This window comes from Methylobacterium gnaphalii (assembly GCF_007992215.1).
GTDB lineage: Bacteria > Pseudomonadota > Alphaproteobacteria > Rhizobiales > Beijerinckiaceae > Methylobacterium > Methylobacterium gnaphalii.
In genome coordinates this window covers 115344-225504 of the sequence record NZ_BJZV01000001.1, presented here as the reverse complement: position 1 = coordinate 225504, position 110161 = coordinate 115344, and the positions used below count along the sequence as shown (strand labels likewise).

General features: G+C 67.9%; 110 protein-coding genes and 1 tRNA gene (2 of these 111 only partly in view). 57 read left to right on the top strand and 54 right to left on the bottom strand.

The genetic code is table 11. The features are described 5' to 3' along the window. The 3 genes in view from MGN01_RS01005 to fliL are tightly spaced (at most 35 nt apart) and all read right to left on the bottom strand, a layout consistent with a single transcriptional unit that may run on beyond the window. Nucleotides 1–76, bottom strand: the 5' portion of a protein-coding gene (locus MGN01_RS01005; RefSeq protein WP_147044706.1) for a DUF6468 domain-containing protein. Its footprint begins 407 nt before the window's first position; the window shows 76 of its 483 coding nt (coding positions 1–76); it begins with the start codon at nucleotides 74–76; its stop codon lies beyond the left edge, outside the window. A gap of 6 nt (nucleotides 77–82) precedes the next feature. Next, on the bottom strand, nucleotides 83–1294 hold the full coding sequence (gene fliM, locus MGN01_RS01000) for a flagellar motor switch protein FliM (protein WP_147044705.1): 1212 nt from the start codon (nucleotides 1292–1294) through the stop codon (nucleotides 83–85). A gap of 35 nt (nucleotides 1295–1329) precedes the next feature. Continuing rightward, on the bottom strand, nucleotides 1330–1875 hold the full coding sequence (gene fliL, locus MGN01_RS00995; RefSeq protein ID WP_147044704.1) for a flagellar basal body-associated protein FliL: 546 nt from the start codon (nucleotides 1873–1875) through the stop codon (nucleotides 1330–1332). Nucleotides 1876–2148: 273 nt separating this feature from the next. Here fliL and flgF point away from each other — a divergent pair, with 273 nt between their 5' ends. The 4 genes from flgF to flgH are packed head-to-tail and all read left to right on the top strand — an operon-like array spanning nucleotide 2149 to nucleotide 5555. Continuing rightward, the gene (gene flgF, locus MGN01_RS00990; RefSeq protein ID WP_147044703.1) at nucleotides 2149–2889 is read left to right on the top strand and encodes a flagellar basal-body rod protein FlgF; all 741 of its coding nucleotides are present in this window, start codon (nucleotides 2149–2151) and stop codon (nucleotides 2887–2889) included. Nucleotides 2890–2914: 25 nt separating this feature from the next. Further along, nucleotides 2915–3706, top strand: coding sequence for a flagellar basal-body rod protein FlgG (gene flgG, locus MGN01_RS00985; RefSeq protein ID WP_147044702.1), 792 nt, complete (start codon nucleotides 2915–2917; stop codon nucleotides 3704–3706). Between the two features lie 14 nt (nucleotides 3707–3720). Then, on the top strand, nucleotides 3721–4773 hold the full coding sequence (flgA, locus tag MGN01_RS00980) for a flagellar basal body P-ring formation chaperone FlgA (protein ID WP_147044701.1): 1053 nt from the start codon (nucleotides 3721–3723) through the stop codon (nucleotides 4771–4773). 35 nt (nucleotides 4774–4808) lie between these two features. Next, a complete protein-coding gene (gene flgH / locus MGN01_RS00975; protein ID WP_147044700.1) occupies nucleotides 4809–5555 on the top strand; it encodes a flagellar basal body L-ring protein FlgH in 747 nt (248 codons plus the stop codon). Between the two features lie 101 nt (nucleotides 5556–5656). Here the strand turns inward: flgH and MGN01_RS00970 are convergent, their stop codons facing one another. Together MGN01_RS00970 and MGN01_RS00965 are read right to left on the bottom strand one after the other, a co-directional pair. Then, on the bottom strand, nucleotides 5657–6382 hold the full coding sequence (locus tag MGN01_RS00970) for a hypothetical protein (protein WP_238257672.1): 726 nt from the start codon (nucleotides 6380–6382) through the stop codon (nucleotides 5657–5659). Between the two features lie 20 nt (nucleotides 6383–6402). Next, entirely contained in the window at nucleotides 6403–7035 is a 633-nt protein-coding gene (locus MGN01_RS00965; protein WP_147044699.1) for a 2OG-Fe(II) oxygenase, read from the bottom strand. Nucleotides 7036–7245: 210 nt separating this feature from the next. On the opposite strand from MGN01_RS00965, the gene MGN01_RS00960 reads away from it, so the two are divergent. Further along, a complete protein-coding gene (locus tag MGN01_RS00960; protein WP_147044698.1) occupies nucleotides 7246–7551 on the top strand; it encodes a hypothetical protein in 306 nt (101 codons plus the stop codon). A gap of 195 nt (nucleotides 7552–7746) precedes the next feature. Beyond that, nucleotides 7747–9861 (top strand): ABC transporter ATP-binding protein/permease, encoded by a 2115-nt coding sequence (locus tag MGN01_RS00955; protein ID WP_147044697.1) that lies wholly within the window; start codon nucleotides 7747–7749, stop codon nucleotides 9859–9861. Nucleotides 9862–10044: 183 nt separating this feature from the next. On the opposite strand, the gene MGN01_RS00950 is transcribed toward MGN01_RS00955, so the two are convergent. Further along, nucleotides 10045–10137: transfer RNA gene (locus MGN01_RS00950), tRNA-Ser, on the bottom strand. Between the two features lie 177 nt (nucleotides 10138–10314). Beyond that, nucleotides 10315–11844, bottom strand: coding sequence for an acetate--CoA ligase (locus MGN01_RS00945; protein ID WP_147044696.1), 1530 nt, complete (start codon nucleotides 11842–11844; stop codon nucleotides 10315–10317). A 96-nt stretch (nucleotides 11845–11940) separates the two neighbouring features. Between MGN01_RS00945 and bla the strand changes: the two genes are divergently transcribed. The 3 genes from bla to MGN01_RS00930 all read left to right on the top strand — a co-directional run bounded on the left by bla (nucleotide 11941) and on the right by MGN01_RS00930 (nucleotide 14773). Then, complete coding sequence (gene bla, locus MGN01_RS00940) at nucleotides 11941–12837, top strand: class A beta-lactamase (protein ID WP_147044695.1); 897 nt, start codon at nucleotides 11941–11943, stop codon at nucleotides 12835–12837. Between the two features lie 153 nt (nucleotides 12838–12990). Next, the gene (locus MGN01_RS00935) at nucleotides 12991–13734 is read left to right on the top strand and encodes a Crp/Fnr family transcriptional regulator (RefSeq protein WP_147044694.1); all 744 of its coding nucleotides are present in this window, start codon (nucleotides 12991–12993) and stop codon (nucleotides 13732–13734) included. A gap of 202 nt (nucleotides 13735–13936) precedes the next feature. Beyond that, entirely contained in the window at nucleotides 13937–14773 is an 837-nt protein-coding gene (locus tag MGN01_RS00930; RefSeq protein ID WP_147044693.1) for an aldo/keto reductase, read from the top strand. On the opposite strand, the gene MGN01_RS00925 is transcribed toward MGN01_RS00930, so the two are convergent. Both MGN01_RS00925 and MGN01_RS00920 read right to left on the bottom strand, forming a co-directional pair. Next, nucleotides 14766–16868, bottom strand: a complete 2103-nt coding sequence (locus MGN01_RS00925) for a sensor histidine kinase (RefSeq protein WP_238257692.1) — start codon at nucleotides 16866–16868, stop codon at nucleotides 14766–14768. The two genes, MGN01_RS00930 and MGN01_RS00925, sit on opposite strands and share 8 nt — an antisense overlap. Before the next feature lie 162 nt (nucleotides 16869–17030). After that, nucleotides 17031–17360, bottom strand: a complete 330-nt coding sequence (locus MGN01_RS00920) for an Rdx family protein (RefSeq protein ID WP_147044691.1) — start codon at nucleotides 17358–17360, stop codon at nucleotides 17031–17033. Between the two features lie 138 nt (nucleotides 17361–17498). Between MGN01_RS00920 and MGN01_RS00915 the strand changes: the two genes are divergently transcribed. The 8 genes from MGN01_RS00915 to MGN01_RS00880 all read left to right on the top strand — a co-directional run bounded on the left by MGN01_RS00915 (nucleotide 17499) and on the right by MGN01_RS00880 (nucleotide 24820). Beyond that, complete coding sequence (locus tag MGN01_RS00915; protein WP_147044690.1) at nucleotides 17499–18134, top strand: LemA family protein; 636 nt, start codon at nucleotides 17499–17501, stop codon at nucleotides 18132–18134. 10 nt (nucleotides 18135–18144) lie between these two features. Beyond that, the gene (locus MGN01_RS00910; protein ID WP_147044689.1) at nucleotides 18145–18957 is read left to right on the top strand and encodes a TPM domain-containing protein; all 813 of its coding nucleotides are present in this window, start codon (nucleotides 18145–18147) and stop codon (nucleotides 18955–18957) included. Then, a complete protein-coding gene (locus MGN01_RS00905; RefSeq protein WP_147044688.1) occupies nucleotides 18947–19576 on the top strand; it encodes a TPM domain-containing protein in 630 nt (209 codons plus the stop codon). Before MGN01_RS00910 ends, MGN01_RS00905 begins: the two co-directional genes overlap by 11 nt. A gap of 114 nt (nucleotides 19577–19690) precedes the next feature. Next, entirely contained in the window at nucleotides 19691–21754 is a 2064-nt protein-coding gene (locus tag MGN01_RS00900) for a carbon starvation CstA family protein (protein ID WP_147044687.1), read from the top strand. A gap of 7 nt (nucleotides 21755–21761) precedes the next feature. Continuing rightward, entirely contained in the window at nucleotides 21762–21986 is a 225-nt protein-coding gene (locus MGN01_RS00895; protein WP_147044686.1) for a YbdD/YjiX family protein, read from the top strand. A 192-nt stretch (nucleotides 21987–22178) separates the two neighbouring features. Then, nucleotides 22179–23459: a YjgN family protein gene (locus tag MGN01_RS00890; protein ID WP_238257674.1), complete on the top strand. Its 1281-nt coding sequence runs from the start codon at nucleotides 22179–22181 to the stop codon at nucleotides 23457–23459. Between the two features lie 45 nt (nucleotides 23460–23504). After that, nucleotides 23505–24638, top strand: a complete 1134-nt coding sequence (locus MGN01_RS00885) for a M48 family metallopeptidase (RefSeq protein WP_147044684.1) — start codon at nucleotides 23505–23507, stop codon at nucleotides 24636–24638. After that, nucleotides 24635–24820, top strand: coding sequence for a hypothetical protein (locus tag MGN01_RS00880; RefSeq protein ID WP_147044683.1), 186 nt, complete (start codon nucleotides 24635–24637; stop codon nucleotides 24818–24820). The genes MGN01_RS00885 and MGN01_RS00880 overlap by 4 nt, the downstream gene beginning before the upstream one ends. A gap of 56 nt (nucleotides 24821–24876) precedes the next feature. Here the strand turns inward: MGN01_RS00880 and MGN01_RS00875 are convergent, their stop codons facing one another. From MGN01_RS00875 to MGN01_RS00855, 5 genes are all read right to left on the bottom strand, one after another. Further along, entirely contained in the window at nucleotides 24877–26259 is a 1383-nt protein-coding gene (locus MGN01_RS00875) for a class II 3-deoxy-7-phosphoheptulonate synthase (RefSeq protein WP_147044682.1), read from the bottom strand. Between the two features lie 138 nt (nucleotides 26260–26397). Further along, on the bottom strand, nucleotides 26398–26703 hold the full coding sequence (locus tag MGN01_RS00870) for an RNA polymerase sigma factor region1.1 domain-containing protein (protein ID WP_147044681.1): 306 nt from the start codon (nucleotides 26701–26703) through the stop codon (nucleotides 26398–26400). 58 nt (nucleotides 26704–26761) lie between these two features. After that, on the bottom strand, nucleotides 26762–29065 hold the full coding sequence (locus tag MGN01_RS00865; RefSeq protein WP_147044680.1) for an FdhF/YdeP family oxidoreductase: 2304 nt from the start codon (nucleotides 29063–29065) through the stop codon (nucleotides 26762–26764). A gap of 104 nt (nucleotides 29066–29169) precedes the next feature. Beyond that, the gene (locus tag MGN01_RS00860; protein ID WP_147044679.1) at nucleotides 29170–29646 is read right to left on the bottom strand and encodes an NUDIX domain-containing protein; all 477 of its coding nucleotides are present in this window, start codon (nucleotides 29644–29646) and stop codon (nucleotides 29170–29172) included. A gap of 55 nt (nucleotides 29647–29701) precedes the next feature. Further along, nucleotides 29702–30400 (bottom strand): fumarylacetoacetate hydrolase family protein, encoded by a 699-nt coding sequence (locus MGN01_RS00855; protein ID WP_147044678.1) that lies wholly within the window; start codon nucleotides 30398–30400, stop codon nucleotides 29702–29704. Between the two features lie 96 nt (nucleotides 30401–30496). Between MGN01_RS00855 and MGN01_RS00850 the strand changes: the two genes are divergently transcribed. From MGN01_RS00850 to MGN01_RS00840, 3 genes are all read left to right on the top strand, one after another. Further along, on the top strand, nucleotides 30497–31951 hold the full coding sequence (locus MGN01_RS00850; protein ID WP_147044677.1) for an FAD-binding oxidoreductase: 1455 nt from the start codon (nucleotides 30497–30499) through the stop codon (nucleotides 31949–31951). A 449-nt stretch (nucleotides 31952–32400) separates the two neighbouring features. Next, nucleotides 32401–32694 (top strand): DUF2218 domain-containing protein, encoded by a 294-nt coding sequence (locus MGN01_RS00845; RefSeq protein ID WP_147044676.1) that lies wholly within the window; start codon nucleotides 32401–32403, stop codon nucleotides 32692–32694. A 59-nt stretch (nucleotides 32695–32753) separates the two neighbouring features. After that, on the top strand, nucleotides 32754–34022 hold the full coding sequence (locus MGN01_RS00840; RefSeq protein WP_147044675.1) for an aminopeptidase: 1269 nt from the start codon (nucleotides 32754–32756) through the stop codon (nucleotides 34020–34022). On the opposite strand, the gene MGN01_RS00835 is transcribed toward MGN01_RS00840, so the two are convergent. The 12 genes from MGN01_RS00835 to MGN01_RS00780 form a co-directional block, all read right to left on the bottom strand. Further along, entirely contained in the window at nucleotides 34015–34992 is a 978-nt protein-coding gene (locus MGN01_RS00835; RefSeq protein WP_147044674.1) for a lipid A biosynthesis lauroyl acyltransferase, read from the bottom strand. The two genes, MGN01_RS00840 and MGN01_RS00835, sit on opposite strands and share 8 nt — an antisense overlap. A 74-nt stretch (nucleotides 34993–35066) precedes the next feature. Continuing rightward, nucleotides 35067–36089, bottom strand: a complete 1023-nt coding sequence (locus MGN01_RS00830) for a zinc-binding dehydrogenase (RefSeq protein WP_147044673.1) — start codon at nucleotides 36087–36089, stop codon at nucleotides 35067–35069. A 210-nt stretch (nucleotides 36090–36299) separates the two neighbouring features. Continuing rightward, on the bottom strand, nucleotides 36300–36584 hold the full coding sequence (locus MGN01_RS00825) for an SH3 domain-containing protein (RefSeq protein ID WP_147044672.1): 285 nt from the start codon (nucleotides 36582–36584) through the stop codon (nucleotides 36300–36302). A 15-nt stretch (nucleotides 36585–36599) separates the two neighbouring features. Beyond that, nucleotides 36600–37358: an SDR family NAD(P)-dependent oxidoreductase gene (locus tag MGN01_RS00820; RefSeq protein ID WP_147044671.1), complete on the bottom strand. Its 759-nt coding sequence runs from the start codon at nucleotides 37356–37358 to the stop codon at nucleotides 36600–36602. Then, the gene (locus MGN01_RS00815; RefSeq protein WP_147044670.1) at nucleotides 37355–38632 is read right to left on the bottom strand and encodes a beta-ketoacyl-ACP synthase; all 1278 of its coding nucleotides are present in this window, start codon (nucleotides 38630–38632) and stop codon (nucleotides 37355–37357) included. Before MGN01_RS00815 ends, MGN01_RS00820 begins: the two co-directional genes overlap by 4 nt. Before the next feature lie 37 nt (nucleotides 38633–38669). After that, complete coding sequence (locus MGN01_RS00810) at nucleotides 38670–39806, bottom strand: beta-ketoacyl-ACP synthase (protein WP_147044669.1); 1137 nt, start codon at nucleotides 39804–39806, stop codon at nucleotides 38670–38672. After that, the gene (locus MGN01_RS00805; RefSeq protein ID WP_147044668.1) at nucleotides 39803–40267 is read right to left on the bottom strand and encodes a 3-hydroxyacyl-ACP dehydratase FabZ family protein; all 465 of its coding nucleotides are present in this window, start codon (nucleotides 40265–40267) and stop codon (nucleotides 39803–39805) included. Before MGN01_RS00805 ends, MGN01_RS00810 begins: the two co-directional genes overlap by 4 nt. Nucleotides 40268–40286: 19 nt before the next feature. Beyond that, on the bottom strand, nucleotides 40287–40583 hold the full coding sequence (locus MGN01_RS00800) for an acyl carrier protein (RefSeq protein ID WP_147044667.1): 297 nt from the start codon (nucleotides 40581–40583) through the stop codon (nucleotides 40287–40289). A 275-nt stretch (nucleotides 40584–40858) separates the two neighbouring features. Then, a complete protein-coding gene (locus MGN01_RS00795; RefSeq protein ID WP_147044666.1) occupies nucleotides 40859–41350 on the bottom strand; it encodes a DoxX family protein in 492 nt (163 codons plus the stop codon). A 137-nt stretch (nucleotides 41351–41487) separates the two neighbouring features. Further along, entirely contained in the window at nucleotides 41488–42261 is a 774-nt protein-coding gene (locus MGN01_RS00790) for an anti-sigma factor family protein (RefSeq protein ID WP_147044665.1), read from the bottom strand. After that, complete coding sequence (locus MGN01_RS00785) at nucleotides 42258–42782, bottom strand: RNA polymerase sigma factor (protein WP_147044664.1); 525 nt, start codon at nucleotides 42780–42782, stop codon at nucleotides 42258–42260. Before MGN01_RS00785 ends, MGN01_RS00790 begins: the two co-directional genes overlap by 4 nt. 132 nt (nucleotides 42783–42914) lie before the next feature. Then, nucleotides 42915–43187, bottom strand: a complete 273-nt coding sequence (locus tag MGN01_RS00780; protein ID WP_147044663.1) for a hypothetical protein — start codon at nucleotides 43185–43187, stop codon at nucleotides 42915–42917. 350 nt (nucleotides 43188–43537) lie between these two features. On the opposite strand from MGN01_RS00780, the gene MGN01_RS00775 reads away from it, so the two are divergent. The 3 genes from MGN01_RS00775 to MGN01_RS00765 all read left to right on the top strand — a co-directional run bounded on the left by MGN01_RS00775 (nucleotide 43538) and on the right by MGN01_RS00765 (nucleotide 45855). Next, on the top strand, nucleotides 43538–44647 hold the full coding sequence (locus MGN01_RS00775; protein WP_147044662.1) for an AI-2E family transporter: 1110 nt from the start codon (nucleotides 43538–43540) through the stop codon (nucleotides 44645–44647). Between the two features lie 46 nt (nucleotides 44648–44693). Further along, on the top strand, nucleotides 44694–45185 hold the full coding sequence (locus tag MGN01_RS00770) for a DUF3455 domain-containing protein (protein WP_147044661.1): 492 nt from the start codon (nucleotides 44694–44696) through the stop codon (nucleotides 45183–45185). Between the two features lie 238 nt (nucleotides 45186–45423). Next, entirely contained in the window at nucleotides 45424–45855 is a 432-nt protein-coding gene (locus MGN01_RS00765) for an RNA polymerase subunit sigma-70 (RefSeq protein WP_147044660.1), read from the top strand. Nucleotides 45856–45858: 3 nt separating this feature from the next. Here the strand turns inward: MGN01_RS00765 and MGN01_RS00760 are convergent, their stop codons facing one another. Together MGN01_RS00760 and MGN01_RS00755 are read right to left on the bottom strand one after the other, a co-directional pair. Beyond that, entirely contained in the window at nucleotides 45859–46227 is a 369-nt protein-coding gene (locus MGN01_RS00760) for a response regulator (protein WP_147044659.1), read from the bottom strand. 31 nt (nucleotides 46228–46258) lie between these two features. Beyond that, on the bottom strand, nucleotides 46259–47707 hold the full coding sequence (locus MGN01_RS00755; RefSeq protein ID WP_147044658.1) for a sensor histidine kinase: 1449 nt from the start codon (nucleotides 47705–47707) through the stop codon (nucleotides 46259–46261). A 263-nt stretch (nucleotides 47708–47970) separates the two neighbouring features. Here MGN01_RS00755 and MGN01_RS00750 point away from each other — a divergent pair, with 263 nt between their 5' ends. From MGN01_RS00750 to MGN01_RS24360, 4 genes are all read left to right on the top strand, one after another. Next, nucleotides 47971–49422, top strand: coding sequence for a sensor histidine kinase (locus MGN01_RS00750; RefSeq protein WP_147044657.1), 1452 nt, complete (start codon nucleotides 47971–47973; stop codon nucleotides 49420–49422). Beyond that, nucleotides 49422–51311 (top strand): putative bifunctional diguanylate cyclase/phosphodiesterase, encoded by a 1890-nt coding sequence (locus tag MGN01_RS00745; RefSeq protein WP_147044656.1) that lies wholly within the window; start codon nucleotides 49422–49424, stop codon nucleotides 51309–51311. Before MGN01_RS00750 ends, MGN01_RS00745 begins: the two co-directional genes overlap by 1 nt. A gap of 325 nt (nucleotides 51312–51636) precedes the next feature. Beyond that, entirely contained in the window at nucleotides 51637–52632 is a 996-nt protein-coding gene (locus MGN01_RS00740; RefSeq protein ID WP_147044655.1) for a tyrosine recombinase XerC, read from the top strand. A gap of 129 nt (nucleotides 52633–52761) precedes the next feature. After that, entirely contained in the window at nucleotides 52762–52896 is a 135-nt protein-coding gene (locus MGN01_RS24360; protein WP_280178525.1) for a hypothetical protein, read from the top strand. A 159-nt stretch (nucleotides 52897–53055) separates the two neighbouring features. Here MGN01_RS24360 and MGN01_RS00735 read toward each other — a convergent pair whose 3' ends face one another. Together MGN01_RS00735 and MGN01_RS00730 are read right to left on the bottom strand one after the other, a co-directional pair. Beyond that, nucleotides 53056–54411, bottom strand: a complete 1356-nt coding sequence (locus MGN01_RS00735) for a M23 family metallopeptidase (protein WP_431310446.1) — start codon at nucleotides 54409–54411, stop codon at nucleotides 53056–53058. A 79-nt stretch (nucleotides 54412–54490) separates the two neighbouring features. Continuing rightward, complete coding sequence (locus MGN01_RS00730) at nucleotides 54491–54958, bottom strand: peroxiredoxin (protein ID WP_147044874.1); 468 nt, start codon at nucleotides 54956–54958, stop codon at nucleotides 54491–54493. 144 nt (nucleotides 54959–55102) lie between these two features. Here MGN01_RS00730 and MGN01_RS00725 point away from each other — a divergent pair, with 144 nt between their 5' ends. Next, a complete protein-coding gene (locus MGN01_RS00725) occupies nucleotides 55103–58618 on the top strand; it encodes a YhdP family protein (protein WP_147044654.1) in 3516 nt (1171 codons plus the stop codon). A 74-nt stretch (nucleotides 58619–58692) separates the two neighbouring features. On the opposite strand, the gene MGN01_RS00720 is transcribed toward MGN01_RS00725, so the two are convergent. From MGN01_RS00720 to MGN01_RS00710, 3 genes are all read right to left on the bottom strand, one after another. After that, nucleotides 58693–60162: a sodium:solute symporter family protein gene (locus MGN01_RS00720; RefSeq protein ID WP_147044653.1), complete on the bottom strand. Its 1470-nt coding sequence runs from the start codon at nucleotides 60160–60162 to the stop codon at nucleotides 58693–58695. After that, nucleotides 60159–60356, bottom strand: a complete 198-nt coding sequence (locus tag MGN01_RS00715; RefSeq protein WP_147044652.1) for a DUF3311 domain-containing protein — start codon at nucleotides 60354–60356, stop codon at nucleotides 60159–60161. The genes MGN01_RS00720 and MGN01_RS00715 overlap by 4 nt, the downstream gene beginning before the upstream one ends. 196 nt (nucleotides 60357–60552) lie before the next feature. Next, the gene (locus tag MGN01_RS00710; protein ID WP_238257677.1) at nucleotides 60553–62019 is read right to left on the bottom strand and encodes a hypothetical protein; all 1467 of its coding nucleotides are present in this window, start codon (nucleotides 62017–62019) and stop codon (nucleotides 60553–60555) included. Between the two features lie 216 nt (nucleotides 62020–62235). Here MGN01_RS00710 and MGN01_RS00705 point away from each other — a divergent pair, with 216 nt between their 5' ends. Then, nucleotides 62236–62634 (top strand): DUF3775 domain-containing protein, encoded by a 399-nt coding sequence (locus tag MGN01_RS00705; RefSeq protein ID WP_147044651.1) that lies wholly within the window; start codon nucleotides 62236–62238, stop codon nucleotides 62632–62634. Nucleotides 62635–62649: 15 nt separating this feature from the next. Here MGN01_RS00705 and MGN01_RS00700 read toward each other — a convergent pair whose 3' ends face one another. Both MGN01_RS00700 and MGN01_RS00695 read right to left on the bottom strand, forming a co-directional pair. Next, a complete protein-coding gene (locus MGN01_RS00700) occupies nucleotides 62650–62865 on the bottom strand; it encodes a hypothetical protein (protein WP_147044650.1) in 216 nt (71 codons plus the stop codon). A gap of 94 nt (nucleotides 62866–62959) precedes the next feature. Further along, nucleotides 62960–63991, bottom strand: a complete 1032-nt coding sequence (locus MGN01_RS00695) for a bifunctional riboflavin kinase/FAD synthetase (protein WP_147044649.1) — start codon at nucleotides 63989–63991, stop codon at nucleotides 62960–62962. Between the two features lie 183 nt (nucleotides 63992–64174). Here MGN01_RS00695 and MGN01_RS00690 point away from each other — a divergent pair, with 183 nt between their 5' ends. Both MGN01_RS00690 and MGN01_RS00685 read left to right on the top strand, forming a co-directional pair. Beyond that, the gene (locus tag MGN01_RS00690; protein WP_147044648.1) at nucleotides 64175–64558 is read left to right on the top strand and encodes a response regulator; all 384 of its coding nucleotides are present in this window, start codon (nucleotides 64175–64177) and stop codon (nucleotides 64556–64558) included. Between the two features lie 121 nt (nucleotides 64559–64679). Then, nucleotides 64680–64892, top strand: a complete 213-nt coding sequence (locus MGN01_RS00685) for a hypothetical protein (RefSeq protein WP_147044647.1) — start codon at nucleotides 64680–64682, stop codon at nucleotides 64890–64892. A gap of 46 nt (nucleotides 64893–64938) precedes the next feature. Here MGN01_RS00685 and secB read toward each other — a convergent pair whose 3' ends face one another. Continuing rightward, nucleotides 64939–65445: a protein-export chaperone SecB gene (gene secB / locus MGN01_RS00680; RefSeq protein ID WP_147044646.1), complete on the bottom strand. Its 507-nt coding sequence runs from the start codon at nucleotides 65443–65445 to the stop codon at nucleotides 64939–64941. Nucleotides 65446–65818: 373 nt separating this feature from the next. Here secB and MGN01_RS00675 point away from each other — a divergent pair, with 373 nt between their 5' ends. The 5 genes from MGN01_RS00675 (at nucleotide 65819) to mnmE (ending at nucleotide 71545) form a co-directional block, all read left to right on the top strand. Next, the gene (locus MGN01_RS00675; RefSeq protein ID WP_147044645.1) at nucleotides 65819–66535 is read left to right on the top strand and encodes a Tim44/TimA family putative adaptor protein; all 717 of its coding nucleotides are present in this window, start codon (nucleotides 65819–65821) and stop codon (nucleotides 66533–66535) included. A 16-nt stretch (nucleotides 66536–66551) separates the two neighbouring features. Continuing rightward, nucleotides 66552–67757, top strand: a complete 1206-nt coding sequence (gene mltA, locus MGN01_RS00670; protein WP_147044644.1) for a murein transglycosylase A — start codon at nucleotides 66552–66554, stop codon at nucleotides 67755–67757. Between the two features lie 9 nt (nucleotides 67758–67766). Continuing rightward, the gene (locus MGN01_RS00665; RefSeq protein ID WP_147044643.1) at nucleotides 67767–68423 is read left to right on the top strand and encodes a Smr/MutS family protein; all 657 of its coding nucleotides are present in this window, start codon (nucleotides 67767–67769) and stop codon (nucleotides 68421–68423) included. A gap of 310 nt (nucleotides 68424–68733) precedes the next feature. Next, the gene (gene rho, locus MGN01_RS00660) at nucleotides 68734–70077 is read left to right on the top strand and encodes a transcription termination factor Rho (protein ID WP_147044642.1); all 1344 of its coding nucleotides are present in this window, start codon (nucleotides 68734–68736) and stop codon (nucleotides 70075–70077) included. Between the two features lie 142 nt (nucleotides 70078–70219). Further along, nucleotides 70220–71545, top strand: coding sequence for a tRNA uridine-5-carboxymethylaminomethyl(34) synthesis GTPase MnmE (gene mnmE, locus MGN01_RS00655; RefSeq protein WP_147044641.1), 1326 nt, complete (start codon nucleotides 70220–70222; stop codon nucleotides 71543–71545). A gap of 71 nt (nucleotides 71546–71616) precedes the next feature. Here the strand turns inward: mnmE and MGN01_RS00650 are convergent, their stop codons facing one another. Together MGN01_RS00650 and MGN01_RS00645 are read right to left on the bottom strand one after the other, a co-directional pair. Beyond that, nucleotides 71617–72378, bottom strand: coding sequence for a phosphatase PAP2 family protein (locus tag MGN01_RS00650; RefSeq protein WP_147044640.1), 762 nt, complete (start codon nucleotides 72376–72378; stop codon nucleotides 71617–71619). A gap of 1 nt (nucleotide 72379) precedes the next feature. After that, a complete protein-coding gene (locus MGN01_RS00645) occupies nucleotides 72380–72901 on the bottom strand; it encodes a 2'-5' RNA ligase family protein (RefSeq protein WP_147044639.1) in 522 nt (173 codons plus the stop codon). A 119-nt stretch (nucleotides 72902–73020) separates the two neighbouring features. Between MGN01_RS00645 and MGN01_RS00640 the strand changes: the two genes are divergently transcribed. From MGN01_RS00640 to fhuF, 3 genes are all read left to right on the top strand, one after another. Then, a complete protein-coding gene (locus tag MGN01_RS00640; RefSeq protein ID WP_147044638.1) occupies nucleotides 73021–73962 on the top strand; it encodes an alginate O-acetyltransferase AlgX-related protein in 942 nt (313 codons plus the stop codon). A gap of 155 nt (nucleotides 73963–74117) precedes the next feature. Further along, on the top strand, nucleotides 74118–75362 hold the full coding sequence (locus MGN01_RS00635) for an MFS transporter (protein ID WP_147044637.1): 1245 nt from the start codon (nucleotides 74118–74120) through the stop codon (nucleotides 75360–75362). Next, on the top strand, nucleotides 75359–76078 hold the full coding sequence (fhuF, locus tag MGN01_RS00630) for a siderophore-iron reductase FhuF (protein ID WP_147044636.1): 720 nt from the start codon (nucleotides 75359–75361) through the stop codon (nucleotides 76076–76078). The genes MGN01_RS00635 and fhuF overlap by 4 nt, the downstream gene beginning before the upstream one ends. An 8-nt stretch (nucleotides 76079–76086) precedes the next feature. Here the strand turns inward: fhuF and MGN01_RS00625 are convergent, their stop codons facing one another. The 3 genes from MGN01_RS00625 to MGN01_RS00615 form a co-directional block, all read right to left on the bottom strand. After that, nucleotides 76087–76938 (bottom strand): DUF6456 domain-containing protein, encoded by an 852-nt coding sequence (locus MGN01_RS00625; RefSeq protein ID WP_238257681.1) that lies wholly within the window; start codon nucleotides 76936–76938, stop codon nucleotides 76087–76089. Between the two features lie 173 nt (nucleotides 76939–77111). Beyond that, complete coding sequence (locus tag MGN01_RS00620; RefSeq protein WP_147044635.1) at nucleotides 77112–77312, bottom strand: hypothetical protein; 201 nt, start codon at nucleotides 77310–77312, stop codon at nucleotides 77112–77114. Nucleotides 77313–77423: 111 nt separating this feature from the next. Continuing rightward, complete coding sequence (locus tag MGN01_RS00615; protein ID WP_147044634.1) at nucleotides 77424–77861, bottom strand: Ros/MucR family transcriptional regulator; 438 nt, start codon at nucleotides 77859–77861, stop codon at nucleotides 77424–77426. Nucleotides 77862–78295: 434 nt separating this feature from the next. Here MGN01_RS00615 and MGN01_RS00610 point away from each other — a divergent pair, with 434 nt between their 5' ends. Then, entirely contained in the window at nucleotides 78296–80461 is a 2166-nt protein-coding gene (locus MGN01_RS00610; RefSeq protein ID WP_147044633.1) for a S9 family peptidase, read from the top strand. A 107-nt stretch (nucleotides 80462–80568) separates the two neighbouring features. Further along, nucleotides 80569–80835 carry a hypothetical protein gene (locus tag MGN01_RS00605; RefSeq protein WP_147044632.1) on the top strand — a complete coding sequence of 89 codons (267 nt, stop codon included), beginning with the start codon at nucleotides 80569–80571 and terminating at the stop codon, nucleotides 80833–80835. Between the two features lie 11 nt (nucleotides 80836–80846). Here the strand turns inward: MGN01_RS00605 and MGN01_RS00600 are convergent, their stop codons facing one another. Both MGN01_RS00600 and MGN01_RS00595 read right to left on the bottom strand, forming a co-directional pair. Then, complete coding sequence (locus MGN01_RS00600; protein ID WP_147044631.1) at nucleotides 80847–84488, bottom strand: AsmA family protein; 3642 nt, start codon at nucleotides 84486–84488, stop codon at nucleotides 80847–80849. 136 nt (nucleotides 84489–84624) lie between these two features. Then, the gene (locus MGN01_RS00595; protein WP_147044630.1) at nucleotides 84625–84891 is read right to left on the bottom strand and encodes a hypothetical protein; all 267 of its coding nucleotides are present in this window, start codon (nucleotides 84889–84891) and stop codon (nucleotides 84625–84627) included. A gap of 125 nt (nucleotides 84892–85016) precedes the next feature. On the opposite strand from MGN01_RS00595, the gene MGN01_RS00590 reads away from it, so the two are divergent. The 3 genes from MGN01_RS00590 (at nucleotide 85017) to MGN01_RS00580 (ending at nucleotide 88991) form a co-directional block, all read left to right on the top strand. Next, nucleotides 85017–87389, top strand: a complete 2373-nt coding sequence (locus MGN01_RS00590; RefSeq protein ID WP_147044629.1) for an ATP-dependent helicase — start codon at nucleotides 85017–85019, stop codon at nucleotides 87387–87389. 449 nt (nucleotides 87390–87838) lie between these two features. Then, the gene (locus tag MGN01_RS00585; RefSeq protein ID WP_147044628.1) at nucleotides 87839–88555 is read left to right on the top strand and encodes a PhoH family protein; all 717 of its coding nucleotides are present in this window, start codon (nucleotides 87839–87841) and stop codon (nucleotides 88553–88555) included. Between the two features lie 184 nt (nucleotides 88556–88739). Continuing rightward, the gene (locus MGN01_RS00580) at nucleotides 88740–88991 is read left to right on the top strand and encodes a hypothetical protein (RefSeq protein ID WP_147044627.1); all 252 of its coding nucleotides are present in this window, start codon (nucleotides 88740–88742) and stop codon (nucleotides 88989–88991) included. Nucleotides 88992–89293: 302 nt separating this feature from the next. Here the strand turns inward: MGN01_RS00580 and MGN01_RS00575 are convergent, their stop codons facing one another. Next, a complete protein-coding gene (locus tag MGN01_RS00575) occupies nucleotides 89294–89527 on the bottom strand; it encodes a DUF6894 family protein (protein WP_147044626.1) in 234 nt (77 codons plus the stop codon). A 264-nt stretch (nucleotides 89528–89791) separates the two neighbouring features. Between MGN01_RS00575 and MGN01_RS00570 the strand changes: the two genes are divergently transcribed. Next, on the top strand, nucleotides 89792–89986 hold the full coding sequence (locus MGN01_RS00570; RefSeq protein WP_147044625.1) for a hypothetical protein: 195 nt from the start codon (nucleotides 89792–89794) through the stop codon (nucleotides 89984–89986). A gap of 64 nt (nucleotides 89987–90050) precedes the next feature. Here the strand turns inward: MGN01_RS00570 and MGN01_RS00565 are convergent, their stop codons facing one another. The 3 genes from MGN01_RS00565 to MGN01_RS23375 all read right to left on the bottom strand — a co-directional run bounded on the left by MGN01_RS00565 (nucleotide 90051) and on the right by MGN01_RS23375 (nucleotide 93141). Beyond that, nucleotides 90051–91553, bottom strand: a complete 1503-nt coding sequence (locus MGN01_RS00565) for a L,D-transpeptidase family protein (protein ID WP_147044624.1) — start codon at nucleotides 91551–91553, stop codon at nucleotides 90051–90053. Nucleotides 91554–91821: 268 nt separating this feature from the next. Continuing rightward, nucleotides 91822–92781: an acetyl-CoA carboxylase carboxyltransferase subunit alpha gene (locus tag MGN01_RS00560; RefSeq protein ID WP_147044623.1), complete on the bottom strand. Its 960-nt coding sequence runs from the start codon at nucleotides 92779–92781 to the stop codon at nucleotides 91822–91824. A gap of 204 nt (nucleotides 92782–92985) precedes the next feature. After that, nucleotides 92986–93141 (bottom strand): hypothetical protein, encoded by a 156-nt coding sequence (locus tag MGN01_RS23375; RefSeq protein WP_170245818.1) that lies wholly within the window; start codon nucleotides 93139–93141, stop codon nucleotides 92986–92988. 29 nt (nucleotides 93142–93170) lie between these two features. Here MGN01_RS23375 and MGN01_RS00555 point away from each other — a divergent pair, with 29 nt between their 5' ends. Continuing rightward, nucleotides 93171–93956 (top strand): 3-hydroxybutyrate dehydrogenase, encoded by a 786-nt coding sequence (locus MGN01_RS00555; RefSeq protein ID WP_147044622.1) that lies wholly within the window; start codon nucleotides 93171–93173, stop codon nucleotides 93954–93956. Nucleotides 93957–94080: 124 nt separating this feature from the next. Here the strand turns inward: MGN01_RS00555 and MGN01_RS00550 are convergent, their stop codons facing one another. Both MGN01_RS00550 and MGN01_RS00545 read right to left on the bottom strand, forming a co-directional pair. Further along, a complete protein-coding gene (locus MGN01_RS00550) occupies nucleotides 94081–94230 on the bottom strand; it encodes a hypothetical protein (RefSeq protein ID WP_238257683.1) in 150 nt (49 codons plus the stop codon). 242 nt (nucleotides 94231–94472) lie between these two features. Continuing rightward, nucleotides 94473–94841 (bottom strand): winged helix-turn-helix transcriptional regulator, encoded by a 369-nt coding sequence (locus tag MGN01_RS00545; RefSeq protein ID WP_147044620.1) that lies wholly within the window; start codon nucleotides 94839–94841, stop codon nucleotides 94473–94475. Between the two features lie 93 nt (nucleotides 94842–94934). Here MGN01_RS00545 and MGN01_RS00540 point away from each other — a divergent pair, with 93 nt between their 5' ends. Next, nucleotides 94935–95552: an FMN-dependent NADH-azoreductase gene (locus MGN01_RS00540; RefSeq protein WP_147044619.1), complete on the top strand. Its 618-nt coding sequence runs from the start codon at nucleotides 94935–94937 to the stop codon at nucleotides 95550–95552. A 24-nt stretch (nucleotides 95553–95576) separates the two neighbouring features. On the opposite strand, the gene MGN01_RS00535 is transcribed toward MGN01_RS00540, so the two are convergent. After that, complete coding sequence (locus MGN01_RS00535) at nucleotides 95577–96461, bottom strand: fumarylacetoacetate hydrolase family protein (RefSeq protein WP_147044618.1); 885 nt, start codon at nucleotides 96459–96461, stop codon at nucleotides 95577–95579. Between the two features lie 395 nt (nucleotides 96462–96856). Here MGN01_RS00535 and MGN01_RS00530 point away from each other — a divergent pair, with 395 nt between their 5' ends. Next, nucleotides 96857–98173 (top strand): OmpP1/FadL family transporter, encoded by a 1317-nt coding sequence (locus tag MGN01_RS00530; RefSeq protein WP_147044617.1) that lies wholly within the window; start codon nucleotides 96857–96859, stop codon nucleotides 98171–98173. A 146-nt stretch (nucleotides 98174–98319) separates the two neighbouring features. Then, nucleotides 98320–98751: an anthrone oxygenase family protein gene (locus tag MGN01_RS00525; RefSeq protein ID WP_147044616.1), complete on the top strand. Its 432-nt coding sequence runs from the start codon at nucleotides 98320–98322 to the stop codon at nucleotides 98749–98751. A 3-nt stretch (nucleotides 98752–98754) separates the two neighbouring features. Here the strand turns inward: MGN01_RS00525 and MGN01_RS00520 are convergent, their stop codons facing one another. Then, a complete protein-coding gene (locus MGN01_RS00520; RefSeq protein WP_147044615.1) occupies nucleotides 98755–99162 on the bottom strand; it encodes a DoxX family protein in 408 nt (135 codons plus the stop codon). Between the two features lie 104 nt (nucleotides 99163–99266). Between MGN01_RS00520 and MGN01_RS00515 the strand changes: the two genes are divergently transcribed. Further along, nucleotides 99267–100346 carry an NAD(P)H-dependent flavin oxidoreductase gene (locus MGN01_RS00515; RefSeq protein ID WP_147044614.1) on the top strand — a complete coding sequence of 360 codons (1080 nt, stop codon included), beginning with the start codon at nucleotides 99267–99269 and terminating at the stop codon, nucleotides 100344–100346. Here the strand turns inward: MGN01_RS00515 and fliP are convergent. Next, a complete protein-coding gene (gene fliP, locus MGN01_RS00510) occupies nucleotides 100343–101086 on the bottom strand; it encodes a flagellar type III secretion system pore protein FliP (protein WP_147044613.1) in 744 nt (247 codons plus the stop codon). The two genes, MGN01_RS00515 and fliP, sit on opposite strands and share 4 nt — an antisense overlap. Nucleotides 101087–101163: 77 nt before the next feature. Continuing rightward, on the bottom strand, nucleotides 101164–102372 hold the full coding sequence (locus MGN01_RS00505) for a hypothetical protein (protein ID WP_147044612.1): 1209 nt from the start codon (nucleotides 102370–102372) through the stop codon (nucleotides 101164–101166). A 305-nt stretch (nucleotides 102373–102677) separates the two neighbouring features. On the opposite strand from MGN01_RS00505, the gene flgB reads away from it, so the two are divergent. The 7 genes from flgB (at nucleotide 102678) to cckA (ending at nucleotide 108902) form a co-directional block, all read left to right on the top strand. Continuing rightward, nucleotides 102678–103100: a flagellar basal body rod protein FlgB gene (gene flgB, locus MGN01_RS00500; protein ID WP_147044611.1), complete on the top strand. Its 423-nt coding sequence runs from the start codon at nucleotides 102678–102680 to the stop codon at nucleotides 103098–103100. A gap of 21 nt (nucleotides 103101–103121) precedes the next feature. Continuing rightward, nucleotides 103122–103532 carry a flagellar basal body rod protein FlgC gene (flgC, locus tag MGN01_RS00495; protein ID WP_147044610.1) on the top strand — a complete coding sequence of 137 codons (411 nt, stop codon included), beginning with the start codon at nucleotides 103122–103124 and terminating at the stop codon, nucleotides 103530–103532. A gap of 5 nt (nucleotides 103533–103537) precedes the next feature. Continuing rightward, nucleotides 103538–103852 (top strand): flagellar hook-basal body complex protein FliE, encoded by a 315-nt coding sequence (gene fliE / locus MGN01_RS00490; protein WP_147044609.1) that lies wholly within the window; start codon nucleotides 103538–103540, stop codon nucleotides 103850–103852. Between the two features lie 65 nt (nucleotides 103853–103917). Beyond that, a complete protein-coding gene (gene fliQ / locus MGN01_RS00485; protein WP_147044608.1) occupies nucleotides 103918–104184 on the top strand; it encodes a flagellar biosynthesis protein FliQ in 267 nt (88 codons plus the stop codon). 24 nt (nucleotides 104185–104208) lie between these two features. Continuing rightward, nucleotides 104209–104973 carry a flagellar biosynthetic protein FliR gene (gene fliR, locus MGN01_RS00480; RefSeq protein WP_147044607.1) on the top strand — a complete coding sequence of 255 codons (765 nt, stop codon included), beginning with the start codon at nucleotides 104209–104211 and terminating at the stop codon, nucleotides 104971–104973. 26 nt (nucleotides 104974–104999) lie between these two features. After that, nucleotides 105000–106067: a flagellar biosynthesis protein FlhB gene (gene flhB / locus MGN01_RS00475; protein ID WP_147044606.1), complete on the top strand. Its 1068-nt coding sequence runs from the start codon at nucleotides 105000–105002 to the stop codon at nucleotides 106065–106067. Nucleotides 106068–106199: 132 nt separating this feature from the next. Continuing rightward, on the top strand, nucleotides 106200–108902 hold the full coding sequence (cckA, locus tag MGN01_RS00470) for a cell cycle histidine kinase CckA (RefSeq protein WP_147044605.1): 2703 nt from the start codon (nucleotides 106200–106202) through the stop codon (nucleotides 108900–108902). Between the two features lie 16 nt (nucleotides 108903–108918). On the opposite strand, the gene MGN01_RS00465 is transcribed toward cckA, so the two are convergent. Further along, nucleotides 108919–110161 carry the 3' portion of an acetate--CoA ligase gene (locus MGN01_RS00465; protein ID WP_238257685.1) on the bottom strand. Its footprint extends 380 nt past the window's final position, so the window shows 1243 of its 1623 coding nt (coding positions 381–1623); the start codon falls outside the window, past its right edge — the gene reads right to left on this strand; the stop codon is at nucleotides 108919–108921.

The window sequence follows — 110161 nt, the reverse complement described above, 5'->3', positions numbered from 1 at the left end:
TCACGGAGGTGAGGATCGTCGCCACCAGCAGAACGGCGACCAGGGCATCGGCGGCGAGGGTGATGAAGAGCGACATGACCAATCAGCCGTCGGTTCGGTTGGAGGTGGCGGCCTCGAAGGCCTGGAGCGTCGTGCGGGACCGGCGCAGCGGGCGCGCCACCTGAACGGCGATGTTGTCGTCGATCCGCCCAATCCGGCCCTGCGTCAGCGCCCAGTCGCCGCAGCGGACGGTGATCAGGTCGGAGGCCTTCTGCTCGAACATGATGGTGTCGCCGACCTTCAGCGCCATCACCTTGCGCAGCGGCATCGTCATCTCGTGAAGGACTGCCTCCATGCCGACATCGGCCTGCCAGATCTCGGTGGCGAGATGGCTTTCCCAGACGTGGTCGCGGCCGAGCTTCTCGCCCATGAAGCTCTGCATGAGCAGTTCACGGATCGGCTCGATGGTCGCGTAGGGGAACAGGATCTGAAGGCCGCCGCCGCGGCCGTCCATGTCGAGCTTCAGGTTGATCAGGATCGCGGCATTGGCCGGCCGGGTGATCGTGGCGAAGCGCGGATTGGTCTCGATCCGGTCGATGGAGAACCGCACCGGCGAGAGCGGCTGGAACGAGGCTTCGAGGTCGGTCAGGATGATCTCGACGAGGCGCCGGACCAGGCTCATCTCGATGGTGGTAAAGGGGCGGCCGTCGAGGCGCGTCGCCGAACCGCCGCGCTTGCCGCCGAGCAGCAGGTCGAGGGTCGAGTAGGCCAGCGTCTGCTCGACGGTGACGAGGCCCGAATTCTCCCAGGTATCCGCCTTGAACACGCCGAGCAGCGTCGGCAGCGGGATCGCGTTGAGATAGTCGCCGAAACGGACCGAGGTGATGCCGTCGAGGGAGACTTCGACGTTGTCCTGGAAGAAGTTGCGCAGGCTCGTCGACAGCAACCGGATCATCCGGTCGAAGACGATTTCGAGCATCGGCAGGCGTTCGTACTGGACGACGCCCGAATCCACGATGGCGCGCACGCCGCCGGCGCCCGAGGCCGACAGCTCGCGCAGGGAGAAGCCGAGCACCGCGTCGATCTCGTCCTGGACGAGGATGCGGTCGTTGCCGGCGAGTTCGGGGAGGTTCTCGGTCTCCCCGTCCTCGATCATCGTCGCCCATTCGGCGGCGACGTCGCCCGTATTGTTGGTCGTGCCCTGCTCGGCGAGGGCCGCACCCCATTCCTCGGCCAGCGAGGAATCGCCGCCGCCATTCTCGTTCTGCTCGATGAGCGCTGCCGCCCAATCGTCTTCCACGGGTTCGTCGGCCATCGTCGTGTCGATCGCTACTCTGGCGTCTGGGCCGGTTACTGGACGACGACATCCTTGAAGAGCACCGCCTCGGCCTTGGCCGGGTGGATCGCGACGTTGACGCGCCGCAGGAGCTCTTCACGGAGGCGGTAGAGGCCGGCCGAGCCGGCGATGTCGCTGGCGCGCAGCTCGCGCATGTAGGTCTGGAAGGTGTCCTCGACGCGCGGCAGCAGCGGCTTCACCTCCTGCTCGACCAGGCCGTTCTTGAGTTCGAGCGCCACCTTGAGCTTGAGGTATCCGCCCTTCTGCTGGCCGGGCTCCGGGGTCAGGTTCACGACGAGGTCGCGCACTTCCAGGAAGGCGACGCCCATTTTCGGCCCACCCGCGCCGTGGCCCCCACCCTCGGCCGCAGGCGCGCCGTGGGCGTCGGCCTGCTCGCCCTGCGCCGCCGCGGCTGGCTTCTTCATCATGAAGTAGCCGCCGGCACCGCCGCCGATCAGCAGCACGGCGGCCGCGGCGATGATGACGAGCTTCTTCTTGGATTTCGGGGCCGCGGCGGCGCCTTCTTCGCTTTCGGGCGCCTTCTTGGGCTTCTTGGCCATGCCGGACGCTCCTGAACCGCACCGCGTGACGAGACGTGGACCGCGATGCGCGACCCTCTGAAGCCGAGCTTTTGCCGATCGTGGTTAACGCGCGATTAAGTGCGGCAAAATCTGCCGAGTCGGACTTGCCGACGGCAGGCTGCGCAGGGAGCCCCAGCGGACCTGCCGGCGCGTTAACCATCTAAGCGTCAAAGGAAAAACGAGAAAATCTCACTTGGCACGACACCTGCGGAGACTGACCCGTACCGCTCGTCGGTTTGGGGCCTGAAGTCCATGCAGAACGCGCTCTTCGTCGGTGTCTCGTCCCAGGTGGCGCTCGCCCGCGAGCTCGACGTGATCGCCAACAACATGGCGAACGTCTCGACCACCGGCTTCAAGGCCCGCAGCGCCCGCTTCGAGGAATACCTGATGCCGACGGCCTCGGCCGACAGCTTCATGGGCTCCGACCGCCGCGTCTCCTACGTCGTCGACCAGGGCACGCCGCTCGACCTGAGCCAGGGGCCGATCGAGCCCGATGGCAACCCGATGCACGTCGCCGTGCGCGGCGATGCCTTCCTCGTGGTGAGGACCCCGGCCGGCGACCGCTTCACCCGGAACGGCGCCTTCGAGATCGACGCCAAGGGCACCCTGGTGAACTCGGACGGCTACACCGTGCAAGGCGACGGCGGCCCGATCACCATCAGCCAGCAGGAGACCGGCCTCGCCATCGCGCCGGACGGCACGGTCTCGACTAATCTCGGCGTGCGCGGGCGCATCAGGCTCGTGACCTTCAAGAATCCAGGCGCCCTCAAGAACGAGGGCGCCAACGTCTATTCCTCGACCGAGCAGCCCCGGGCCGCCGGCCTCGACGGCCGCGTGGAGCCCGGCGCGCTGGAGCGCTCCAACGTCAAGCCGGTGCTCGAGATGACCCGGCTGATGGATGTGAACCGCACCTACACGACGGTCTCGAGCATCATCTCCCGCCTCGACGACCTGCGCGGCACGGCGATCCGCCGTCTCGCCGACGTCGCCTGAACGATAGCGCGAAGGAGCCCACGCGATGCGCGCCCTCTACTCCGCCGCCACCGGCATGGCGGCCCAGGAACTCAACGTCCAGGTCATCTCGAACAACATCGCGAACTTGCGCACCACCGGCTACAAGCGCCAGCAGGTGCATTTCCAGGATCTGCTCTACCAGAACCTGCGCCGCGCCGGCTCCTCGACCTCGGATCAGAACACCATCCTGCCGGCGGGACTCGCCCTCGGCTCGGGCGTGAAGACCACCTCGACGGCGCGCGCCATGGGCCAGGGCACCCTGACCTCAACGGAGAAGGACTACGACGTCGCCATCCGCGGCGAGGGCCTGTTCCGCATCCGCATGCCGGACGGAACCTACAACTACACCCGCGACGGCTCGTTCGACCTCGACGCGCAGGGCAACCTCGTCAGCCGTGACGGCTACCTGCTCGACCCCTCGATCACCGTGCCGAACACCGCGACCTCGGTGACGATCTCGGCCACCGGTACGGTCCAGGCGACCCTGCCCGGCCAGACAGCCCCGCAGACGCTCGGCCAGATCCAGCTCGCGCGCTTCGTCAACAAGGTCGGCCTCGAATCGGTCGGTGACAACCTGTTCAAGGAAACCGCGGCCTCCGGCCCGCCCATCACCGGCCTGCCCGGCTCCGAGGGCTTCGGCAACCTGCAGCAGAGCTACCTCGAAGAGGCGAACGTCAACGCCGTCACCGAGATCTCGTCTCTGATCGCCGCGCAGCGCGCCTACGAGATGAACTCGAAGGTCGTCACGGCAGCCGACCAGATGCTCTCCACCACCTCGCAGATGTTCCGCGGCTAGAGGCTTTGATCCCGATGCAGCCCTTGAAGCAGATCAGCCAACCCTCCTCGCACAGCACGCTCATCCCCACCCCGGGGATGATCCTCCGCGCCGTGCTCGCCCTCTCGGCCCTGGTCGCGGCCTCGCTCGCCCTGCCCTCGCTGGCCCGCGCCGACACGCTGCGCCTGCGCGGCGACATCACGGCCAAAGGCGACGTCCTGACCCTCGGCGACCTCGTCGAGAACGCACCGTCCGCCCTCAGTGCGCGGCCGCTGTTCCGCGCGCCCGCTCTCGGGACCTCGGGCACCATCCAGACCCGGCGCATCGCCGAGGCGTTGGACCGGCTCGATCTCGGCAACGTCGATACCGGCGGCCGCAGCCAGATCCAGGTTCAGCGCGCGGCCCGCCGCATCGGGCCGCCGGAGATCGAGGCCGCGCTCAAGCGGGCGCTCGCCACGACGATGGGCCTCGACGCCGGCAACCTCTCGGTCCGCCTCGATGGAGAGGCGCTCCTGCTCGCGCCGCTCAGCCTCGACGGGCAGGCCAACGCCGTCGACGTCACCTACGATGCGCGCTCGCACCGGATCGCCGGCCTGATCGTCCTCGGCGAACGCCAGGCTTCGCTGCGTGTCACCGGCCAAGTCTACGAGACCCGCGAGGTCGCGGTGCTGACCCGCTCCCTCAACCGGGGCGAGGCGATCACGCAGGGCGACATTGCCCTGGAGCGGCGTCCCCGCGACGCGCTCGGCGGCGACGCGCTCGGCAACGGCGCCTCCGTCATAGGCCAGGTCGCGCAGCGCTCGCTCAGCGCCAGCGCCGTGTTGCGGGCCGGCGACGTGGCACCGCCGGACCTCGTCCAGCGCGGCGACGCCGTCGCCATCGTCTTCGAGATGCCCGGCGTCTCGCTGTCCATGACCGGCATTGCCAACGAGACCGGCCGGCTCGGCGCCAGCGTCTCCGTGACCAACCCGGCGTCCAAGAAGACGCTCCAGGCCACGGTGATCGGTCCCGGCCGCGTCTCGGTGAGCCCGACCCGCTCGCAGCCCATCGTGCAGGCGAGCGCGGTGACCGCTCCCCGCATCAACTGAACCCGTCCCTGTCTCGTCAGAGCGGCCCCTTTGCCATGACCCTCCGCGCTCCCCACCTCCTCGCGCTGGCGATCAGCTGCGCCGGCCTCGGTGCCTGCAACACGGCCGACCGGCTCTCGCAGATCGGCGCCCAGCCGCGCCTGACGGCGATCGAGGACCCGACTGCGCAGCCCGGCTACAAGCCGGTGCGCCTGCCGATGCCGGACGTGCAGCCCGTCTCCTACGCGCCGAACTCCCTGTGGCGCACCGGCTCGCGCGCCTTCTTCAAGGATCAGCGCGCCGCCCGGATCGGCGACATCCTGACCGTGAAGGTCAACGTCACCGACAAGGCCAACCTCAACAACGAGACCAAGCGCAGCCGCGCCAATGCCGAGGGCTTCGGCCTGCCCAACGCCTTCGGCCTCGAGAAGGCCGCCGGTGTGGCCGCGGCCGGCATCAGCGCCGACAAGCTCCTGAACGCCACCTCGACCTCGTCGAGCGACGGCGCGGGCTCGGTCCAGCGCGCCGAGACGGTGACGACGAACGTCGCCGGCATCGTCACGCAAGTCCTGCCGAACGGGAACCTCGTGATCGAGGGCAAGCAGGAGATCCGGATCAACTTCGAGGTGCGCGAGCTCATCGTCGCCGGCGTCGTGCGGCCGGAGGACATCGAGTCCGACAACACGATCGATTCCACGAAGATCGCACAGGCCCGGATCGCCTATGGCGGCCGCGGCCAGATCACCGACGTGCAGCAGCCTCGCTACGGCCAGCAACTCGTCGACGTGCTGCTGCCGTTCTGACGAAGCACTGGTTCCGGATCGAGCAAATCAGTCGTGAGCCCCAATCCTCGCATGCGGCGAGAAGGGGAAGCTCGCGGTGAACAGATCAGACGGGAACGGTCTCAACCCTCGCGGCGGCCGCAGCGCACGTAGGAGGACGAGCCCTTGGAGCTCGTCCAGATCAGGCGGTCGCCATCGACGAGCAGGCGCACCTGCGAGGTCCAGTTGCGGCCGCGATCGCTGCAATCGGCCGACACGGTCCAGGCTACGCCATCGCGACGGCCATTGCGGAAGCGGCAGAGCGTGCGGCCGGCCCTGGCGCCCTCCTCGGTGATCGTCGCCGGGATGTAGCCGCTCCGTCGGGAGCGCGAGCCGCAGGCCTGAGCGTTCGGCCCCCAGGTCCCGACATAGCCGACACGCTCGATCGGTGCGCCCTGGGGACGAGGAGCGACGATCGGTGGCGCAGCCACGGATGCCGCGGTCGGCGTCGCGGCAGGCTGCGCCTCGCCCGCCGTACTCGCAACCTGGACGACACTCGGCGCGGCGGCGGCGGCCGGCTCGACCGCGGCGGCCTGGGCCGGTTCCTGCAGGTGTGCCTGGGCCTCCTTGACCTGCGCGGGTTCGGGCCGTTCGGCAGCGGGGCCGCGTTCGGCGACCGCCGCCGGATTACGCCCATCCTCCATCAGGAACATCACGCTGAAGGTGAGCAGCGCACCCCAGCCCGCTGCCAGCATCAACGGAACCGCGAGCCGCAGGGGGCGCGGCTCGCCGAGGTCGAGCACATGCGCGACCGGCAATTGGAGATAGGGAACGACGGGCTCGTCCCTGATCTCGCATGCCACGCTCATGCTCTGCCCCTCCGACATGATCAGCGCCCGAAAATGCCCTTCAGGAATTGCGCCATGCCGTTGCGCTTCTTCTTGCGCTCAAGCTCGCTCGCGTCCTTGATCCAGGCCACCTGCACGACCCGGCGCTCGCCCTCGAACGGCTCGTGGCCGTGCCAGGAATTGTCGGCGCGCAGGAAGGCAAACATCGTGCCCATGGTCGGCGGCACCTCGACGGCGAAGGGCTCGTAGTTCTTGCCGTCGTAGAGCACGCGCAGGCGGCCAGCGGCTGGGGCGTCCCACTCGTCGTTCATGTAGACGAGCAGCGTCATGACCTTGGACGGGCCGTCCGTATGGATGGCGCCGTACTTGAGCTGGCTCTTCTTCATGATCGTGGTGAGCCGCGGGCACGACACCAGGTCGATTCCGAACTTCTCGCCGAGCAGGCGGGAGAATTCGTCGCTCTCGAGCTCGTCGATCAGCGCCTTGAAGCGGCCTTTCAGCGCCACCTCGTCCACCGTGAGGTAGCCGGGCTTGGCGATGGCCGGGAAATCCTGCCGGATCTCGGCGACCGCATCACGGTTCAGGACGCCGTTGCCAAGGAAATAGGTGTAGGGCGAGCGCGAGACGGGGGCTGCGCGCACGGCATCCAGGTTGAGGATCGATAAGCTCGACATGATGAGATCTCGCCCGTTGAGAGCGGCGCGATTCGTTGTTTCTACGGCCGCTTCATCGTTTGTTAAAGGCCCTTGCGGCCACAACGATTCGTAAACTGCCCGATTGCGGCTTCTGCACGGCGGAGCGTGCGCTGGCGCCCCTTTTCCGGGCGCCGTGAACCTGCCATGGTCAAGCTTGGGCTGGATTCGGTACCGCGGCCCTATGGCATCATGAAACTCCCTCTCGTCTTCCTGACGGGCGTCTTGGCTCTGGGCCAGGTGGCTCCGGTTGCCGCCCAGCAGCGGCTGGCGACCAATCGCGTATCCTGCACGGACGCCAAGGCGTTGGTGAAGCAGGACGGCGACGTCGTGCTCGCGACGGGACCGGGCCAATCGGAGCGGATCGTGGCCGATCGCGGCTATTGCGAGATCTCGGAGATTGCCGAACTCCGCTTCGTGCCGACCCGCGACAACCCGCAATGTCCGGTCGGCTACCGCTGCAAGGCGCCCGAATTCGAGGACTGGAACGGGAACTAGGCCGCCGTCGAGCGGCCCCGGCAGCGGCCCTCCACAGTCCCTCGATCCGAACGTGACCAAAATTTCAGGAGACGCGGCGGCCCGGCAACACTATGTCGCCACGTCACTGCGCCAGGGATCCTGCCCGTCGAGGGCGCGGCCCGTCACCGGGCCGTCCGGTCCGCGCAGATGTGAAAAGTCCGAAGGGAGACCAGCGTGGCCGCACTCAAGAGCGGGCTCGGCATCCAGGCCGTCCTCACCGCCGTCGTCGCGCTGCTTCTGCTCGCAGCGCCGGGCATGCCCTCGCCGCCGCTCTACGTCTCCCTCGCGGGCCTTGCGATGGCCGGCATCCTGCTCGCCGCCAAGAACATCTCCGCCTACCTGAAGATCTTCATCTCGGTCTACGGCATCGGCTACCTGTTCCTGGCGCTGGCCAAACAGGCCGCCGCGCTCGGGCTGCTCCCGCCGGTGCTTGCCGCCCTCCTGCCTCCCGAGTTTGCCGCGACCGGCGCCGTCGTGTTTGCCGCGATCGTGCTGGGAATCTCCTACCTGCAGCCGATCCGCGATATCACGCTGATCGCCGATCCCTACTTCGCCACACGCGACGAGCCGACCCGCGAGATCGGCCCGTTCCGCTTCCTCGGTCGCACCGAGGGCACGCTCGGCCAGCGCCTGGTCGCGCTCTCGATTTTCATTACCTTCGCCCAGGTCGCCCTGCAGCTGCGCCTGAACTTCTGGTACCGCGACCTCTTCAACGCCCTGCAAGAGTACAAGGCCGAGGTCTTCTGGTACCAGCTGATATGGGTGTTCGGGCCGCTCGCGACGGTCTGGGTGATCATCGGCATGCTCGACGTGTTCGTCGATGCCAGCCTCCACATCCGCTGGCGGACCTGGCTTACCAAGAGCCTCTACGAGCGCTGGCTCGACGGCGGCACCCACTACCGCATCCCGTTCACCGACGAGCACGCCGACAACCCTGACCAGCGTATCCAGAGCGACGTCAACCTGTTCATCCAGCAGACGACGACGCTCTCGATCCGGCTGCTCTCCCAGGCAGCGACGCTCGTCTCGTTCATGGTCATCCTGTGGAGCCTGTCCCGGGACTTCGTGCTGCCGTTCACCGATACGGTGATCCCAGGCTTCCTGGTCTGGCTGGTGGTCGGCTACGCCGTCGTCGGCACCTGGCTCACCCACCTCGTCGGCCGCCCGCTGATCGGCCTCGACTTCCGCCAGGAGAAGGTGGAGGCGGATTTCCGCTTCTCGCTCGCCCGCTCCCGCATCTACAGCGAGCAGATCGCGCTGCTGCGCGGCGAGCGGGCCGAGACCGTGCGGCTGCGCGGCCTCTTCAATTCGATCATCTCCAACTACCTCGGCATCATCTATCGCCGGATCAAGCTCGGCAGCCTGACGCTGTCCTACAGCCAGATCAGCGTGGTGTTCCCCTACATCCTGGCTGCGCCGTCCTACTTCGCGAAGAAGATCACGCTGGGACAGTTCCAGCAGACCGCGGATGCCTTCTCGAGCGTCCAGGGCGCGCTGTCGTTCTTCATCAGCTCCTACACGACGCTCGCCTCCTACAAGGCCAACACCAACCGTCTCTCCTCCTTCAAGCGCGCCATGACCAAGGCCGAGGCCTTGAGCGGCGCCGGCTACGGTCTCGTCCAGGGCAACGACAGCAGGGGTGACGTCACGGCCAAGGATCTCGTCCTCGGCCTGCCCGACGGGCGCGAGATCGTGCACACGGCCGGCTTCGCACTGCCGAAGGGCGTGGCAACGCTGGTCACTGGCCCCTCGGGCTCGGGCAAATCGACGCTGTTTCGCGCCATCGCCGGCATCTGGCCCTTCGGCAAGGGCAGGGTCGACGTGCCGGCCGGGCAGTCGGCGCTGCTGCTGCCGCAGCGGCCCTACATCCCGCTCGGCACCCTTCGCGGCGCCGTCACCTACCCGAACACCACCGACCAGTTCTCGGACGAGGCGATCCGCGACGCGCTCACCGCCGCGCAGCTGCCGCAGCTCGCCGACAACCTCGATCAGGTCGACGCCTGGGACCAGCGCCTCTCCGGCGGAGAGCAGCAGCGCCTCGCCATCGCCCGTGCCATCCTGGCCAAGCCCGACTGGCTCTTCCTCGACGAGTCGACCGCGGCCCTCGACGAGCCGAGCGAGGCCAGGATCTACCGGACCCTACGCGAAAAGCTGCCCGGCACCACGATCGTCTCGATCGGCCACCGCTCGACGCTGCACGAACTCCACGACAGCCGCATCGACATGCAGGCTGCCAATGACGGCCGCTACGAGCCGAAACGCGTGCCCGCGCCCGCTGCGGCGGAGTAGGCGCGTTCGAACATAGCGCCGCCCCTTGCGTGCGGTTCATCCTGCTCGGCGAGCCGCGTCAGTCTGTTCGAGGCGACCTCTTCCATCTGCGGGAGAGGCGGCCGCGATGCGAAAGCTGGGCAGCGCCGTGCATTCGCACCAGCAGCGAACGCGCGAGGTCTATCTAGGTTTATGAGGATCGAGTGGCGGAGACGGAGGGATTCGAACCCTCGATACCCTTCTTAGGGGTATGCTCATTTAGCAAACGAGTGCCTTCAGCCTCTCGGCCACGTCTCCGTTGGTATCGGCTCTAAAAGCTCGCATGGGGCCGGTCAACCCGGCTCGTGCGGTTCCGCCGTCCACCTGCTCGGAAGCGTCCGCTCACCTCCGCCTCCCCTCGCACAACGCCGATCGAGCAGATCGTACGAGCATCGGACCCTGCGCGTCGGATTTCCTCGATCGAGCGCGATCCCGTCAGCCTTGAGTCTCGGCCAAGCGCTTGCGCTGGACCTTGCCGTTGGCGGTGCGGGGCAGCGCATCGAGGAAACGGATCTCACGAGGAGTCTTGTAGGCGGCAAGACGCTCGCCGCACCAGGCGATCAGGGCTTGCGGGTCCGGCATGGCGCCCGGCGTCAGGACGACGAAGGCGGCGATCACCTTGAGATCGGCGCGCACGGCGAGTTCGGCGACACCGACCTCGGCAACGTCTGGGTGCTCGATCAGCGCGGCCTCGACCTCGTTCGGCGAGACCCGATAACCCATGGCGTTCATCAGGTCGTCGTTGCGGCCGTGGAACCAGAGGTAGCCGTCCGCATCGAGGCTCGCGAGGTCGCCGCCCGTGAACCAGTCTCCGCGCAGGACCACCTGCTCCTCGTCCGGGCGGTTCCAGTAGCCGAGCATCAGGCCCGGTTCGGAGCGGTGCACGGCGAGAAGCCCCGTCTCGCCGGCCGGTAACGGCTCAGGCTCGCCCTCGACCGGCAGGATCGCGACGCGGCGGCCGGGCTGCGGCTTGCCCGGCGAGCCGGGGCGAACGGGGATCGTCGGGCCGCTCGACACGTAGGTCGAGACCTCGCTCATCCCGAGCGCCTCGTAGAGCGGCTTTTTCGCCGTCGCCGTCCAGGCTGCGAGCAGGTCCGGTGCCAGCGTCTCACCGGCGGTGACGCCGTGGCGCAGCCTCGACAGATCGTGCTGCGCCAGGTCGGAGTATTTGAGGATCTGCCGGTAGACGCTCGGAACCGCGGCGAAGATCGTGGCGCCATGGGCCGCGATCAGGGCCGGCCAGATGCCCCGGTCGCGCGGGCCGTTATAGACGATCGCGGTGGCGCCGCAGGCCCAGGGGTCGGTGATGCCGACGCCGAGGGTGTAGGTCCAGTTCATCGCACCGGCATGCAGCATCACATCGTGCTCGGTGAGGCCGAGCCAATGGGCGTGCATCGGCCGGCGGCCCCAGATCGCGCGGTGGGCGTGCAGCACGCCCTTCGGCGAGCCCGAGGTGCCAGAGGTGTAGACGAGCGTCGCGGGGTCATCGGCACCGGTATCGGCGTAGTCGGCCGCGGGCTCGCCGGCCTTCATTGCCGCGATCTCGTCTGGCCCAAGCAGGATGCGCCCACCGAGACGATCCCGATCGAGGGTGGCACCCCGGCCGAGCACGATTGCCGAGGCGCCGGAATCCTCCATCAGGAAGGATGCCTCGGCGGCCGTCAGTTGGGATGAGGACGGCAGCGCCACCAATCCGGCGGCGAGCGCTGCGAAATAGACGAGGACGTAGTCGGCCTCGTTGCCCATGCGGATCATCACGCGCGCGCCCGGCCCGAGGCCGAGGCGGGATAGTCCGCCGGCGATCGCGCGCACCGCCCGGTCGGCCTCGGCGAAGCTGATCCGCTCGACCCCGTGCTCGCCCACCACGACCAGGGCGGCCTTGGCGGCGCGCGATCGGGCATTCTCGGCGAGGCAGTAGCGGGCCGCGTTGAAGCGCGGCGGCGGTGCGCGGTCGTCGAGGGACACGAACTGGCGGCTCCATTCGCCTGGATGACCCTGTTCTGTCGGGCGCGCGGGGCCGAGCGTCAAGCTTCGGTCATGGTCTGCGCAAAGGCTTGGTGCATGATCAACAGACGCGCCTTCACCACCGCCGCAGCGCTCCTCGCGCTGCCAGATTCGTTCCGAGGCGGGGCCACGGCGGCCGAGCCGACACCCGAGGAGGTTTTCGCGCAGATCGAGCGTTCCGTCGGCGGCCGTCTCGGCGTCGCGGCTCTCGAGGCGGGCACAGGCCGCGGCCTGCGGTACCGGGCCGGGGAACGGTTCCCGCTCTGCAGCACGTTCAAGCTTCTCGCGGCGGCAGCCGTCCTGTCACGCGTCGATGCAGGACAAGAATCGCTGGAGCGGCGCATCGCCTACACGGCATCCGACCTCGTGGACTATTCGCCGACCACCGCGGCCCGCGTCACCGAAGGGGCGATCCCGCTCGCCGACCTCTGCGAGGCAGCCATCACGCTCAGCGACAACACCGCCGGCAACCTGATGCTCTCGAGGATCGGCGGACCATCGGGGCTGACGCGCTATCTGCGCGAGCGCGGCGACACGGTCACGCGGCTCGACCGCACCGAGCCAGCCTTGAACGAGGCGCTGCCCGGAGACCCGCGCGACACGACGAGCCCGGATGCCATGGTCGCGAACCTCGATCGGTTCGTCCTCGGCGATGCCCTGGCGACCTCCTCCCGGGCGAGGCTGCAGGAATGGCTCCTGGCGAACCGGACCGGCGCGACGCGATTTCGCGCCGGGCTGCCGCCGGATTGGCGCGTCGGCGACAAGACCGGCACCGGCGAGCGGGGAACGGCGAACGACGTCGGCCTTCTGTACCCACCGGACGGTGCACCCATCCTCGCGGCCGTCTACCTGACGGAATCGACGGGCTCTCCCGAGCAGCGGAACGCGTCCATAGCGCAGGTTGCGCGCACCATCGCCAACAATCTCAAGGCGCAGGCACACTCGTCGCGCTGATAGCGCAAGCCCTTACCGTCTGAGGCGCCGACGAAATCCGAAATGGCTATCTGCGTTGAGAGGAGACATTTTGCCGATCCGCTCTTATCGAATGTTAAATCGCGCGCCGCACAGCAACGCTATGAGGCCTCGAACGAACGGACGGCCTGGAGCATGGACACCCCCCTGGTTCGGAAGCTTCAGCGCTTCGCGCGTCTGTCGTCCGGGGAAAAGCAGGCACTCAACGAGGCCGCCCGGCTGAACGTCCGCCGCATCGGGCCGCGAGAGGACATCATCCGCGAGGGTGAGCGCCCGGATCAGGTCAACCTCATCCTCTCGGGTTGGGCCTGCCGCTACAAGCAGCTTGAGGACGGGCGGCGGCAGATCATCGCGATCCTCCTGCCGGGCGATCTCTGCGACACGCACGCCTTCGTCATGCCCGAAATGGACCATTCGATCGGCACGCTCAGCGTGGTGACGGTCGCAGAGATCGATCGCGACGCGTTGACGACGATCACCGAGCAGCATCCCCGCGTTACGCAGGCCCTGTGGTGGGAGACGCTGGTGGGCACGGCCGTGCAGCGGGAATGGACCGTGAATATCGGCCAGCGGACAGCGACCGAGCGGCTCGGCCACCTGTTCTGCGAACTGTTCCTGCGCATGCGCGCCGTCGATCTCACCGACGGCCCCTCCTGCGAACTGCCGATCACGCAGGTCGATCTCGCCGACGCCCTCGGCCTGTCGAACGTCCACGTCAACCGGGTGCTGCAGGAGTTGCGCGCCAATGGTCTGGTGACGTTGCGCGGACGCCTGCTGACGATCCCCGATCTACCAGCCCTCAAGACCGCCTCTCTGTTCAACCCGAATTACCTTCACCTCGATCGGATCGGCCGGCACTTGGACGCAACCGACGAGTGATCGTCGAGAGGCCTGCGATACGGGCACGAGCCCGGTTTCGCCTTGGCGCCATGCCACCGGTACGATGCCGGATGCGATCCGCCGCTCTCCCGGTCGACTCTGCCTGGATCGCGGGCCCCTCGACGGATCGCCTGCAGCGCCACAGGTTCGTCGCATCCTGCGGCCCCTTCTCGGATGGGCCGCCCCCGATCGGAGACGGACAATGACGGATGCCACCAGCGTGCCGCGCCTCGCGCTGAACGACGGAGGCAGCATCCCGCAGCTCGGCTTCGGCGTCTGGCAACTGCCCAGTGCCGAGACGCCGGCAGTGGTCAGGAGCGCGCTCGACGTCGGCTACCGCTCCATCGATACCGCTTCGATCTACGGCAACGAGGCCGGCGTCGGCCGCGCCCTGCACCAGGCAGCCCTGCCCCGCGAAGACATCTTCGTGACGACGAAGCTTTGGAACGACCATCAGGGCTACGAGAGCACGCTTGCCGCCTTCGACGAGAGCCTGGAGCGGCTCGGGCTCGATGCGGTCGACCTCTATCTGATCCACTGGCCCTGCCCGCAGCGCGACCGCTACGTCGACACCTGGCGTGCCCTCGTCCACTTGAAGCGCCAGGGCCGGGCACGCGCGATCGGTGTGTCCAACTTCAATGCCGAGCACTTGGAGCGGATCATTGCCGAGACCGGCGTGGTGCCGGCGGTCAACCAAATCGAGTTGCACCCGCATTTCCAGCAGCGCGCTCTGCGCGAGGTCCATGCGCGCCTCGGCATTGTCACGGAGTCCTGGAGCCCACTCGGCCAGGCCAAGGCTCTCAACGATCCGGTGCTCGTCGAGATCGCCCGGCGGCACGACTGCAGCCCCGCTCAGATCGTGCTGCGCTGGCATCTCGACAGCGGGCTCGTCGCGATCCCGAAATCGGCCACGGCATCGCGCATCGCCGAGAACTTCTCGGTATTTGACATCGCGCTGACGCCCGAGGATCACGCTGCGATCGAGGGTCTCGACCGGGCCGATGGCCGGATCGGTCCCGATCCGGCGAGCTTTAGCTGACGTCCGTTCCCGGCAGCGCCGACGTCTGCGACGGCCGCGGCAGCGCAGTGCCGCCCTTGCGTTCGAGCAGGCCGGGCGGCGGCACCGGCGCATCGATGGTGCAGACGACGCCGCTCGCCTCGTAGAGAAGCTCGACCTTGCCCTCCAGTTCGCGGGCGAGGCTGCGCTCGATCAGGCGCGAGCCGAATCCGGTGCGAGTCGGCTTCCTGACCGGCGGTCCACCGCTCTCGCGCCAGCGCAGGCCGAGGCGGGTCTCGGCGCCCCGCTCCAAGGTCCAGGTGATCTCGACCCGGCCGTCCTCGTTGGACAAAGCCCCGTATTTCACGGCGTTGGTGCCGAGCTCGTGCAGCGCCATGGCGATGGACAGGGCGAGCCGCGGCGGCAGCCGCAAGGACGGTCCCGTGCAGGTGAACCGCGACGTTACTCCTCCGCCGTCGAGGGGACGGATCGCGTCCGCGACCACGGCGCCCATCTCGGCGCCCTCCCAGTTCTCGCGGGTGAGCACGTCGTGGACGCGCGCCAGCGCCAGCAGGCGGTTCTCGAAGGCGCCGCGCGCCGCCTCGGCCTCCTCGCCCTCGAGCCCGCGCAGGGATTGCAGCGCGATCGACTGGACCGTCGCCAGCGTGTTCTTCACGCGGTGGTTCAGCTCGTTGATGAGGAGGATCAAGTGCTCCTCGGCGCGCTTGGCATCGGTGATGTCGATGTTGCAGCCGGTATAGCCGAGGAAGGCCCCTGTCTCGTCGAGCCGCGGCACGCCCTCGCAGCGCAGCCAGCGCACGGCGCCGTTGCGGTCGATGACGCGCATCTCCGCCTTGAACGGCGTGCGCTGCTGGACCGCCTCCTCGAAGAGCGCGGAGAAAGCCGGCAGGTCGGGCGGATGGATGACCTTGTGCCAGCCCTCGCCGGACAGCTCCGAATAGGGCCGTCCGAAGAGCTGGTCGAAATGCATGTTGGCGAAGACGATCGCGCCGGCCTCGTCCGTCATCCAGATCAGCGCCGGGGCGGAATCGGCCACGACGCGGAAGCGTGCCTCGCTCTCGCGGAGCGCCGAGAGGCCGCGCTGGGTGTCGGCGAGCGCCCGGTCGCGCTCCTCGCTGCGGGTGCGCAGGCGCAGTGAGGCGTCGGCGAGCACGTCGCCCAGGCGACGAATCTCATGAATCGGCGAAGAGATGCGCGGGATCGCCTGCCCCCGCGACAGGGCCGGCCCCGTCGCCGCGAGTTGGCGCAGCGGCCGCGAGACCCGCGACCAGAGATGCACAGCCAGCGCCGAGGAGGTCGCGAGAACCAGCAGGCCGAAGCCGCCGAAGGCCCAGATCCAGCGTCGCAGCCGCGCCTCGACCAGATGCTGCGGGATGCTCGCCGCCACCGTCCAGCCGCTGAAGCGCGAGCGCTCCTCGACCACCGTGACGGGCTTGAACGCGCGGTCCTTGCCCTCCCAGACGCCCGGTGTCTCGGTCGCGGATTGGCGCAGAGTCGCGAGCCGCATCCGCCCGACCACGCCGGGCAGCTCCGGCACGCGCGCCAGCACGATCCCGTCGCGATCGGCGAGCCCGGTCGTCCAGCCCGGGACGTGATCGCGCGCGAGCATCGCGTCGAGCCGGCTCAGGGGCACGGCGTAGCTCAGGATGAACTTGACGCCAGTATCGAGCTTCACCCCCACGCCGATGGCGTAAGAGGCGCCGAGCGGATCCGAGGCGCCGAGATAGCCGGTCACCGCCGAGCGCTGGATGCCTCCCGCGATCTCTTCATCGAAGGGCAGCGGCGTGATCGGCAGCGGCGAGCCCGGCTTCAGTCCGGTATTGACGACCTGCTGGCCGTCTGGCCTGCGCAGGATGATCTCGAGGCCGATCGTGTCGCGCACCAGCCGAGCCTGTGCATCGAATCCCTCGAACTCGCCGTTGCGCAGGCGGGGCGAGGTCGCGAGCGTCTGGAGACCCGCGACGAGCCCTGCGATGTCGCGGTCGATCGCCAGCGAGATGCCGCGCACGTTCTCGCGCGCATCCTGCTCGAAGCGCGCCCGTTCCGTCGCGGCGTAGCGGGCCAGAAGGATCGCGGTGAAGATCAGGCCCGGCCCGATCAGCGCGATCACGAGCATGATCAGGTAGAATTGCGTGGAGAAACCGCGCTCGTCGAGCCGGGCGAGAACGCGGCCGATCACCGACCTGCGATTTCCGCGGATGATCCGGGCGCTCGCCGGCTCGGGGGCGTCAGGTCGTATGCCGTGCATCACCGCCGACCTTCATCGCCGAGCGCAGCGTCACGCCCGGTCCTTCTCGTCATCCGCCGCCGTCGCGCCGTCGACATGGCCGAGATCGCGACCCGGATCGATGCGGTCGCGCACCCGCTGCTTGAGCGCCTTGACGTCGGGAAAGCCGCCATCGCGCACCCGTTCCCAGATCGTAGCGCCGTCCACCGCGATCAGGAAGGCACCGCCCCGCCCCGGAATCAGCGCGACCTCGCCGAGATCGTCGCCAAAGGTCGACAGAAGCTCCTGCGCCATCCAGGCCGCCCGCAAGAGCCATCGGCATTGCGTGCAGTAGGTGATCGCGACCCGAGGCTTCGCCGCACCGGAGGAAGGCTCTTCCATGCCGGCACAGCGCTACCAACCGCCTCCGCTTGTCAACCGCCACGTCGGTTCATCGGAGTCTATCCGCGCCCTTTCCATGGGGAGAGATGCGTCCCATCTCATGCTTGACCGTTCGACCAAGACCGAGGGAGACCATCGATGCGTCAGGGTTCGTTATCCGCAAGCCGGCCGCGGTCCCTGGTGCTGGCCCGCGTGATCGGGGCCATGCTGGCGATGGCTTTCGCCACCTGCCTGTCAGGCTGTGGCGCCATCAACCGGGTGCCGACCCTGGAGGAGCAGGCAAAATCCTCCTGGAGCGAGGTCCAGAACCAGTACCAGCGCCGCGCCGACCTGATCCCGAACCTCGTCGAGACGGTGAAGGGCTACGCGAAACAGGAGCAGGAGACCCTGACCAAGGTCGTGGAGGCCCGCGCCAAGGCGACCAGCGTTCAGGTCGACGCCTCCACCGTCAACGATCCTCAAAAATTCAAGCAGTTCCAGGACGCTCAGAACCAACTCAGCGGCGCGCTCGGCCGATTGCTCGCCACCGTCGAGGCCTATCCGGACCTGAAGTCGAACCAAAACTTCCTCGCCCTGCAGTCGCAGCTCGAGGGCACCGAAAACCGCATCGCCGTGGCGCGGCGCGACTACATCCAGACCGTCCAGGCCTACAACACCGAGATCCGTACGATCCCGGGCCGCTGGATTGCCAGCTGGTTCTATCCGGACGCGAAGCCGATGGAGACCTTCACGGCGACGCCGAATTCCGAGAAAGCGCCGAACGTGAAGTTCTAGGGAAGTTGAAATGGCAGCGCGCCGGCACGCTACCGGACGGCTCCGACGCCTCGCGGTCGGGCCGATCTGTGTGCTGCTGCTCATGGCCTGCGTCGGACTGGTGCGGGCGGCAGAGCCCTCCTTCCCGGCCCTCGACGGCCGTGTGACCGACGCGGCCGGCGTGCTGCCGCAGGATGTACGCGAGCGGATCACCGCCAAGCTCAAGGCGCAGGAAGACAAGAGCGGCGACCAGATCGTGGTCGCGACCGTGCCGAGCCTGCAGGGGCTGACCGTCGAGGACTACGCCAACCGGCTCTATCGCGAATGGAAGCTCGGACAGGCGAAGCAGAACAACGGTGCCCTCCTGCTGGTCGCTCCGAACGAGCGCAAGGTGCGCATCGAGGCTGGCTACGGTGTCGAGGGTGCGCTCACCGATGCCGTCTCCAAGGTGATCATCACCACCGCGATCACGCCGAAGTTCAAGCAGGGCGATCTTCCGGGCGGGATCGAGGCCGGGGCCGACGCGATCCTATCAGTCCTCGCGGGCGATGCCGAGCAATGGCAGCGGCGCGCCCCCGTGCGCCGCGACTCGGTCAACGGCCTCGAAGTGGCGTTCTGGATCGTGCTGATCCTGTTTGTCGTCATCGCCGTCTGGCGCATGAATTCCGGCTCCGGACCGGGCGGCCGCCACAGGCGGCGCGGCGGCGACATCATCATCTTTCCCTCGCCGTCCTCCGGCGGCTGGAGCGGCGGGTTCTCGGGAGGCGGTGGCGGCTTCTCGGATAGCGGATTTTCCGGCGGCGGCGGCTCGTCGGGGGGCGGAGGCGCATCCGGTGACTGGTAAGAGGCGCCCTGCCCTGTCGCTATCCGAGCGCGCCGGCATCGCCGCGGAGATCGCGCGGGCCGAGCGCGCGACGAGCGGCGAGATCGTGGTGCTCGTTGCCGCCCGCTCGGGACTCTACCGTTCGGCGGCGCCAGTTCTCGCGCTGCTCTGCGCGCTGTTCGTACCTTGGCCGCTCATCGGCTTCACCGCCCTGTCCGCTGCCTCGATCGCGGCGATCCAGGCGGCCGTCGCACTCGCCGCGTTGCTCGCCGCGATGGACCAGCGCGTCCGGATCGGGCTGGTCCCCGCCCCGATCCGCCGGCAGCGCGTGCGGGACGCCGCCCGCCGTGAGTTCGAGGCCCGCGGTCTCGTCGGGACCGAGAACCGAACGGGCGTCCTGATCTATGTCGCCCTGGCCGAGCGCCACGCCGAGATCGTCGCCGACGAAGCCGTCCGCGCCAGGATCCCCGACGAGGCCTGGAGAGAGGTGATTGCCGAGCTCACAGAGGCTGCCGGACGCGGCGCGCTCGGCCCTGGCCTGCTCGCCGCGGTCGGGCGTGTTGGCTCCACGCTCGCCGACGCGCTGCCTGCCGGACCCACTCGAAACGAACTCCCGAACCGGGTCGTGCTGCTGAACTGAAAGAGCCCCTACCTGTGCGGCTTGCTTGCAACTGGAATTCTTTTGCAGACTGTCTAAAAGCGAATTTGAAAGCCGTGAGAATCAAGAATTACGGCTCAGTCGGGAGAAGCGTCGATGGGCGCGGTACAGAAGCATGGGCCCTGGGCCCTGGTCGGAGCCCTGGGCGCCGCGGCGCTCGCCATCGTCGCCACGCAGAGGGGTGAAACGATCAACGCTCTCTGGGTCGTGGTGGCCTCGATCTGCGTCTACCTGATCGCCTACCGCTATTACTCGCTGTTCATCGCCGACAAGGTGATGGCGCTCGATCCCAAGCGCCAGACTCCGGCACACGTTCATAACGACGGGCTCGACTACGTCCCCACCAACAAGACCGTGCTGTTCGGCCACCATTTCGCGGCCATCGCCGGTGCCGGCCCGCTTGTGGGCCCAGTCCTCGCCGCGCAGATGGGCTACCTGCCCGGCATGCTCTGGATCTTGGCGGGCGTCGTGCTGGCCGGCGCGGTGCAGGACTTCATGATTCTGTTCATCTCGATGCGCCGCGACGGCCGGTCGCTCGGAGAACTGATCCGGGCCGAACTCGGGGTGATCCCAGGCGTGATCGCGCTGTTCGGCACGTTCATGATCATGATCATCCTGCTCGCCGTTCTGGCGCTGATCGTGGTCAAGGCGCTCGCCGATAGCCCTTGGGGCACATTCACCGTCGCGGCGACGATCCCGATCGCCATGCTGATGGGCGTCTACGCCCGCTACGTGCGTCCGGGTAAGGTCGGCGAGGTTTCGATCGTCGGTTTCGTGCTGCTGATGGTGGCCATCGTCGGTGGCGGCCACATCGCCGAGGATCCGTTCTGGCGGCCGCTCTTCACCTTCTCCGGCACCCAACTCACCTGGATGCTGATCGGGTACGGCTTCGTCGCCTCGATCCTGCCGGTCTGGCTGCTGCTCGCCCCGCGCGACTATCTCTCGACCTTCCTCAAGATCGGCACCATCGTTGGCCTGGCGCTGGGCATCGCCGTGGTCGCGCCGCACATGCAGATGCCGGCCGTGACGAAGTTCGTCGATGGCACCGGTCCGGTCTGGGCGGGTCAGCTCTTCCCGTTCCTGTTCATCACCATCGCCTGCGGCGCGGTCTCGGGCTTCCACGCCCTGATCTCGTCGGGCACGACGCCGAAGCTGATCAACAATGAGAAGGACGCCCGCCTCATCGGTTACGGCGGCATGCTCATGGAGAGCTTCGTCGCGATCATGGCCCTCGTCGCGGCGAGCGTGATCGAGCCCGGCATCTACTTCACCATGAACTCGCCCGGCGCCTTGATCGGCACCACGGCGGAGACCGCCGCGGCGGCTGTGACCAAACTCGATCCGGCCTTCACCATCACCGCCGAGCAGATCACGCAGACGGCCAAGGACGTCGGCGAGACCACGATCATCTCGCGCGCAGGCGGCGCGCCGACGCTCGCCGTCGGCATGGCGCACATCATCTCCTCCGCCATCGGCGGCAAGGCGATGATGGCCTTCTGGTACCACTTCGCGATCCTGTTCGAGGCCCTGTTCATTCTCACGGCCGTCGATGCCGGAACGCGAGCCGGACGCTTCATGCTCCAGGACCTGCTCGGGCTGATCACGCCGCGCTTCAAGGATACGACCGCCTGGGCGCCGAGCATCCTCGCCACGGCCCTCTGCGTCGCGGCCTGGGGCTATTTCCTGTACCAGGGCGTCACCGACCCGCTGGGCGGCATCAACACGCTCTGGCCGCTCTTCGGCATCTCGAACCAGATGCTGGCGGCCGTGGCCCTGACGCTCGCCACCGTGGTGATCTTCAAGATGAAGCGTGAGCGCTACGCTCTCGTCACCATCATCCCGACGGCCTGGCTGTGCATCTGCACGCTCACGGCCGGCTGGCAGAAGATCTTCTCGTCCGATCCGAAGATCGGCTTCCTGGCGCAGGCCGATCGCTTCTCGAACGCCATCGCCGAGGGCAAGGTGCTCGGACCGGCCAAGAACATGGACCAGATGCACCAGATCGTGCTGAACAACCGCATCGATGCGGCGCTGGCCGTCCTGTTCGTCGGCCTCGTCGTGGCGATCGCGGTGTTCGGCATCATGTCCTGCGTCAAGGCGATGCGGACCGATCGCTGGACCGCCCTCGAGGCCGATCCGAAGCTCGCCCCGGCGGAGTGAGTAGAGCATGATGGCGCCGTCCACCGACTACCGGGCTCGCCTCAAGGCGCTCAGTCAGTGCGTGTGCGACGGCGCGCGTCTCTTGATCGGCCAAGGCAACTACGGCGCCTATGTTGCGCACGTCACCAAGACCCATCCGGATCTGGCGCCGATGACCGAACGGGAGTTCTTCCGAAACCGGGAGAACGCCCGCTTCGGCGTCGGCAACAAGAGCGGCTTCCGCTGCTGCTGAATCCCGGCCCGCCGGACCCAATTGCTATCCGGCACCTACGATAGACAGCACTCTTCGCCGGCTCATCAGTCTCCGTTTGAGCAATAGACCGTGAACGGTGCGGCAAAGCACCGATTTTCGGCGTGCATCCCGCGCAACTCCGTCTAGGTTGACCGCCGAACGAAGGGGCTTGGGATGAGCGGATCGGTATCGATGTCGGGCGCGCCCCTGTCGAGGAAAGGTGTGATTGCATTCGACCGGCAGACCAAGGGCCTCACCGGGATTGTGGTGAAGGGTTTTCTGCTTTCGCTGATCACCTTCGGGATCTACCGCTTCTGGTACATCACCAACCTGCGGCGATACTTCTGGAGCCGCACCGTCGTCGCCGGTTCTCCCGGCGAATACACGGGACGCGGCAAGGAACTGTTTCTCGGCTTCCTCGTGGCGCTTGCCATCCTGGTGCCGGTCTATCTCGTTCTTTTCGCGATCAGCTTCGCCGTTCCGTCATTGGCGGCACTGGCCGGCCCGATTTCCTTCATCTTCCTGTTCTTCCTCGGCCAGTACGCGGTCTATCGCGGGCGGCGCTACCGCGCCTCGCGCACGCTCTGGCGCGGCATCCGGCTGAGCCAGGACGGCTCCGCCATCACCTATGTCGGCTTGGCGCTGGGCTGGTGGCTGCTCACCATCGTCACCCTCGGCATCGCCTTCCCGTGGATGCGGGCTTCGCTGGAGCGCTACCGCATCAACCATACGCTGATCGGCGAAAGCCGCATGGCCTCGACGGCGACCGGCGGCATGATCGTAAAGCCTTGGCTTCTGCTCTACGTCGTCGGCCTCGGGCCGCTTCTCATCAGCGTCCTCGCCTTCCTGATCGCCAACAAGTTCTCGATCCCGTCGGACATGATGATCCCCGACCCACACAAGCCGGGTCAGCTCATCTTCAACCCGGTCTACGCCGGCACGCCGCTCGCGCGCTACGGAACCGTGGTCGGCATCGTCTCCGCGATCTTCATCCCGCTCGCAGTGCTGCTGTTCCCCTACTACCGTGCCAGGGAAACCCGTGCCTTCATGAACGCCGCTGCACTCGGCGCGTCTCGCCTGCATTCGTCGCTCAGGGCACGGCAGTTCTACTGGCCCTACATCATCTACTTCCTCACACTGATCGGCTTCTTCGTCGTCTTCGCGATCGTCGTCGGGATCGCCATGGTCATCGTCGCGAGCGGGGGTGGAGACGGAGGCACCTTCAGCGGCATGCATTGGCTGATCCTACTGCTGATCGTCCCGCTCTATCTCGCCATGCTGCTGGCCTTCGCCGTGCTCGCGGTCCGCATCATCACCGTGCGCCTGTGGCGCGCCGTGACCGATTCGACCACGTTCGAGAACGTCGAGGCGCTCGATGCGGTCCTCGCCTCCTCGCGCCGCACCGCCAGCGGACTCAACGAAGGCCTCGCCGACGCGCTCGATGTCGGCGGCGCCATCGAGATCGGGTTCTGAGCCCTGGCCAGCGTCGAGCGCCCGGACCGGTCCGGTCCGTCACCGATGAGCCCGCCGCCCGCGACGATCGTCGCGACCGGCACGTTCTTCGACGGGCTCAGCGCCCGGCCGCATCCGGTCACCCTGCGCCTCGGCAGCCGGCTCGAGATCACGGGCAGCGGCATTCGCGAGGATTGGCGCCTCTACGACATCCGCGCCAGCGAAACGGAACCGCCGACGATGCGGCTCGCCCTCGCCGGCAGCCCGACCCGGGTCGAGTTCACCGACGAGGCCCTGTCCCTTGGGATCGAGGCACGATGCCCCGATCTGCGCATCGATGACGAGGGACGCGGCGGCATGCTGCGCCTCGTGCTCTGGTCGATCGCTGCGGGCATCTCCGTGCTGCTCGTCGCGATCTACGGCGTGCCCGCCGCCGCCGCCATCATCGCACCGCTTGTGCCGCAGGAGGTGGAGACGCGCTTCGGAGCCGCCGTCGACGGGCAGGTCGTGTCGCTTCTCGGCGATCCGCCGCTCTGCGACGGCGCGGCCGGGAAGGCGGTGCTCGACCGACTGGTCACCCGGATGACCGAGGGCGCCGTCCTACCGGGCCCCCTGGTGGTCAGCGTCCGTCGGCACACGATGGCCAATGCGCTGACCTTGCCCGGCGCGCGGGTGATCGTGCTCTCGGATCTGATCGAGAAGGCCAACACGCCCGACGAGTTCGCCGGCGTGCTCGCCCACGAAATCGGCCACGTCGCCCATCGCGATCCGACACAGTCCGTGATCACGGCCGGCGGCGTCTCCTTCCTGCTCAGCCTGATCCTCGGCGACCTCACGGGCTCGACGGTGATTGTCGGCGTCGGCCAAGCGGCGATCGCGGCCGGCTATTCCCGCAATGCCGAGCGGGCGGCGGATGCCTACGGTGTCGCGATGATGTTGCGGGCGGGCGGCGACGGCGCCGCCCTCGCCACGATCCTGGAGCGCATCGACAAGGATGCCGAGAAGGAGGGCTCGCCGACGGGCTTCCTGCGTAGCCATCCCTACACCAAGGAGCGCGCCGCCACGATCCGGCGTCTCGCCGGCGCGCGGCGACCGGACACCGGCATTCTCTCGAACGAGGATTGGCAGGCGCTGAAAGGGATCTGCTCCGCCCGAACGTCCAAGCCTGGAGACGCGAAACCGGAGACGCCCGGCAAATGACGCCGGCTCTGACCGGCAACAGCTTTGCAGAAAGCTCAGGAACGAAAACCTGCGCCTGCCCGTTATCCGGTGCAATTTCGTCAGGAGTTCTTGAGATGTTGAAAGGCGGTCTTCTTTGGCTGATCGGGATCCCGCTGCCGGTGATCCTGTTGATCTACTTCTTCACACCCTGGCTGCACTGAAAGCAGCTGCAGACGGCGCGGACCTGTAGAGGTCCACGCCGCTTAACTCTGTCGCTTTACTCGGCAGCGTCGAGACGTGGCCGCTCGATCTCGGCTCGCTCGCGCTTGACCAGTTCCGCCGTCAGGAAGGCTACCTCCAGCGCCTGCTCCGCGTTGAGGCGGGGGTCGCAATAGGTGTGGTAGCGGTCCTGCAGGTCGTCAGCCGTCAGGGCGCGGGCACCGCCCGTGCATTCCGTGACGTCCTTGCCGGTCATCTCGAGATGGATGCCGCCGGCAATCGTGCCCTCGGCGCGGTGCACGCCGAAGAACGCCTCGATTTCCTGCATCACCCGCTCGAACGGACGCGTCTTGTAACGGCCGGCCGAAATTGTGTTGCCGTGCATCGGATCGCAGATCCAAGCTACGGTGCGGCCTTCCCGCTCCACCGCCCGGATCAGGTTCGGCAGGTGTTCGCCCACCTTCTCGGCGCCGAAGCGGCAGATCAGCGAGAGCCGGCCGGCCTCGTTCTCCGGATTGAGCTGGTCAATGAGGCCGAGGAGACCTTCGGCCGTCATTGACGGCCCGCATTTGAGGCCGATCGGGTTCTTGATGCCGCGGGCATACTCGATATGCGCGTGGTCCGGCTGGCGGGTGCGGTCGCCGATCCAGAGCATGTGACCGGATGTGGCGTACCAGTCGCCGCTCGTGGAATCGACGCGGGTCAGCGCCTCCTCGTAACCGAGAAGCAGGGCCTCGTGGCTCGTGAAGAAGTCCGTGGTGCGCACCTCCTGGTGCGTCTCCGGATTGATGCCGATCGCCCGCATGAAGTCGAGCGCATCCGACATCCGGCTGGCCACGTCCGCGTAGCGCGAGGATTGCGGGCTGTCCTTCACGAATCCGAGCATCCAGCGATGCGCGTTCTCGAGATTGGCGTAGCCGCCGGTGGCGAAGGCGCGCAGCAGATTCAGCGTCGCCGCCGATTGCCGGTAGGCCTCGAGTTGGCGGCGCGGATCCGGGATGCGCGCCTCCTCGGTGAAGCCGATGCCGTTGACGATGTCGCCGCGGTAGCTCGGCAGCGCGACGCCATCCATCGTTTCGGTCGGCGAGGAGCGCGGCTTGGCGAACTGGCCTGCGATGCGCCCGACCTTCACCACTGGCGAGCCGCCAGCGAAGGTGAGCACCATCGCCATCTGCAGGAAGACGCGGAAGAAATCGCGGATGTTGTCGGCGGAGTGCTCGTCGAAGCTCTCGGCGCAGTCTCCGCCCTGAAGCAGGAAGGCCTCGCCCGCGGCGACGCGCGCGAGCTGCGCCTTCAGCTTGCGGGCCTCGCCTGCAAAAACGAGCGGCGGAAAGCTCGCGATCTGAGCCTCGACGGCCTGGAGGGCGGCGGCATCCGGATAGGACGGCACCTGCTGGATCGGCAGGTTACGCCAGCTCTTCGGGGTCCAACGCTCGGCCATGACGGTACTCCGCACACCTCTTCGTGCATCGGCGCGAGCGATATGCCCGCGCGGAAAGCGCGGCTTATAGAGAGGTTTTCAGGAGGTGGCGAGGTTTATGCCAGACGCTGCATTGCAAAGCAGCTGAGCCTTGAAACTCTAGCCTTCCTCCACCTCGATTCCATACTCCGCCAGCACCCAGAAAATCGCTTCGAGATCCTCGGCGGTGATGTCACGCGGGGGAAGCGCTTCTTCGAGATCGTCGTAGGTCAGGGCGGTGCGGCGCTCGGCATCGGCCTTGGCGAGCAGGCGGTCGACGGTGCGGCGAATATCGGCCGGCAGGGCGTCGTGGCTCGGCAGTGCATGACGCGTCGTGCTGGCGAGCGCATCTTGCAGCATGCGGTCGATCACCGCCTGACGTCGGGCATAGGCAGCGTCGTTGGGGTCCGTATCCTTCCGGTCCATGCTTCGAATATGGAAAGCGCGCCGCCCACGTCGAGGGCTGCGCGTCGTTCCGACTCCGTCAATTCGTGCCCACGGATCGGCCGGCCTTGGTGACACGAACGGGAATCGCCTTCGCGGCCGGGGTCTTGGCCTGCTCATCGTGGTGCCAGAGAGGGATGAGCACGTTCAGCTCAGGGTAATAGCCGGCGCAGTTGCCCTCGGGGATGTCGTACTTCACGACCCTCAACCCCTTCACCACGCGAACGTGATCGTCGCTGGCCTCGGTGGCGACATCGACGCTCTCGCCATCCGCGAGGTCGAAACGTGCGATGTCGGCCTCGTTCATGAACAGGATCTGCCGCGTGCCTTTCACGCCGCGGAAGCGGTCGTGGTAACCGTAGACCGTCGTGTTGAACTGGTCGTTCGAGCGCAGGGTGATGAGGTCGAGGACCTCCGGGCCCCGCGCCGGCATGTCGGGATCCTCGTTGAGGCCTGCCGGTACGATGAAATTCGCCTTGCCGGTCTTGGTCTTCCATTGGCGGTCGCGCGCCGGCAGGGGCTTGCGCATGCCCCCCGGCTCGAACAGGTGCGCGTTGAAATCCTTGAACAGGTCTGGATAGGTCGCCTCGATGGCGTCGCGCACCTTCGCGTAGTTCCCGACCCAGGCATTCCAGTCGATGCTCGGATTGGGTGGCAGCACCGCTTTGGCGAGCGCGGCGACGATCCAAGGCTCCGAGCGCACCTGATCGCCGATCGGCGTGGCGACACCCCGCGAGCCGTGAAAATGCGCGGTGGAATCCTCCATGGACACCGCCTGCGGTCCGCTCGCCTGCTCGTCGATCTCGATGCGGCCGAGGCAAGGCAGGATGTAGCTGACCTCGCCGTGGACGAGGTGTGAGCGGTTGAGCTTGGTCGAGATCTGCACGGTCAGTCGCTGGCGCCGCCAAGCCTCCTCCATCCGCTCGGTGTCGGGGATGGCGCGCACGAAATTGCCGCCGAGCGATACGAATGCCTTCACGTCGCCGGAGAGGATGCCCTCGCAGGCCTCGACCGTGTTCAAACCCTTCTCGCGGGGGGGCTCGAACCCGTATTGCTCCTTGAGCCGATCGAGCGGCACCAGCTCCGGCTTCTCGGTAATGCCGACGGTGCGCTGGCCCTGCACGTTGGAATGACCGCGCACCGGGCAGATGCCAGCGCCCGGCTTACCGATATTGCCACGCAGCAGCATCAGGTTGACGAACATCTGCACCGTCTCGGTGCCCTTGCGGTGCTGGGTCAGACCCATTCCGTAGATGCCAATGGTGCGCTCCGCTCGCGCATAGACCGCGGCAGCGGCCTCCAGATCTGCGCGTTTCAGGCCAGAGCGCCGTTCAAGCACCGACCAGTCCTGCGCGTCGCAGTAGCCGACGAACTCCGAGAAGCCATGCGTGTGCTCGGAGATGAAAGCGTGGTCGAGGACCCGCTTGCGGCCCGTGGCCTTTGCATCGCGATCGGCGGCGATGAGCGCCTTGCACATTCCGGTAATGGCAGCGATGTCGCCACCCGCCTTGAGCTGGTGATACTGCGTCGAAATCCGGGTGGAAGAATGGGTCACCATCTCCAGCGGCGCTTGCGGGTTGGTGAACCGCTCCAGTCCGCGCTCGCGCAGCGGGTTGAAGGTAATGATCGGAACGCCGCGCCGCCGGGCGTCCTGGAGCGGATGAAGCATCCGCGGCGAATTTGAGCCGACGTTCTGTCCGAAGAAAAGGATGAGATCGGTGGTCTCGAAATCCTCCAGCACCGTGGTGCCTACGGGAACACCGATCGACTGCGGCAGTGCCGTCGAGGTCGCCTCGTGGCACATGTTGGAGGAATCGGGCAGGTTGTTGTTGCCGTACATCCGCGCCAGCAGCCCGTACATGTACGAGGTTTCGAGCGAGGCCCGGCCCGAGGCGTAGAATACGACTGACTTCGGCTCGAGCGCACGCAACTCGCGTCCGATCTCGGCGAAGGCGTCCTGCCACGAGACCGCAAGGTAGCGGTCGCTCTCGGGATCGTAACGGAGGGGATGTGTGATGCGGCCCTTTTCTTCGAGGTCGTAATCGCTCCAGCCGAGCAGTTCGGTGACGGTGTGGCGCTGGAAGAAATCCGGCCCGACTCGCTTGCGCGTCTGCTCCCAGGCCGTCGCCTTGGCGCCGTTCTCGCAATACTCGAAGGTGTTGGGCTTGGCGGGCTTGGCCCAGGCACACGACACGCACATGAAGCCGGTGGGCTTATTCTGCTTCATCAGCATCGCGGCGCCGGAGACCGGGATCTCCTCGCGCGTGAGGATTTCGACCAGCGACTTCGCCGAGCCCCAGCCGCCCGCCGGATCCTCGTAGGCTTCGATCTTCGGTTCTCCCACGGGACGCCTCCACACTGACCAGAGGCAACGGCAGGTCAAATCGCGAGTTCCGGAGGAGGCCAAGGCGCCGCAGGTTGGCGCAGAGCCGCTGCAGGGAGTTCGCGCTACCAGTACCCGTTCGGCGCCCGGCCCTCGCGGATCTCGTCGAGCCGGGCGCGGGTGCCGCGGGTGGTGTCCGTCGGCAGAGAGTCGAGCGGGAAGAAGCCGCATTCCGCAATCTCGCGGTCGGGCGTCTTGACCCGCGCTAGAGTGAAGGCAGGCGCGACGAAGAGCGCGATGTGGTCGCGCCGCCACTGGCGCGCGTTGAGGAGAAATCCGTGCAGGTGCAGCGGAACGGCCGGATCGACGATCAGCTCGGCTTCCTCGCGGAACTCGCGGGCCATCGCGGCGGCAGCCGTCTCACCGGGCTCGATGCCGCCGCCGGGCAGATACCAGCCACGAACATAGGTGTGCCGCACAAGGCAGACGCGGTTCTCACCATCGATGGCAATACCGCGCACGCCAAGCGTCATGCCGCGAGTCAGCATGGCAGCGCCGTGGGCGAGCTGGCGCAGGAACGGCAGATCGAGGTTCAGGGCCATGTTGGGCTTCGCGTGAGATGGGGCGGGGCATTCCCCATGGCCGAAGGCTGCAGGCTCACACCACCTTTAGGTCGATCTTCCCCAACCCCTCGATCGCGGCGGTCATCGTCTCGCCGCGTGAGACCGCGCCAACGCCGGACGGCGTTCCCGTAAAGATCAGGTCGCCGGGATGGATCTCGAAATAGGTCGAGAGCAGCGCGATCTGTTCGGCCACCGACTGGATCATCTCCGAGAGATCGCCGCTCTGCCGCTGCTGACCGTCGACCGACAGGGTGATCGCCCCCTTCGCCGGGTGGCCGATCGCGGAGACGGGATGCAGCGGTCCGATCGGGCCGGAGGCATCGGCTGCCTTGCCCATATCCCAGGGCCGCGACATGCGCTTGGCCTCGTCCTGCAGGTCGCGCCGCGTCATATCGAGGCCGATCGCGTAGCCGTAGACATGGGACAGTGCGTCCGCCTCGGGGATATCGCGGCCGCCCTGGCCGAGGGCGGCCACCAGCTCGACCTCGAAATGGTATTTTTCCGTGCGCGGCGGATAGGGGTGATCGGTGACCATGCCGTAGGGGATCACCTGCAGGGCATCGGCCGGTTTCAGAAAGAAGAACGGCGCCTCCCGGTCCGGGTCAGCGCCCATCTCGCGCGCATGCGCCCCATAGTTGCGGCCGACGCAATAGACGCGACGAACGGGAAACGTGTCCTCACTTCCGACGATCGGCAAAACGATACGGGGCGGATTGGGGATCACGGAGAGCATGGTCGCGGCCTTTGCATGGCCGCGCGTCCTTCAAAGGCCGGGGCCTCCTGCTATGTAGAGCGTCTTCGACAGCCGGTCATCATCTCGCACCACACCATGCCCCTGTCCCAGGACACCACACACGTCCTTCTCGCGACGTTGCGCGAACGGCTCGGCGACCGGCATGTCCTGACGGAGCCGGACGACATCGCACCGGCACTCGTGGAGTCACGAGGCCTCTACCGGGGCACGGCGCTCGCCGTGGTCAGGCCGGGCAGCACCGAGGAGGTCGCAGCGACTGTTCGCGCCTGTGCCGAGGCTGGTGTGCCGATCGTCGCGCAGGGCGGCAATACCGGGCTCACGGGCGGGGGCGTGCCCTATGGCGGCGTCGTGCTGTCGCTGGCGCGGCTGAACCGCGTCCGCTCGGTGGATCCAGGCGATGCGGCGATCACCGTCGAAGCCGGGGTGATCCTTGCCGACGTACAGGCGGCGGCCGATGAAGCCGGCATGCTGTTTCCCCTCTCCTATGCCTCGGAGGGCTCTGCGCGAATCGGCGGCAGCCTCGCCACCAATGCCGGCGGCACGGCCGTGCTCGCCTACGGCAATGCTCGTGACCTCGTGCTGGGGCTCGAAGTCGTGCTCGCCGACGGCCGTATCTGGAACGGCCTGAAGGCCCTGCGGAAGAACAATGCCGGCTACGACCTCAAGCACCTGTTCATCGGGTCGGAGGGCACCCTCGGCATCATCACGGCGGCCGTGCTGAAGCTGTTTCCGAAGCCGGTCTCGCGCAGTGTCGGTTTCGTCGGGCTGCCCTCCTTCCGCACGGCGGTGGGGCTGTTTCAGCGCATGAGCCGCGCCGCTGACCGCGACCTCACTGCCTTTGAGGTGCTCCCGCGCTTCGGACTGGAGATCGTGCTGAAGCATGTGCCCGGCGCGGTCAGGCCTCTTGCGGGCGATCACGCGGTCTATGCCCTCGTCGAGCTGTCCTCGACCCGGCCGGATGCCGACACCGCCTCCGAACTCGAAGGTCTGCTCGGCAGCGCCATTGAGGACGGCCTCATCGAAGACGCGACCATCGGCACGAGCGAAGCCCAAAACACCGGTCTCTGGTCCCTGCGCGAGCACCTGTCCGATGTGCAGAAAGCCGAGGGCGGCTCGATCAAGCATGACGTCTCGGTGCCGCTGTCGCGCCTCGCCGACTTTCTCGAACAAGCGACCGAAGCCTGCGAGCGGGAAATGCCAGGCCTGCGCGTCTGCGCCTTCGGCCATGCCGGCGACGGCAACATCCATTTCAATCTGTCCCAGCCCGTCGGCATGGACAAGGCCGCTTATCTGGCCGAGTGGAGCCGCTTCAACCGGATCGTCCACGACATCGTGTCGAGCATGGGCGGATCCATCGCGGCGGAGCACGGCGTCGGCCTGATCAAGCGCGAGGAGCTCGCGCTCTACGCCGACCCGGTCGGGCTCGACCTGATGCGGCACCTGAAGGCCGCGCTCGATCCGCACGACCTTATGAACCCCGGCAAGATCGTCGCGCTCGGTGACGATGCTCCTCCCGCGCTGCCCGTCTGAGCCTTCGCAAGGCATGGGAGAGAGGCTGCGTGAAGCGTGCAACAGCGCACGAGCTCAGCGCTTCACCACATAAATCGCGGTTGTGCACCGCACAAAACGAGCGCATATTTACGTATTACCCGTTGCCATTGCTCGGCTTGGCGAGCGGCGGCGCAGGGCATGCATGTTGGAACGTTCGCAGCCTTCACCGCATTCGAGGGTCGGGGCGATGAGTGACTTAAGCTTAACGGTTTCAGCACCGCTTTCGCCGACGATGGAGCCTTGCGCCTCCACGGTGACGGTTCTGCGCAACATGATGCGTTGGACCGGCGACGCCACAACGACGTCGCGGATTACGGCTACGCTGCGCCGCAATATTGCCTGGCTCGACGGACAAGCTGGAGCCTGCGTTCCGATGTTCCGTTCGAGCCGAAAACCAGACTGACGCGACAGAGAAAGGAGCCGTTCCGATGCCCACCTCACAGGCGCGAGTGCCGACTTCCGAAGCGAGCCGCTACCTCACGCAGCTTTGCCGGCACTGGAGCCACAAGTTTCCCGTCGAGGCGGACAGCGATCACGGCGTCGTACCCTTCGGTGAGGACCGGGTCTGCACCTTCGAGGCCAGCGCCGATGCGCTCCTGATGAAGGTCGCCACGCCGGATCAATCGGCTCTCACCCGCCTGGAGAACGTCGTCTCCGACCATCTCCTGCGCTTCGCCTTTCGCGAGAATCTCGGTGAGATCCGCTGGTCGCGCGCAGCCTGACTTGAACCGCACCGCCCAAGCCCGATCTTGAGCCGGATCATCGGGCAGAAGGACGTGACATGACGACGGCCGTTTGCGGGACGGAGACACCCGCCCTCAGCTTTTCCGAGCGCCTCGACAGATTGGCCGAGGTCGCTGTGAAGGTGGGGCTCGGGCTGAAACCCGGGCAAGAGTTGATCCTCACCGCACCGTTGGAATCGGTGGCGCTCGCCCGCGCGATCACCGAGCAGGCCTACAAGGCCGGCGCCTCGCTGGTCACGACGCTGTACAACGACGACGCCGCGACGCTCGCGCGCTTCGGCCACGCCCGCAACGATGCGTTCGATACCGCCGCCGGTTGGCTCTTCAACGGCATGGCCGACGCCTATCGCAACGGCGCCGCCCGCCTTGCGATCTCCGGCGACGATCCCTCGCTGCTCGCCGGTCAAGATCCCGACAAGGTCTCGCGGGCGAACCGCGCCCGTTCCAAGGCCTATCTGCCGGCTCTGGAGCTGATCGCCGGCTTCTCCACCAACTGGACCATCGTCTCGGCCGCGACCACACCCTGGGCGCGCACAGTGTTTCCGAACCTGCCCGAGGCCGAGGCGGTCGCCCGCCTCTGGGACGCGATCTTCGTCGCCTCCCGCGTCGATGGGATCGATCCTGTTGCGGACTGGCAGGCTCACAATGCCGCACTTCGCCACCGCACCGAGTGGCTGAATGGGCACCGCTTCGCGGCCCTACGCTTCCAGGGTCCCGGCACCGATCTCACGGTCGGTCTCGCCGACGATCATGAATGGTGCGGTGGCGCCACGACGGCCAAGAACGGCATCGTCTGCAACGCCAATATCCCCACCGAAGAGGTCTTCACAACGCCACACAAGGCGCGTGTCGAGGGCTATGTGACGAGCACCAAGCCGCTCTCCTACCAGGGCACACTGATCGACAGCATCCGCGTGACCTTCAGGGAAGGTCGCATCGTCGAGGCGAGCGCCCGCACTGGCAACGACGTGCTCGCGCGGGTGCTGGAGACCGACCAGGGCGCGGCGCGCCTCGGTGAGGTGGCCCTGGTGCCAGCCTCCTCCGCGATCTCCGCCTCGGGCCTGCTGTTCTACAACACGCTCTACGACGAGAACGCTGCGAGCCATATTGCCCTGGGCCAAGCCTATTCGAAATGCTTCAAGAACGGCGGCGAGGGCTTGAGCGAAGAGGATCTCGCCTCGCGCGGTGCCAACCGCAGCCTGATCCACATCGACTGGATGATCGGCTCCGCCGAGATTGACGTCGACGGCATCGCCTCGGACGGCCAAGCCATCCCGGTGATGCGTAAGGGCGAGTGGATCAGCTGACCGGCTCGGCCGGAGCCGGGCTCGGCTGAGCCGCGGTCTTCGGCTTCGGCAGCATGTTCGGGCGCCAGCGCCGGTGCATCCAGAGCCATTGGCCCGGGTTCTCGCGCACCCAACCCTCGACTACGCTTGTCATCGCCTGCATGGCGCCCTGGACGTCGATCTGTCCTGAAGCATCCCGCGGCAGGTCGAGGGCCGGCGTCAGCTCCAGCATGAACCGGCCGCCGGGTCGACGCACCACACGGGCGCCGTGGACAGGGCAGTCGTGATGACGCGCGAGCTTGCCGAGGAGAGGGTTAGCCAGCACCGGACGGCCGAAGAATTCCACCACGACGCCACGGGTGAAGTGCTGGTCGATGAGCTGGCCGAGATGGCCGCCCCGCTCGATCACGCCCTGCATGGCGAAGACAGCGCCAGGCTGTGAGGCGGCGAGGCCACCCATCGTCTTGCGCCTCACCTCCGCGACAAGCTGCGCCGCGGCAGGGTTGTTCGGCGGCCGGAATACCGCGGTGGTCTCGAGCCCGAACTTTTCCGCGCAGATCGCCGGCAGCTCCCAGTTGGCCAGATGTGCCGAGAAGAGCAGGCCCGGCTTGCCATCGTCGCGGACCGCAACGAACTGGTCGATGCCCTGGACCGAAACACGCTTCTCCGGCCCCTCGGGATCGAAGTCGAAGAGCGTATCGAGATGAGCGTATTCGGCGCCGGTGCGGCCGAGATTGTCCCAGGCCTCGCGGGCGATGCGCTGCACGCTGGCCTCGTCGAGATCCGGAAAAGCCGCGCGGATGTTGGCCACCGCAATCTTGTGAGAGGGCAGCCACGGGCCGACCGTGCGTGCCAGCCAGCCACCCGTATTGCTGGCGCGATCGGCGCCCAGCGCGCGCGCGATCAGGAAGAGCCCCCGGATCAGGGGGATCGTCGCGAGCCCGGCCATGCGGGGGAGATGGCGCTGCAGGATCAGCGCAAGACGCAACACGGGCGGCTCATGGAATGGGGGAGGGATGAAATTCGGTCAGGCCATATACCCGACACGCCCGCCCAAGCAATGTTTCAAAGTGTAACGAGAATTTTCCCGAACACCTTCCGCGATTCCAGCCTTTCGAGCCCTTGCGTGAAGTCTGCGAGCGGCAGAACCGTATCGACGACCGGTGTCAGGCCGTGTGCCATCTTATCGAGCGATTGCCGGATATTCTCGATGCGGCAGCCGAACGAGCCGGTGATGCGATATTGCTGCTGGAACAGCTGCATCAGGTTCATCGTCGTTGACGGGCCGGAGGTCGAGCCGCAGGTCACGAGCCGCCCTCCCCGCTTCAGGCAGAGTAGCGAGCCGTTCCAGGTGTCGGCGCCAACATGCTCGAATACGACGTCGACGCCCTTGCGTTTCGTCAGCCGCCGCACCTCGCCCTCGAAGCGCTCTTCGCGGTAGTTCACGACGAAATCGGCCCCAAGCGCCTTCGCCTTCTCGCCTTTCTCGTCGTCTCCGACGGTCGTGTACACGGTGCAGCCGATCGCCTTGGCCATCTTGATCGCCGTGGTGCCGATGCCCGAGCCGCCGGCATGGACCAGGATGCTCTCACCGGGCTCCAGCCGCGCGTTGTCGAACAGCATGTGCTGAACGGTCCCGAAGGCGATGCCGGCGCAGGCCGCCTGGACGTGATCGACGCCCGCCGGCACCTTCACGCAGAGGCGCGCCGGGATGTTGATCAGCTCGCGTGAAAACCCGTCAATGTGGAAGCCGTAGACGCCGCCGACATCCTCGCAGAGGTTGTCACGGCCCTCCTGACAGGCCTTGCACTTGCCGCAGGTGAGGGCGCCGTAGAGCGCGACGGGATCGCCGACCTTCAGGCCCTCGACGCCGTCGCCGAGGGCAGCAACCTCGCCTGCGCCCTCGGCGCCGACGGTGAGCGGCAGCCGGCGCTTGGCAAAGGCCATTCCGCGAAAACCCCAGACATCGATGAAGTTCAGACCGACCGCGCGCACCCGCACCTGAACCTCGCCAGGAGAGGGCGGAGGGGGGGCGTCGATCTCGACGAGGCGCAGATCACGATCGCCGAAGAGCTGGAGGGCTTTCATCAAACTCGTCTCGCATTACGCGTCGGCGAGTAGCCAGCCTCCTTCCAGCGACTTCATTTCTGAGCCGCCAGCAACGCGGTACCGCGAAGGAGGGGTCCAGCACCCCGTACGCTTCCTGGAAGCCTCGCGTGAGGCCCTGTGTCCGCCGCTTCGTCCTAATAGACACGAGCCGTGAACGAGCGGGTCTTATGGGTCTAAAGGCTCGCCGGCTCAATCCGGCGAAAGATACCGCCGCCGCGCCCAGCCAACCGCAGGGCCGAACTTCACACGGCACCACGTGTTCCCGCTCGGCGTCTCCTTGGTGCAGCCGAAACCGAGGAGCCGGCGGCCGACAGGAATGGTCTCGACAGGCGCAGCATCCGCATCCGGCGCCTCACGGATCGTCAGGGAGCCACCCGACGGCAGGCCGGAGACCCGGAACGGTTCCGGCTCCGCAAGCGCGGCACCGCTCCCCAGGAGCAGCGTGGCGGCGGAGAGGGGGAGGACGCGGCGCATCGACATAAACCGCCGTCAGTTGCGATGGACGCCCATCATCGCGGTGAGCCCGCCATCGACGGGCAGCACGGCGCCGGTGATGTAGGCGGCCGGCTCGCTCATCAGGAAGGCGGCGAGCGCGGCAACTTCGTCGGGCCTTGCGAAGCGGCCGGCCGGGATCTGGCGCTCCATGGTGTCGCGATAGGCGGCGTAGGAGGACAGCATGCCGGTGTCGATGAAGCCGGGGGCGAGCACGTTCACCGTGACGCCGCGCTTGGCCGATTCGATGGCGAGCGTGCGGCAATAGGCGATCATCGCCCCCTTGGTGGCGGCGTAGGCGGCGTTCCCGGTATTGCCCTGCAGGGCCGCGACGGAGCCCACGGCGACGACCCGGCCCGTGCGCGCGCGGATCATGTTCCGCACGAGCACCTTCGCGATCCGGGTCAGCGACCAGAAGTTCACCTGCATCGCCACGTCCGACCGGTCCCGGTCGAGCATCACGGCCAGCGCATCGGCGGGTTGGCCGGCATTGTGGACGTAGCCGTAGAAGGCCGTGTCCTCGATCGCCCCGCAGAAGGCCTCGACCGCGTCGCGGTCGGCGAGATCGAGCCGGTGCGGCTCGAAGGCCGCGCCCGGATGCGCCGCGCCGAGTTCGGCGGCGAGCGCCTCGGCCTCGTCGGGCTTGGAGCGGTAGGTGAAGCTGACGGAATAGCCCGCGGCGGCAAGCGTGCGCACCATCGCGGTGCCGAGCCCGCCGGCGCCGCCGACGACGAGGATGCGTCTCGGCTCGCTCATGCCGGCTCGTCCGCGAACACGAGGCAGGTGTTCTGGCCGCCGAAGCCGAAGGAGTTCGACAGCACCCGCGAGACCCGCGCGTCACGCGCCGTCGAGACCACGTCAAGGGTCAGCGAGGGGTCGGGCATGAGGTGGTTGATGGTCGGCGGGATGCGGCCGTGCTGGATGGTGAGCAGCGAGACCACCGCCTCAATGGCGCCGGCCGCGGTCAGCGTGTGTCCGATCATCGACTTGTTCGACGAGATCGGCAGCGAGGCGATGCGCTCGCCGAACACGGCGGTGCAGCCCATCGCCTCCATCTTGTCGTTCTCCGGCGTCGAGGTGCCGTGCGCGTTGATCGTGTCGATGGCCTCCGGCGCCGTGTCGGCGTCGTCGAGCGCGGCGCGGATCGCGGCGATGATCGGCTCGCCATTGGGGCTGGAGCGGGTGCGGTGGAAGCCGTCGCCCTTCTCGCCGCAGCCGAGCACGTAGCCGAGGATCCTGGCGCCGCGGGCGCGGGCGGCCTCGGCATCCTCCAGCACCAGGGCGGCGGCGCCCTCGCCCATGACGAAGCCGTCGCGGTTCTTCGAGAAGGGCTTCGAGGCGGTCTCGGGGGTCTCGTTCTGGGTCGAGAGGGCCGAGAGCAGCGAGAAGCGGATCAGCGATTCCGGGTTCACCGAGCCGTCGGTGCCGATGCAGAGCGCGGCCTTCATCTCGCCGCGCCGGATCGCCTCGACGCCGAGTTGGATCGCGGTGGCGCCCGACGAGCAGGCGGTGGAGAGGGAGATCGGCGAGCCCCTGGTGCCGAACCGGTCCGAGATGCGGTCGGCCACGGTGCCGAAGATGAAGAGGTCGTGCCAGGCATCGAAGCGCCGGCTGGCCGCCGCCTTGAGCAGGCTGCGATAGGTGATGTCCTCGTTGTCGCCCGACGCCTCGGCCAGCGCCTGGCGCTGCGGCCATTCGAGCTCCACCGGCGGCACCGCGATGAAGAGCGCGCCCGGGAAATCGTCGCCGATGCCGGACTGCGTCACGGCCTCTTCGGCGGCCACTTCGGCGAAGCGCTCGGAGAGCAGCGGCGCGCAGAGCGGATCGGTCTCGAAAGCGTCGACCGTGCCCGCGATCGAGGTGCGCAGGCCGTCGATGGGAAAGCGCGAGATCGTGCGGATGCCCGAGCGGCCCTCCGTCAGGGCCTGCCAGGTATCGGTCGCGCCGCAGCCGAGGGAGCTGACGATGCCGAGCCCCGTCACGGCGACGAGCGGGCGGCCCTTGGCGTCACGGGTGGAAGAAGCACTCATGAGACCGCCTTAGCGCAAGTTTTCGCAGGGTGCACGATCAGGCGGTGACAACCCGGATGACGCCCTCGCCGCTGCGATGGCCGACGGAGGTGATCGCCACCTCGCGCGCCTTGCCGGCCGCGCAGAGCGCGGCCGCGATCGCCGTGCCGAAGGACGGCACCGCCTCGATCGGGTGGCCGATCACGTCGCCGGTGGCGCGGATGCGCGTGTCGGGCAGAGCCGCCTTCAGGCCCTGCGCCTCCTCCTCCGTGAGGCTGGCGACGCCGGTAGCGCCGGACAGGACCACGTCGGGCCGCTCGACGCCCGCCTCGCGCAGCAGGCGCGGCAGGGCTTCGGCCACGGAGCCGGGCTTGCGACGGACGCGATCATTGGCGATCGCATCGATGACCGCGAAGGGCCTGGCGCCGCGCTCGGCCGCGCGCTCGGCGGTCTCCAGCAGCAGGAAGGCCGCGCCGCTTCCGAGGATGAACCCGCCATTCCCCTCGCCGCCGCGGGAGAAGACCGGGCGGTAATCGGGCTTCTGGAGGAAGCCGCCCATCTCGTGGACGAGCAGCACGTCGGCGCGCTCGGCATTGTAGGAGCCGCCGACCAGCATGGCGTCGTCCTGGCCCGAGGCGATGCGGGCATGGGCGATGCGCAGCGCGTCGACGCCGGCCGATTCCTCGCCCATGAAGGTGCGCGAGGCCCCGGTCACGCCGTGGACGATGGCGATGTTGCCGGCGAGCAGGTTCGAGAGCTGCGCGAGGAAGAGCGTCGGACGCAGGTCGTTCTGCAGGTGCTCGTTGAGATAGGCGCCCGGGTTCTCGGCATCGCGCAGGCCCGTGAGGATCGCGCCGTCGACGGCATAGTCGCGCTCGCCGCCGCCCGAGGCGACGATGAGGTGGAGCGCGGCCTTGCGCGCCGCATCCTCTTTCAGCCCAGCCGAATCGAGGGCGAGGCCGGCGGCGTAGACGCCGAGGCGCTGCCAGCCCTCCATCTGGCGCTGATCCGACTTCTTCGGGATCTGCGTGTCGAGGGCCACCGGCGCGACCGGATGGACCGGATAGGGCGCGTAGGTCTCGGCATCGGTGCGCGGCGCCTCGCCGGCCTCGTAGGCGGCGAGATGCGCCTCGATGCCCTCACCGGCACAGGAGACGAGGCCGATGCCTGTGATGACGACGTCGCGCGCGCTCATGCAGCCGTCCCGTCGAGCAGCCCGATCTTCTTGGCCCGCTCGCGCATCGGCGCGTCGAGACCGTCGGGGAACGGCATGGTGCGGAAGCGCAGTTCCGCGTCGCAGAGCGCTTTCCCCTCGTGGCGGATGGAGGCTTTGGTCACGGCATAGCCGGAGCCGTCATGCTCCAGGCTCGCCGTGATCGCGAGCCGGGCGCCGGGGCCGACGAAGGAGCGGAAGCGCGCCTTGTCCACCGCCATCAGGAACGGCATCTGCCCGAAATCGAGATGGGCGAGGACGAGATAGCCCGAGGCCTGGGCCATGGTCTCGGTCAGGAGCACGCCGGGCACCAGCGGATGACCCGGAAAGTGGCCCTCGAAGACGGGGCTCGCTTCCGGCACGAGTGCGAGGCACTCGATCTGCCCGGCGGCGCGGTCGAGCCGCACCACCTGGTCGATCATCTCGAAATATTCGAGCCGCATGATGTGGGGCTCTGAGCTGTCAGACTTTCGCAGCCTTCTCGGCCACCAGCGCATCGATCCGCGCGCAGAGGTTCTTCAGCACGAAGTACTCCTCGGCCGGAACCTTGCCCTCGTTGACCTCCTGGGTCCAGCGCTCGAGTGGCAGCTTGATGCCGAAGGCCTTGTCGACGGCGAAGGCGATGTCGAGGAAGGCGAGCGAGTCGATGCCGAGATCGTCGATCGCGTGGCTCTCCGGCGTGATCTTCTCGCGCGGGATATCGGCGGTGTCGGCGATGATGTCCGCGACGCGGTCAAAGGTAGCGGTGTCGGTGGACATGCGTGGCTCGCCGCTTTCTCGTGTCTCGACCCGTCGATCCGGGAGATCCCGCCGGTTCTCGATAGCCCTGGCCGGGAACGCGACCCCTTACACGAAGCCAGGGAGCACGGGCAACCTTGACGAGGCCGGGGAGATTCCGGGCATCGAGAGCGCGCATCGATGCGCTGGTGGCCGAGTCGGCTTGATCCCATCTCGGCGGCGCTCATTCGCGGCTCGGCAGGAGGCCCGGACACGCGGCCGATCCGGGTTTGCCAGCCGCTCACCGTCTCGCGACGTCAGGAGAAACGCGCTCCCCGGATGCGGCGCCGGATGTAGCCGTCGATCGAGAGCGGCCCGGCGCCTCCCATGACCAGAGCCGCAAGGCCGGCGAGGTAGAGCAGATCGGTCTCGTAGCCGGGCTGGCCGAAGGTTGCCCCGGCTGCCGTCACGGCCTGGAGCTTGATCGAGCTGAAGCCGTAGGGAAGGTGCACGGTGAAGATGGCGACGAGCAGCACGATCGCCATCGGGATGCTGACGAGCGGGACGAGGGCTCCGAGCAGGATGGCCAGCCCGCCGAAGATTTCGACCAGGATGGTCAGCCAGCCGAGGAGATGGGGCATGGGAAGCCCCATGGCCTGCACGATGGCTGGAAAGGCGTCATAGCCCCGAGCCGCCTTGGCGAGGCCGTGCGCCAGGAAGCCATACCCGACGATGAGGCGCAGCGGCACGGGGGCCCAGCGAAGGAGGACGGCGCGAGGTTCGAGAAGCGCGGCGAGGAAGTTCGACACGGTATCGGTCCTTCTTGTGTTTTCAGAGGGGGGTGGCGAGCGCGCACGCCGTCTCGGGCGCGCGCCATCGAGCGCACGCGGAGGCGATGCGGTGAGATGTTCGGCCCCGCTTGCGGGCGGGCGTGGCCGCCCGGCGGTCAGGTGTCGCCGGCTTCCCGGCGCCGGATCTCTCGGACCAGCGGATGCAGCACTTCCGGATCGGCCGCGGCGACGAGGCTGTAGCCCAATCCCTTCTGGACCCAGGCGCAGCCGGCGATCGCGCCGTAGATGTGATCCACCATCGGCACGTCGCCGCCGTCGCCGTAGGACCGGATCAGCATGACCACGCGCGTTCCCTGCCTGTCGTCATACATCAGCATGCCGGCCGGGCCGTGGGCGGTGGCGACGAGGCGACCGCCGAGCAGATGGTAGCCCGCCTTGCTGAGATCAGGCACGCTGACGGGCCGCTTCAGCCGGTCGGAGAACCATTGCGTGATCTCGTCGCGATCGGTCGCAGCGAGTTCGATGGGCCGCGAGCGGTCGGGCGCGTAGACGACGTAGTTCGCCTTGGCCTCCTGCGCGAGAGCGGAGATGCCAGATGCGCCCTCCTGCATGGAGCCCCGGGCGACCCAGCCGCCGAGACCGCCGACGGTCATGAGAAGGGCCGCCGCCATCGCCTGCCAGACCGGCACGCGCGGCCGGCGCCGTGCGGCGACGAGGCGGGCGAGATCGAGTTGCGGCGGCACCGGCTCTGCCGCGATCGGAGCGAATGCGTCGCGCAGATCGCTACCGAGCGTCATCAACCGGCCGACGCGGGCCCGTGCCCCAGGATTATCGGCAAGGTAGGCCTCGACTTCGGCGCGGCGATCCGGATCCAGCCGATCATCGACGAAGGCCTGAAGATCGTTCTCGCTGATGGGACGCTCGTTCATTTCAGCCTCCTCAGGATCGGGCGCTGGGCCACGGCCTCGCCGTCCATGAGCTGGATCATTCGATCCCGCGCCCGGGACAGGCGCGACATCACCGTGCCGGTTGGAATGCCGAGCACCTCCGCCGTCTCGGCATAGGACAGGCCTTCCACGGTCACGAGGAGCAGCACGCTGCGCTGATCCTCGTGCAGGGCGTCGAGCGCCCGAACCAGGTCGCGGTGCTGAAGGCCGGCCTCCTGACGAGGAGGCATGGCGAGGACCGCTTCCCCGGCATCGTCGATCGGCAGGTGCGCGCCGCCACGGCGACGCTGCTGCCGGAGACGGCTGATGGCGAGGTTGTGCACGATGGCGAAGAGCCACGACCTCACGCTGCTGTCGTCCCGGCGCTGGTGCCAGCGGGTGATCGCCAGCTCCAGCGTATCCTGCACGAGATCATCGGCATCCGACCGATCCCGCAGCAGCGATACGGCGTAGCGCCGGAGGGCCGGGATCAGCGGCGTCACGAGAAGCATCATCTGCTGCATCGCGCGCCTCCCCGCCTCGCCCCAAGCGCCATGCTCTGCCGGGATCTCATCGAACCGTGCCTCTTCATGCGAGGCCAGACGCCGCCTTTCGGCGATTATTCCGTCAGCCTCGCATAAAATTCGACCGAGGGCTCAAGGCCGATACCGGGTGTATTCAGAGGCTGGCCGATTGGCGCGCCGCCGCTGAGTATAGCCGAGGGAGGGATCGCCGATCGAATACGGCTCCGCGCTCTCGCCTCGCTGCTGGTCGACGAGCCGGGGATCGTGAAGCGCGGCGCGAAGAGCAGAATCACCTTCGCCTGTGTCGGCACGTGCGGCGGAAAGTACAGGCAAGCTCATAGCCACCGCCATGGCCACAACACGCAAGGTTTGATGGATCGAATATTCTGGCATGACGCTTTCCATTCCCCGCTTCGCTGCATGACTTCATTGGACAGCGAGGAGAAGACGCCAGCCGATGGCGGTTATTCCGCCCTCGATGCGATTTTTAACAGCAGCCAAAGGACGAGGCCGTCTTTAGCAATCCGCTGCGGCGCACGCCCTGATCGACCGCCCCCGTCGAGGGACGTCGCCGCGAATGAGACGCGCTTCCACTGAGCGCACCTTGCTGGACCTCGCCGCGATGGAATGGCCGCTTTCAGGAAACGCGCTGCCGAACGCGCACGACGAGATCGGGCCGAAGCCAGACGGTACCCGGCATCGGGTTTCCGACCCTATATGCAGGGGATCGGGCGGGACCAGGGGTGGAGCGGACCATGCACTCAGACGAGCAGTCCGGGACGCATGCCTTCACGGCGCGAGAGGACGACCGCGCCCAGGTCGCTGCGCGGATCGCGCTGGCTGCCGCGCTGGTGGGGCTCGGGCTCTACATCCTCTCGGACTTTCTGCGCGCCCTGGTCTGGGCGGTGGTGCTCGCGATCGCGCTGTGGCCGCTCTACGTGAAGGCCGAGCGGCGCTTCCCGCCGGGCCGGCACAACATCCTGTGGCCGAGCCTGTTCACGGCCGTGGTCGCGCTCGCCTTCCTGATCCCCGTCGTGCTGCTCGCCGTCGAGGCCGTGGGCGAGGCGCGCGAACTGCTCGGCTATGCCAAGGCGGCCGAGGAATCCGGCATCCCGGTTCCGGCCATCGTGGCGAAGCTGCCCTTCGGCGCACCGCAGGTGACCGATTGGTGGAACGCCAACCTCGCCCATGCCGGCTGGGCGAAGGAGATGCTGGGTCACGTCAACACCGCCTCGAACCGCGAGGTGACCAAGACCGTCGGCGCCAATCTCGCCCACCGGGTCGTGCTGTTCGGCTTCGCGCTGCTGACGCTGTTCTTCCTGTTCCGCGACGGCCGCACCGTGGTCGCCCAGAGCCTCACCGCCAGCCACCGCCTGTTCGGCCCGCGCGGCGAGCGGGTGGCGCGGCAGATGGTGGCCTCCGTCCACGGCACCGTCGACGGCCTCGTCCTCGTCGGCATCGGCGAGGGCATCCTGCTCGGCATCGTCTACTGGTTCGCGGGCGTGCCGCATCCGATCCTGTTCGGCGCGGTGACGGCGGTGGCCGCGATGATCCCCTTCGGCGCGCCGGTCGCCTTCGGGCTCGCGGCCCTGCTGCTCGTGGGCAATGGCAGCGTCGTGCCGGCGCTCGTCGTGGCTGCCGCCGGCCTCGTCGTCACCTTCGTGGCCGACCATTTCGTGCGGCCGGCGCTCATCGGCGGCACGACGCGGCTGCCCTTCGTCTGGGTGCTGCTCGGCATCCTCGGCGGCGTCGAGACCTTCGGGCTGCTCGGCCTGTTCGTCGGGCCGGCGGTGATGGCGGCGCTGATCCTGCTGTGGCGGGAATTCACCGAGGCGCGCCCGGCCGAGACCCAAGCATTGCCATGAGGCGGGCGCCGCCGCGGCACACACTCCCCTCGAAGGAACCATCCCCATGAGATCGACCGCACCCGTGCTTGCCCTCACCCTGGTCGCCTCGGCCGCCGCCGCGCAGACGGCACCTCCGATCGGTGCGCCCGGCGACGTCCCCGTCCTCACCACGACGGCCACGGGCGTACAGGTCTACGAGTGCAAGGCCGGGCCGGCGGGATCGCTCGAATGGGCATTCAAGGAGCCGCGCGCCGACCTCTTCGTGGGCCGGGAAAAGGTGATCCGCCACTTCGCAGGACCGTCCTGGGAGCACAGCGACGGCAGCCGGATCGTCGGCAAGGTGTCCGCCAAGCAGGATGCCCCGGCAGCGGCCGACATCCCCTGGCTGCGCCTCGCCGTCGCCTCCCGCGCCGGCAGCGGCGTGCTGAGCGAGGCCACGGCAGTCCTGCGCATCGACACCCACGGCGGCGTCAAATCCGGCGCGTGCGATCAGGCGGGCGCCGTGTCGGAGGTCCCTTACACGGCCACCTACGCCTTCGTGCGGGCGGCCAAGTAGGCCGCAGCGGAACGCCGACGAGGCGGACCCAGCCTGCCGGGCATGGCGCGGCGGCAGTCGTGGGCAGGACGAAACGCCGCGCGGGGACGAAAGTCGGTGGATGAGCCTGCACAGCCGTTGCACGATGCCGCGCGCGGGTTTCACACTCGCAGGTCAGCCGAAGCGGCGGGGCAACCCGATGGTTGTGCCGGCCGTTCGCTGGAGGACGCACCGTTCTCGTCGGCGTGAGGAGCCGGTCATGGCGACGCTGAAGGAATTCGAGGAAGCCCTGCGCGAGCAGGGCATGCACATGGCACTGGCCCTGCTGCAGCGCCTGCGCGAGCGCGACCGCGCCAGCCGGTCCGTGCGCCCGGCACGCCGCCTCACCGGGCAGAAGATGACGCCCGATCTGGCCCGCGCGATCCTCGAACTCCATGCCTCCACCGGCATGACCCAGCAGGAGATCGCCTTCAAGGTCGGGGTCAACCAGGGCCGGGTCAACGAGGTGATCAAGCACGGCAAGTGGCTGACCGACGACCCGCAGGCGCCCGAGGCCGTCGCCCGCGACAAGGCCAAGGCGCGGATGCGGTCGGAGCCGAAGGCACGGCGGCCGAAGGCCGAGGCGAGGCTGCGCCCGGCGCGGGCCAAGAAGCCGACGCCGCAGGGCGAACTTCTGCTCGGCGAACCTTAGGCGTCAGGCCGCTCCCAGGCACTTCGCGATCTTGCCGAGCAGCCTCGGCAGGTCGACGGGCTTGGTGTCGAAGTCGTTGCAGCCGACCTCGATGCTGCGGGCCCGGTCGCTCGACAGGGCGTGCGCCGTCAGCGCGATGATTGGAATATGCGCGCTGCGCCCGTCGGCGCGGATCGCGGTGGTGGCCTCCCAGCCGTCCATGTCGCCGAGCGCCACATCCATCAGGATCAGGTCGGGCGCTTCGGCGACCGCCATGGCGACGCCCTTGGGGCCGTCCTCGGCGATGACCGTGGTGAAGCCCTGGCGCGTGAGGCGCCGGGACAGCATGTCGCTGTTCATCGGGTTGTCTTCGACGATCAGGATCTTCGACATCGCGTCCGATCTCCCATTCGTGTGAACGGCGTCAGGCCGCGAGCGCCCGCGGATAATCGGATTCCGCGGCAGCCGGAACCGGCCGCGGTTTCGTGGCGGCAGGCGGCGCGACCGGAAGGGTCAGGGTGAAGCGGCTGCCCCGGCCGAGTTCGCTCTCGACGGCGATGTCGCCGTGCATCAGGCGGCTGAGCTTGCGCGCCAGCGCCAACCCGAGCCCGGTGCCGCCATATTTCGTCGCGGTCTGCTCGTCGCTGTCGGCGAATTGCTCGAACAGTCGCGGCAGGTGCTCGGCCGCGATGCCGATGCCGGTATCCTGAACGGCGATCCGGACGACCTCGCCGCCGGGCCCGGCCACGCGTTCACCGGTCACGGTGACAGCGCCCTTCTCGGTGTACTTGATGGCGTTGTGCAGGATCTGCGACAGCGCGTTCTCGATCTTCATGCGGTCGCCGATGATCCGGTCGAGCGCCGGATCGAGGGCGACCGTGATCGTGTTGCCCCGCTCCATTGCGCTGGCGCGCAGGCCCTCCACCCGACCGTCGACGATCTCGGTGAGCGCGACGGTCTCGTTGAAGACCTCCATCCGGCCTGAATCGATCTTCGCGAGTTCGAGGATCTGGTTCACGAGCTTGAGGAGGTGCTGGCCGGCGCTCTGGATACGCTGCAGGTCAGCGAAATCCTCGTCCCGCTCGCCGTCCTCGGCCTCTTCCAGCAGCATCTGGCTGTAGCCGATGATCGCGTTGAGCGGCGTGCGCAGCTCATGGCTCATCTTGGCGACGAACTCGACCTTGGCGACGCTGGCCCGCTCGGACTGCAGGGCGGCCTGCTTCAGCGCCGAGGCGGTCGCCCGGTGGCTGCGCATCACGGCTTCGAGCTCCGCCTGCGAGGCGAGCGCCTTGGCGTAGTACAGGGCCATCATCGTCACGTAGATCGCGATCGCCGCCGTGGAGAGCAGGCCGAGCCGCTGCATCGCCACCGTGGAAATGCCGTGCGCCGGCGCATCGAACAGGTGATAGACCGCGTAGAATCCGACCGCGTTCACGCCGAGCAGCACGAGGATGGCGAGCCGCATCGCCCGGGAATCGCCGACATAGAAGAAGGCGAGCAGCGGGATGGTGATCATCCAGGTCAGGAAGGGCGAGGTCGCCCCGCCGTAGAAGTAGGTCACCCAGAGCACGCTGAAGGTCAGGTTCTGGATCGAGATCAGCGCCAGCAATTCGAGCCGCCCGAACCAGCGCAGCAGGAACGGGAACAGCCAGAACCCGCCGATCCCGAGCAGAAGCACGCCGATCTCGTAGCCCGGGTCCGGCTCCGCAAGGAAGAGAACCAGCGCGACGCCGTTCCCGAGGAAGGGCCCGAGAAGATGGCTCAAGAGAAAGAGCCGCGCCTGCTTCCGCTTCAACTTGTCGCCGACCATGCTCGGATGGAGAAACCAGTCGACGAACCGATCGAACCTCTCGAGCGTCGGGCTCCAAAACATGGAAGACTTTCCGAACTCTCGCCGATCCTGTCGCAGGCAGCCGACCAGAGCGAGATACGATCTGCGAAACTACCGAGACTGGGGCCACAGCAGCAGATCAAGTTATGCCGTGGACAAAGCTATGTAATGTTTAATGGAAAACTGATTTCTCGCGTATGTTTTACAGGAAATTAACACCATCACAGGCCGCGGAAGGGCATCGATATACATAAAATTAATATCTGAACTTATAGGTTCCTGTGCCTAGGATCCGAGCCGCGTCGATGCGACCTACCTTCCAGCACATCGTCGACTGGTTCATCCCCCGGTCCGCGCACCTCGAGCGTTCGGACCTCTCGGTCGCGCGCAACTTCGTGCTGACGCACATCTTCGGGCCGTTGATGTCCCAGTCGATGTGCGTGTTCCTCTATCGCACCGACCCGAATCCCGGCTTTGCCTGTTACACGGTCATCACCTGCGTCTGCCTGTTCTGGACGCTGCCCTTCGTCCTGAAATACACGCAGAACATCAAGCTCGCCGCGATCCTGTCCGTCGAGCTCCTGGCCTTCACGGCCTTGTTCGGAACCTATTTCTACGGCGGCGCCAGCTCACCTTGCCTGCCGTGGCTGATCATCGCGCTCCTGCTCGGATTTTTCTACTTCTCCGAGCAGCCGATGCTGATCGTTGCGCTCTTCGCGGCGAACGTCACGGTCTTCTTCATCGCCTATATCTGCACCGACTTCCCGGAGATCGTCTCGGCCAGCGACCTGTCGATCGTGACCTGGATCTCGATTGCCTCCGCGACCCTCTACATGTCCTGGATGGCGATCTACTACTCGCACGTCATGTCGATGCGCTCGCAGATCGAGAAGGAGACCGAGCGCTACCTCGCCGCCAACGAGCAACTCACGGTCGTCAAGGAGCTGGCCGATGCCGCCAACCGGGCGAAATCGGTGTTCCTGGCCAAGATGAGCCACGAGCTGCGCACACCGCTGAATGCCGTGATCGGCTATAGCGAGCTGATCCTCGAGAGCATGCCTCCGGGCAGCGACGAGACCAAGCAGAAGGACGTGCGCAGCATCAACGCCGCCGGTCGCCACCTGCTCTCGCTGGTGGTGGATGTGCTCGACCTCTCGAAGATCGAGACCGAGACCATCGAGCTCACCGTCGAGACCTTCGATCTCGGCTACCTGCTCGACCAGGTCGTCGCCACGGTGAAGCCGCTCGCCGAGGCCAACGGCAACGCGCTGCTGGTCCAGCAGCTCACGCCGCTCGGCACGATGCGCACCGACCAGACCAAGCTGCGCCAGATCCTGGTCAACCTGCTCAGCAACGCCTCGAAATTCACCAGGAACGGCAGCGTCACGCTCTCGGTCAGGATGGACCGGAAATCCACCGGCACCTGGCTCGACGTGCAGGTGCGCGACACCGGCATCGGCATCTCGCAGGCTGATCTCGGCCGCCTGTTCGAGAACTTCCGCCAGGTCTCGGCCGCGACGGCGCAGCAATATGGCGGCACCGGCCTCGGCCTGGCCTTGAGCCAGAAACTCTGCACGCTGATGGGCGGCAGCATCGGCGTGAGCAGCGAGCCCGGGCGGGGCTCGGTGTTCAGCTTCTGCATTCCGGCCGAAGTCACCGACGCCACGACCGACGCGGCCGCGCCGTTCGATCACGCCATGCGCCCCGCCGCGCCTGCGGCCGCCGTCCTGCAACCCTCCCTTGGGGCCCAGTTCTGATGAACTTTCGCGACAACCTTGCGATCGACCAGCGTAGCCTTGCCGACGAGGCGGCCGCGCCGGTCATGGAGGCTGAGCGCCCGGCTCGGCTGCTCATCGTCGACGACATCGCTGACAACCGTACGATCCTGCTGCGGCGCTTCGCCCGGCGCGGCTTCGAGGTCGCCGAGGCCGATGGCGGCGCCCGCGCCCTGCAGATGATCGAGCAGGGCAGCTACGACGTGATCCTGCTCGACGTGATGATGCCCGAGATCGACGGCATCGCCGTGCTGAAGACGATCCGGGCCAAATACTCGCCGCTCCAGCTCCCCGTCATCATGGTGACGGCCAAGTCCGAATCCGAGAACATTGTCGAGGCGCTGAACCTCGAGGCCAACGACTACGTCACCAAGCCCGTCGACTTCGAAGTTGCCCTGGCGCGGGTGAACGCGCAGGTCGACCGCAAGCGCGCCGAGGAAAAGGTCGCCTCGGCGGCCCACGCATTGCGGGTGGTCAACGACCAGCTCGAGCTGCGCGTCGAGGAGCGCACCCGCGAGCTCGTCGAGATCAACCAGCAGCTCCAGGGTGAGATCGTTCAGCGCCAGCAATCCGAGGCGCGCTCGCGCTTCCTCGCCTTCCACGATCCGCTGACCGGCCTGCCCAACCGCCGTCAGTTCCGCGAGGAGCTGGTGAGCGGCCTCGCAGCCGCCAGCAGCGAGGCCGGCCAGAGCGTCGCGATCCTGTTCATCGATCTCGACGGCTTCAAGGGCATCAACGATACCCTGGGCCACTCGATAGGCGACATGCTGCTCCAGGCCGTCGGCGAGGAGTTCCGCGGCGTCATGCGGCGCTCCGACCGGATCGCCCGGCTCGGCGGCGACGAGTTCGCCGTGCTCCAGGTCGGCAACCGGCAGCCGGAGGACGCCATCGCTCTGGCCAAGCGCCTGATCGAGATCGCGAGCCGCGAGCGCCACATCCACGGCCACCTGACCACGATCGGTGCCAGCATCGGCATCGTCATCAGCGCAGGCGCTGGCGACGACCCGGAGGCGCTGCTGAAATCCGCCGATCTCGCGATGTACCGCGCCAAGGTCGAGGGCCGCGGCACCTTCCGCATCTTCGACCCTGCGATGGATGCCCACGTCCAGGCGCGCCGCGCGCTGGAATTCGACCTGCGCAACGCCCAGACTCTGGGCCAGTTCGAGGTGTACTACCAGCCGCAGATCTCGCTGAGCACCCGCAAGGTCACCGGCTTTGAGGCCTTGCTGCGCTGGCGCCACCCCACCCGCGGCATGGTCTCTCCGGCCGAGTTCATCCCACTCGCCGAAGAGATCGGCCTGATCGTGCCGATCGGCGACTGGGTGTTGCGCAAGGCCTGCCAGGAGGCGGCCGGCTGGCCCAACGCCCTCAGCGTCGCGGTCAACGTGTCCTCCGTGCAGTTCCTGCGCGGCAGCCTCGTCCCGTCGGTCGTCAGCGCGCTCTCGAATTCCGGCCTGCCTGCGGAGCGCCTCGAGATCGAGATCACGGAATCGGTGCTGCTTCAGAAGACCGACAAGAACATCGACACCCTGAACCAGTTGCGCGCCCTGGGCGTCCGCATCTCGATGGACGATTTTGGGACCGGCTATTCGAGCCTGAGCTACCTGCGCATGTTCCAGTTCGACAAGATCAAGATCGACAGATCCTTCGTCGAGGACGTGACCAGCAGCCGCGACTGCAGCGCCATCGTCAGCGCGATCCTCGGGCTCGGTTCGAGCTTCGGCATCCCCACCATCGCCGAGGGCGTCGAGACCGAAGAGCAGCTCTCGCATCTCAGCGGCGAGGGCTGCACCGAGGTGCAGGGCCGGTTCTTCAGCATGCCGATCGACGCGCAGGAGGTCCGCAGGATCATCGAGCGGATCGGCGTCTGATCGTCCTCGCACGTCACAGCGTGCGACCATGCCGCTATCGCATCCACATCCCCTGGGCGTTTGCACAATGAATACGCTTTAAGAAAAACCAAGGCCGCGTTATCCTGTGATCACTTCTTCCCAGGAAGTGTCGAACCAACGAACTTCAGCGCGTTCTTCGGAGCGCGCTTTTTCGTTGGTCGAAGACCGCGCGCTGCTTTGTTTTACCGGGACACTCGGTCGGTTTATTGGAATCGTTCGAGACCGTGGCGCCAGCCGCGATGTGAAGCGGGCCGGCTTTCGTTAACCCCTTCTCAACCCTAACGACCGTTGATGGGCGCCAGCGATGGCAGCCCTCCCCTCCCCCGACGACGAGCGATCCGACGAGAACGACCTCCCGTCGTTCCCCGGTGACGCCGCGCTGCGCGGTGTCGTCCGAGGCTGGATCGACAGCCTCGCCCGCGAGCGCCGCATGGCCCGCAATACCTGCGAGGCCTATGCCCACGACCTGCGGCTCTTCCTGATCCATCTCGACCGGCGCCTCGGCACGCCGACGATCCCGCGCCTCGTCGCGTTGAAGCCCCGCGACGTGCGCGGCTTCATGGCGGCGCGGCGGGCCGAGGGGATCGGCGGCCGCTCACTGATGCGCGAGCTCGCCGGCATCCGCTCCTTCGGCCGACATCTCGAGCGCGAGGGCCACGGCAGCATCGCGGCCCTCGGCGCAGTGCGCTCCCCCAAGGTCGAGCGGCGCCTGCCACGGCCGCTGCCGGTGGAGGCTGCGGTCGCGACGACGCGCTCCGAGAGCCGCCCCGACGACGAGCGCGAGCCCTGGGTGCTTGCCCGCGACGCGGCGGTGATCGCCCTGCTCTACGGCTCGGGACTGCGCATCTCGGAGGCCCTCGGCATCGCCCGCAGGGACGCGCCGACGCCCGGCCAGGACGAGGTTCGCGTTCTCGGCAAGGGCGGCAAGATCCGTTCGGTGCCGGTACTGCCGGCGGTCTCGCAGGCGATCGCGGAGTATCTCGCCGCCTGTCCGCATCCCCTCCCTCCGGAGGGCCCGCTCTTCGTCGGCGTGAAGGGCGGCCCGCTCTCGCCCCGGATCATCCAATACGCCATGGCGTCCTTGCGCGGCGCCCTCGGCCTGCCGGAGAGCGCGACCCCGCACGCCCTGCGCCACTCCTTCGCGACGCATCTGCTGGCGCGCCAGGGCGAGCTACGTGCGATCCAGGAACTGCTCGGCCACGCCTCGCTCTCGACGACGCAGCTCTACACCCGCGTCGACGCGGCCCGGCTGATGAGCGCTTTCGACGCCGCGCATCCGCGCGCCGGACGGGCGGCCTGACCGGATGCCCGTGATCAGCACAATTCCGCAAAGCGACGGAATCTGTCCTTCGTATTGCCGCGATTGGGTCGCGGTATGTCACTCCCGGGCCACGCCACTGGCGCAGCCCAGAACAGTATGGAGCCTGCGATGCCCGTGATCGGAATCTGCGTAGCGATTCTTCCGGTTCTCGCCGTCCTTGCCGTCACTGCCGTGGTGAAGGCGGTCCTGCTGCCATTCTCCGCCGTGCGCCTGCTCTATCGCAGCCACGCCGCGCGGGCCTGATCCGGCCCGCCGCAACACACGACCCACGACGCCCCTCCCCGAAGCGGGGGCGCGTGAGCGGAGCCCGATGCGTCCGATGGCGGCGACCGTCTCGGGCGAGCGCTGGCCGAGGCGCCGTTCGGGCCTGACGGATGTGATCGGATCGGGCCGGCAGGCCCTCTACTGGCCCGGTCCCAGCTTCTGCAGCTGAGCCTTCGACCAGGCGATCCAGGACCCGGTCACGGGGCCGTCCCGGTCGGCGTCGAGCGCCGGCGGGTCTGCGTCGGCCGCCTCTTCGGCGAGGCCGGCGCCGGCCTTGAGGAAGCGCTGCGGATCGACCGGCTCGCCGTCGATCCTGACCTCGTAATGCAGGTGGTTTCCGGTCGAGCGGCCGGTCGAGCCGACGCGGCCGACGACCGTCCCAGCCTCGACCCGTTGACCAACCGCCACCGAGAAACGCGCCAGATGCGCGTAGCGCGTCACCAGACCGTGGCCGTGATCGACCTCGACCATGTTGCCGTAGCCGCCATTGGCCTCGGCCATCGTGACGCGGCCGGCCGCCGTGGCGAGGGCGGGAGCGCCGTGCTCGGCGCGCATGTCGATGCCCGTATGCAGGGCGAGCCCCCGCGTGAAGGGATCGAGGCGGGCGCCGAAGGTGCTGGTGTAGACCGCATCCTCGACGAGCGGTTTGCGCAGCGGCAGGGTGGCGACTGTCTGGCGCAGGCGCTGCTCCTCCTCGCTGGAGCGCTGCGCCTCGGCCAGCGCGCGATCGAAGGCATCACCGGTCAGCGGGACCAGCGGGCCGCCGACGCCGCGCTCCGGCTTCTCGAAGCGGCTCGGGTCGAGCCCCGCCCGCGCGATCAGGCTGCGCAGCCGTCCGGTCGTGCGCGCGGTCTTCGCCGCGAGGTCGCTCAACACCTCCGATTGCCGATCGGCCAGCTGGTCGAGCCGAGCATCGAGCGAGGCGAGGCGCAGCCCGAGCCGGCGCTCCGGCGCCTCGACCCGGTCGCCGCCGCGCATGCGCAGGTCCAAGCCGCCGGCCTCCGACGGCTCGGGCGTGGGGAAGGGTTTTTGGGGCTGTTGCAGCGCAGGCGCTGGCTCAGGCGGCATGACCGGGATCGCGCCGGTGGTCGCCGGCTCGGGGGCGCCGAGACTCGCCAGGATACCCTGGCGCCGCTCGATCAAGGCCTGACGCTCGGCCAACGCGCCGAGTCGGCTCTCGAAGCCCTCGCGGCTCCTGATGCGCTCCGAGACCATGTGCTCGACCTGAGACTGCAGCGCGCCGACCCGCTCCTGGTAGGCGAGCTCGACGGTCCGCACCTGCACGAAGAAGCGGCCGAGCATCTCGTCGCGAAACACGATGTAGTAGGTCGTCGCGCCGGCCCAGACCGTGCTGGCACAGAGCGCAACGGCCAGGACGGGGGCGAGCCTGCTCCGGCGGAGTGCCGGGCCCCTGGTCGAGCCCTTGGCGAGACGGTCACGGCGCCGGGCCGCGCCGTCGGCCGAAACATTCGATGGTGAGATGGGACGCATCACGCCGAATGACCGTGGCAGATACGGCCATCACACATCGTCAAGGTTAAGGAACCGACAAAATTCCTCTCGGGCGAGGCCTTCAACCCAGCGCGCGGACAGCCTCCAGCACCTCGTCGGCATGGCCCGGCACCTTCACCTTCGGCCAGATGCGCGCGATCTTGCCGTCAGCATCGACCAGCACGGTGGTGCGCTCGACACCCATGTACTTGCGCCCGTACATGCTCTTCTCGACCCAGACGCCATAAGCCTCGAGCATCGACTTCGCCTCGTCGGAGGCGAGCGGGAAGGTCAGGCCGTATTTTGCGCGGAACTTGTCGTGGCTCTTCACCGAATCGGGGGAGACGCCGACCACCGTCGCACCGGCCGCGGCGAAGGCTTCGCCGAGGGCGTTGAAGCCCTGAGCCTCCAGGGTGCAGCCGCTCGTGTCGTCCTTCGGGTAGAAGTACAGCACGACCTTGCGCCCCTTCAGGCCCGAGAGGGCGATCGTCTCGCCTCCGGCGCCCGGCAAGCTGAAATCCGGGGCGTTTTGACCCTGTTCGAGCGGCATCATGCCTTCCTTTCGGCTGATTGATCGTGTCCCTCTGGACATGCGCCCCGACGTTGTGGCGCGCCACGCCGACAAACGTACCAGACCCAAGGCTCGTCGCCCGCTTACCCCGGGTGTGCGTGCCACTCCAGCGGCGAAGGATGAATGGACCAGGAAACGGCCCACTCGCTCCTCGAGGAAGCGGTGACCGGCAAGGCTGCGACCGGCAAAATTTCGCCCGGCAAGCCTGCTGCCCCCAAGGCGCCGCCGGAACAGCCGCGTAAGACGCCGGGCCGTATCCGCCGCCGGTGCATGCTGGGCGCTGTGCTGCTGGTCTTCCTGCTCGGTCTCGGCACGGGACTCGCGGTGCTGCGCCTCTCGCAGGGACCGCTGCGCATCGACGGCATGTCCGAGCGCGTCGCCGCCAGTCTCGCCAGCAGCATCGGCTCCGGCTGGCGCGTCGACCTCAAGGACAGCTCGCTGGAACTCGATTCCGAGAATTCGCTCGCGCTGCGCGTGGCGGGGCTCGCCGTGTTCAATCCAGAGGGCGCGCTGGTGGTCAGCGCCCCGCTCGCCGTGGTCAGTATCGACACCTGGGGCCTTCTGAAGTTCTCGGTTCAGCCGCGCTCCATCGAATTCCGCGACCTGCGGATGACGGCGCTGGTGCACGGCGACGGCTCGATCGCCTTCGCCGCCTCCTCGCCGGCCGACGCGGCTGCGGTGAAACCTCATACCCTCCCGAGCGTAGACCCGGCGCGTGGCACGGTCTCGCCAGTCTCCGCCGCAGTCGCCTCGATCTTCGGCGTGGTGCTCGATTCCGCCGGCGTTGTCGGCGCCCTCGACCGGGCCAGGATCACCAATGGCCGCCTGACGCTGATCGACGACCAGGCGCGCGAGCGTGCCGTGTTCGAGCGCGTCAACGGCCTGTTCCGGCGCGACGCCACCCGCGACGCCCGCATCTTCGAATTGCGCATCGACGGCCCGCACGGCGAGTGGCGCTTCGGCGGCGACGTGCACGAGGAAGGCGGCGGCCGGCGTGCCGGCACCATCACCCTCGACGACCTGCCCGTCACCGACATGCTGCTGCTCGGGGGCCTCTCGAAGCTGCCGGTCGAGACCGACCTGAAGCTCTCGGCCTCCGCCGATGTGGCGATCAATGCCGGGCGCATCGAGGCGATGAAGGTCGGCCTGCATTCCGGCGCCGGCAATCTCCTCATCGAGGAGAAGGACTTCAACCCGGTCACCATCGAGACGCTCGCCGCCGCGGCGAGCTGGGACGAGGCCAGCCGTGCCCTGCGGCTCGATTCCCTGGACTATTCCGGCGCCGGCAACACCGTGCGGCTGGAGGGCGCCTGGGCGCAGAGCGCGCCCGGCTCCGACTCCATGTGGACCTTCGGCTTCAGTGGCAGCAACGCGATCCTGCGCGGGGCGACGCCCGCCGACCCTCCCGTGAAGGTCGCCGCGCTCAAGGGCCAGCTGACCGGCCGCGAGGGCGGCATCAGCATCGACGATTTCTCGATGCGCGGGGAGAAGCTGAACGGCACCATCACCGGCACGATCGGGACGCGCCGCGACGACGACGGCATCACTCTTCGGATCAAGGCCGATCATACCGACGGGCGCCTCGCCCTGCGGCTCTGGCCGGAGCACATCGCACCGGCCGTGCGCTACTACCTCGTCGACTATCTGGTCGGCGGTCAGGTCGACGCGACCGACATCGTGGTCGACCTGAGCGGTGCCGAGATGGCCTCGGCCATCCAGGGCGCGCCGCTGCCCGACCAGTCCCTCCACATCGACCTCGCGGTCTCGGATGCCGCCCTCACGGTGTCCCGCGACGCGCCGCCGCTCAGCCACGCCCGGCTGAAAGGGGTGATCACCGGCCGCTCGACGACGATCGGCGGTGCCAGCGCGGATCTCCGCATGGCCGACAACCGCACGCTCGGCATCAGCGACGGCTCATTCACGATCCGCGACCCGCAGCCCGACAAGGTCCCCGCCCAGATCGGCTTTCGCCTCGGCGGGGGCGCCGACGCGGTCGCCGCCCTGCTCCAGACCAAGATGCTCAAGGGACTGACCGGCACCGACATCGACCCGGCCACCGTGAAGGGGCGTGCCGATCTGCGCATCGACTTCCCGCTGAACCTGAAGCACGTCCCGGACCTCGCCGACATTCCGGTCTCGCTGAACGGGGCGTTGTCCGACCTCTCCGTCGACAGGGCCTTCGGCAAGGAGCGCTTCGAGCAGGGCCGCTTCGCTTTGAACTACGACCGCAGCGGCTTCACCATGAAGGGCGACGGCCGCGTGCTCGGCACCCCCCTGACGATCGATCTCAAGCAGCCCAAGCCCGGCGCGCCCGGCGAAGCACTGATCTCCCTCGTCCTCGACGAGACCTTCCGCGCCAAGAAGGGCTATCCGGTCGCGCCTCAACTCTCGGGACCGATTCCGGCACGGCTCACCGTGCCCATCGGCCGCCCCGGGCCGGGCAAGGCGCCGATCCGCGTCGAGGCCGATCTCACCAAGGCCGGCATCGACGGCCTGCTGCCGGGCTGGTCGAAGGCCGCTGGCAAGCCGGGCAAGCTCGGCTTCACCCTCGCCGAGACGGCCGGCGGCGGTTCGGACCTGCGCGACATCGTGCTCGACGCCGCCCCGGCACTCGCCCGCGGCAGCGCCGCCATCACCGCCGATGGCGGCTTCGACCGGGCCGAACTGACGAGTCTCAAGCTCTCGCCGGGCGATGACATGCGCGTCTCCGTGGATCACGGCAGCGGTGTCTACAAGGTTGCGGTGAAGGGCCAGGTCGCCGATGCACGGCCGTTCCTCAAATCCCTGACCGGCGGGGAACCGAAAAAGAGCAGGGACAAGGATGGCAAGGACGTCGAGGCGGACATCGCCCTCAACATCCTGACCGGCCATAACGGCGAGGCTCTGACCAACGCGAACCTGAAACTCTCGCTGCGCGACGGCGACGTCCGCAATGCGCAGATCAAGGGCCGCTTCGGCAGTTCCCCGCTCTCAGCCAGCATCCGGCCCGAGCGTGGGCAGCCCCTGCTCTCGCTCGAATCCACCGATTCCGGCGCGACGCTGCGCTTCTTCGACGTCTACAAGCGCATGTATGGCGGCAAGCTCGACCTCAGCCTGTACCTGAACGACGGCCCTCAGCAGGGCGCCGTGAAGGTCTCGAACTTCGTGCTGCGCGACGAGCCGGCGCTCTCGCGGATCATGGCCTCGAGCCCGGCCGCGGGCGATGCCGTCGACGCACGTGGTCGGCGGGTCGCGGCGGCCAGCGATGTCGGCTTCGACCGGATGCGCGCGGTCTTCACGCGCAACGGCCCGCGCGTGAGCTTCTCCGACGCCGTGATCTCCAACGCCGCCATGGGCTTCACCATGGGTGGCTGGCTCGACACCGCCAAGGAGCGCACGCAGATCGACGGCACCTTCGTGCCGCTCTACGCCCTCAACAACGTCGTGGCGCATGTGCCGATCGTCGGGCCACTGCTTGCCGGCGACCGCAACGAGGGCCTGTTCGGCGTGAACTTCGCCGTCTCGGGGTCGATCACCAAGCCGACGGTCAACGTGAACCCGCTCTCGGCTGTCGCACCGGGATTCCTGCGCCAGCTCTTCGGTGCCGGCGGAGGCGCGGGCGCGGCAGGCCCCTCCGCGAATGGATTGCCGGAGCGCTGAGGGCGCGTCTCATGCGAGGGCCATCGCCATCGTCAGCCACGCGGCCCTGCGACGCATCGTGATCGGCGCGATGTCTATTTCGTCGCCATGGCTTGCGCTGAGACGGCGCGCCGGGTCGCGAGGCTGACCAGCAGCCCCACGACGACGTTGAGCGCGAGAGCGACGGCGCCGATATTCATGTCCTGGATCGCGCCCGGCAGCGACGGGAACAGGCTCGTCATGCTGTGGCCGCCGATGGCCGTCGCCGCCACTGTGCCGACGCCCACCACGATCCCGGCCGCTGCGCCCTCCTTGGTCAGGGGATTACGTGCCATGAGACTGGTCAGCAGCGCCGGGAAGAGCTGCGTGACGAAGGCGTAGCCCATCAGCAAGAGCTGCACGATGGTCTCGCCGCCCTGCAGCGTGAATCCCACGCAGACAAGCGCCAGCAGCGGCGTCGCCAGCTTGGCGAGCCGGCCGATCGAGGCGTCCGTCGCTTGGGGGCGCAGCGGCCGGTAGAGGTTGTGCGCCACGAGCGTCGCCCCCGCGATCAGGATCATCGATCCCGGCACCAGGGCGGTGAAGACGCCGGTGGCGCCGATCACGCCGACGAACCAGGGCGGAAACGCCTCGATCGACAGCTTGAACAGGGCGAGGTCGACATCCGGCCCCTTAAGGCCCGGCACCTGGAGCACGGCGGCGAAGCCCGCCAGGAACACGAAGAGCAGCATCAGCTGGTAGAGCGGCAGGAACACCGCGTTGCGGCGGAACACGTTCGCCTCGCGCGCCGTGTAGACCGAGCCGAAGATGTGCGGGAACATCCAGCCGCCCAAAGCGGTCAGCAGCGTCGTCGAGGCGAACCAGCTCGCGCTCTGTCCGCGCTCGGGCAGCGCCAGGAAGCCGGGCTTGGCCTGGTCGATCGCCCGGAACATCGGCTCGATGCCGCCATAATAGTGGTAGGGCAGGTAGAGCCCGAGGAAGACCACCACCGACAGGATCAGCACGTCCTTGATGACGGAGTTCCAGGCCGATCCGCGCACGCCCGACGCCATCACGTAGGCCGTCACCGTGGCGGCACCGATCCAGATCGCCACCGTCGGCGAGATCGCGCCGTAGGAGGCGGTAGTGACGATGATGCCGAGGCCTTTCAGCTGCAGCACCATGTAGGGGACGAGCGCCACGAGCCCGACCAGCGCCACGAGCACGCCGAGCCAGGGGCTCTCGTATTTCGCGGCGTAGAAGTCGGGCTGCGAGAAAAGCTTGTTCTGCTTGGCGTAGCGCCAGACCGGCGGCAGCAGCCAGTACGAGATCAGGTAGATCAGGCAGAGGTAGCAGAGGATGTAGTAGGTCGGTCCGCCCTTGCCGTAGGCCCAGCCGGAGGCGCCGAGGAAGGTGAAGGTGGTGTAGACCTCCCCCGCCATCAGCAGGAAGACGAGCATCGTCCCGAAGCCGCGCCCGCCGACGGTCCATTGCTCGAGGCTCATGTCGTGACCGGCGCGCGCCCACAGGCCGAGGCCGAGCGCGAGGACGACGGCGAGCGCGATGATCGGCAGCGCGGCGTTCATTGCTCGGTCTCCGAACGGGCCGGATCGCAGAGATAGATCACGCCCATCACCGCCGAGCTCGCGACCACGCAGGCGACGAGCCAGGCCAGCAGCAGCGGCAGGCCGAATACCAGGGGCTCGACCCGGTTGAGCACGAACGGCCCTCCGAGCATGCCGAGGAACGGCAACAGGACGAGCCATCTGACGTGTTTCATACCTGACCCGTGTTCGAGAGCCTGTCCGTGCAGTGCTTGCACGACCGGACGGTGGAAGGAGCGCGGCTCCCAGCCTTCTCAAGAACCTGCGCGATGGCAAGCCTTGCCGCCCGCAGGGCAGCCCCCAGCATCCTCGCAGCGGATGTGAGAGGCACGACGCCGTTCATCGTCGGTGCCGCCACGGCTCTCGGCGACCTCAGCGCCGCCGCACCGTCCAGGTCGACCAATAGACCGGCCGGCCGTAGAGGCTCGATCCCGCGCTGCCATCCGAGCGCGGCGCGAGCCGGTCGAGCCATGTCAGGAAGCCGCCCTTGGTCGGGTAGGTGCCCGGCGTGTCGACATTACCGTAGCGGTCGGTCATCCAGAAGAAGCCATCGCGGCTGTAGCGGCCGCTGCCGTCGCCGCCCGAGCGCAGGGCCAGATAGGCCGGCGAGCGTGCCGCGCTCGCCGGTTCGGCGAAGAGCGCCAGCGCCTTGAAGGAGGCGGTCGACAGGTCGGTCGTGTAGTGCAGGCAGATATCGGCGACCGGGCCGCCGGGCGCGTTGGCCGGGCGGAAGCAGGAATAGGCGATCGCCCAGCGCTCCATGCCCTTGGCCTTACCGACCCGCACCAGCGTGTCCGGCGGCAGCACGTCGATCATCGTCTGCGGGGCCGACCACACCTTCTCCGCGGTCACGTCGCGGCTCGTGCGCAGATAGAGTCCGAGCCGGCGCTTGGCCGGCGGCTCGGAGCAATCCGAGGGCAGCACGTCGGTATAGAAGTAGTGGTAGACCTGATCGACCACGCTCACCGAACCGACGAGGCCCTGCACGTCGAAACCCTCGCCGGTACAGTTGCCGACGATCGGCTTGCCGGCCTCGTCGAGCACGGGCGCCAGAGGCGGCGGCTCGGGCGAGCGAGAACGGCGCGAGCGCCGGCCGCGTGCCGCCGTCTTCTGCTCGCCGAAGGGCACCCATTCGGTGGCCTCCGTACCGGCCGCCCGCTGCCGGACGTCAAAAGTCTCGAAGTCGAGCGTCCGCGCCTGGATCAGCACGTGACGCCGACGCTCCTCGACCGCCTCCGTCGCGATCATGAAGACATAGTGATAGTCGTCCCCCGCCCAGTCGCGCCCGGCCACCGTGATCGGATCGCGGGCGCCGACGCCCTCGCGGGCCTCGACCGCGGGCCTCGCCTCCTGCGGCTTGGCCTCTCGCCGCCGATGGCCGTGGCGTCCCCGGCGTCGCGGGGAGGTCTCCGCCTGGGCCGTGCCGCTCCAGAAGCGATACGCGGTCGGCGGCATCGTACCGGCGAGCTGTTCGGTCAGCCGGCCCGAGCGCACCGAACCGCCGATCGCCGGGTCCGTCGCCCTGAGATCCGGCTCGCAGGCCTCCTTCCCGCGCTTGTCCCGGCGGGGTGGCTCGGCCTGGAACACGGCCTGAAGCGGCCCCGGCGCACTGCGGGCCTGCAGCCGGACGATCTGGACGCCGGAGGCGAAGCGGCATGTCGGCGGCGCGTAGAGCACACCCTCCGGCTCGCCGCCGGACCGGCAGATCTCGAGCGCCCCTCCGGCCGTCGCGTAGCAGGACGGCGCCGTACTCTCGGGCTCGGCCCGAGCAGGGACGATCCAGAGGAAGGCGATGGCCGCCGGCCCGGCGAGGCGGAGCAGGCGGGCCGCAGATCTCAAGACTGAAGAGGAAGCATGCATCGGGGCCGGTGCGATATCCCATGGACGGAGAAGGCGGATTTCGTACCGCACAGATTCGAACCCTCTGCCGCGTTCAGGGGTTGGATTGTCCAGAACCACAGGCTCGGCGGCGGAAAGCGCATTCCGAACGCAGCCGCTCCACGTCCGGCTCCCGCTCTCGGCCTGTTTCTTTCCACCACCGCGTCAGGAGTTTCCATGGACATCGCCGTCGACACCGTTACCGACATCGTCTTCCGGCTGAAGGCGGTCGAGGTGAAGGAGGGCGTCACCGATCCCGATTCCGGCTCGAACCCGATCGACGACGGCTCGACCGACGTGCTCACCTCCGACACCGATGACGCCACCGAGAGCGAGGTGCGCGGCATGATCCGCGGGCTCAACGACGATCAGCGCGCCGAGCTCCTGGCGCTGCTCTATGTCGGCCGCGGCGATTACGAGGCGCAGGATTGGGACGGGGCCGTCGCCTTCGCACGCGAGCGCCAGGCGGTGGGCGAAGGCGCGATCAAGGAGCTCCTGCACACGCCCGATGCCGGCAACCTGCTGGAAGAAGGGCTCGATGCCCTCGGCCTGAGCCAGGATCTGCCCGAGGCCTGAGCCAGGCGATGCCGCCTACTCCTTTACCCGGCGGCATTCGGTCTTGAGGTAGGAGGTCTTGCCGACCTCGTCGCGCAGGTCCGTGCGGGCGATGATCTCTTGCCAGCCGCTGGTGCAGCCGAGCTCGTTCGCGACACGGACCTTGCGCACCTCGCTCGCCTTGTCGTCGTTGCACGCGTCCTGCGGAATGCCGTTGGCGCAGACAAGCACGACGGCGATGAAGACATTCATGAGCGGATCTCCAGGCGAGCCAGCCCTCATGTGGGCGGCGCGCCAAGCGTTACGCTTCAGCAGTGCCGTCGGTTTCCGGCCCGCCCCGCGAATCTCAAGCGAGCATCGAGACTACGCGGTCTTCCGCAAGGATCGCACGCGCCTCCGCGGCGTCGACATGCATGCGCGCAACCAGCGCCTCGGCGCTCGTGAAGCGCTCCTCGCCGCGGATGAAGCCGATGAACTCCACCCCGACCGTCTGCCCGTAGAGGTCGCCGGAGAAGTCGAACAGATAGGTCTCCAGCAGCGGGGCGCCGTTGTCGAAGGTCGGGCGGCGGCCGTAGCTCGCGACGCCGTTCCGCAGGCTGCCGTCGGCGAGCCGCATGCGCACGGCGTAGATGCCGTGGGCGAGGCCGCAGGAGTCGAGCGCGAGGTTCGCTGTCGGAAAGCCGAGGTCGCGGCCACGCTTCTCGCCGTGGCGGACCTCTCCGAGCACGAACCAGCGATAGCCGAGCAGCGCGTTCGCCTCGGTCACCGCGCCGGCGCCGAGGGCCGCGCGGATCCCGCTCGACGAGATCGGCTGCTGGCCGGGCTTGAGCGACACCGCCGGGACGATGCGGCAGGCGAGATCGGCCCCTGCGCAGAGATCGGTGAGGATCGCGGGTGTGCCGGAGCGGCCGCGCCCGAAATGGAAATCGTGCCCGATGACGACGCCCGAGAGCCCAAGCCGCCGCTTGAGCAGGCTTTCGACGAATTCCGCCGGACTTAGGCTTGCCAGGGATGCGTCGAACCGCTGCTCGATCAGTCCGTCGAGCCCGTAATGCGCGAAGGCGATTTCCTTTGCCGCCGGACCGGTGAGGCGGAACATCGGCTGGTCGGGTGCGAAATAAGCGCGCGGGTGCGGCTCGAAGGTCAAGGCGACGGCAGGACGAGGCGGCCTGGCCTTCCGGGCTTCCTCGCATGCTGCATCGAGCAGCACGCGGTGACCCCGATGCACGCCGTCGAAATTTCCGAGCGCTGCGACGGCTCCCGCCAGTTCGGCCGGCGGAGCGCCCTCCCCGCGAAAGATCGCGAAGCCTGCCGCCCGCCTCTGGAGGCCTTCCGATCGAGACGGATCGCGCGGGGGGATCTCCTCGCCAGACGACATCGGGGCCTTGCCAGTTGCGGATGCGGTGTCGTCCCTGTCGAAAACCGGGGAGCGGGTCAAGCGAACGCCGAACCGTAGGCGAGATGCGGGAGATTAACCGCTTCGCAAGATCGGGTCGGTAAATTGCCACCGATTACGGGGCCGCATCACGGCACCGGCCCCGCCCCCCGGAGCAGACCTTCCATGGCCCTCGACCTCGGCATGCCGATCCTCGTCGTCGACGATTATCAGACGATGGTCCGCATTATCCGCAACCTGCTGAAGCAGCTCGGCTTCGAGGACGTCGACGACGCCTCGGACGGCACGGCCGCCCTGGGCCGGCTCAAGACTCGCAAATACGGACTCGTGATCTCTGATTGGAACATGGAGCCGATGACGGGCTACGAGTTGCTGCGCCACGTGCGCGCCGACGAGGGCCTGCGCACCACGCCGTTCATCATGGTCACGGCCGAGTCCAAGACCGAGAACGTCATCGCCGCCAAGAAGGCCGGCGTGAACAACTACATCGTCAAGCCGTTCAACGCGGCGACGCTGAAGAGCAAGATCGAGGCCGTCTGCGGCGCCTGATCAGCACCGCCCCCGTCGGGGATACAGCCAAGCTGCCTTGCTCCCGACAAGCGAGCCGCGAATATGGCTCCGACCGCTCCACCAGAGAGCGTCGGAGCCGTAAGCGCTCGAGGGGCTGACCATGGCAGATGTCGATACGAAGCCGGCCGCGTCCGGCGACGTCCTCGCGCAGGGACGCCTGCAGCATTCCATCGCAACGACTTTGTTGGTGATCGCCGCCGCGCGCGCCGAGCGCGAGGCGGCCCCGGTCCACGCCGCACGCCAGCGCCTGGCCGCCGTCTACGGCGCGACCCGCCTGCGTCGCCGTCTCGAACGCGACGCCCCAGCAGAGTGACGGGCCGGTAGTGCCCCCGACCGTGACGGCCGAGGGCGCTCGTTGATCAGGACGACAGAGGCCCGCTGGTCTCGGCGGCCCCGCCCTGTGCCTCGGCCGCCTTCTGGCGGTAGAGACCGACGAAATCGATCGGATCGATGTAGAGCGGCGGGAAGCCACCGTTGCGCACCGCGTCGGCGACGATCTGGCGGGCGAACGGGAAGAGCAGCCGCGGGCACTCGATCATCACGGCCGGATGGATCTGGTCCTGCGGGATGTTCCGCATCCGGAAGACGCCCGCATATTTCAACTCGAAGGCGAACAGCACGTCGTTCTGCACCTTGGCGTCGCCCTCGAGCGTCAATACGACCTCGAAATCCTGCTCGGCGAGCTGCTGCGCGTTGACGTTGACCTGAATGTTGATCTGCGGCCCGCCGTCCTGCGGCTGCGGCGAGCGCGGCGCCAGCGGGTTCTCGAAAGAAAGGTCCTTGGCGTATTGCGCGAGGGCGTTGATCGCCGGCGCGAGGTCTTCGGTCTGCGGCGCGCCGCCGTTCGGTGCCGAAGTATCGGCCATGACGTGTCTCCTTCCTGGAACTCTGCGGGCCTCGACGCCCGGCCCGGTTTGCGGGGCATCTCGCGCCCCGACCGTCTCGGCGCCAGCGCGCTACCATGCCGTCCAGGCGCGAACAAGCAGACCGGCCGCAACGTCCGTGGCGAGCATTGGTCGCGCGCTCCACGCGCGGATTCCTTCTGGAACCGCTCGCGCTCCCACCCCATATCGCGGTAATCAGGGCAAGCGTGCCCTCCGCACCGATCCGCGGCGCGGCGGCTCGATCCTTGCGCGCGGCTCGGCTAAAGGGCGCAGTGCGGGATGGTTCGCAACGCCTCGCGACCAGAGCACGTTCGCGTTCGGCACGCTCGTGCGGTGACCACGATCCGGATCGGTGATGCAGGATTCCTTCGACGTTACAACGATCATTTTTCTCGGGCTGGCGGTCTTCGTGATCTGGCGGCTGCGCTCGGTGCTCGGCCAGAAGACGGGCGCGGAGCGCTCGCCGTTCCGCCCAGTGGAGCGGAACCGCACCGAGCCGTCGGCCGGCCGCAAGGAGGGCGACAACGTCGTGCGCCTGCCCGGCGCCGATCGCGGCCAATCCGTCGCGCCCGCTGCGGCGCCTGTGCGCGACTGGCGCGGCATCGCCGAGCCCGGCTCGCCGGTGGCCGCCGGCCTCGAACAGGTGCTGCAGATCGAGCCGTCCTTCGATCCGCGCAGCTTCGTCGAGGGCTCGAAGAAGGCCTACGAGGCCATCGTGCTCGCCTTCAACAAGGGCGACCGCAAGACCCTGCGCAGCCTGCTCTCGCGCGAGGTTGCGGAAGGCTTCGAACAGGCGATCACCGAGCGCGAGCAGCGCAAGCAGACCGCCGAGACCACCTTCGTCTCGATCGACAAGGCCGAGATCGTCGCCGTGGACGTGAAGAACCGCGTCGCGCAGATCACCGTGCGCTTCCTCTCCAACCTCATCACCGCGACGCGCGATGCGGACGGCAACGTCGTCGACGGCAGCGCCGAGACGGTGGTCGAGGTGCCCGACGTCTGGACTTTCGCCCGCACGCTCGGCAGCCGCGACCCGAACTGGCAGCTCGTCGCCACCGAAGCCGGCGGCTGATTCAGCCGCGCAAGCCATGGCCGCCCAACGGTCCAGACTCGTTCTCGCGATCGCGGCGGCCGCGGCTCTCGTCTCCGGCTCGGCCCGGGCAGTCGAGCCGATCCGCTTCGCCGACGCCGTGCTCGAACCGGTCCCGCTCTCGAGCCTCGCCGGGTTCGCGACGGACGATCACGCCGCCGCCCTCGACGCCTTCCGCCTGACCTGCGCTGCGCCACTCGCCGCGCTCGGCCAGCCCGCGGCCGTTCGCGGCTCCACGACGGATCTCGCCGCGGCCTGCGACGCCGCTCGGAACGTGCCGCGTGAAAACGCCCGCTCTTTCTTCGAGAGCGCCTTCACGGCCTACCGTGTCACGCGCCCGACCCGCGTCATCGAATCCGAGCGGCGCGCCGGTTTCCTCACCGGCTATTTCGAGCCGGAACTCGCTGCCTCGCTCGTGCCCGGTCCGGACTTTACCGCCGCGGCTCTCGCCCGGCCGGACGACCTCGTCGCGATCGAGCCCGGCCAGACCCCGCCCGGCCTCGACCCCGCTTTACGCTTCGCCCGGCGCACGCCGACCGGCTTCGAGCCCTATCCCGACCGGGCAGCGATCGAGGACGGGGCGCTCGGCGACCGGGCCAGGCCCATGCTCTGGCTGCGCGACCCGGTCGACCTCTTCGTGCTCCAGGTGCAGGGCTCCGGCCGCGTGCGCCTGCCGGACGGACGTAGCCTGCGCCTGCGCTACGACGGCAAGAACGGTCGGCCCTACAGCTCGGTGGTGAAGACCATCGTGACCGAGGGCCACCTGCCTCTCGAGGGGCTGACCTTGGCGCGCTGGGCGGGCTGGCTGCGCGCGCATCCGGCGGAGGCCCGGCGGCTGATGCGCACCAACGCAGCCTATGTGTTCTTCAAGCTCGAGGAGGCGACGGATGTCGCCCTCGGTCCGCCGGGCGGGGCGGGTGTGCCGCTGACCCCAGGCCGCAGCCTAGCCGTGGATGCCACGCTCTGGCGCTACGGCCTGCCGTTCTGGCTGGACGGGCAGCTCTCGCCGGATGCCAGCCAACGCGGCCGCCTCGTTGTGGCTCAGGATACCGGCTCGGCGATCGTCGGGCCTGCCCGCGGTGATCTCTATCTCGGCACCGGCGATGCCGCGGGCGCCGCCGCCGGCAACCTGCGCCACGCGATCAGCTTTGTCGTCCTGCTGCCTAAGCCAGCCGCGCCGCCGGCCTCGGCGGATGCGCGCTGAGCTGCCGCGATGAGACGGCCACGACGACCGCGCACGCTTTCCGGCGAAGAGGCGCGCCTCTGGGGCGAGATCGCCAAGCTGATCACGCCCCTGCGCGGCCGCGCCAAGCCGGTGCCTGACGCGCCGGCTGCTCCCCCCGCGGTCGAGAAGAAGCGGATCGCCCGCCCCGTCGCGGCAAAGGCCGCTGAGCCCGCAAGGCCCATCCATCCGCCGGCCAAGGCGGCGAAGCCGGTGTCGCATCGGCCGGTGAAGCTCGCCGAACTCGCACATGCGCCGGCAAGTCCAGCGCCTCAACCCTTCACCTTGTCCTCGGCGCCCAAGCCACCCGGACTGGAGCGCCGCGAGCGCATGGGCCTTCGCCGCGGGACGCTCGCGATCGACGCACGCATCGACCTGCATGGCCTCTACCAGGCGGATGCGCACGCGGCCCTGATCGGCTTTCTGCTGCGCTCGCGCCAGGCCGGTCATGCCCGGGTCCTCGTCGTCACGGGCAAGGGCGGTGACGCGGCGATGGACGGCACCTTCTCGGAGCGCGGCGTGCTGCGCCGTTCCGTGCCGCATTGGCTACGCGGCGCCGAGCTGCGTGCCGTCGTCCTGGGCTTCGAGGAAGCCGCGCGTCACCACGGCGGCGCCGGCGCCCTCTACGTCCGCCTGCGGCGACGCTGATCGCACCGACTTCGCCGCCTGCCCCCAAAGATGTCGGACAGGCGCCCGGGTTCGGGAATGCCTATCCCAACTGGCCGCCGCCTCACCTCCTGAAGGGTGGCCTTGAGCCACGCATCGAAACGCGCTAAGCACGCTCGCTTTCCAATCGTAGTCGTGTCGCATCCGGGCCCCCGAGGTCCATTCAAGACGATGCGCGGGCCGATCGCTTCCGGCGATAACGATCCGACTTGTGGCGCAAGTCTCGCGCCCGGCTCGAACCAAATCCTCCCTCTCTTCCTCTCCCCGTACTCCGTCGGTTCGAATTCTCCCCATGACGTCACAGAACGACGCTCCGGTTTCCACGGACGAGCCCGTCGAGGCACCTGTCGCAGCCGCCGAGACCGAGGTCCGCCGCGAGGTCAAGCTCCAGGATCTCAAGGCGAAGTCGCCCACCGAACTCACGACCTTCGCCGAGGAGGTCGAGGTCGAGAACGCCTCGACCATGCGCAAGCAGGAGCTGATGTTCGCGATCCTGAAGCAGCTTGCTGCCAGGGAAACCGAGATCATCGGCGCCGGCACCGTCGAGGTGCTGCAGGACGGGTTCGGCTTCCTGCGCTCGTCGGAATCGAACTACCTGCCCGGCCCGGACGACATCTACATCTCGCCCCTGCAGATCCGCCGCTTCGGCCTGCGCACCGGCGATACCGTTGAGGGCCCGATCCGCGGCCCCAAAGACGGCGAGCGCTACTTCGCGCTGCTCAAGGTCAACACGATCAACTTCGAGAATCCGGAGAAGATCAAGCACAAGGTCCACTTCGACAACCTGACGCCGCTCTTCCCGACGCAGCGTTTCAAGCTGGAGCTCGACGCTCCGCCGAAGAAGGATTTCTCGCCCCGCATCATCGACATCGTCGCGCCGATCGGTAAGGGCCAGCGCGCGCTGATCGTCGCGCCGCCGCGCACCGGTAAGACCGTGCTGATGCAGAACATCGCGCAGTCGATCACCCTCAACCACCCCGAGTGCTACCTCATCGTGCTGCTCATCGACGAGCGCCCGGAAGAGGTCACCGACATGATCCGCTCGGTGAAGGGCGAGGTCATCGCCTCGACCTTCGACGAGCCGGCCACCCGCCACGTGCAGGTCGCCGAGATGGTGATCGAGAAGGCCAAGCGCCTGGTCGAGCACGGCCGTGACGTGGTCATCCTGCTCGATTCGATCACCCGCCTCGGCCGCGCCTACAACACGGTGGTGCCGTCCTCCGGCAAGGTGCTCACCGGCGGTGTCGACGCTAACGCCCTGCAGCGTCCGAAGCGCTTTTTCGGTGCCGCCCGCAACATCGAGGAGGGCGGCTCCCTCTCGATCATCGCCACCGCGCTCATCGATACCGGCTCGCGGATGGACGAGGTGATCTTCGAGGAGTTCAAGGGCACCGGTAACTCGGAAATCATCCTGGACCGCAAGGTCTCGGACAAGCGCATCTTCCCGGCGATCGACATCACCCGCTCCGGCACCCGCAAGGAGGAGCTGCTGGTCCCGGCCGACGCGCTCAAGAAGACCTACGTCCTGCGCCGCATCCTCAACCCGATGGGCGTCACCGACGCGATCGAGTTCCTGCTCGACAAGCTGCGCCAGACCAAGACGAACGGCGACTTCTTCGACTCGATGAACACCTGACGGGGTCTTTCCCCGTCATTGCGAGCGTAGCTCAGCAATCCAGAGCCACCGCGCCTGCGTCGCGGGTATGGCCTGAATTGCTGAGCTGGCGCTCGCGATGACGTGTTGGATGTGAGAGGCGCCGGTGGCGAGTGTCTCGCGAATGCCTTCCTCACACGTTTCAACCATCTTTGCCCCTGCCAGCGGCTTTGGCCGCGCGGCCGTCTCCGTGATCCGGATCAGCGGACCGTCCTGCACGAGCCTGCTCAAGGCGATCGGTGGCACCGTGCCCGAGCCGCGCCGGCTGTCGCTGCGCGCCCTTCGCGATCCCGAGACCCGTGAAGTTCTCGATCGCGGCCTCGTCGTCTTCATGCCCGCGCCCGCCACCTTCACCGGCGAGGACATGGCGGAGCTCCATCTGCATGGCGGCGTCGCAGTTCGCCACGCCGTGCTTGGCGTGCTCGGCCGCTTTCCCGGCTGTCAGGCAGCCGGCCCCGGCGACTTCAGCCGCCGCGCCGCCTTCAATGGCCGGCTCGACCTGACGCAGGCCGAGGGCATCGCCGACCTCGTCGATGCCGAGACCGAGGCTCAGCGCCGCCAAGCCCTGCGGCAGCTCGACGGTGCCCTCGGCCGGCAGGTCGAGGCCTGGCGCAGCACCGCGATCGACCTCTATGCCCGCACCGAGGCCGCGCTCGACTTCGCCGACGAGGGCGACGTCGACGAGGAGGGCCTGGAGGCGGGCCTCGCGCAAGATGCCCGTGCGCTGGCGGACAGCATCCGCGCAGCGCTCGGCGACGGACGCCGCGGCGAACGGCTGCGCGAGGGTTTCTTCGTCGTGCTGGCCGGCCCGCCCAATGCCGGCAAATCGACGCTGCTCAACGCGCTGGCTGGACGTGAGGCCGCGATCGTCTCCGCCATTCCCGGAACTACGCGGGACGCGATCGAGGTGCGCTGCGACCTCGGCGGCCTGCCGGTGGTGCTCGTCGATACGGCCGGCCTGCGCGAGACCGACGATCCGGTCGAATCAGAGGGTATCCGCCGAACCCGGCGCCGGATGGAGGATGCCGACCTCGTGCTGCACCTATCGCCGGCTGGCGAAGGGGTCGCGTCTGAGCCGGTCTCGGCGCGCGGCCTCGCCGTGCGCACCAAGATTGATCTCACTGACTCTCGTTCGGGCGGCGATTCCGCGGGCATCGGTGTCTGCGCGCTGAGCGGCGCCGGCCTCGATGCCCTGCTCGAGGCGATCCGAGCCGCTGCGGAACGCTCGCTCGGTGGCAGCGACGCGCTCATCACTCGCGAGCGCCACCGTACGGCGCTGACCGAGGCCTGCGCGCATCTCGACCGCGTCGCGGGCGGTGCCGTCGCTGCGCCAGAACTGGTCGCCGAGGATCTGCGCCTCGCGGTCCGCGCCCTCGGCACGGTCGTGGGTCACGTGGGCGTGGAGGAGATGCTGGACCGTTTGTTTGCCGGCTTCTGCATTGGAAAATAGCAGTGCAAGGAAGCGGCAAACGCTGCATCCAGCCAACCTTTACCGTTTGTCAGAGCCAACCGCCCGGCCCGTCATTTGGCGGGTGGGCCCGTAGGCTCGACATCGCCGCGGCGTTGCAGTTGCAGGGCAACGAACCAGCACAGGGCCGCCCAGGCTGCACCCACGCACCAGCCAGCCAGGACATCGCTCGGCCAGTGCACGCCGAGATAGACCCGGCTGAGCCCGACCAGCAGGGTCATCGCGACGGCCAGGACCATCACCATGGCACTCACCCGGCGTCGTCTCTCGACGCGGGCGAGCAGGGTGCCGAGCGTCAGGAAGGCGATGGCCGACATCATGGCGTGTCCACTCGGAAAGCTCGCCGTGAACACCTCCATGCCGTGCGGCACGAGGTCGGGCCGCGGCCTCTGGTAGAAGAGCTTGAGCACCGTCGAAACGCCCTCCCCGCCGCCGACCGCAGCCAGGACGAAGAGCGCGACGCGGCGCCGCTGGGTCAGCGCGAGATAGGCGCAAACGCTGGCCGTCAGCACGACGATGGTGACGACGCTGCCCCAGCCGGTGATGTCGCGCATCGCCTCCTCGAGCCAAGGCGGTCCGATCGGATCGGAGAGATTCGCTGGATTGCGCAGGGCGAGCAGCAGCTTTCGGTCGAGCGCAGCCGTCGAGCCCGCCCCAACCTCGTAGGCCAGGGCGAAGAAGCCATAGCCGAGGAGGCTGAGGGTGAGCAGCGAGACAAGAGGCCCGACCTCATTCAGGTAGAATCGCAGCCAGATCCGGCTAGCCCCCCCGGCGATCGGCGCGCCGGTGCGGCGAGCGATGTCGAAGACGCCCATCTCAGCGGCTCCCTCCGAACAGCAGCGCGGCCCGTGGCTCCCAGGGGCCGTCGAGATAGCGCCACAGCAGCACGCCCGGCGCCGTGAACCGGAACGGCACGAAGTCCCTCTCAAGCTCTGCCAGCAAGGCGCGCGCCGTCCCGGGTTCGACCTTGTTCTGCACAGTGACGTGCGGGCGCCAGCCCTGCCGGTCCTGAGGCGTTAGCCAGGGCTCGAATGCCGTGGCGAGCCGGCCGCGAAACGCCGACAGCGCCTCGGATTCCAGCACGAAGGCGACGCCGCGCCCCGTGAACCGCAAGCCCGTCACCTTGACCTCGGGCGGGTGCGTCGCGCGGCACGATGTGTCGATCGTCTCGGTGATGCCGGCCTCTTCTGCGCCGGGGAGCGCGTGGAACAGCGTCGCATGCGCCGGGATCTTGTTGAGCGCCTTAGGAAAGTGCTGGCGGCGCAGCTCCTCGAAGCGCGCGAAGGCATCCTCCTCCATCTGGAGCGTCAGGATCAGGGGCGGGATCGGTTCGGGCATGATCTCGTCGAAATGGCGCGGCAGTCCCAGGGTTCCACTATTACCCCCGCAGCAGGCCGCCCTCACCCCTATCCCAGGGCCGGAATTCCCATGGCACAAAAATGGTCTAGAGACCGCTGATGCAGGCTCCCGATCCCGCCAGAACCGTCCATGTCGGCCGCGACGGTTGGCTCTTCCTGATCGGCGGCACCAACTCCGTCCTGATTCAGTACCGGCGCCTGTCTTGGCATTTCCTGCGGATCCGGTCCTGGGCCCGGCTGATCAGGCAGCGCAATGCCCGCGCACAAGCGCTGGGCATTCGATGTGTCCAAACCATCGTGCCGGAAAAACTCTCGATCTACGACAATTTCACCGATGGCCTGCGCTACGATCCCGCCCGCTCGCCGGCGCGCCGGCTCGCCCATCGCCTGATGGGGCTGGCCGGCTTCGTCGACCTGGTCGCCCCGCTGCGTGCCGCGCGCGACGAGACAGAGCTCTATCGCCGGACAGATACACATTGGAGCTACGACGGCTGCCATATCGCCTACCGTGCCCTGATGCGGGCCTGCGGCGCTGTGCCCCTGCCGGATATCGACAGTCGGCCCCGCTTCACCACCGAGGGCATATGGGACCTTGGCGAGAAGCTTCCCGGGCAGCCGAGGGAGACTGTCACCCACTGGACGCTCGACCGTAACGCCGTGCGCGCCTGGGCCAGCCCTCGGGTCGAGGCCTACGAGGCTGCCGGCCGCATCAGCGAGCTGCATGTCGGCGCCCACGTCATCTACCGGAACGCGTCGCCCGATGCCGACCCGCGTACCGTGATGCTCTTCGGGGATTCCTGCGCGCATTTCACACACACCCTGCTCACCGGCTTCCTGGCCGAGAGTTTCGCAGAGCTGCACTTCATCTGGTCATCGAGCATCGACTGGGCACATGTCGAGCGCGTGCGGCCGGACATCCTGATGTTCGAGATGGCCGAGCGCTTCATGGCGCGCATTCCAGTGGACGATTTCGATGTCGAGGCCGCCGATCGCGCTCCGACCGACCTCTCCGCTCCGCATGAGGCAGCCGCCGCGGCGTGAGGCTCGCCTGACATGCGACAGCGCCGCCTTGCTCCGCGCACATTGGTTGAGTAGTCAGCGAAAACTCAACACGATCAGTGGATTAGTCCGATTCTAAACTGCGGTCGCTCGAACGATCGTCGGCTTGGCTGGGAACGCGTGGCAGGGCCGACGCGATGAGCGGAGCCGTGATCGCGCAAGCCGGCATCCGCGCCGGCCGCCTGCCCGCGATCCGCGCCCTCACACCGTTCTTCTGCCTCTACGTGACCTTTGGTGCCACGCTCGGCTTCCTCTCGGGCGGCGCGCCGCTGATCCTGCGCACCAGGGGCATGGAGCTGGCCGAGGTCGGCCTGTTGCAGCTCATCAACCTGCCTGTGGGTCTGACTTTCCTGTGGGCAGCCGCCCTCGACAGGATCCGTCTGCCGATCCTTGATCACTGGATCGGTTGGATCGTGGGCGCGCAGGGCATGACCGTCGCTCTGCTCGTCGGATTGAGCTTCGGCGAGCACTGGCCGCTGCCGGCGCTGCTTGCGGTGGCAGTCGCAGCCTGTGCCTGCGTTGCGACCATGGACATCGCGCTGGAGGCTCTCGTCGTCGAGACCGTGCCGGCCGAGCGGCGGACCTTCGTAGCCTCGGCCAAGCTCTGCGGCGCCTCGCTCGGCGGCATCCTCGGCATCGGCGTCCTGGTCGGAGCTTACGATGTCATCGGGTGGCGCGGCGCGATCCTGGCCTGCGCGGCTCTCGACATTCTCTGCCTGCTGCCGATCCTGTTCTATCCGGAAGAGCGTCTGCGGGGTGCCGGCGGCCGACCCGAGCGCTTTGCGGGGTCCATGGCTCGGTTGCGTGCGATGGCGACGCGAATCCTGGTGCTCGGCGCCTATTTCGCGGCGACCTACCTCCTGTCCGGGCCGAACACCTTGGCGCTGCTCGATCTCGGCGTGTCCCTGTCGCAGGTCGGCGTACTGACCGGCACGGTTTTTCCCGGGATCAACCTGGTCATGGCCGTGGTGGCGGGCGGCGTTGCGGCGCGGTTCGGCACGGTGCCGACGCTCCTCGTCGGAGCACTCGGCGTCCTCGTCACCGGCGGGGCGATGGCTGCGGCCTGCGCCACCGGGGCGGCCTGGCTCGCCGTTGCCGCGACCGTCGGCAATTTCGTCTGCGCGGGGTTGATGGGCGTGCCGGTGTTCAAGATGATCTACCGCTGGGCGCAGGGTCCGCAGCCAGCCACCGACTATGCGCTGCTGTTCGGAGCGGCCTTCTTCGCGGCGATGCCACTCCGGTTGGCCGCTCCGGCGCTGGCCGGAGACCTCGGCTGGCCCGGCTATTTCACGGCTGCCCTGCCCGTCTACGCCGCCGCCGCGGCCTGGCTCATCGTCGCGATCCGCCGGACGCTTCAGGCCGACGGCGAGGCGCGTTCATGATCGCGGAGATCGCCGAGCACGTCCCCGCTTCGCTCGACGCTTATCGCGGCGGCGTCGCAGCCGACCCCGGCGATGCGGGCGCGTTGCCGCTGAGCGCTTTGCGGGATCCGGCGGTCTTCGACGCCGTGCTGGCGCGCTTCAGCACTGGGCTCGGCCTCGATACGACCGATCGGCGGGCCCTGGTCTCCTACTGGAGTCAGTTCTATTTCGCCGTGCTCGCCACGCCCGCGCTGACCGCGCTGCTGTGCCTCGGCCGATCCCTGCCCCTCGCCTTCGAGGCGACGAGCCTCGCATGTGATGAGGCCGGCCGCCCCGCCTGCCTGCTCGTGCAGCCGGACGCCCTCGCGGCTGCGCGTGCCTCCGCCTGCCCGGCGGCGGATGGTTTGACCGGCCTGATGGACGATCATCTGCGCCCATTGATCGACCTCTGCCGCGAACAATGCGGCGTCGCGCCCAGGGTGCTGTGGGGCAACGTCGCGGTCATCTTCGACTATGTCGCCGGCGAGCTCGGGCAGGAGAGCGATCCGGCCTTTGCCGACGTCGCCTCCTGCCTCCGGTGGCCGGGCGCCGGGGCCAGGACCGGAAGCCCCCTCGCCCGGGCCCTGTGCCCGGGAGCCTCCGGCTGCGCGCGGCGGCGCGTGTGCTGCCTAAGGCAACGTCTGCCAGGCATCGCCTCCTGCGGATCCCTGTGCCCGCTGACATGCGGCAAGGGCTGATCCGCCCCTCAAGGCCCCGCACGCCAAAGCCTCAGGCGGCTCCGGTCCGGACCCGTCGCCTCGCGGGCGAGTCCGTAATGCTCGGCGAGCCGGCCGAGGGCGATGCGGGCGACGACCTTGGCCGAGCGGGCCGGCCAGCTCCGTTCGGATTCGATCTGCTCCAGCCCCTTAAGGAAGCCGCACAGGTCGATCAGCAGCCCCGAGAGGTCGGCGCCCACGGCCATCAGGGCCCGATCGACCCGCTCCTTGGCGGCGACCCGCCGGTCGGACGACGCAGCCGGATCACGCGGTCCCCCGCCATCGACTTTCACCCTGGACCAGTCAGGGCCGATCTGTGGCAGGACCGCCGCCAGGGTGAGGTCGCGCCGCAGGCGCTCCCCGGCCTCGAACGCGGCCGCATCGATCAGCGGCGCGCCGTCCCGGCCGCGGCGGCGGGCCATCCAGGCGAGCGGGGATTCGGATGCGTCCCGCAGCACGGGCGCATCGCCGCCGCGGTCGACGACGAGGTCGAGATGCTGGGCGAGAAAGGCTGCGTCGCCAGGCCGATCCCTGCGCCGCAGCCGCGCCCGGCCCGCGTCGCTGAGGATCAGCCGTTGCCGGCGCTCGCCCTCCCGCTCGACGAGTCCTGCGCGGAGCAGCGCCTCTCCCGCCTCGGCCACACAGCGCCCGCTGCCAAGCGAGACGCCCTCACCTCCGCTGCGCAGGATCAGCATTCCCGGATCGATGGGATCGGCAAGGGCATAGGCCCCCGTCGCAGCAAGCTGGCTGAGCAGCTTTTCGGCCGCCCGTCCGAGCGGAGCAGAACCGCCGACGGGCCGCCTATGGGCGGCGGCAGGCTTACGAGGACGCGCAATGTTCATGATTTGTTCCAACGCCGGACCACCTCGTTCGAACGAGGAAGAGACCGATGTTAGAAGAAAAATATCCTATCACAAGACTTGACGCTCCCTTTGCCCGGGGATGGCTTCTGAGCGTCACGCTCCCGGGGATAACCAGCAAAGGCGGTCGGGACGGTCTTGGACGCCGATACCCTTCAGCCTCTTGCGGGCCTGGTCGGCGGCTTCCTGAGGATCTCCTCGATCTCCTCCTCGGACTTGCCGGCGACCTCGTAGCCCATGCCCTCGAGCCGCGCGATCAGCTGCTCGCTCTCGCCGGCCGATCGCGCAGCCCATTCCGCGAGCAGCGCGTTGACCTCGGCAATCTTCTCGGATGGGGGTTTGTCGTCATCGCTCATCGGGACATCCACGCTCCCTGTGACTGAAGCGCCCCGTCGGCGCATCGGACCCCGGCGGGGTACCCGGCAGAGCCGCCCACCCACTCTCGGGGACCGATGCGGCCGCTCGGATCAAGCGGCTTCGTCGTAGTCGCCACCCCGGGTCTGGCCGAGGCCGATGGCCTTGGCGAGATCGGAGCGGGCCTTGGCATAGCTCGGAGCGACCATCGGATAGTCGGGCGGCAGGCCCCACTTGGCGCGATACTGCTCGGGGCTGAGATTGTACTTGGCGCGCAGGTGGCGCTTGAGCGACTTGAAGGTGCGGCCGTCCTCGAGGCAGACGATGTACTCGTTCGTGACCGACTTCTTGATCGGCACGGCCGGCTGCTGCGGCTGGGCCGGCGCCGTGCTCTCGGGCGCCGTGCCGCTGGCCACCTGGATCAGCGCGCCATGCACGCGACCGAGGAGCTGGGGCAGCTCCGCCGGAGGCACCGGATTGTTGCTCACGTAGGCCGACACGATGTCGGCAGCCAGTTCGACGAAATCGACCGGCGTCTCAGCTTCGTTCATGATCGGATCTGTTCCCTTATCTTTGGCGCACCGAGCACGGAGGCCGGGAGGTTCCGGCAAACAGAACGTCCCGTTCTCGTCCGCATGGGTCCGCACACCGCAACCGTCCGCAAGTGTTCTGGAAAAAGCGGCAGCCTCGCTGCGATGGTTTGCCACTTATGATATTCGCTTACGTCTCGCAAGACAGAGCAGACATGCAGCCTGAACCGGAATCAACTTTCCGAAAGTCGCTGTGGATTTGTCGAGATTTTGCAGACATGAATGTCGGCACGATCACGTGGAGTTGAACGTTTGACTCCGATCAACCATGCCGAGCCAGCCGCGGCACCGCGCGCGAGGCGCTGACCGTTCACCGGGTTGCGGGTCGGGCGCGAGCGCGGCACATGGCGACGAACGGGCGGCGTGGCCGCCTTCATCCCAATCGGACGCGCCCGATGACCTCCGAAACGCTCCCTCCCTTCACGCTTCCTGCCACGGCTCCGGTGGCCGAGGCCCGGCCGCACGCCTTCACGATCCACGGCAGCCGGATCGAGGATGACTATGCCTGGCTCAAGGCGGAGAACTGGCGCGAGGTGCTCAAGGACCCGGCAGCGCTCGCCCCCGACATCCGTGACTACCTGAATGCAGAGAATACCTATGCGGAGGCCGCTCTCTCCGAGGCGGGCGCCCTGCGCAAGACGCTCGTCGCCGAGATGCGCGGACGCATCCGCGAGGACGATTCCAGCGTCCCGGAGCCCGACGGGCCCTTCGCCTACTACACGCGCCACCGCGAGGGTGGACAGCACCCGCTGATCTGCCGCCGGCCGCGCACCGTCGTGGTGCTGCCTGGACAGGGCGCGGAGACAGCCGCCGACGGCGGCCCCGAGGAGGGCGAGGCGATCCTACTCGACGGCGACCGGGAGGGCGAAGGCCTCCCCTTCTTCGAGATCGCCGCCGCCGTCCATTCCGACGACCACCGCAGGCTGGCCTGGGGCGCCGACACCAAGGGCTCTGAGCTCTACACCATCCGCGTGCGCGACCTGGGCACCGGCGAGGACGCCTCCGACATTGTCGAGGCGACCTCCGGCGAGGCGGTCTGGAGCGCTGATGGCACCTCCTACTGGTACGTCGCCCTCGACGAGAACCACCGGCCAGCCAAGGTCATGCGCCACCGCCTCGGCACGAGGCAGGCCGACGACATCAAGGTTTACGAGGAGGCCGATCCTGGCTTCTTCGTGCATATCGGCCGGACCCAGTCGGGCCGATATCTCACCGTCACCGCGAGCGATCACGAGACGGCCGAGGTTCATCTCCTCGATCGCGCCGCGCCGGATTCAGCCCTGCTGACCGTCTCACCGCGCGAGCACCGGCTGATCTACTCGGTGGAGCACTGGGCCGACTACCTCGTGATCCTCACCAACGCCGACGGCGCCGAGGATTTCAAGATCGTCACCACGGCTCTCGCCTCGCCGGGCCGGTCCAACTGGCAGGATGCGGTGCCCTATCGAGCCGGCGTGATGATCCGGCACCTGCACGTGCTCGGGAACCACATGGTGCGTCTCGAACTCGAGAATGCCCTGCCCCGCATCGTCGTGCGCGACCTTGCCGGCAATGAGCACACTGTCTCCTTCCCGGAGGAGGCCTACTCGCTTGGCCTGCATTCGGGCTACGAGTTCGAGACGGCGCGCATCCGCTTCACCTATTCCTCGATGACGACGCCGGCCGAGACCTACGACTACGACTGCGTCACCAAGGGCCGCCATCTGCGCAAGCGCCAGGTCGTGCCGAGTGGGCACGAGGCCGGCGACTACGTCACGCGCCGGCTCTTCGCCACGGCGCTGGACGGCGAGCAGGTGCCGATCTCGCTGTTGCATCGGAAGGGCCTGGAGCTCGACGGCAGCGCGCCACTGCTGCTCTACGGCTACGGGTCTTACGGCACGCTGATGCCGGCCTCGTTCAGCACCAATCGGCTGTCGCTGGTCGATCGCGGCTTCGTCTATGCCATCGCCCATATCCGCGGCGGCACCGAGAAGGGCTGGCGCTGGTATCTCGACGGCAAGCGCGAGAAGAAGCCCAACACCTTCTCCGATTTCGTCGCCTGCGGCCGTGCCCTCGTCGAAGCCGGTTACACGTCCGAGAAACGCATCGTTGCCCATGGCGGCAGCGCCGGCGGCATGCTGATGGGCGCGGTGGCGAATCTCGCGCCGGAACTGTTCGCCGGCATCGTCGCCGACGTGCCTTTCGTCGACGTGCTCAACACCATGCTCGACGGAGACCTCCCGCTCACTCCGCCGGAATGGCCCGAATGGGGCAATCCGGCCGAGAGTGAGGAAGCCTGTAAGACCATCCTGTCCTACTCGCCCTACGACAACGTCACGGCCAAGGCCTATCCGGCGATCCTCGCGCTCGGCGGCCTCACCGACCCACGCGTGACGTACTGGGAGCCGGCGAAATGGGTCGCGCGCCTGCGCGCCACCATGACCGGCGGCGGCCCGGTGCTGCTCAAGATCAACATGGAGGCCGGCCATGGCGGAGCCGCCGGGCGTTTCGACCGGCTCGAAGAGGTCGGCTTGATCTACGCCTTCGCGCTGATCGCGGCACGAGCGGCTAGAACCGGCTGATTGCGCGACACACTGTCACCGTCCCTTAACCTAAACCTGCGCGATAGGCAGGACCGGTGGGGTGGCTTGGGGGGACAGGTTTGCGGATCGGACGTCGAGACAAGCTGGTGGCCGTGCTCGTCGCGGCGACTTTCGCCGCAGCTCTTACGCGGTACGCCACGGATCGTGAGCCCGCCGATCCCTGCAAGGCCCATCCGGGCACCTATGCCTGCGCGGTGTTTGCGCAGCCAGAATGGCTGACGCGCCGCGTCTATGCCGGGCGCCCGCAGGCACGGCCGGCCCTGGCCGAGTTGCCCAGCCCGGCAGTCGAAACCCTACCCGTCTCCGCTGAGACCGTGACGGCGCCGGCTCAGGCCACGGCCGACGGGGTCTGAGCCGGGGGCTGCTACCGCGCATCCTGCGGCGGCCGGATGTCAAGTGGCTCGGCTTGAGGCTCGCCGTGCAGACGGCGGGCATCCTCATCCGCGTTCTGGCGATCGCGCGCCTGACGCGCCTGCTCTTCCGCGGCGGCCTGCTGAGCACGCATCCGGGCGATGCGGGCTGCATCCTCGGCGGCCTTGTCTCGGGCAGCCTTCTCCTGCGCTGCTTTCTCCTGCGCCGCCTTCTCCGCTGCGGCCTTGAGAGCGGCAGCGCGGGCCTGGTCCATCTCGATGCGGGCGCGGCGGCGCTGGCGCTCGGCCTGATCGGCCTCGAACTGCTCGATCTTCTCGAGTTCCCGCTGCAGCACCAGGGCTGAGAGACCGTTGGAGAGCGCACCGGACTCGATCTCGCGCCGCGGCGCAGTCAGCAGACCAACGAAGCCGAGCTGAACCGACGGCTTGCCTCCGGACCAGCCCTTTGGCGCGGAGGCCGCGGTGAGGGTGCCGCGGGCCTCGATGCGCTTCGAGCGCAGATCGAGGGTGAAACCGCCGTTCCAGCGCGCCGCGCCGAAGGCGAGGTCGATGGGGCCGCTGCGCAGCGTGCCGCCCCCGAGCGTCACCGGCGTGGTGATCGGCCCCTTGGCCGATAGCGCCCCGGCATCGAACTCGGTCGAGAGGATCGCGGACAGCCGACCCTCGCGCAGGGGATCGTCCTCGGCAAGCGCGCGGGTCAGGGCGCGGTCGACCGCCGAGGGATCGGCGGCCGGCACTGTGATGCTGGCGAGCGTGGCCTCGCCGCTGCCGCCCAGATTGGCCGCAAGCGCGGCCGCGCTGTCGCCGATGCTGCTGTAGCGGAGGCCGAGCGACAGGTTTCCGCGGATCGGGCCTCCGGCCGCCGGCGCTTGAGCGGAGACACCCGAGAGGGCCTCGATCGAGACGCCCGACAAGGCGCCCTCGCCCGACACGCTCGCCCCGCCGCCCTGCCGGGCGATCGTGGCCGAGCCGCTGACTTGCCCGCCCGCGAGGCGGCCGGACAGGTTCTTGATCGTGAGCGCATCGCCGGCGAGCGAGAGTTCGAACGCGGCAGCTTCGGCGGTCAGCTCTCGCCCCAGACCGAGCCGGCCGACCGAGAGCGAGAGATCGGCGCGCGGGCGCACCGGAACGGGCGCGAATCGTGCCTGAGACCAGCCCGCGGAATCGCTGGCATTCACCCGCGGATCGGTCGGCAGGACCAGGGCGGCGGCCAGTCCCGGCAGCGAGAGTGCCCCGAGGCTGGCCTTGCCGGCGAGGCTGCCATCGGCTGCACGGTCGAGGCTCGCCGAGGCGTCGGCCTCGGCAAGGCGCCCGCTCGCCTCGACATGCAGGCCATCGCCCTTGCGCGACAGGGCCAGGGTCAGATCCGCGGGCAATGGACGCGCCACCGCCACTGCGCTGCCCGCAAGGCTCACGAAGGGAGCGCCATCGGACGTCGCCACGCGCAGCGTGCCTGCATCGGGCAGCCCCGAATCCGGTTCGAGCATCAACGGTTTGACCGTGGACAGGTCGAGCCCGGCGACCGTGCCGGCGACGGTGAGGCTCAGCGGGGCCGCACCGCCCGCATCGCGGCGCGCCTTCACGGTGAGGTTCGCGGGCTGGCGCAGGCCCACGATGTCGTCGCGCTTGAACCAGTGCCCGGCACGCGGCGAGGTGATGGTAGCGTCGAGGCTGTCGAGGCGTCCACCGCGCGCGAGCAACGAGCCGTCGACCGTGCTCTCGGTGGCTCGGCCCTTGGCAGTGGTGCGCAGGGTGTCGGCCTCGCCGGCCTCACGCTCCAGGCTCACGTCAAGGTCGAGGGCCCCCTCACGCAGGAAGGCCGGCAGCAGGCGCGCCTCCGGAATCCAAACTCGGTCGAGCAGCGCCAGCAGCGGCGCGGCGGAGGGTGCGCCGACATGGCCGGCGACGCGGCCGGCTCCATCTGGGGCAATGCGGCCGGAGAGCCGGGCGTTCGCCCCAGCGAGGTCGGCGATGTCGAGACGGTCAACTACGAGGCTCGCTCCATCCGACTGGATGCTCGCCGTGATGGTGCCGTTGCCCGAGCGGGGGCCAGCGGGCCCGTAGCGGACGTTGCGCGCTCGGATGGTCAGGCCGACATCATGCCGGTCGAGCGAGGGCAGCAGGCTGCCGAAGGGCGGAAGCTCGGCGATGTCGACGCCCTGCGCCTGGAGATTGGCCTCCAGTCGCCCCCGCATCTTGCCGTCGCCCCGCGTGTAATGGGCATCGCCCGAGAGCCGCGCCTCGCCGAGCGAGAGACGCAGCCCCTTGAGCGAGAGATCGTTTGCCGCCGCCGTGACGTCGGCCGCCGCCTGGATCGGGCGCCCATCGAGCAGCGCGAGGGCCGGCCCCTCGATCCCAAACCGGCGCAGGTAGCGGCCGACGCCCTCGGAATTCGTCGCGTCGACGGCGAGGTGGCCGGTGAAGCGGGGTGAGGCGGCGACGTCCAACTCCCCCGAGGCATCGACCTTGGTCGCGCCGGGCGCGAGGCCGGTGAAGCGGCGCAGGATCAGGCCGCCGGTGCGGTCGAGGGTGCCCTTGAGCTCGAAACTCGACCAGTCTTCGAAGCCGAAGGCGACACTCTCGGCCTTCAGGTCGAGGTCGAGCATCACGGGCAGGGCCGCATCGCCGGAGAGCCGGCGTGCCAGCAGGGCCTGGCCTGCCGAGGAGTAGAGCAGCCCGTCGAGGTTGATCCGGCGGGATTCGAGGCTGAGCCCCGCGCGCCAGGTTCGCAGGTCGAGCTGCCCGGTGCCGGCGAGCCGCACTGCCTGGCCCGTCGGATCGATCTCCGCGTTGACGCTCTCGAAGCGCACCAGGGGTCCGCGCGCCTTGAACTTGCCGGCGAGCGAGAGGGGCAACACCGCGCCGGCATCCTTGGTCGGCGGACCGACCACGACGCGCGCCGAGCCTTCAGCTTCCGGGATCAGGGCACGCATCGCGCCCGGCGCGCCGGGCGCCGAGGGATCGAGGGGCTTCAGGACGAGGCGCGCATCCGCCTCGAAGCGGGGCTGGCGCTCGCCGCCGCCCGAGATCTTTACGGTGGCGCCGTCACCCCCGATCTTCGTGCTGGCGAGGCGGAACGGCACGCCGCCACTGATGCCCTCCATCTGCCAGGGACCGGCGAGTGAGGGCGCCTTGAGCCGCAATGCCTCGACGGCAACCTGTTCCGTGCGGCCGGTGGCCGGGATCAGCGTAGTGACGAGCGCCTGCTGGATGTGCAGGTCTTCGATGACGAGGTCGCGGCCGCCGAGGGCCTCGCCGAGGCTGCCGGGGAGCATCAGCGCATCGCTGCCGTTCACCGGAAGCTTCAACTCGGCACGGCCGATTCGCGTCTCCGTGAAACGGAACTCGCCCTTGAGCAGGGGCGCGAGTGCCAGTTCTGCCTTGACGGAGGAGAGGTCGAGCGACGGCCTGTCCAGACCCTCGCCGAGATGCAGTGCATCGAGACGAAGGCGCGGAGACGGCAGGAGCCGCAGTTCGATCCCACCATCGCTGTGGGCGGGAAGGCCGAGCGAGGCGCTGATCGCCTTGTCGATCAGCGGGCGTCGCGCCGTCCAGTCGAGGAAGGGCGGCGCGGCGAGCGCCGCGATCAGGATCAGGATGACGGCGCCTGCGAGCGCGGTCAGGGTATCACGCACGGCTCGTGTTTCCGGTCACGCCGCCCGCGGGCGGCACCACGAGTCACCCGCGGGCCGAGGCCACCGGCGCTCTACCCTGGCGCTTAGCACGACCTTGCACCACCTGCCTGTGTTCTCGCCGCGTCAGCGCGGTAGATCAGCGATGGCGGCGTCTGATGTAGCCGCCCGGATTGGAGCTGGTGTTGTTGTAGAGCCGATCGGTGGTCCGATGCGCATTCATCTGATTGTTGTTGAAGGTCTGCTGCTGCTGAATGCCGCGCATGGAGTTCTGCTGCTGAAAGGACTGGTTGACGGCGTTCGAGGAGCCGACGCCGCCCGAGAATTGTGCGTTAGCGGGACCGGCGAGGCCCAGCACGACGGCGCATGAAAGGGCGAGCGACGGGACGAAAAACGGGGCGCGCATGGCGGCTCCTTGGAGGATGGGGTTTGGCCGGATAGGTCCGGCTCGTCAGAAACGACGCGCGAGCGGTTGCCGGAGTTCCCAGCCGGCCCTCGACGGCGTTCGCGTTTTGGTCCAGGGATGCCCGGATGAAGCACCAGCCCGACGAGTCGCGCCAGGACGCGCACGACGCCGCGCCCGAGGCCCCCAGCCCCGTCTCCATCACGGCCCGCGCGATGGCGGCGCTGAGGCCAGAGGCGGCGTCCTACCTCAAGGGCTTGAACCCGGAACAGCGCCGCGCCGTCGAGACGACGGAGGGGCCGGTCCTGGTGCTCGCTGGTGCCGGCACTGGCAAGACCCGCGTCCTCACAACGCGGATCGCCCATCTGATCGCGACCGGCCGGGCGCGACCTTACGACATCCTCTCGGTGACCTTCACCAACAAGGCCGCCCGCGAGATGAAACATCGCATCGGCGGGCTTATCGGGCCGGCCGGCGAAGGCATGCCTTGGCTCGGCACCTTCCACGCCATCGGCACCAAGATCCTGCGCCGCCACGCCGAGCTAGTGGGGTTGAGATCGGATTTCACCATCCTCGGCACGGACGACCAGCTTCGGCTGATGAAGCAGGTCATCATCGACCAGAACATCGACGAGAAGCGCTGGCCGGCTCGCTCGCTGGGTCACACCATCGACGGCTGGAAGAACCGTGGCCTCGGCCCCGAACAGGTGCCGCCGGGCGAGGCTCAGGCCTTTGCTTTCGGCAAGGGAGGCGCGCTCTACACCGCCTACCAAGAGCGGTTGAAGACGCTGAACGCCGTCGATTTCGGCGACCTGCTGCTGCTCTGCCTCAAGCTCTGGCGCGAGCATCCGGACATCCTGGAGAATTACCAGGACCGCTTCCGATACATCCTCGTTGACGAGTATCAGGATACGAACGTCGCGCAGTATCTCTGGCTGAGGCTGCTGGCGCAGAAGCGCAAGAACGTCGCCTGCGTCGGCGACGACGACCAGTCGATCTACGGCTGGCGCGGCGCCGAAGTCGACAACATCCTGCGCTTCGAGCACGACTTTCCGGGCGCCGTCGTCGTTCGGCTGGAGCGCAACTACCGCTCCACCGGCCACATCCTCGCCGCCGCCTCTGGCCTCATCGCCAAGAACGAGAGCCGCCTCGGCAAGACGCTGCGCACGGAAGCTGAGCAGGGCGAGCCCGTCACCGTCACCGGAGCCTGGGACTCCGAGGAGGAGGCACGGCTCCTCGGTGAAGAGATCGAGTCCCTCCAGCGCAAGAAACATTCGCTCTCCGAGATCGCGGTGCTGGTGCGCATCTCCGCGCAGATGCGCGAGATCGAGGACCGCTTCGTCCAGCTCGGCCTGCCCTACCGGGTGATCGGCGGTCCGCGCTTCTACGAGCGCGCCGAGATCCGTGACGCGCTGGCCTATCTGCGTGTCACCGCCAATCCGGCCGACGATCTCGCCTTCGAGCGCATTTTCAACACGCCGAAGCGCGGCCTCGGCGATGCGACCTTGCAGACGCTGCACGCCTTCGCCCGCGCCGACCGCATCCCGCTGCTCGCCGCGTCACGGAAGCTGATCGAGACAGACGAGTTGAAGCCGCGCGCCCGCACCATGCTGCGCGGCCTCGTCGAGAGTTTTTCGAGATGGGCGCGGCTCGTCGAGAACCAGCCGCATTCCGAGGTCGCGCAGACGATCCTGGAGGAGTCCGGCTACACCGACATGTGGAAGAAGGACCGTTCGGCCGACGCCGCCGGCCGGCTGGAGAACCTCAAGGAATTCGTCCGCTCGATGGAGGAATTCCCGGACCTCGCCGCCTTCCTCGAACACGTCTCGCTGGTGATGGAAGCGTCCGAGACTGAGGGCGCCGAGCGCGTCTCGCTGATGACGCTCCACGCCGCCAAAGGCCTGGAATTCGATACCGTGTTTCTGCCCGGCTGGGAGGACGGCCTGTTTCCGAACCAACGGGCGCTGGATGAGAGCGGCCGCGCCGGTCTCGAAGAGGAGCGCCGCCTCGCTCATGTCGGCCTCACCCGGGCGCGCAAACGAGCAAAGCTTTCCTTCGCCGTCAATCGCCGGATTCACGGCCTGTGGTCCTCGACCATCCCCTCGCGCTTCATCGACGAGTTGCCGGCGGGCGCCGTCGACGTGATCGACGCCCCGGCGCATTTCTCCGCCGGCGCCTCGCGCTTCGATCGCAACCCGACGCCGTTCGGTTCCTCCTACGCCACCCCGGGCTGGCAGCGCGCTCAGGCGCAGACCGGTCACAAGTTCGGAGGCACCTTCGGCAGCGGCACCGTTGGCCGCTCGGGTGGTCCGCGCCAGATCGAAGGCGAGTTGGTGGCGAAATCCACGGGCTCGGCCTCGGCCTTCACGGGCGGCGCGCGTGTCTTCCACACGAAGTTCGGCCCTGGAACCGTGGCCGGAGTCGATGGCAACAAGCTGACCGTTGACTTCGACAAGGCCGGCCGCAAGATGGTGCTCGACAGCTTCGTCCAAGCGGGATGAGGCGTCCCGCCGAGCCGTTCGCGGCCGGCCGGTATCGCTCCAATGTGGGCGAGCGAGGGCGATGGTGCTGACGGGCGCTCCGTCATTCCGATCCACCTCAGGTGCCGATCCGGCGCCTCCCCTTTCTGCCCCCCGAGAAAAGTCGCTCGCGCTTCGTTCAATTGCCGTCCTGGGGCGACACGCCGGACGCAAGCTCGCGCGACATCTTCCTGACCTGCCGAACGCAACGCCGAGTCACACGCGCGTCGCGCGGCCCTGCGATATCCATTGTCGTCAGGATGTAGTCCACAGCTCTCGCGCGATCAGCGGGAACTGTCGTGATCAGATTGGCTTTGCTTTTGCAAGGTCGCCCAGACCAGATCGGAGAAGGAGCTAGACAGTGTAAGTTCGGACAAGTCGAAAAATCTATCCAGGCTCGGGACATCAAGGTCCAGGTGGAGTGTTGATCGATGAAAAGACGACGCGCACGGCTTGAACTGGTTGAAGATCGTACCCCACGTCTCCATCGCACCCGTTTCGACGAAGAACGCCATCTGGCTCCGATACAACCGCTCACAGAACGACAAGGCGACTACCTCGACGCTCTCTCTTCCTCCCAACAGGTCATCGTCCTAGGACCTGCCGGCACCGGAAAGACCTACATCGCCGGCACCCGCGCCGCGGACCAACTCAGGCAGCGGCGGATCGCCAAGGTCATCATCACCCGCCCCAACGTCGCCTCCGGCCGCAGCCTTGGCTTCTTCCCGGGCAGCCTCGACGAAAAGATTGCCCCCTGGGTCGCCCCCCTTACCGAGACGATGAAAGAGCGAATGGGCGACGCCGCCTTCGAGATTGCTCTCAAGACTGGCGACATCGAGATCGTGCCCTTCGAGGTGATGCGCGGGCGCACCTTTAAGAACTGCCTCGTGATCCTCGACGAGGCGCAGAACACCACCACAGCCGAGATCAAGATGTTCCTGACGCGTATCGGCGACGATTGTCAGGTCATCATCAACGGCGACGTCTCCCAAACCGATCTGCGCGAGACCTCGGGCCTGCGCACGGTGATCCACCTCGTGAAGAGCCGGATGATGAACATCCCGATTGTCGAGTTCACTCTGGACGACATCGTCCGCTCGGGCGCCTGCGCGGAGTGGGTACGGGCTTTCGAGGAGGCCAAACTCTAGACCGGCACCCCGTCGCGTCGACCTTTCTCCGCGCGCTGGAGAAAGGTCGAACGATGTGCATCCGAAATGAAACTGTATCGGGGGTCGCGGTGTTTAGTCCCCGCGAAGGGTTCGTTCTCCGGGCGAGGGCGGCCGAAAAACGAACCCGTCGCTCCATCTTGCAAAAAGAGAACTGGAGTCTCTCGTGAGGAAACTGACTTTCGCTGTGGCCGTGTTGGCCTCTCTCGGCGGTGCTGCCGTCGCGACCTCGGCCTCGGCCGCTCCGGGAGCCCCGATGGGCGTCGCCGCCCCCGAGACCATCACGACGGTGGGCATGCACGACCGCATGGAGCGCCGCATGATGCGCCGGCACATGGAGCGCAAGATGATGCGCCGTCACATGGAGCGTCGCATGATGCATCGTCATATGATGCAGCGCCACATGCATCGCATGTGATCGGCGGAAACGGGGCCCTTCGGGGCCCCTTTCTTTATGGAGTTTCGCACGACCTCGGGAGAATACGCCCGAGAATCTCCTTCCGAACAACTTGCAAATATCTCTGCCCGATTGTCGCGCAAAGGCGCGCGCCAAGATGCCGGACGACGATGGATGTGATTTCATCGTGGGGGTTCGCGGGGAATCCGGGTAGACCGTGTATTCGGCTGCGCTCTCGCTCGCCGGCGAATGGTGCGTGGCGACGGGTTGATGGTCTACGCTAAAGCTCCGGCTGCCCCTTTCGCAGCGATGCCGATCCGTGATCAGACCTCATCGACGGTCAGTGACAACGTCGCCTTGAACACCACCTTGTCATCCTCATCCCGAACCGCGGCGACGTAGCCGTGCTCGCTGCCATCGCCGAGGTGAACCCTCGATACGTCGGCGAGCGTAGACAGTGCCTCCTGCCGGGCGTCCCCAAATTGCGGGTAGTCCGCTCCGTCATCATCGCGGGCGATCGTGTCCCCCGCCCTGATGTCGATAAAGAAGCGTGGCATGCGCGGCTCCCATTCTGGCCTACACGACCAAGCTCTATGATGTGGATTAAGTTTCGGTCCGGTTTCGGACCCATATTGCGCTAGCAACTGCCAAGAACAGGGGAAATCGAGACGTCTGATTGATGTTATCGTGACGATTTCGACGCCGCCACATGTAGGTCACGGGCGCCGATTCATTCGCAGCCTTCACAAGATGCCGTCGTTGGAAACCAGTGCTGCATCTCAACGACGGGATCGTCCCTCGGACATCAACCGACAGACGCTATGCCGCGCGACGTCTTCGACGTCGACGACGGTGGAGCGCGCCTCGACGACGAGGGCTGCAACTGCACGTCGCTTCCGCATGCGCGGGATGTCGCCTTCGAGCCCCGCGTCCAGCCCTTTCGATCGGAGATCGATCGACCGGTCAGCGGCGTACTGACGGTCACGGTTCGGGAGGTCGGACCGCTCCGGCTCTAGCGGTGCAGCTCACCTTACAGGTCGCGGATCCTCAGGAGCCTGAGGGATCGGCGTAGCCTTCGCCTCAGTTCTTGGCGCGGGGCTTCTCATCCTTGGCGGCAGGCGCGGCTGCGTCAGCGTGGCGCTTCGGCGCCTCCGTCTTCTTCGAGGTCGCAGCGGTCTCGGTGACCTCCCTGACACGCATCGCGTGCCGTGCGGCGATCCGCGTCGACGGCGTTGCCGAGGCAGGCTTCTCATCCGCCGGTGCAGCGTCCGCGATGGGCGCGGGAGCGGCCGGCGCCGCTTCGGGCTTACCGAACAGATTGCCGAGGAGCTTCTTGTAAGTCGCCGGATCACCTTCGGCATCGGCCACTGCGATACGGGCGGGAGCGGCCGGCTTCGTCTCCGTTGCCGCATCCTGGGAGGCCAGCAGGGTCGGTCCCTTCACGACGGGCTCGAGCTTGCCCTTGGCACTTTTCGTCGCGAGGGCCGAGGCGGCCGCCTTGGTCGGGCCGGGCGCGGCGGGCGAGGCTGTCGCGACGAGGATCGGACGTCCCTTGGCGTCGATCTCGATCTCCTGCGGGCCGGCGGCGAGGCTCTCGGGGCGGCTTACTTCGCCGAGATTGTGGCGCGCGTAGTCCTTAGCCGAGTAGGCGAGTTCCTTGTCCTTGTCGGACTCCGTCAGCGCGGCGAAGCTGCTCTGCGGCAGCTGCTGACGGAACACCGGGTTGCCCGAGCCGTCCTGGTAGACGACACGGGTGGCCTTCTCGCCCTTTGCGACGAGTTCGGCGATCTGCCGGTTATCATTCTCGCGCTTCTCAGCCACCAGCGGGTCGACTCGCGGCGTGCAGGAACCGGCGGCAACGTCCGAGCCGCCGAAGACGTATTTCGTGCCGCAGGCCGCAGTACGGGGCTCCTCCTTCAGGGCCTCGAAATAGTCCGAGCCCTCCTTGAGGTTCCGCCAGAACGGCGCGTTCGGATCGTTGCGGAACTTGGCCATGTTCGTGGCCGTCATCCGGAACGGGTAGGACTGGAACTGAAAGGCGCGCTGACCGCCCTGGAAGGCGTCGCGGGCGATGGCGTAGACCTCGGACATCGAGGCGTCGGTCATGGCGAAGCAGCCGGCCGACGAACAGGTGCCGTGCACCATGATGTATTTGCCGGTGCCGCCCTTGGCTCGGTCGACCGCGTTCGGATAGCCGACATCGAAGGACAGGTAGTAGGCCGAGTTCGGGTTCATCTGGCCCGGAGTGATTGTGTAGAAACCCTCGGGGGCCTGACGGTCGCCTTCCTTGAGCTTCGGACCGAGCTGGCCGGACCAGCGACAGATCGGGAAGGTCTTGAGAAGGGCGTACTGGCCGCTGGAATTGCGTTTCCAGACCTCCATCTCCGCTTCCTTCTTGTAGGCGCGGATGAGGATGGGATCGGACGGGCTCATGCCTTTGGTCTGCATGAGTGCAACGGTCTGGGCCGGGATCGGTGTCAGGCTTCGGGTCGAAACTCCGCCGAGCATGCCGCTGTCCTGGCAGGCTCCGAGGGACAACGCCACCGCGACGAGACCGGCAACCGCGAACGGACGCACAGACATGGGGGACCCCGTTTGCATGCGCCCGCAGACCTTTCGGCCGAGCGGCGCCACTCCCCAACCCAATAGCCCCGTTAGACTTACCCGGATGTTACCTCAAGGAATTGAGAGGGCCCGGCGCTGAAAGGTCGACCAGTGTGGTGAGCCGGCATCACTGCAGATGCTTTCGGGCGAAAGCGGGGCCGTTACAGCATTCCCGAGTCTTCGCGGTCGACCTGTGCAAAACTCGCGCAGCCGGAGACTCTGCAAACACTTGCGCCGGGAGGGCGCCTCAGAGCTTGCGGCCGATCTCCAGGAATTTCGCGGCGCGCTGATCGCGGATCTCGTCCGCGCCAAGCCCGTCGAAAGCGGCCAGGGCCGAGGCGATGGCTGCGCCCGTCTCGGAAATCGCCGCGTCGCGGTCGCGATGCGCGCCGCCGGTGGCCTCAGGGATGATGCCGTCGATGATGCCGAGCCGCAGGAGATCCTGCGCCGTGATCTTCATGGCGGTGGCCGCGTCGTGCGCCCGACCCTGGTCGCGCCACAGGATCGAGGCCGCGCCCTCCGGCGAGATCACGCCGTAGATGGCGTGCTCCAGCATCAGCACGTGGTTGGCGGTGGCGAGCGCGATGGCGCCGCCCGAACCGCCTTCGCCGATCACGATCGCGACATTGGGCACGCCCAGCGCCAGGCAGGCCTGGGTCGAGCGGGCAATGGCCTCGGCCTGGCCACGCTCCTCCGCCTCGATGCCCGGGAAGGCGCCGGCCGTGTCGACGAAGGCGATGACCGGCAGGCCGAAGCGGTCGGCGGTCTCCATCAGACGCACCGCCTTACGGTAGCCCTCCGGCCGGGCCATGCCGAAATTGTGGCGCAGGCGCGCCTCGGTGGTCGCGCCCTTCTCCTGGCCGAGCACCAGCACCGGTTGGCCCTTGAAGCGACCGAAGCCGCCGACGATGGCCTCGTCCTCGCCGAAGGTGCGGTCACCCGCGAGCGGCGTGAAGTCCTGGATCAGCCCTGCGCAGTAATCCACGAAGTGAGGACGCTGCGGGTGGCGGGCCACCTGCGTCTTCTGCCAGGGCGTCAGGTTCGCGTAGATCTCCTGCAGCGCGATCGCGGCCTTGCCCTCGAGCCGGCCAATATCGTCGGCGATCGAGACGGCGCCGTCGCGCTCACCAAGCGCTCGCAATTCTTCAAGCTTCGCCTCGAGCTCGGCGACCGGCTTCTCGAAATCCAGGTAGGAACGCGTCGCCATGGGTCGCCAGCCAGCCCCTCGTGGTTCCGGCGCCCAAGCCGGATGGATACTGCTCCGCCAGGCGTGAGCCGAGACGGAACTCCGAGCCGGCTCCACGATCGGCCTCACGGAACGGCGCGAGGTGTTGGCGAAGCGCGTCCGGGTGTCAACCGCCGAGGGACGAAGCTGTAGCCCCTAGTCGCCCACATCCCTGCGTGCGGTGCGTCATCCGGCCATCACCGGATCCTCCGGAGAGTCTTTAGAACCAAGCCCGCTGCGAGCAATTGTGTCGCCTGTCTTCGAGTTCGCTGAAAGCTCGGTTACGACGAAGCGCGTCACATGACCGTCGACTTCACGCTGCCCGTCGGGCAGGTGCTGCACGATTCTCTCGCCTGAACATGGAGCCCGCCATGACCCTGAAATCCAAGGTAGCCGTCGTCACCGGCTCGACCAGCGGCATCGGTCTCGCCATCGCCAAGGGCTTCGCGGCCGAGGGCGCGAATGTCGTCATCAACGGCTTCGGCAAGCCCGAGGACATCGAGCGCGAACGCGCCGGGATCGAAAGCGGATACGGCGTCAAGGCACTCTATTCAGCGGCCGACATGACGAAGCCCGAGGACATCGCCAGCGTGATCAAGCTCGCCGAGACCGAACTCGGCGGCGTCGACGTGCTGGTCAACAATGCCGGCATCCAGTTCGTCTCGCCAATCGAGGACTTCCCGCCGGAGAAGTGGGAGCAAATCATCGCGATCAACCTCTCTTCGGCCTTCTACGCCATGCATCACGCGATCCCTCTGATGAAGGCGAAGAAGTGGGGCCGGATCATCAACACGGCCTCAGCGCACTCTCTCGTCGCCTCTCCTTTCAAGTCGGCCTATGTCGCGGCCAAGCATGGCATCGCCGGTCTGACCAAGACCGCAGCGCTCGAGACCGCATCATCGGGCATCACCGTGAACTGCATCTCGCCGGGCTATGTCTGGACCCCTCTCGTCGAGAGCCAGATCCCGGACACGATGAAGGCCCGCGGCCTGACCAAGGAGCAGGTCATCAACGATGTGCTGCTGCATGCCCAGCCGACCAAGCAGTTCGTCACTGTGGAGCAGGTTGCGGCGCTCGCCGTCTTCCTGTGCTCGGATGCGGCGAGCCAGATCACCGGCGCCAACATCCCGATCGATGGCGGCTGGACGGCTCAGTAAGCGTGCAGAGATGAGTTTCGGCAAAGGCGCGCAATCCGATCGCGAGCCGTTGTCGTTCCTGCGCATAAGAAAGCAGCGGGGCTTTCACCCCGCCGCTGCTTCAACGTCAACCGTCTTGACCGGCTCAGGCGGCCGGACCACCTGCCGTCGTCCCGTATTGCGGGAACTCGCGCTCCGGCTGGGAGGCGTTGCCGCCCTTGGCGGAGCTGTCGATCGCGCGCTCCTGCCAGGCCGGCTGCGAATGATCATGACGGTCCTGAGCGAATGCAGTCATGGGGGCGCTTAAGGTCAGCGCGAAAGCTGCGGCAGCTGCAACAATACGAGTGTTCATCACGGAGTCCTCTTAAAAGGCGCGGTCTCCGGCTTTGTTCGGGGGCCGTGTCTGCTTCAGTGACCCTGATATGCACCTCGAAACGCGATTGCGTCGTGCGGTCGCGCACGCAACCATTCCCTCACAACATCCAAACCGCCGCGAGGCCACGAGCACATGAACTCAGCGCATCGACTTCGCGGTGTCTACGGCTCGCCGGCATCGTAGCGGGCTTGAGCGCCGGCGATCCGGTCGATGTGTTGAAACGCCCAGGTCCCGAGGGCCTCGACCGGCTCAGCCAGCGAATGGCCCATCGCCGTGAGTTCGTAATCCACCCGCGGCGGGATCGACGGCGTCACGGTTCGCGTGACGAGGCCGTCTCGTTCGAGGTTGCGCAGCGTCAGCGTCAACATCCGCTGCGAGATGCCATCGATCCCTCTTTTGAGTTCGCTGAATCTCAGCGATCGGTGCCGCAGCGACATGATGACGAGCACACTCCACTTGTCGCCGATCCGGGAAAGGACTTGCGAGATCTTCAGGCACTCATCGGATCGATGGACAACAGGCTCAGTCACATCCGTGTAACCTCGGTATCATTGATGTGCGTTCTTGCGTAGCTGACGGGGTTCATATCAGATATCGGTCACCAAAGAGAACCAGGTACCGATATGAAACTCCTCCACATCGACAGCAGCATCCTCGGCGCCGGCTCGGTGTCGCGAGAGCTCTCGGCCCTCGTCGTGGCCCGCCTGACGAAGGGCGGCCAGGCCGAGGTCATCTATCGCGATCTTGCCATCGACGACCTGCCGCATCTCCTGCCGGCGACCCTGCCGTCCGCTCATCCGCTCTCGGCCGCGGCCGGCCCCCTCGAAGGCGCTGCGCAGGCCACGCGTGCGACGAGCGACCGGATCCTCGAGGAATTCCTTGCAGCCGATACCGTCGTGATCGGCGTCCCGGTCTATAATTTCTCGATCCCCTCCCAGCTTAAGGCCTGGATCGATCGCATCGTGGTGCCGGGCAAGACCTTCCGCTACGGTGAAAGTGGAGCGGAAGGTCTCGCAAGCGGCAAGCGTGTGATCGTGGCGTTGACCCGCGGCACGTTGTTCGGCACCGAGGCGGCTCGCGCATCGGCCGAGCATGCCGAGAGCTACCTGCGCACCGTGCTCGGCTTCATCGGGATCACAGATCCCGAATTCGTCCTCGCCGAAGGTTTGGCGACAGGCGAGCCCAATAAAGCCAAGGGATTGGCCACCGCCCGCGACGCCATCGATCAAATCGCCGCCTGAGGAAGGGCGACGCGGAGAGCCGTCTCAGTTCGTCGGCTCGCCCGCAGCCACCTTCGCGGTCCAGTCGTCGAAGGCGATGACGGTCTGGTGCTGCTCGCCCAGGCCGTCGATGCGCAGCACCATCTCATCACCGGACTTGAGATAGCGCGGCGGCTTCATGCCCAGGCCGACGCCCGGCGGCGTGCCCGTGGTGATGATGTCGCCGGGCTCCAGCATCATGAAGTGCGAGACGTAGGCGACGAGCTGGGCCACGTCGAAGATCATGGTCGCGGTCGAGCCGGTCTGCATGCGCCGGCTGTTGACGTCGAGGCTCATCGATAGGTTGTTGAGATCCGGGATCTCGTCGAGGGTGACCAGCCATGGCCCCAGCGGCCCGAAGGTCGGGCAGCCCTTGCCCTTGGTCCAGGTACCGCCGCGCTCCATCTGGAATTCGCGCTCGGATACGTCGTTCATGATGCAAGCGCCGGCTACGTAGTCGAGCGCCTCGTTGGCGTGGACGTAGCTTGCCCGCGCACCGATCACCACGGCGAGTTCGATCTCCCAATCCGTCTTGGCCGAACCCTTTGGCAGAATGACCGGATCGTTCGGCCCGGACAGGCAGGACGGCGCCTTGTTGAACAGGATCGGCTCGGATGGGATCGCCGCGCCGGTCTCGGCGGCGTGGTCGGAGAAGTTCAGGCCGATTGCCACGATGTTGCGCGTGCCACCGACGCAGGGGCCGAGCCGGGTGCCCGCTGGCACCACTGGCAACGTCTGCGGATCGATCATGCGCAACCGGTCGAGAGCCTGACGCGACAGGCACGGTCCGGCGATGTCCCGCACCGAGCCCGAAAGGTCGCGCAACGTCCCACCCGAATCGACGAGGCCGGGCTTCTCCTCGCCGGCAGCCCCGTGACGGATCAACTTCATCGCACTTCCTCACCTGTTCGCTTCCGGATGACCATGGCCGGGGCCCCTTGGCGGTGCAAGCACGGCCGGGCGTGGCAGCTGGGCCACATCGGCGTGGCGGAAGCACCACAGGCCGGAATCAAAGTGCGTGGAGCCCGTTTTTGCGGCCGGCGGCCTGCACAATATCGCGTGAAGTTTACATATGAACCAAATCTGCAAACGTTCTGCCAGCAACAGCTAAACAAGGATACGCAGCGCTTTCGTATAGTTAACGAAGAATTAATACTTGCCGGCCCTAAGCTGTCGACAGGATTGTAAAGTTTTGAACAAACCGGCATCGTTGCCGGCAAGGTGCCAGCCCGGTCGAGAAGCGACCAGGGATACGAGCACCACTGAAGCGGCTTGGGGACGTAGTCATGATCGGCAGGATTGGTTTGCTCGCTTTAGCGGGCGTTTCGGCTCTCAGCCTCACCACGGGTGCGCAGGCGGGCGCATTCGGTCTGCGCGAGCAGAGCGCCGAAGCGCAGGGCCAGTCCTTCGCGGGCGCCGCGTCGGGCTCCGGCGGTGTCTCGTCGATGTTCTGGAACCCCGCCGTCATCACGATGCGGCCGAGCTGGGTCTCGGAGCAGAACCTCACCTATATCGGCCTGCACGCTGACATTAAGCCGATCGCGGGGGCGACGAACCCCAGCTACCTGCCTCTCGGCGGATCGGGCGATATCGGCGTCGACGCCGTTGCTCCAGCCGGCGCCACCTCCTACCAGCTCAACGACAGGCTCTGGATCGGCTTGCAGACCGGCGCGCCGTTCGGGCTCGTCACGAATCCGCGCAAGGTCTGGGCCGGCGAAACGCTCGGCCGTTCCTCGCGGATCTTCAGCCTCGCCTTCAATCCGGTGATTGCCTACAAGGTCAATGACTGGCTCTCGGTCGCCGCAGGACCGAATATCGAATATTTCCGTCTCACGCTGCGCTCGGCGATCCCGGCGATCCCGGCTCTCGGCGTGCTTCCTTCGAATGCACCAAGCACTGCCCTGAAGGGCGATTCCTGGGGTGTCGGCTTCACCGCAGGCGCCACCATCACGCCGTGGAGCGGCACCGTGCTCGGCGTCGGCTACCGCTCGTCGGTTCACCACGACATCGACGGCTCGCTAGTCCTGCCGGTGCTGCCCGGCAGCGGCCCGGTCAAGGCGAAACTCAACACACCCGAGAAGCTCAGCGTCGGCCTGACCCAGGCGATCAGCCCGGTGATGCGCATCAATCTCGGCTTCGAATGGGACAACTGGTCTCGGGTCGGCACCATCCCGGTGATCTCGCAGATCACCGGCGGCGTCGCGACCATCCTGCCGCTGAACTTCAAGGACGGCTACACCTACTCGATCGGTGCCGAGTACGACTGGTCGCCCGCCTTCACGGTCCGTGCCGGCTTCTCGTACGAGGAGTCGCCGGTCGACACCCGGAACCGCTCCGTGCGCCTTCCGGACAACGACCGCTACGGTCTCTCGGTCGGCGCTGGGTATCGCTGGAGTGAGAACCTGACCTTGAATGCGGCCTACACTCACCTGTTCCTCAACAGGAGCAGGGTCAATGGCGGCCCCGGCTTCAACTACGACAACTTCGGTATCGCCTTTGCCGGCCTGGTCGATGCGAGCGCCGACATCGTCTCCGTCGGCTTCCGCTACACGTTCGGCGCACCGCCCGCACCGATGCCGGCACCGATCGTCCGCAAGTTCTGACCGCAAACTCTCGACATCGACAAACAGCGTAAGGCCCCGAGGAAAACTTCGGGGCCTTTTTCATTCGTGTCTGGGAATACCATCGCGAAGCGATCAGCCTGTCGCGCTCGCAGTGTCGGGCCGTCGACGCCGCGCAGGAGCCCCGCATGATCGTCGGCCAGATGGCCTTCCTCACCGCCGCCCTGTTCACGGGGGCCGCCTTCTACGTCGGCGCTGTCGAGCAGCCGGCCCGGCTCGTCCTCGACGACCGCGCGATGCTGAGCCAGTGGAAGCCGTCCTACAAGCGGGCGACGGTGATGCAGGCCTCGCTCGTCGTCCTCAGCTTCTGTCTCGGCTTCGCAGCTTGGATCCAACAGGACAGGCTTGGCTGGATCGCCGGAGCGCTGCTGATGCTCGCCAACCTGCCCGTGACCTTCCGGCTGATCATGCCGGTCAACAAGCGGCTGATGGCAACCGACCCGGCCGAGGCGGGGCCCGAAACCCGCGCGCTGATCCTGCGCTGGGGGGCGCTGCACGCGATCCGCACCGCCCTCGGGATCGCGGCGGCTATGGCCTATGCGACGGCTGCACTGGCGTGAGCATCAGTAGGCGTCGGTGCCGCGCCGCCGCTGCGCATCGACGCTGAGCGGGCCGGGGCCGGCGACGGCGATGTAGAGGAAGACGAAGCAGAACAGGATCGCAGCGTCACCCCCGTTGAGCGCAGGGAAGAAGCTCTTCGGCGCGTGAGCGAGAAAATAAGCCACCGCCATCTCGCCGGAGAGGATGAAGGCCACGGGCCGGCTGAACAGCCCGATCACGAGGAGCGCGCCGCCGACGAGTTCGAGAACGCCCGCGATCCACGGCAGCGAGAACATCGCCGGGTTCATGCTGCTCGCCGGAAAGCCGAGGATCTTCTGCGTGCCGTGAGCCATGAAGACCAGGGCGGCGACGATCCGCAGGATGCTGAGCATCCGCGGGGCCCAGGTTACGGTGATCGCCCTGACATCCATTCGACATACGCTCCGAAGACATGGGTGGGCCCCTCGACTCGACCTATGTCAACCTGGGCGAAACGGCAATCGATCGACGCCGTGTCATCCCGGGAGCCACCATCATGCATTGGCCCGATCGCCGCATCCTCGATCTCGTCGGGATCGACTACCCGATCATCCAGGCGCCGATGATCGGCCCCAAGCCGGCTTTGGCAGCGAGCGTCAGCGGCGCCGGTGGTCTCGGTTCGCTCGGTTGCGCCGCCTGGCCGGCCGACCAGATCCGCACGGTCGTGGCCTCGATCCGCGAAAATACGGATCGGCCGCTCAATCTCAACTTCTTCTGCCATGTCGCGCCCCCCGAGGACGAGGCGGCAGAGGCGCGCTGGCTCGCGCGGCTCGAACCCTATTATCGCGAGCACGGCATCGACCCAGCCAGCTCGGCCCCCATGGCCAAGCGCGCGCCGTTCGACGCGACGGCGTGCGCGCTCGTCGAGGAACTGCGGCCGAAGGTGGTCAGCTTCCATTTCGGCCTGCCGTATAAGGCGCTGCTCGCCCGCGTGCGCGCCGCCGGCAGCCTGGTTTTCGCCTCAGCGACGACGGTTGCGGAGGCCCGTTGGCTTGCCGAGCGCGGCGTCGATGCGGTGATCGCGCAGGGTGCCGAGGCCGGCGGACACCGCGGCATCTTCCTTCCCGGCGAGCTCGCCGCGCATCCCGGCCTCTTCGCCCTGCTGCCGCAGGTTGTCGACGCCGTGCGCGTCCCGGTCATCGCCGCCGGCGGCATCGCGGACGGGCGCGGCATCGCGGCGGCCTTCGCGCTGGGGGCATCGGCCGTGCAGATCGGGACCGCCTATCTGCGCTGCCCCGAAGCCGGCATCTCCGCGCCCCATCTGGAGGCTTTACGCGCCGCCCGCGACGAAGACACGGCCGTGACCAACGTCTTCACCGGCCGTCCGGCGCGCGGCCTGCTGAACCGGGCGATGCGCGAACTCGGTCCGCTCTCGGCCGACGCCCCCGCCTTCCCGAACGCCGCCGTCGCGCTGCAGCCCCTGCGGGCGTCGGCGGAGGCTCGCAATGAGGGTAGCTTCTCGCCGCTCTGGTCGGGACAGGCCGCCCCGCTCGCCCGTGATCTCGGCGCCGCCGAACTGACCCGACTCCTCGCCAAGGAAGGCGCGCGGCGCCTGTCGGAAATCGGCGGTCGCTAACCGCCGTAGCTCTGCACCAGCGAGCCGGCCACCAGCGTCCAGCCGTCGACAAGCACGAAGAAGATCAGCTTGAACGGCAGGGCCACGGTGGCCGGTGGTACCATCATCATGCCCACCGCCATCAGGATCGAGGCCACCACCAGGTCGATGATGAGGAAGGGGATGAAGAGCAGGAAGCCGATCTCGAAGGCGCGGCGCAGCTCGGAGATCATGAAGGCGGGCGTCACCACCTCCAGTCCCACCGCCTCGGGACCGGCGGGAACCGGCACCTTCGCCATGTCGAGGAACAGCTTGAGATCCTTCTCGCGCACGTTCTTGAGCATGAAGGTCTTGAACGGCGCCGAGGCGCGCTCGAAGGCGACGGCCTGCGTGATCTGGCCGGCCACCAGCGGCTCGATGCCGTTGCGGTAGGCCTCCTTGCCCACCGGCGCCATGACGAAGGCGGTGAGGAACAGGGCGAGGCTGACGATCACGGCATTCGGCGGCGCAGTCTGCGTGCCGAGCGCCGAGCGCAGGATCGAGAGCACCACCACAATCCGCGTGAACGAGGTCGCCATCACCAGCACGGAGGGCGCCAGCGCCAGGACGGTGATCAGCGCGACGAGTTGCAGGGCGCGTTCGGTGACGCCGCCGGTCCCGAGATCGACGCTCACGCTCTGCGCATGCGCGGCACCGGCGCTCAAGGAGATGAGCGCGAGGCCGATGAGGCTGGGGATGAGGGCTCTGTTCGAGGGTCGCATCGCGCGGGCAACCTGCGTCGCGAGGACGCCGCGCACAAGCGACGCGCGGCCACGCTCGTCGACGATCTGCAGGCCGGTCAGGTCTTGCGGTCGAGGGGCCGGCCGAGCAGCCGGGCGAACTCCGTCTCGATCTCCTCGACGGTGAAGGGGGAGCCACCTCCCGGCTGAGCGGGCTTCGTCTCGGGCGTTGCCGGCGGAGCAGGCTCTTCGACAGGCGGCGCAGCCGGAAGCGGCGTGGCCATCGCCGCCGCGACGGTATCGAGCTTTGGCGCAGCCGCCGGTTCGGGGGTGGGCGGAGGAGGCGCCGGCGGAGCGGTCTGCGGCACTGGGTTGGCGCGTCCCAGCATGAAGGACGGGTTCGGCCGAGCGGTGGCCTGGGCAATGACCGGCTCGGGAGCCGGATGTGTCGGTGCGGGCGGAGGCGGCGGGGGAGCCGCTGCAGGCTCCTCCGGCTCGGCCGGCGACTGAGGAGAACCAGGTGGCGGGGTGACGGCCGAGGATTGCCGGCGCAGGGCCGTCTCGAGCTGACGCGCCATGTCCGACAGGGCGGCCGGGTCGAGCGGCCGCGGCGAGCCGGACGACATCAGGGATGGCGGGACGAAGAGCGGTGCGTCGCCGGACTCGGCCGACGGTTCGGCCCGGCTGCGCTCCGGGGCTTCGTCCGAGCGGAGATCCGCGAAGGACGGCGTCGCGCGGCGCAGGATGCGGCCGACCTGAGACATGCCGATCCGCGGCTTCATCGGTTCGGCGGCGGGCCGGTCCGCTGGAGGCACCTCCGGCTCGAACAAGGCAGGATCGAGCGGCGGCGCGCGGCCCGTGGACGCCGGCTCGTGCCCGTTCGTACCCGGTTTCGGCGGCGGCACCACCAGCGGCATCTCGAAGGGCGGCGCGCCGAGCGAGGGCCCCTCATCCGCCCGGCCCTGCTCCGGCAACATGTCGGAGGCCGGCTCGGGACGCAGCACGGTGTCGGCCGGCAGGCGAGCGCCGGCGCCCCGGATCACGTTGCGCTCGACCACGACATCGTTGGGGCCGCCAACGAGCAGCAGGTGCTCCACGTTGTCCCGGCGCAGCAGGATGAGCTGGCGCTGCCGGTCGAGCTCGTAGATGTCGACGATGCCGAGCCGCGGCTGGCGCGACCGGTGCGTCGTGCGCGTGGCCATCGATACTCCCCGGCCCGCGATGCGCCGGAACAGCAGCACGGCCCCCATCAGCAGGATGAGGATGACGAGGAAGATGACCAGGAACTGCAAGTAGTAGGGTCCGTCTGAACTGAAGAACTCTGGCAAGACGGGACACTCTCGTTGTCCGGGCCAGCCGGCCGGGCCTGCGACGCCGGCTGAGATTATCGCGTTCGGCCCGGCAGCGGGCAACAAAGGTGAAAACTTCGTTAACAGCTTCGAACGCGGATCGGAGATTCCTCAGTCCGTAGCGGCAGATGCTCCGCCGGAGACCGGTCTGTTTACGCTGAGGCTGGGCGACTTAACGGCCTGTTAACCATGGACGCGGCAGTTTTTGCCCACCCGGAGCGCGTCACTCGGCAAACGTTGCCGAGCATCCCGCTCGCGGCTGAGGCGAGGAGACGCGCCGCGCCATGTCGCTCACCGATCTGCCCATCCTCGGGATGCTGCGCAACAAGATGCAATGGCATCAGGCCCGCCAGGGGCTGCTCGCCGAGAACGTCGCCAATGCCGACATGCCGCATTTCCGCCCGCGCGATCTCGCCGAGATCAACAGGGGCTCTGGCCCGAGCGGCCTGGCCGCTCCGCAGGCCTCGGTCGTCGGCGGCGACGGCCTCGCCCGCACCAATGCCGGCCATATCGGCCTTGCCTCGGCCGATGGCCCGAACGCGGATCCCAAGCGCTTCAAGGGGTTCGAGGTCCGCCCGAGCGGCAACGGCGTCAACCTCGAAGAGGAGATGATGAAGGCCGGCGAGAACCAGAGCGACTACCAGATGGTCGCCTCGCTCTATCAGAAGAGCCTCGACGCTCTGAAGATCGCCGTCGGCAAGCGCTGAGACCCTTGAGCGGAGCCTGCCATGGACTTTCTCAAATCACTCGGCATCGCCGCCTCGGGGCTCAAGGCCCAGTCCGGCCGCATGCGGATCATCGCCGAGAACATCGCCAACGCGGATTCCGCGGCCAAGACTGCCGGCGGCGAGCCCTATCGCCGCAAGATCCCGACCCTCACCAGCCGCTTCGATAGCGAGCTCGGCGCGACGATCGTCGATACCGGCCGGGTCCGGCGCGACCAGGCGCCGTTCCGCACCAAGTACGATCCCGGCAACCCGGCGGCCAACGAGCGGGGCGAGATCTCGCTGCCCAACGTCAACGGGCTGATCGAGAACATGGACATGCGCGAGGCCCAGCGCTCCTACGAGGCCAACCTCAACATGGTCACCGCCACCCGGCGAATGATTTCCAAGACCCTCGAGATCCTGAAGGCCTGACCGTCATGGCCACCTCCTCTTTCGCCGCCGGCGCCTACGCTGCGGCCCAGTCGATCGGCCGCCCGAGCGCGGCTCCGAAGCCCCTGCAGACCTCGGGAGCCGGCAACGGCTTCGGCTCGCTGCTCACCCAGGCGCTCGACTCGGTGGCGCAGACCGGCGCCAAGGCCGACGCGCAGACCCTGTCGGCGGCGAGCGGCAAGGCCAACGTCATCGACGTCGTCACCGCGGTCGCCGAGAGCGAGACTGCCCTGCAGACCCTCGTTGCCGTGCGCGACCGCGTGATCTCGGCTTACGAAGACATCATGAAGATGCCGATCTAGCGGCTCTCGATCCCTCCCCGCGCTCCAGGGAGGGACAAAGCTTCACCGCGAGAAAACCCCGAAAAATGACCGGCCTCGCCATCCTCGACATCGCCCGCGACGGGATCTTCACCTTCCTCAAGGTGGCGGGTCCTCTGATGATCGTCGCGCTGATCGTCGGCCTCGCGGTCTCGCTGTTCCAGGCGCTCACCCAGATCCAGGAGCAGACCCTGATCTACGTGCCGAAGATCGTCGCGGTGTTCGGCACGCTGCTCCTGATGCTGCCGTTCATGGGCGACGCGCTGGGCGGCTACATGACCCGCATCGCCGAGCGCATCGCCTCGGGCGGCTGAGGGAGCGTTCTGCTATGACGGGCCATGAACCTGCTCCTGCCCGGCATCGCGGCGGCCTTCCTGCTGACCTTCGCGCGCGTCGGCGTGCTGATGATGCTGATGCCCGGCCTCGGCGAGCAGAACATCTCGGCGCGGATGCGGCTCTCCCTCGCGCTGCTGGTGACGCTCGTTCTGTTTCCCACCGTGCGCCCGCTGCTTCCGGCGACGAACGGCACGCTGGCCGGGCCGGCACTGATCGGCGTGCTGATCGGCGAAATCCTGGTCGGGATGGTGCTCGGGCTGACCGTGCGTATGGTGCTGGCGGCGCTGCAGACGGCGGGCGTGGTGATCTCGCAGTCGCTCGGCCTGTCCTACGCCATGACCGTCGATCCGATGACGGCCTCGCAGCAGGTGACGCTGGGCAACTTCCTGTCGCTGCTCGGCATCACGCTGATCCTGGCGACCGACCTGCACCATCTGGCGCTCGACGCGATCGGGCACAGCTACGCGGTGCTGCCGCCGAATGCGCTTCCGAGCATGGGCGATGCGGCACAGCTCGCGATCACCGCGATCGCACGAGGCTTCACGCTGGCGATCCGGATTTCCGCGCCGTTCATCGCCTTCGGCATCCTATTCAACCTCGGGCTCGGCGTGCTGTCACGGCTGATGCCGCAATTGCAGGTCTTTTTCGTCGCGGTGCCGGCTTCGATCCTGATCGGCATGCTGATCCTGGTCGCGGCGCTCGGCGTGGTGATGGGCGTCTTCCTGGACGATCTCAGCCGGTTTCTCGCGGATTTCATCGGCCGTTGAGCCGCATCGCGGGAGGCTTCTAGGCCATGGCCGAGGGCGCGGAGCAGGAAGACAAAACCGAAGAACCGACACAGCGGCGCATCGATCGGGCGATCGAGCAGGGCAATGTCGCGAACTCGGTCGAGATCAACACCTTCTTCATGCTCGGCGCCTTCACGCTCGCGCTGATGCTCGCGGCCGGGCCGGTCGCGACCAAGCTGATGACCGACATCCGTGCATTCCTGGCGCATGCGCACGCGATCCCCTCGGACCCGCAGGCCTATGCGGGACTCGCCAGCCGCGTGCTGATCATCTTTCTGCAGGCCGTCGCGATCCCTGCGGGCATGGTTGGCGCCGCGGCCCTGGCGGCCGGCATGATCCAGCACAAGCCGGTCTTCACGGCCCAGAGTCTGATACCGAAATTCGAGCGCGTCTCGCCGATGTCCGGGATGAAGCGGCTGCTCGGCGTCGAGGCGCTGTTCCAGTTCGGCAAGGGACTCGCCAAGCTCGTTGTCGTCGGGACCGTCGCGGGCACGATCCTGTGGGGCGAGCGTGACCGGCTCGAAGCCTTCGCCCAGCTCGATCCGGGCTCGGCCCTGCGGGCGGTGCTCTCGCTCTCGCTCAAGATGATGGGCGGCGTGCTCGCGGCCTATGTTGTGATCGCGCTCGGCGACGCGCTCTACCAGCGCCATCGCTGGCGCAACCGCCTTCGCATGTCGAAGGAAGAGCTGAAGCAGGAGCACAAGGAGAGCGAGGGCAACCCCGAGGTGAAGGGCAAGCGCAAGCAGCTCATGCATGCGCGGGTCAAGAAGCGGATGATGGCGGCCGTCCCCACCGCCACCGTGGTCGTCACCAACCCGACCCACTTCGCGGTGGCACTCCGCTACGAGCCGGGCATGGGCGCGCCGATCTGCGTCGCCAAGGGCGTCGACTCGCTGGCCTTCCGCATCCGCTCGGTGGCGACGGATGCCGGCGTTCCGGTGATCGAGAACCCGCCCCTCGCCCGCGCGCTGCACGCCACCGTCGAGATCGACGACGAGATCCCGGCCGAGCATTACCGGGCGGTTGCCGAAGTCATCGGTTTCGTGCTTCGCCTGCGCAAGCGAGCCGCGTGACGCGAGCGGTCTCGCCTGCGCGGAACGCCACGGTTTATCCACCTTTTTTAGCGAGATTTTTCCGTTAGTTCTCCGAAAGTCTCCCGCGCGGTCGCGCGTGGAGGCGCGGGCTCGACGGATGGATGGGGCCTGATGGCTGAGGAGAGCGTGGCAGCGGCATCGGCGGGGACGCCCGGCGCGGCGTCGATCGATCGGTCGGAGCGGCCGGGCCGCGTCGGACTGCTCCTGGTGCTGGCGGGGCTGCTGGTCGGCGCGGCCGTAGGCCTGTCCTTCGTCGCCACCGACCAGGCGCAGCCGCTGATTCTGGGACTGCTTGCCTTGCTCGCCATGGCCGGCGTGTTCTTCCTGTTCGCGCTGGCGATCGGAGCGCTGCAGCTCGCCGGCCGTCAGGGTCGCGACGACGTTACCCGCGGCATCGTCGATGCCGCTCCGGAAGGCGTCGTGGTGGTCGAGGATGGCGGGCGGATGATCTACGCCAATGAGGCCTATATGCGCCTCGCCGGCGGGGACAGCTTCACGACGCTGCGGCCGGTCGAGCGCATCTTCGTCGGCGCGCCGGAGGTCTCCGAGGCAGTCTTCCGCCTGGCCGAGGCCGGACGCGACGACCGCGCCCACACGGAGGAGGTCCGCATGGCCCCTCCCCCCGCGGGCGCCGCCGAACGCAACGCCGCCTGGTACCGGATCTCGGTGCGCCCCGTCGCGCGCCACGGCCGGAGCGCGGCCCTCTGGACGGTGAGCGACATCACCCACGAGCGCGAGCGCCAGGAAAACGTCTTCCAGGAGTTGCAGCACGCGATCGACTATCTCGATCACGCGCCAGCCGGCTTCCTCTCGATCGATGGCGCCGGGTCCATCGTCTACATGAATGCCACGCTGGCCTCCTGGCTCGGCTACGACCTGGCGACCGTCGGTTCGGGCGGCCTGAAGCTCCTCGAGATCGCGCCCGGCTCCGACGTCTTCACCGGCGCGGCCGGCCTGCCGGGCGAGGTGCGCACCGATCGCTTCGACATCGACCTGCGCCGCCGCAACGGCCACCCGCTGCCGGCCCGGCTCTATCATCGCGTCGCCTACGGGCAGGACGGCAAGCCCGGCCCCTCGCGCACCATCGTGCTCAACCGTTCGGCCGGCGCCGAGAGCGACGAGCCGCAGCGCGCGGCCGAGGTGCGCCTCGCCCGCTTCCTCAACAACAGCCCGATCGCCATCGCCACGGTCGACCGCGAGGGCCGGGTGGCCCGCGCCAACGCCTCGTTCATCCGGCTCTTCACCGATATGCCGCGCCAGCCCGGCACGGGCTCGGTGGGCGATGCGCCCGAGCCGATGATGCGCGAGGCCGTGCTGGAGCGCGACCGGGGCGCCCTGGAGGCGGCGCTGGCCAAGGCCGCCAGCGGCACCGGCGAGATCGAACCGATCGAAGTGACGCTGGCCGGCCCCGGCAACCGCTCGGCGCGGGTTTGGATGAGCCCGGCGGATGCCGACGCGCCGCAAGCCGCGAAGGACGACACGGCATCGCAGGCCGATCGCGAGCGGATCATCCTCTACGCCCTCGAGACCACCGCGCAGCGCCAGCTCGAGCAGCAGGTCGCGCAGGCGCAGAAGATGGACACCGTCGGCCAGCTCGCCGGCGGCATCGCGCACGATTTCAACAACGTCCTCCAGGCAATCATCGGCTATTCGGATCTGCTGCTGGCGAGTCACAAGCCGACCGACCACGCCTTCCAGGACATCATGCAGATCAAGCAGAACGCGAACCGGGCCGCGAGCCTGGTGCGCCAGCTGCTGGCCTTCTCGCGCCGCCAGACCCTGCGGCCGGAGGTGATGAGTGTCGGCGAGGCGCTCGCCGACCTGACCCTCCTGCTCAAGCGCCTGCTCGGAGAGCGCGTCGCCCTCGACCTCAAGCACGGCCGCGACGTCTGGCCGGTCAAGGCCGACGTGAACCAGTTCGAGCAGGTCATCGTGAACCTTGCGGTCAATGCCCGCGACGCCATGCCGAATGGCGGCAAGCTGCTGATCCGCACGGCCAACGTCGCCCAGGGCGACGAGCGCCCCGCCGAGGTGCCGGCCGGCGAGCACGTGCTCATCGAGGTGCTCGATACCGGCGAGGGCATCCCGCCGGAGATCATGGAGAAGATCTTCGAGCCGTTTTTCACCACCAAGGAGATCGGCAAGGGCACGGGCCTTGGGCTCTCGACGGTGTTCGGCATCATCAAGCAATCGGGCGGCACCCTCGACGTGCAGTCGAAGGTCGGCGAGGGCACGGCCTTTCGCATCTACCTGCCGCGCCACATCCCCGAGGCGGAGCCCGCCGTCGAGGAGCCGGAGATGGAAGCGCCGCCCTCGCGCATCGCCGTCGGCTCCTCCGCCAAGATCGCCAAGGAGCGCCTGAGCGAGGCGCTTCAGAAGCCGGCACCTGCCCCGCCGCCGGAACCTGCCGCGCCGCCCCCGGCGCCCCCGCCGACGGACGTGACCGGGCAGGCTACGATCATGCTGGTCGAGGATGAGGACCCGGTGCGCGCCGTGAACTCCCGCGCGCTCATGGCTCGCGGCTACACCGTGCTCGCGGCCGCCTCCGGACCGGAGGCCCTGCGCCTGATGGAAGAGCACGACTATCGCGTCGACCTTGTCGTCTCGGACGTGGTGATGCCCGAGATGGACGGTCCGACCCTGTTGCGCGAGCTGCGCAAGATGCGGCCCGACCTCAGGGTGATCTTCGTCTCGGGCTACGCGGAGGACGTCTTCCGCAAGAACCTGCACGAGGGCGAGTCCTTCGACTATCTCGCCAAGCCGTTCAGCCTGAAGCAGCTGGTCGAGACGGTGAAGACGACGCTGGCGAGCTGAGCCTCACATTGCCGTCTCAGGCGGTCCCATCGCGGAGCTGGCGCCTGATGATCTTGCCGGTGGTGGTCATCGGCAGGGCGTCCAGGAATGAGAGTTCGCGTGGATATTCGTGCGCCGAGAGGTTTTTCCGCCCGAAGGCCAGGATCTCGGCGGCAAGCGCCTCGGACGGCGTGAAACCCTCGCGCAGGACCACGAAAGCCTTCACGATCTCGGTGCGCAGCGGATCGGGCTTGCCCACGGCGGCGGCCAGCGCCACGGCCGGGTGGCGCAGCAGGCAATCCTCGATCTCGGTCGGGCCGATCCGATAGGCGGCGGAGGTGATGAGGTCGTCGTCGCGCCCGACGAAGTGGATGTAGCCGTCCGCGTCGCGCCGGGCGGTGTCGCCGGTCATCCACCAGCCGTCGCGAAACTTCTTCGCGGTGGCCTCGGGCTGCTGCCAGTAGCCGAGGAACATCACCGGATCGGGCGCCTTCACCGCGATCTCACCGGTTTCCCCGGCCTCCGCCTCGTTGCCGTCCTCACGCAGGATGGCAACGCGATGACCCGGCACCGGCCTGCCGGTGGAACCGGGCCGCGCGACGCCGGCACGGGCGCAGGAGGCGAGGACGAGGTTGCACTCGGTCTGGCCATAGGCCTCGCCGATGGTGAGCCCGAGGGCGTCCCGCGCCCAGGCGAAGGTCTCCGGCCCCAAAGCCTCGCCGGCCGAGGCGATGTTGCGCAAGGCGGACAGGTCGAAGCGCTCACGTGGCCGCTCGACACCGCGCAGCATCCGCAGCGCCGTCGGCGGCAGGAAGGCGTTGGTGACGCGCAAGCTCGCGATGAGCTGGAAAGCCGCCTCCGGCTCGAACCGACCGAGGGGCCGCGCGACCACGGGCATGCCCCTTCGCAGCGACGGCATCAGCACATTAAGCAGGCCGCCGGCCCAGGCCCAGTCTGACGGCGTCCACATCAGGCCGCCGCCTTCCTCGGGAAAGTCGTGCATCATCGACCATCCCGGCAGGTGGCCCAGCAGCACACGGTGGCCGTGCAGTGCGCCCTTGGCGAGCCCCGTGGTACCGGAGGTGTAGATCATCAGGGCCGGATCATCGGGCCCGGTGTCGCGCGTCGCGAATTCGGCCGAGGCGCCGGTAACAGCCTCCGAGAGGTCTTCGGCCGAACCGGACGGGCCGTCGACCGAGAGGAAGACGGTGAGATCCGGCAGGCTCCCCCGGATCGGCTCCAGCTTGGCGAGGCCAGCTGCGTTGGTGACGATGGCCCGT

What these genes read in the sequence shown, in the direction of transcription:
- MGN01_RS00855 (WP_147044678.1), bottom strand. Translation starts at nt 30,400, where the DNA reads ATGCTCTCCGTGATCCCCAATCCGCCCCGTATCGTTTTGCCGATCGTC.
- flgG (WP_147044702.1), top strand. Translation starts at nt 2,915, where the DNA reads ATGCGCGCCCTCTACTCCGCCGCCACCGGCATGGCGGCCCAGGAACTC.
- MGN01_RS00965 (WP_147044699.1), bottom strand. Translation starts at nt 7,035, where the DNA reads ATGTCGAGCTTATCGATCCTCAACCTGGATGCCGTGCGCGCAGCCCCC.
- MGN01_RS00885 (WP_147044684.1), top strand. Translation starts at nt 23,505, where the DNA reads ATGAGCCCGCCGCCCGCGACGATCGTCGCGACCGGCACGTTCTTCGAC.
- MGN01_RS00685 (WP_147044647.1), top strand. Translation starts at nt 64,680, where the DNA reads ATGGCAGATGTCGATACGAAGCCGGCCGCGTCCGGCGACGTCCTCGCG.
- MGN01_RS00555 (WP_147044622.1), top strand. Translation starts at nt 93,171, where the DNA reads ATGACCCTGAAATCCAAGGTAGCCGTCGTCACCGGCTCGACCAGCGGC.
- MGN01_RS00880 (WP_147044683.1), top strand. Translation starts at nt 24,635, where the DNA reads ATGACGCCGGCTCTGACCGGCAACAGCTTTGCAGAAAGCTCAGGAACG.
- MGN01_RS00635 (WP_147044637.1), top strand. Translation starts at nt 74,118, where the DNA reads ATGAGCGGAGCCGTGATCGCGCAAGCCGGCATCCGCGCCGGCCGCCTG.
- MGN01_RS00695 (WP_147044649.1), bottom strand. Translation starts at nt 63,991, where the DNA reads ATGTCGTCTGGCGAGGAGATCCCCCCGCGCGATCCGTCTCGATCGGAA.
- fliE (WP_147044609.1), top strand. Translation starts at nt 103,538, where the DNA reads ATGGCCACCTCCTCTTTCGCCGCCGGCGCCTACGCTGCGGCCCAGTCG.
- MGN01_RS00620 (WP_147044635.1), bottom strand. Translation starts at nt 77,312, where the DNA reads ATGAGCGATGACGACAAACCCCCATCCGAGAAGATTGCCGAGGTCAAC.
- MGN01_RS00720 (WP_147044653.1), bottom strand. Translation starts at nt 60,162, where the DNA reads ATGAACGCCGCGCTGCCGATCATCGCGCTCGCCGTCGTCCTCGCGCTC.
- fhuF (WP_147044636.1), top strand. Translation starts at nt 75,359, where the DNA reads ATGATCGCGGAGATCGCCGAGCACGTCCCCGCTTCGCTCGACGCTTAT.
- MGN01_RS00780 (WP_147044663.1), bottom strand. Translation starts at nt 43,187, where the DNA reads ATGGAAAGCGTCATGCCAGAATATTCGATCCATCAAACCTTGCGTGTT.
- mltA (WP_147044644.1), top strand. Translation starts at nt 66,552, where the DNA reads ATGGCCGCCCAACGGTCCAGACTCGTTCTCGCGATCGCGGCGGCCGCG.
- MGN01_RS00825 (WP_147044672.1), bottom strand. Translation starts at nt 36,584, where the DNA reads ATGCGCCGCGTCCTCCCCCTCTCCGCCGCCACGCTGCTCCTGGGGAGC.
- MGN01_RS00800 (WP_147044667.1), bottom strand. Translation starts at nt 40,583, where the DNA reads ATGTCCACCGACACCGCTACCTTTGACCGCGTCGCGGACATCATCGCC.
- mnmE (WP_147044641.1), top strand. Translation starts at nt 70,220, where the DNA reads ATGCCTTCCTCACACGTTTCAACCATCTTTGCCCCTGCCAGCGGCTTT.
- MGN01_RS00615 (WP_147044634.1), bottom strand. Translation starts at nt 77,861, where the DNA reads ATGAACGAAGCTGAGACGCCGGTCGATTTCGTCGAACTGGCTGCCGAC.
- flgF (WP_147044703.1), top strand. Translation starts at nt 2,149, where the DNA reads ATGCAGAACGCGCTCTTCGTCGGTGTCTCGTCCCAGGTGGCGCTCGCC.
- MGN01_RS00665 (WP_147044643.1), top strand. Translation starts at nt 67,767, where the DNA reads ATGAGACGGCCACGACGACCGCGCACGCTTTCCGGCGAAGAGGCGCGC.
- MGN01_RS00915 (WP_147044690.1), top strand. Translation starts at nt 17,499, where the DNA reads ATGCGTCAGGGTTCGTTATCCGCAAGCCGGCCGCGGTCCCTGGTGCTG.
- fliL (WP_147044704.1), bottom strand. Translation starts at nt 1,875, where the DNA reads ATGGCCAAGAAGCCCAAGAAGGCGCCCGAAAGCGAAGAAGGCGCCGCC.
- MGN01_RS00830 (WP_147044673.1), bottom strand. Translation starts at nt 36,089, where the DNA reads ATGAAAGCCCTCCAGCTCTTCGGCGATCGTGATCTGCGCCTCGTCGAG.
- MGN01_RS00755 (WP_147044658.1), bottom strand. Translation starts at nt 47,707, where the DNA reads ATGTTTTGGAGCCCGACGCTCGAGAGGTTCGATCGGTTCGTCGACTGG.
- MGN01_RS00790 (WP_147044665.1), bottom strand. Translation starts at nt 42,261, where the DNA reads ATGAACGAGCGTCCCATCAGCGAGAACGATCTTCAGGCCTTCGTCGAT.
- MGN01_RS00910 (WP_147044689.1), top strand. Translation starts at nt 18,145, where the DNA reads ATGGCAGCGCGCCGGCACGCTACCGGACGGCTCCGACGCCTCGCGGTC.
- MGN01_RS00935 (WP_147044694.1), top strand. Translation starts at nt 12,991, where the DNA reads ATGGACACCCCCCTGGTTCGGAAGCTTCAGCGCTTCGCGCGTCTGTCG.
- MGN01_RS00815 (WP_147044670.1), bottom strand. Translation starts at nt 38,632, where the DNA reads ATGAGTGCTTCTTCCACCCGTGACGCCAAGGGCCGCCCGCTCGTCGCC.
- fliM (WP_147044705.1), bottom strand. Translation starts at nt 1,294, where the DNA reads ATGGCCGACGAACCCGTGGAAGACGATTGGGCGGCAGCGCTCATCGAG.
- MGN01_RS00700 (WP_147044650.1), bottom strand. Translation starts at nt 62,865, where the DNA reads ATGAATGTCTTCATCGCCGTCGTGCTTGTCTGCGCCAACGGCATTCCG.
- MGN01_RS00515 (WP_147044614.1), top strand. Translation starts at nt 99,267, where the DNA reads ATGCATTGGCCCGATCGCCGCATCCTCGATCTCGTCGGGATCGACTAC.
- MGN01_RS00575 (WP_147044626.1), bottom strand. Translation starts at nt 89,527, where the DNA reads ATGCCACGCTTCTTTATCGACATCAGGGCGGGGGACACGATCGCCCGC.
- MGN01_RS00890 (WP_238257674.1), top strand. Translation starts at nt 22,179, where the DNA reads ATGTCGGGCGCGCCCCTGTCGAGGAAAGGTGTGATTGCATTCGACCGG.
- MGN01_RS00845 (WP_147044676.1), top strand. Translation starts at nt 32,401, where the DNA reads ATGCCCACCTCACAGGCGCGAGTGCCGACTTCCGAAGCGAGCCGCTAC.
- MGN01_RS00625 (WP_238257681.1), bottom strand. Translation starts at nt 76,938, where the DNA reads ATGAACATTGCGCGTCCTCGTAAGCCTGCCGCCGCCCATAGGCGGCCC.
- MGN01_RS00805 (WP_147044668.1), bottom strand. Translation starts at nt 40,267, where the DNA reads ATGCGGCTCGAATATTTCGAGATGATCGACCAGGTGGTGCGGCTCGAC.
- MGN01_RS00610 (WP_147044633.1), top strand. Translation starts at nt 78,296, where the DNA reads ATGACCTCCGAAACGCTCCCTCCCTTCACGCTTCCTGCCACGGCTCCG.
- flhB (WP_147044606.1), top strand. Translation starts at nt 105,000, where the DNA reads ATGGCCGAGGGCGCGGAGCAGGAAGACAAAACCGAAGAACCGACACAG.
- MGN01_RS00900 (WP_147044687.1), top strand. Translation starts at nt 19,691, where the DNA reads ATGGGCGCGGTACAGAAGCATGGGCCCTGGGCCCTGGTCGGAGCCCTG.
- flgH (WP_147044700.1), top strand. Translation starts at nt 4,809, where the DNA reads ATGACCCTCCGCGCTCCCCACCTCCTCGCGCTGGCGATCAGCTGCGCC.
- MGN01_RS00730 (WP_147044874.1), bottom strand. Translation starts at nt 54,958, where the DNA reads ATGCCGCTCGAACAGGGTCAAAACGCCCCGGATTTCAGCTTGCCGGGC.
- MGN01_RS00785 (WP_147044664.1), bottom strand. Translation starts at nt 42,782, where the DNA reads ATGCAGCAGATGATGCTTCTCGTGACGCCGCTGATCCCGGCCCTCCGG.
- MGN01_RS00550 (WP_238257683.1), bottom strand. Translation starts at nt 94,230, where the DNA reads ATGACTGCATTCGCTCAGGACCGTCATGATCATTCGCAGCCGGCCTGG.
- MGN01_RS00895 (WP_147044686.1), top strand. Translation starts at nt 21,762, where the DNA reads ATGATGGCGCCGTCCACCGACTACCGGGCTCGCCTCAAGGCGCTCAGT.
- MGN01_RS00650 (WP_147044640.1), bottom strand. Translation starts at nt 72,378, where the DNA reads ATGGGCGTCTTCGACATCGCTCGCCGCACCGGCGCGCCGATCGCCGGG.
- MGN01_RS00875 (WP_147044682.1), bottom strand. Translation starts at nt 26,259, where the DNA reads ATGGCCGAGCGTTGGACCCCGAAGAGCTGGCGTAACCTGCCGATCCAG.
- rho (WP_147044642.1), top strand. Translation starts at nt 68,734, where the DNA reads ATGACGTCACAGAACGACGCTCCGGTTTCCACGGACGAGCCCGTCGAG.
- flgC (WP_147044610.1), top strand. Translation starts at nt 103,122, where the DNA reads ATGGACTTTCTCAAATCACTCGGCATCGCCGCCTCGGGGCTCAAGGCC.
- secB (WP_147044646.1), bottom strand. Translation starts at nt 65,445, where the DNA reads ATGGCCGATACTTCGGCACCGAACGGCGGCGCGCCGCAGACCGAAGAC.
- cckA (WP_147044605.1), top strand. Translation starts at nt 106,200, where the DNA reads ATGGCTGAGGAGAGCGTGGCAGCGGCATCGGCGGGGACGCCCGGCGCG.
- MGN01_RS00840 (WP_147044675.1), top strand. Translation starts at nt 32,754, where the DNA reads ATGACGACGGCCGTTTGCGGGACGGAGACACCCGCCCTCAGCTTTTCC.
- MGN01_RS24360 (WP_280178525.1), top strand. Translation starts at nt 52,762, where the DNA reads ATGCCCGTGATCGGAATCTGCGTAGCGATTCTTCCGGTTCTCGCCGTC.
- MGN01_RS00760 (WP_147044659.1), bottom strand. Translation starts at nt 46,227, where the DNA reads ATGTCGAAGATCCTGATCGTCGAAGACAACCCGATGAACAGCGACATG.
- bla (WP_147044695.1), top strand. Translation starts at nt 11,941, where the DNA reads ATGATCAACAGACGCGCCTTCACCACCGCCGCAGCGCTCCTCGCGCTG.
- MGN01_RS00690 (WP_147044648.1), top strand. Translation starts at nt 64,175, where the DNA reads ATGGCCCTCGACCTCGGCATGCCGATCCTCGTCGTCGACGATTATCAG.
- MGN01_RS00560 (WP_147044623.1), bottom strand. Translation starts at nt 92,781, where the DNA reads ATGGCGACGCGTTCCTACCTGGATTTCGAGAAGCCGGTCGCCGAGCTC.
- MGN01_RS00645 (WP_147044639.1), bottom strand. Translation starts at nt 72,901, where the DNA reads ATGCCCGAACCGATCCCGCCCCTGATCCTGACGCTCCAGATGGAGGAG.
- MGN01_RS00930 (WP_147044693.1), top strand. Translation starts at nt 13,937, where the DNA reads ATGACGGATGCCACCAGCGTGCCGCGCCTCGCGCTGAACGACGGAGGC.
- MGN01_RS00860 (WP_147044679.1), bottom strand. Translation starts at nt 29,646, where the DNA reads ATGGCCCTGAACCTCGATCTGCCGTTCCTGCGCCAGCTCGCCCACGGC.
- flgB (WP_147044611.1), top strand. Translation starts at nt 102,678, where the DNA reads ATGTCGCTCACCGATCTGCCCATCCTCGGGATGCTGCGCAACAAGATG.
- MGN01_RS00770 (WP_147044661.1), top strand. Translation starts at nt 44,694, where the DNA reads ATGAGATCGACCGCACCCGTGCTTGCCCTCACCCTGGTCGCCTCGGCC.
- MGN01_RS00540 (WP_147044619.1), top strand. Translation starts at nt 94,935, where the DNA reads ATGAAACTCCTCCACATCGACAGCAGCATCCTCGGCGCCGGCTCGGTG.
- MGN01_RS00810 (WP_147044669.1), bottom strand. Translation starts at nt 39,806, where the DNA reads ATGAGCGCGCGCGACGTCGTCATCACAGGCATCGGCCTCGTCTCCTGT.
- flgA (WP_147044701.1), top strand. Translation starts at nt 3,721, where the DNA reads ATGCAGCCCTTGAAGCAGATCAGCCAACCCTCCTCGCACAGCACGCTC.
- MGN01_RS00920 (WP_147044691.1), bottom strand. Translation starts at nt 17,360, where the DNA reads ATGGAAGAGCCTTCCTCCGGTGCGGCGAAGCCTCGGGTCGCGATCACC.
- MGN01_RS00960 (WP_147044698.1), top strand. Translation starts at nt 7,246, where the DNA reads ATGAAACTCCCTCTCGTCTTCCTGACGGGCGTCTTGGCTCTGGGCCAG.
- fliR (WP_147044607.1), top strand. Translation starts at nt 104,209, where the DNA reads ATGAACCTGCTCCTGCCCGGCATCGCGGCGGCCTTCCTGCTGACCTTC.
- MGN01_RS00925 (WP_238257692.1), bottom strand. Translation starts at nt 16,868, where the DNA reads ATGCTCGTGATCGCGCTGATCGGGCCGGGCCTGATCTTCACCGCGATC.
- MGN01_RS00570 (WP_147044625.1), top strand. Translation starts at nt 89,792, where the DNA reads ATGCCGCGCGACGTCTTCGACGTCGACGACGGTGGAGCGCGCCTCGAC.
- MGN01_RS00745 (WP_147044656.1), top strand. Translation starts at nt 49,422, where the DNA reads ATGAACTTTCGCGACAACCTTGCGATCGACCAGCGTAGCCTTGCCGAC.
- MGN01_RS00675 (WP_147044645.1), top strand. Translation starts at nt 65,819, where the DNA reads ATGCAGGATTCCTTCGACGTTACAACGATCATTTTTCTCGGGCTGGCG.
- MGN01_RS00535 (WP_147044618.1), bottom strand. Translation starts at nt 96,461, where the DNA reads ATGAAGTTGATCCGTCACGGGGCTGCCGGCGAGGAGAAGCCCGGCCTC.
- fliP (WP_147044613.1), bottom strand. Translation starts at nt 101,086, where the DNA reads ATGCGACCCTCGAACAGAGCCCTCATCCCCAGCCTCATCGGCCTCGCG.
- MGN01_RS00725 (WP_147044654.1), top strand. Translation starts at nt 55,103, where the DNA reads ATGGACCAGGAAACGGCCCACTCGCTCCTCGAGGAAGCGGTGACCGGC.
- MGN01_RS00740 (WP_147044655.1), top strand. Translation starts at nt 51,637, where the DNA reads ATGGCAGCCCTCCCCTCCCCCGACGACGAGCGATCCGACGAGAACGAC.
- MGN01_RS00705 (WP_147044651.1), top strand. Translation starts at nt 62,236, where the DNA reads ATGGACATCGCCGTCGACACCGTTACCGACATCGTCTTCCGGCTGAAG.
- MGN01_RS00850 (WP_147044677.1), top strand. Translation starts at nt 30,497, where the DNA reads ATGCCCCTGTCCCAGGACACCACACACGTCCTTCTCGCGACGTTGCGC.
- MGN01_RS00590 (WP_147044629.1), top strand. Translation starts at nt 85,017, where the DNA reads ATGAAGCACCAGCCCGACGAGTCGCGCCAGGACGCGCACGACGCCGCG.
- MGN01_RS00765 (WP_147044660.1), top strand. Translation starts at nt 45,424, where the DNA reads ATGGCGACGCTGAAGGAATTCGAGGAAGCCCTGCGCGAGCAGGGCATG.
- MGN01_RS00750 (WP_147044657.1), top strand. Translation starts at nt 47,971, where the DNA reads ATGCGACCTACCTTCCAGCACATCGTCGACTGGTTCATCCCCCGGTCC.
- MGN01_RS00870 (WP_147044681.1), bottom strand. Translation starts at nt 26,703, where the DNA reads ATGGACCGGAAGGATACGGACCCCAACGACGCTGCCTATGCCCGACGT.
- MGN01_RS00525 (WP_147044616.1), top strand. Translation starts at nt 98,320, where the DNA reads ATGATCGTCGGCCAGATGGCCTTCCTCACCGCCGCCCTGTTCACGGGG.
- MGN01_RS00820 (WP_147044671.1), bottom strand. Translation starts at nt 37,358, where the DNA reads ATGAGCGAGCCGAGACGCATCCTCGTCGTCGGCGGCGCCGGCGGGCTC.
- MGN01_RS00520 (WP_147044615.1), bottom strand. Translation starts at nt 99,162, where the DNA reads ATGGATGTCAGGGCGATCACCGTAACCTGGGCCCCGCGGATGCTCAGC.
- MGN01_RS00970 (WP_238257672.1), bottom strand. Translation starts at nt 6,382, where the DNA reads ATGAGCGTGGCATGCGAGATCAGGGACGAGCCCGTCGTTCCCTATCTC.
- MGN01_RS00715 (WP_147044652.1), bottom strand. Translation starts at nt 60,356, where the DNA reads ATGAAACACGTCAGATGGCTCGTCCTGTTGCCGTTCCTCGGCATGCTC.
- MGN01_RS00775 (WP_147044662.1), top strand. Translation starts at nt 43,538, where the DNA reads ATGCACTCAGACGAGCAGTCCGGGACGCATGCCTTCACGGCGCGAGAG.
- MGN01_RS00640 (WP_147044638.1), top strand. Translation starts at nt 73,021, where the DNA reads ATGCAGGCTCCCGATCCCGCCAGAACCGTCCATGTCGGCCGCGACGGT.
- MGN01_RS00530 (WP_147044617.1), top strand. Translation starts at nt 96,857, where the DNA reads ATGATCGGCAGGATTGGTTTGCTCGCTTTAGCGGGCGTTTCGGCTCTC.
- fliQ (WP_147044608.1), top strand. Translation starts at nt 103,918, where the DNA reads ATGACCGGCCTCGCCATCCTCGACATCGCCCGCGACGGGATCTTCACC.
- MGN01_RS00585 (WP_147044628.1), top strand. Translation starts at nt 87,839, where the DNA reads ATGAAAAGACGACGCGCACGGCTTGAACTGGTTGAAGATCGTACCCCA.
- MGN01_RS00595 (WP_147044630.1), bottom strand. Translation starts at nt 84,891, where the DNA reads ATGCGCGCCCCGTTTTTCGTCCCGTCGCTCGCCCTTTCATGCGCCGTC.
- MGN01_RS00565 (WP_147044624.1), bottom strand. Translation starts at nt 91,553, where the DNA reads ATGTCTGTGCGTCCGTTCGCGGTTGCCGGTCTCGTCGCGGTGGCGTTG.